At 68.0% G+C, this 115,343-nt stretch carries 96 protein-coding genes, 1 tRNA gene, 2 pseudogenes and 1 riboswitch (2 of these 100 only partly in view); of the genes and pseudogenes, 59 read left to right on the forward strand and 40 right to left on the reverse strand.

The genetic code is table 11. From position 1 onward, the window contains the following. From ACOQFL_RS17185 to ACOQFL_RS17200, 4 genes are all read right to left on the reverse strand, one after another. Positions 1–411 carry the 5' portion of a DUF4247 domain-containing protein gene (locus tag ACOQFL_RS17185; RefSeq protein WP_435545200.1) on the reverse strand. It extends 27 nt beyond the left edge of the window, so the window shows 411 of its 438 coding nt (coding positions 1–411); the start codon lies at positions 409–411; its stop codon lies off the left edge, out of view. A gap of 321 nt (positions 412–732) precedes the next feature. Continuing rightward, entirely contained in the window at positions 733–3,288 is a 2,556-nt protein-coding gene (otsB, locus tag ACOQFL_RS17190; RefSeq protein WP_435545201.1) for a trehalose-phosphatase, read from the reverse strand. 489 nt (positions 3,289–3,777) lie between these two features. Continuing rightward, entirely contained in the window at positions 3,778–5,217 is a 1,440-nt protein-coding gene (locus ACOQFL_RS17195) for an alpha,alpha-trehalose-phosphate synthase (UDP-forming) (protein ID WP_435545202.1), read from the reverse strand. 492 nt (positions 5,218–5,709) lie between these two features. After that, positions 5,710–7,155: a threonine/serine exporter family protein gene (locus tag ACOQFL_RS17200; RefSeq protein ID WP_435545203.1), complete on the reverse strand. Its 1,446-nt coding sequence runs from the start codon at positions 7,153–7,155 to the stop codon at positions 5,710–5,712. Positions 7,156–7,974: 819 nt separating this feature from the next. Here ACOQFL_RS17200 and ACOQFL_RS17205 point away from each other — a divergent pair. The 3 genes from ACOQFL_RS17205 (at position 7,975) to ACOQFL_RS17215 (ending at position 10,187) form a co-directional block, all read left to right on the forward strand. After that, positions 7,975–8,047, forward strand: a tRNA-Thr gene (locus tag ACOQFL_RS17205). A 529-nt stretch (positions 8,048–8,576) separates the two neighbouring features. Beyond that, positions 8,577–9,101 (forward strand): flavoprotein, encoded by a 525-nt coding sequence (locus ACOQFL_RS17210; protein ID WP_435545204.1) that lies wholly within the window; start codon positions 8,577–8,579, stop codon positions 9,099–9,101. A 666-nt stretch (positions 9,102–9,767) separates the two neighbouring features. Further along, positions 9,768–10,187, forward strand: coding sequence for a hypothetical protein (locus ACOQFL_RS17215; protein ID WP_435545205.1), 420 nt, complete (start codon positions 9,768–9,770; stop codon positions 10,185–10,187). Positions 10,188–10,286: 99 nt separating this feature from the next. Here ACOQFL_RS17215 and ACOQFL_RS17220 read toward each other — a convergent pair whose 3' ends face one another. From ACOQFL_RS17220 to ACOQFL_RS17230, 3 genes are read right to left on the reverse strand one after another with little or no spacing between them, the layout of a single operon-like run. Further along, complete coding sequence (locus tag ACOQFL_RS17220) at positions 10,287–10,619, reverse strand: hypothetical protein (RefSeq protein ID WP_435545206.1); 333 nt, start codon at positions 10,617–10,619, stop codon at positions 10,287–10,289. 24 nt (positions 10,620–10,643) lie between these two features. Beyond that, positions 10,644–12,026: a hypothetical protein gene (locus ACOQFL_RS17225; RefSeq protein WP_435545207.1), complete on the reverse strand. Its 1,383-nt coding sequence runs from the start codon at positions 12,024–12,026 to the stop codon at positions 10,644–10,646. 3 nt (positions 12,027–12,029) lie between these two features. Then, positions 12,030–12,362, reverse strand: coding sequence for a hypothetical protein (locus ACOQFL_RS17230; protein WP_435545208.1), 333 nt, complete (start codon positions 12,360–12,362; stop codon positions 12,030–12,032). Positions 12,363–12,674: 312 nt separating this feature from the next. On the opposite strand from ACOQFL_RS17230, the gene ACOQFL_RS17235 reads away from it, so the two are divergent. Together ACOQFL_RS17235 and ACOQFL_RS17240 are read left to right on the forward strand one after the other, a co-directional pair. After that, a complete protein-coding gene (locus ACOQFL_RS17235; protein ID WP_435545209.1) occupies positions 12,675–15,515 on the forward strand; it encodes a hypothetical protein in 2,841 nt (946 codons plus the stop codon). 4 nt (positions 15,516–15,519) lie between these two features. Next, positions 15,520–17,025, forward strand: a complete 1,506-nt coding sequence (locus ACOQFL_RS17240; protein WP_435545210.1) for an AAA family ATPase — start codon at positions 15,520–15,522, stop codon at positions 17,023–17,025. A gap of 192 nt (positions 17,026–17,217) precedes the next feature. Here the strand turns inward: ACOQFL_RS17240 and ACOQFL_RS17245 are convergent, their stop codons facing one another. Next, positions 17,218–17,877 (reverse strand): class I SAM-dependent methyltransferase, encoded by a 660-nt coding sequence (locus tag ACOQFL_RS17245; RefSeq protein ID WP_435545211.1) that lies wholly within the window; start codon positions 17,875–17,877, stop codon positions 17,218–17,220. Positions 17,878–17,973: 96 nt separating this feature from the next. Between ACOQFL_RS17245 and ACOQFL_RS17250 the strand changes: the two genes are divergently transcribed. Beyond that, positions 17,974–18,408, forward strand: a complete 435-nt coding sequence (locus ACOQFL_RS17250; RefSeq protein WP_435545212.1) for a VOC family protein — start codon at positions 17,974–17,976, stop codon at positions 18,406–18,408. 78 nt (positions 18,409–18,486) lie between these two features. Here ACOQFL_RS17250 and ACOQFL_RS17255 read toward each other — a convergent pair whose 3' ends face one another. Beyond that, a complete protein-coding gene (locus tag ACOQFL_RS17255; protein ID WP_435545213.1) occupies positions 18,487–19,506 on the reverse strand; it encodes a pirin family protein in 1,020 nt (339 codons plus the stop codon). 65 nt (positions 19,507–19,571) lie between these two features. On the opposite strand from ACOQFL_RS17255, the gene ACOQFL_RS17260 reads away from it, so the two are divergent. Beyond that, complete coding sequence (locus tag ACOQFL_RS17260) at positions 19,572–19,934, forward strand: GNAT family N-acetyltransferase (RefSeq protein WP_435545214.1); 363 nt, start codon at positions 19,572–19,574, stop codon at positions 19,932–19,934. Between the two features lie 104 nt (positions 19,935–20,038). Further along, positions 20,039–21,076, forward strand: coding sequence for a zinc-binding dehydrogenase (locus ACOQFL_RS17265; RefSeq protein ID WP_435545215.1), 1,038 nt, complete (start codon positions 20,039–20,041; stop codon positions 21,074–21,076). Between the two features lie 52 nt (positions 21,077–21,128). Here ACOQFL_RS17265 and ACOQFL_RS17270 read toward each other — a convergent pair whose 3' ends face one another. Further along, a complete protein-coding gene (locus ACOQFL_RS17270) occupies positions 21,129–21,641 on the reverse strand; it encodes a DinB family protein (RefSeq protein WP_435545216.1) in 513 nt (170 codons plus the stop codon). 154 nt (positions 21,642–21,795) lie between these two features. Between ACOQFL_RS17270 and ACOQFL_RS17275 the strand changes: the two genes are divergently transcribed. Together ACOQFL_RS17275 and ACOQFL_RS17280 are read left to right on the forward strand one after the other, a co-directional pair. Continuing rightward, a complete protein-coding gene (locus ACOQFL_RS17275; protein WP_435545217.1) occupies positions 21,796–22,299 on the forward strand; it encodes a GNAT family N-acetyltransferase in 504 nt (167 codons plus the stop codon). Positions 22,300–22,612: 313 nt separating this feature from the next. After that, positions 22,613–23,554 carry a threonine/serine dehydratase gene (locus ACOQFL_RS17280; protein ID WP_435545218.1) on the forward strand — a complete coding sequence of 314 codons (942 nt, stop codon included), beginning with the start codon at positions 22,613–22,615 and terminating at the stop codon, positions 23,552–23,554. 331 nt (positions 23,555–23,885) lie between these two features. On the opposite strand, the gene ACOQFL_RS17285 is transcribed toward ACOQFL_RS17280, so the two are convergent. Continuing rightward, positions 23,886–25,523 carry a flavin-containing monooxygenase gene (locus tag ACOQFL_RS17285; RefSeq protein ID WP_435545219.1) on the reverse strand — a complete coding sequence of 546 codons (1,638 nt, stop codon included), beginning with the start codon at positions 25,521–25,523 and terminating at the stop codon, positions 23,886–23,888. Between the two features lie 150 nt (positions 25,524–25,673). On the opposite strand from ACOQFL_RS17285, the gene ACOQFL_RS17290 reads away from it, so the two are divergent. The 3 genes from ACOQFL_RS17290 (at position 25,674) to darG (ending at position 27,831) form a co-directional block, all read left to right on the forward strand. Next, entirely contained in the window at positions 25,674–25,997 is a 324-nt protein-coding gene (locus ACOQFL_RS17290; protein ID WP_435545220.1) for a hypothetical protein, read from the forward strand. A 116-nt stretch (positions 25,998–26,113) separates the two neighbouring features. Further along, positions 26,114–26,752: a type II toxin-antitoxin system toxin DNA ADP-ribosyl transferase DarT gene (gene darT, locus ACOQFL_RS17295; protein WP_435545221.1), complete on the forward strand. Its 639-nt coding sequence runs from the start codon at positions 26,114–26,116 to the stop codon at positions 26,750–26,752. Between the two features lie 11 nt (positions 26,753–26,763). After that, positions 26,764–27,831 carry a type II toxin-antitoxin system antitoxin DNA ADP-ribosyl glycohydrolase DarG gene (gene darG / locus ACOQFL_RS17300; RefSeq protein ID WP_435545222.1) on the forward strand — a complete coding sequence of 356 codons (1,068 nt, stop codon included), beginning with the start codon at positions 26,764–26,766 and terminating at the stop codon, positions 27,829–27,831. Positions 27,832–27,903: 72 nt separating this feature from the next. Here the strand turns inward: darG and ACOQFL_RS17305 are convergent, their stop codons facing one another. The 7 genes from ACOQFL_RS17305 to ACOQFL_RS17335 all read right to left on the reverse strand — a co-directional run bounded on the left by ACOQFL_RS17305 (position 27,904) and on the right by ACOQFL_RS17335 (position 44,650). Then, on the reverse strand, positions 27,904–28,473 hold the full coding sequence (locus ACOQFL_RS17305; protein ID WP_435545223.1) for an STM3941 family protein: 570 nt from the start codon (positions 28,471–28,473) through the stop codon (positions 27,904–27,906). Between the two features lie 150 nt (positions 28,474–28,623). Beyond that, the gene (locus tag ACOQFL_RS17310) at positions 28,624–29,148 is read right to left on the reverse strand and encodes a hypothetical protein (RefSeq protein WP_435545224.1); all 525 of its coding nucleotides are present in this window, start codon (positions 29,146–29,148) and stop codon (positions 28,624–28,626) included. Between the two features lie 181 nt (positions 29,149–29,329). Further along, complete coding sequence (locus tag ACOQFL_RS17315; RefSeq protein WP_435545225.1) at positions 29,330–31,504, reverse strand: UvrD-helicase domain-containing protein; 2,175 nt, start codon at positions 31,502–31,504, stop codon at positions 29,330–29,332. Further along, positions 31,501–37,725 (reverse strand): DEAD/DEAH box helicase, encoded by a 6,225-nt coding sequence (locus tag ACOQFL_RS17320; RefSeq protein WP_435545226.1) that lies wholly within the window; start codon positions 37,723–37,725, stop codon positions 31,501–31,503. The genes ACOQFL_RS17315 and ACOQFL_RS17320 overlap by 4 nt, the downstream gene beginning before the upstream one ends. A gap of 144 nt (positions 37,726–37,869) precedes the next feature. Beyond that, positions 37,870–38,124, reverse strand: coding sequence for a hypothetical protein (locus tag ACOQFL_RS17325; protein ID WP_435545227.1), 255 nt, complete (start codon positions 38,122–38,124; stop codon positions 37,870–37,872). An 86-nt stretch (positions 38,125–38,210) separates the two neighbouring features. Next, positions 38,211–40,052 (reverse strand): DUF262 domain-containing protein, encoded by a 1,842-nt coding sequence (locus tag ACOQFL_RS17330; protein ID WP_435545228.1) that lies wholly within the window; start codon positions 40,050–40,052, stop codon positions 38,211–38,213. Beyond that, positions 40,049–44,650, reverse strand: a complete 4,602-nt coding sequence (locus ACOQFL_RS17335) for an Eco57I restriction-modification methylase domain-containing protein (RefSeq protein ID WP_435545229.1) — start codon at positions 44,648–44,650, stop codon at positions 40,049–40,051. The genes ACOQFL_RS17330 and ACOQFL_RS17335 overlap by 4 nt, the downstream gene beginning before the upstream one ends. 497 nt (positions 44,651–45,147) lie before the next feature. On the opposite strand from ACOQFL_RS17335, the gene ACOQFL_RS17340 reads away from it, so the two are divergent. After that, complete coding sequence (locus ACOQFL_RS17340) at positions 45,148–45,402, forward strand: hypothetical protein (RefSeq protein WP_435545230.1); 255 nt, start codon at positions 45,148–45,150, stop codon at positions 45,400–45,402. Positions 45,403–46,061: 659 nt separating this feature from the next. Here the strand turns inward: ACOQFL_RS17340 and ACOQFL_RS17345 are convergent. Then, positions 46,062–47,639, reverse strand: a pseudogene (locus ACOQFL_RS17345) (SNF2-related protein); the annotation flags it as partial. Positions 47,640–47,873: 234 nt separating this feature from the next. Between ACOQFL_RS17345 and ACOQFL_RS17350 the strand changes: the two are divergent. The 3 genes from ACOQFL_RS17350 to ACOQFL_RS17360 all read left to right on the forward strand — a co-directional run bounded on the left by ACOQFL_RS17350 (position 47,874) and on the right by ACOQFL_RS17360 (position 50,009). Continuing rightward, positions 47,874–48,557, forward strand: coding sequence for a hypothetical protein (locus tag ACOQFL_RS17350; protein ID WP_435545231.1), 684 nt, complete (start codon positions 47,874–47,876; stop codon positions 48,555–48,557). Positions 48,558–48,608: 51 nt separating this feature from the next. Further along, positions 48,609–49,730, forward strand: coding sequence for a helix-turn-helix domain-containing protein (locus tag ACOQFL_RS17355; RefSeq protein ID WP_435545362.1), 1,122 nt, complete (start codon positions 48,609–48,611; stop codon positions 49,728–49,730). A 138-nt stretch (positions 49,731–49,868) separates the two neighbouring features. Then, a complete protein-coding gene (locus tag ACOQFL_RS17360; RefSeq protein WP_435545232.1) occupies positions 49,869–50,009 on the forward strand; it encodes a hypothetical protein in 141 nt (46 codons plus the stop codon). A 191-nt stretch (positions 50,010–50,200) separates the two neighbouring features. Here ACOQFL_RS17360 and ACOQFL_RS17365 read toward each other — a convergent pair whose 3' ends face one another. Beyond that, a complete protein-coding gene (locus tag ACOQFL_RS17365) occupies positions 50,201–50,830 on the reverse strand; it encodes a phosphatase PAP2 family protein (RefSeq protein ID WP_092629050.1) in 630 nt (209 codons plus the stop codon). Between the two features lie 16 nt (positions 50,831–50,846). Beyond that, on the reverse strand, positions 50,847–51,356 hold the full coding sequence (locus ACOQFL_RS17370; RefSeq protein WP_435545233.1) for a helix-turn-helix domain-containing protein: 510 nt from the start codon (positions 51,354–51,356) through the stop codon (positions 50,847–50,849). 549 nt (positions 51,357–51,905) lie between these two features. Here ACOQFL_RS17370 and cas6e point away from each other — a divergent pair. Beyond that, positions 51,906–52,742 carry a type I-E CRISPR-associated protein Cas6/Cse3/CasE gene (cas6e, locus tag ACOQFL_RS17375; RefSeq protein ID WP_092629244.1) on the forward strand — a complete coding sequence of 279 codons (837 nt, stop codon included), beginning with the start codon at positions 51,906–51,908 and terminating at the stop codon, positions 52,740–52,742. A 149-nt stretch (positions 52,743–52,891) separates the two neighbouring features. On the opposite strand, the gene ACOQFL_RS17380 is transcribed toward cas6e, so the two are convergent. Both ACOQFL_RS17380 and ACOQFL_RS17385 read right to left on the reverse strand, forming a co-directional pair. Beyond that, positions 52,892–53,080: a DUF397 domain-containing protein gene (locus ACOQFL_RS17380; protein ID WP_435545234.1), complete on the reverse strand. Its 189-nt coding sequence runs from the start codon at positions 53,078–53,080 to the stop codon at positions 52,892–52,894. Further along, positions 53,077–53,916: a helix-turn-helix domain-containing protein gene (locus ACOQFL_RS17385; protein ID WP_435545235.1), complete on the reverse strand. Its 840-nt coding sequence runs from the start codon at positions 53,914–53,916 to the stop codon at positions 53,077–53,079. Before ACOQFL_RS17385 ends, ACOQFL_RS17380 begins: the two co-directional genes overlap by 4 nt. A 120-nt stretch (positions 53,917–54,036) precedes the next feature. On the opposite strand from ACOQFL_RS17385, the gene ACOQFL_RS17390 reads away from it, so the two are divergent. From ACOQFL_RS17390 to ACOQFL_RS17465, 16 genes are all read left to right on the forward strand, one after another. After that, a complete protein-coding gene (locus ACOQFL_RS17390; protein ID WP_435545236.1) occupies positions 54,037–54,282 on the forward strand; it encodes an HC3 family zinc finger protein in 246 nt (81 codons plus the stop codon). Beyond that, positions 54,279–54,527: a hypothetical protein gene (locus ACOQFL_RS17395; protein ID WP_435545237.1), complete on the forward strand. Its 249-nt coding sequence runs from the start codon at positions 54,279–54,281 to the stop codon at positions 54,525–54,527. The genes ACOQFL_RS17390 and ACOQFL_RS17395 overlap by 4 nt, the downstream gene beginning before the upstream one ends. Further along, complete coding sequence (locus ACOQFL_RS17400) at positions 54,520–55,137, forward strand: hypothetical protein (protein ID WP_435545238.1); 618 nt, start codon at positions 54,520–54,522, stop codon at positions 55,135–55,137. Before ACOQFL_RS17395 ends, ACOQFL_RS17400 begins: the two co-directional genes overlap by 8 nt. Positions 55,138–55,455: 318 nt before the next feature. Further along, positions 55,456–55,821 (forward strand): DUF6317 family protein, encoded by a 366-nt coding sequence (locus tag ACOQFL_RS17405; protein WP_435545239.1) that lies wholly within the window; start codon positions 55,456–55,458, stop codon positions 55,819–55,821. Continuing rightward, positions 55,818–57,122, forward strand: coding sequence for a putative T7SS-secreted protein (locus ACOQFL_RS17410; RefSeq protein WP_435545240.1), 1,305 nt, complete (start codon positions 55,818–55,820; stop codon positions 57,120–57,122). The genes ACOQFL_RS17405 and ACOQFL_RS17410 overlap by 4 nt, the downstream gene beginning before the upstream one ends. 53 nt (positions 57,123–57,175) lie before the next feature. Further along, the gene (locus ACOQFL_RS17415; protein ID WP_435545241.1) at positions 57,176–57,805 is read left to right on the forward strand and encodes a hypothetical protein; all 630 of its coding nucleotides are present in this window, start codon (positions 57,176–57,178) and stop codon (positions 57,803–57,805) included. 118 nt (positions 57,806–57,923) lie between these two features. Next, complete coding sequence (locus ACOQFL_RS17420; RefSeq protein ID WP_435545242.1) at positions 57,924–58,424, forward strand: hypothetical protein; 501 nt, start codon at positions 57,924–57,926, stop codon at positions 58,422–58,424. Continuing rightward, the gene (locus ACOQFL_RS17425; protein ID WP_435545243.1) at positions 58,414–59,112 is read left to right on the forward strand and encodes a hypothetical protein; all 699 of its coding nucleotides are present in this window, start codon (positions 58,414–58,416) and stop codon (positions 59,110–59,112) included. Before ACOQFL_RS17420 ends, ACOQFL_RS17425 begins: the two co-directional genes overlap by 11 nt. A 124-nt stretch (positions 59,113–59,236) precedes the next feature. Next, positions 59,237–59,833, forward strand: coding sequence for a hypothetical protein (locus ACOQFL_RS17430; RefSeq protein ID WP_435545244.1), 597 nt, complete (start codon positions 59,237–59,239; stop codon positions 59,831–59,833). Between the two features lie 178 nt (positions 59,834–60,011). After that, the gene (locus ACOQFL_RS17435; RefSeq protein ID WP_435545245.1) at positions 60,012–60,275 is read left to right on the forward strand and encodes a GlsB/YeaQ/YmgE family stress response membrane protein; all 264 of its coding nucleotides are present in this window, start codon (positions 60,012–60,014) and stop codon (positions 60,273–60,275) included. A 316-nt stretch (positions 60,276–60,591) separates the two neighbouring features. Continuing rightward, positions 60,592–62,190, forward strand: a complete 1,599-nt coding sequence (locus tag ACOQFL_RS17440) for a CocE/NonD family hydrolase (RefSeq protein ID WP_435545246.1) — start codon at positions 60,592–60,594, stop codon at positions 62,188–62,190. 382 nt (positions 62,191–62,572) lie between these two features. Beyond that, positions 62,573–63,349, forward strand: coding sequence for an SAM-dependent methyltransferase (locus ACOQFL_RS17445; protein WP_435545247.1), 777 nt, complete (start codon positions 62,573–62,575; stop codon positions 63,347–63,349). A gap of 312 nt (positions 63,350–63,661) precedes the next feature. Beyond that, a complete protein-coding gene (locus tag ACOQFL_RS17450) occupies positions 63,662–64,414 on the forward strand; it encodes a S1 family peptidase (protein ID WP_435545248.1) in 753 nt (250 codons plus the stop codon). Positions 64,415–64,819: 405 nt separating this feature from the next. Further along, complete coding sequence (gene ectA, locus ACOQFL_RS17455; RefSeq protein WP_435545249.1) at positions 64,820–65,404, forward strand: diaminobutyrate acetyltransferase; 585 nt, start codon at positions 64,820–64,822, stop codon at positions 65,402–65,404. 160 nt (positions 65,405–65,564) lie between these two features. After that, positions 65,565–66,812 carry a diaminobutyrate--2-oxoglutarate transaminase gene (gene ectB, locus ACOQFL_RS17460; protein ID WP_435545250.1) on the forward strand — a complete coding sequence of 416 codons (1,248 nt, stop codon included), beginning with the start codon at positions 65,565–65,567 and terminating at the stop codon, positions 66,810–66,812. An 83-nt stretch (positions 66,813–66,895) separates the two neighbouring features. Continuing rightward, positions 66,896–67,288 (forward strand): ectoine synthase, encoded by a 393-nt coding sequence (locus tag ACOQFL_RS17465; protein WP_435545251.1) that lies wholly within the window; start codon positions 66,896–66,898, stop codon positions 67,286–67,288. Between the two features lie 60 nt (positions 67,289–67,348). On the opposite strand, the gene ACOQFL_RS17470 is transcribed toward ACOQFL_RS17465, so the two are convergent. Then, positions 67,349–68,383, reverse strand: coding sequence for an ADP-ribosylglycohydrolase family protein (locus ACOQFL_RS17470; protein WP_435545252.1), 1,035 nt, complete (start codon positions 68,381–68,383; stop codon positions 67,349–67,351). Positions 68,384–68,701: 318 nt separating this feature from the next. Here ACOQFL_RS17470 and ACOQFL_RS17475 point away from each other — a divergent pair, with 318 nt between their 5' ends. Beyond that, entirely contained in the window at positions 68,702–71,611 is a 2,910-nt protein-coding gene (locus ACOQFL_RS17475; protein WP_435545253.1) for an AfsR/SARP family transcriptional regulator, read from the forward strand. A 378-nt stretch (positions 71,612–71,989) separates the two neighbouring features. Here ACOQFL_RS17475 and ACOQFL_RS17480 read toward each other — a convergent pair whose 3' ends face one another. Then, a complete protein-coding gene (locus ACOQFL_RS17480; protein WP_435545254.1) occupies positions 71,990–72,832 on the reverse strand; it encodes an SGNH/GDSL hydrolase family protein in 843 nt (280 codons plus the stop codon). Positions 72,833–73,526: 694 nt separating this feature from the next. Between ACOQFL_RS17480 and ACOQFL_RS17485 the strand changes: the two genes are divergently transcribed. The 3 genes from ACOQFL_RS17485 to ACOQFL_RS17495 all read left to right on the forward strand — a co-directional run bounded on the left by ACOQFL_RS17485 (position 73,527) and on the right by ACOQFL_RS17495 (position 77,319). After that, positions 73,527–75,656, forward strand: a complete 2,130-nt coding sequence (locus ACOQFL_RS17485; protein ID WP_435545255.1) for a hypothetical protein — start codon at positions 73,527–73,529, stop codon at positions 75,654–75,656. Between the two features lie 130 nt (positions 75,657–75,786). Continuing rightward, positions 75,787–76,542, forward strand: coding sequence for an ESX secretion-associated protein EspG (locus ACOQFL_RS17490; protein ID WP_435545256.1), 756 nt, complete (start codon positions 75,787–75,789; stop codon positions 76,540–76,542). 78 nt (positions 76,543–76,620) lie between these two features. Continuing rightward, on the forward strand, positions 76,621–77,319 hold the full coding sequence (locus ACOQFL_RS17495) for a DUF3159 domain-containing protein (protein WP_435545257.1): 699 nt from the start codon (positions 76,621–76,623) through the stop codon (positions 77,317–77,319). A gap of 150 nt (positions 77,320–77,469) precedes the next feature. On the opposite strand, the gene ACOQFL_RS17500 is transcribed toward ACOQFL_RS17495, so the two are convergent. Both ACOQFL_RS17500 and ACOQFL_RS17505 read right to left on the reverse strand, forming a co-directional pair. Continuing rightward, on the reverse strand, positions 77,470–78,480 hold the full coding sequence (locus tag ACOQFL_RS17500; RefSeq protein ID WP_435545258.1) for an N-acetylglucosamine kinase: 1,011 nt from the start codon (positions 78,478–78,480) through the stop codon (positions 77,470–77,472). Positions 78,481–78,733: 253 nt separating this feature from the next. After that, a complete protein-coding gene (locus ACOQFL_RS17505) occupies positions 78,734–79,804 on the reverse strand; it encodes an SIS domain-containing protein (protein ID WP_435545259.1) in 1,071 nt (356 codons plus the stop codon). 238 nt (positions 79,805–80,042) lie between these two features. On the opposite strand from ACOQFL_RS17505, the gene ACOQFL_RS17510 reads away from it, so the two are divergent. Continuing rightward, entirely contained in the window at positions 80,043–80,801 is a 759-nt protein-coding gene (locus ACOQFL_RS17510) for a GntR family transcriptional regulator (RefSeq protein ID WP_435545260.1), read from the forward strand. On the opposite strand, the gene ACOQFL_RS17515 is transcribed toward ACOQFL_RS17510, so the two are convergent. Beyond that, positions 80,782–81,759 (reverse strand): threonine ammonia-lyase, encoded by a 978-nt coding sequence (locus tag ACOQFL_RS17515; protein ID WP_435545261.1) that lies wholly within the window; start codon positions 81,757–81,759, stop codon positions 80,782–80,784. The genes ACOQFL_RS17510 and ACOQFL_RS17515 overlap by 20 nt on opposite strands. Before the next feature lie 230 nt (positions 81,760–81,989). On the opposite strand from ACOQFL_RS17515, the gene ACOQFL_RS17520 reads away from it, so the two are divergent. Together ACOQFL_RS17520 and ACOQFL_RS17525 are read left to right on the forward strand one after the other, a co-directional pair. Beyond that, positions 81,990–83,081 carry a hypothetical protein gene (locus tag ACOQFL_RS17520; RefSeq protein ID WP_435545262.1) on the forward strand — a complete coding sequence of 364 codons (1,092 nt, stop codon included), beginning with the start codon at positions 81,990–81,992 and terminating at the stop codon, positions 83,079–83,081. A 196-nt stretch (positions 83,082–83,277) separates the two neighbouring features. Beyond that, positions 83,278–84,405 (forward strand): S1 family peptidase, encoded by a 1,128-nt coding sequence (locus ACOQFL_RS17525; protein WP_435545263.1) that lies wholly within the window; start codon positions 83,278–83,280, stop codon positions 84,403–84,405. Positions 84,406–85,102: 697 nt separating this feature from the next. Here the strand turns inward: ACOQFL_RS17525 and ACOQFL_RS17530 are convergent. After that, positions 85,103–85,411, reverse strand: a pseudogene (locus tag ACOQFL_RS17530) (thiamine phosphate synthase); the annotation flags it as partial. Positions 85,412–85,597: 186 nt separating this feature from the next. Between ACOQFL_RS17530 and ACOQFL_RS17535 the strand changes: the two are divergent. The 5 genes from ACOQFL_RS17535 (at position 85,598) to ACOQFL_RS17555 (ending at position 87,919) form a co-directional block, all read left to right on the forward strand. Beyond that, complete coding sequence (locus tag ACOQFL_RS17535) at positions 85,598–85,963, forward strand: hypothetical protein (RefSeq protein ID WP_435545264.1); 366 nt, start codon at positions 85,598–85,600, stop codon at positions 85,961–85,963. Between the two features lie 4 nt (positions 85,964–85,967). Beyond that, entirely contained in the window at positions 85,968–86,453 is a 486-nt protein-coding gene (locus ACOQFL_RS17540; RefSeq protein WP_435545265.1) for a hypothetical protein, read from the forward strand. 37 nt (positions 86,454–86,490) lie between these two features. Continuing rightward, a complete protein-coding gene (locus tag ACOQFL_RS17545; protein ID WP_435545266.1) occupies positions 86,491–86,892 on the forward strand; it encodes a hypothetical protein in 402 nt (133 codons plus the stop codon). Positions 86,893–86,963: 71 nt separating this feature from the next. Beyond that, on the forward strand, positions 86,964–87,395 hold the full coding sequence (locus tag ACOQFL_RS17550) for a hypothetical protein (protein ID WP_435545267.1): 432 nt from the start codon (positions 86,964–86,966) through the stop codon (positions 87,393–87,395). Then, positions 87,392–87,919, forward strand: a complete 528-nt coding sequence (locus tag ACOQFL_RS17555; RefSeq protein WP_435545268.1) for a DUF3558 family protein — start codon at positions 87,392–87,394, stop codon at positions 87,917–87,919. Before ACOQFL_RS17550 ends, ACOQFL_RS17555 begins: the two co-directional genes overlap by 4 nt. Before the next feature lie 27 nt (positions 87,920–87,946). Here the strand turns inward: ACOQFL_RS17555 and thiE are convergent, their stop codons facing one another. Continuing rightward, positions 87,947–88,621 carry a thiamine phosphate synthase gene (thiE, locus tag ACOQFL_RS17560; RefSeq protein WP_435545269.1) on the reverse strand — a complete coding sequence of 225 codons (675 nt, stop codon included), beginning with the start codon at positions 88,619–88,621 and terminating at the stop codon, positions 87,947–87,949. 138 nt (positions 88,622–88,759) lie between these two features. Beyond that, positions 88,760–88,866: riboswitch (TPP riboswitch) on the forward strand. On the opposite strand from thiE, the gene thiO reads away from it, so the two are divergent. From thiO to ACOQFL_RS17575, 3 genes are all read left to right on the forward strand, one after another. Then, positions 88,857–89,972 carry a glycine oxidase ThiO gene (gene thiO / locus ACOQFL_RS17565; protein WP_435545270.1) on the forward strand — a complete coding sequence of 372 codons (1,116 nt, stop codon included), beginning with the start codon at positions 88,857–88,859 and terminating at the stop codon, positions 89,970–89,972. (Overlaps the previous riboswitch by 10 nt.) Next, on the forward strand, positions 89,969–90,169 hold the full coding sequence (gene thiS / locus ACOQFL_RS17570; RefSeq protein ID WP_435545271.1) for a sulfur carrier protein ThiS: 201 nt from the start codon (positions 89,969–89,971) through the stop codon (positions 90,167–90,169). Before thiO ends, thiS begins: the two co-directional genes overlap by 4 nt. A gap of 2 nt (positions 90,170–90,171) precedes the next feature. Next, on the forward strand, positions 90,172–90,936 hold the full coding sequence (locus tag ACOQFL_RS17575) for a thiazole synthase (protein WP_435545272.1): 765 nt from the start codon (positions 90,172–90,174) through the stop codon (positions 90,934–90,936). A 120-nt stretch (positions 90,937–91,056) separates the two neighbouring features. On the opposite strand, the gene ACOQFL_RS17580 is transcribed toward ACOQFL_RS17575, so the two are convergent. Continuing rightward, on the reverse strand, positions 91,057–93,030 hold the full coding sequence (locus ACOQFL_RS17580) for an FUSC family protein (RefSeq protein WP_435545273.1): 1,974 nt from the start codon (positions 93,028–93,030) through the stop codon (positions 91,057–91,059). A gap of 248 nt (positions 93,031–93,278) precedes the next feature. Next, a complete protein-coding gene (gene thiD, locus ACOQFL_RS17585; protein WP_435545274.1) occupies positions 93,279–94,157 on the reverse strand; it encodes a bifunctional hydroxymethylpyrimidine kinase/phosphomethylpyrimidine kinase in 879 nt (292 codons plus the stop codon). A gap of 212 nt (positions 94,158–94,369) precedes the next feature. On the opposite strand from thiD, the gene ACOQFL_RS17590 reads away from it, so the two are divergent. After that, the gene (locus ACOQFL_RS17590; RefSeq protein WP_435545275.1) at positions 94,370–94,609 is read left to right on the forward strand and encodes a ribbon-helix-helix protein, CopG family; all 240 of its coding nucleotides are present in this window, start codon (positions 94,370–94,372) and stop codon (positions 94,607–94,609) included. Then, positions 94,606–95,040, forward strand: coding sequence for a TA system VapC family ribonuclease toxin (locus ACOQFL_RS17595; RefSeq protein WP_435545276.1), 435 nt, complete (start codon positions 94,606–94,608; stop codon positions 95,038–95,040). Before ACOQFL_RS17590 ends, ACOQFL_RS17595 begins: the two co-directional genes overlap by 4 nt. 336 nt (positions 95,041–95,376) lie before the next feature. Here the strand turns inward: ACOQFL_RS17595 and thiC are convergent, their stop codons facing one another. Further along, positions 95,377–97,032 carry a phosphomethylpyrimidine synthase ThiC gene (thiC, locus tag ACOQFL_RS17600; protein ID WP_435545277.1) on the reverse strand — a complete coding sequence of 552 codons (1,656 nt, stop codon included), beginning with the start codon at positions 97,030–97,032 and terminating at the stop codon, positions 95,377–95,379. Between the two features lie 280 nt (positions 97,033–97,312). Here thiC and ACOQFL_RS17605 point away from each other — a divergent pair, with 280 nt between their 5' ends. Beyond that, positions 97,313–97,888 (forward strand): Uma2 family endonuclease, encoded by a 576-nt coding sequence (locus tag ACOQFL_RS17605; RefSeq protein WP_435545278.1) that lies wholly within the window; start codon positions 97,313–97,315, stop codon positions 97,886–97,888. Positions 97,889–97,982: 94 nt separating this feature from the next. Here the strand turns inward: ACOQFL_RS17605 and ACOQFL_RS17610 are convergent, their stop codons facing one another. Further along, complete coding sequence (locus ACOQFL_RS17610; protein WP_435545279.1) at positions 97,983–98,555, reverse strand: peptide deformylase; 573 nt, start codon at positions 98,553–98,555, stop codon at positions 97,983–97,985. Between the two features lie 269 nt (positions 98,556–98,824). Between ACOQFL_RS17610 and ACOQFL_RS17615 the strand changes: the two genes are divergently transcribed. Both ACOQFL_RS17615 and ACOQFL_RS17620 read left to right on the forward strand, forming a co-directional pair. After that, on the forward strand, positions 98,825–99,295 hold the full coding sequence (locus tag ACOQFL_RS17615; RefSeq protein ID WP_435545280.1) for a DUF3263 domain-containing protein: 471 nt from the start codon (positions 98,825–98,827) through the stop codon (positions 99,293–99,295). Further along, complete coding sequence (locus tag ACOQFL_RS17620) at positions 99,296–99,973, forward strand: LytR C-terminal domain-containing protein (protein WP_435545281.1); 678 nt, start codon at positions 99,296–99,298, stop codon at positions 99,971–99,973. It begins immediately after the preceding gene. A gap of 95 nt (positions 99,974–100,068) precedes the next feature. On the opposite strand, the gene ACOQFL_RS17625 is transcribed toward ACOQFL_RS17620, so the two are convergent. The 6 genes from ACOQFL_RS17625 to moeA form a co-directional block, all read right to left on the reverse strand. Beyond that, on the reverse strand, positions 100,069–102,333 hold the full coding sequence (locus ACOQFL_RS17625) for an AAA family ATPase (RefSeq protein ID WP_435545282.1): 2,265 nt from the start codon (positions 102,331–102,333) through the stop codon (positions 100,069–100,071). 322 nt (positions 102,334–102,655) lie between these two features. Beyond that, positions 102,656–103,588: a cation diffusion facilitator family transporter gene (locus ACOQFL_RS17630; protein WP_435545283.1), complete on the reverse strand. Its 933-nt coding sequence runs from the start codon at positions 103,586–103,588 to the stop codon at positions 102,656–102,658. 193 nt (positions 103,589–103,781) lie between these two features. Next, positions 103,782–104,726, reverse strand: a complete 945-nt coding sequence (gene pssA / locus ACOQFL_RS17635) for a CDP-diacylglycerol--serine O-phosphatidyltransferase (RefSeq protein ID WP_435545284.1) — start codon at positions 104,724–104,726, stop codon at positions 103,782–103,784. After that, complete coding sequence (locus ACOQFL_RS17640) at positions 104,723–105,454, reverse strand: phosphatidylserine decarboxylase (protein WP_435545285.1); 732 nt, start codon at positions 105,452–105,454, stop codon at positions 104,723–104,725. The genes pssA and ACOQFL_RS17640 overlap by 4 nt, the downstream gene beginning before the upstream one ends. A 593-nt stretch (positions 105,455–106,047) precedes the next feature. After that, positions 106,048–108,033 carry a M48 family metallopeptidase gene (locus tag ACOQFL_RS17645; protein WP_435545286.1) on the reverse strand — a complete coding sequence of 662 codons (1,986 nt, stop codon included), beginning with the start codon at positions 108,031–108,033 and terminating at the stop codon, positions 106,048–106,050. Between the two features lie 491 nt (positions 108,034–108,524). Next, a complete protein-coding gene (gene moeA / locus ACOQFL_RS17650; protein WP_435545287.1) occupies positions 108,525–109,784 on the reverse strand; it encodes a molybdopterin molybdotransferase MoeA in 1,260 nt (419 codons plus the stop codon). 189 nt (positions 109,785–109,973) lie between these two features. On the opposite strand from moeA, the gene ACOQFL_RS17655 reads away from it, so the two are divergent. From ACOQFL_RS17655 to ACOQFL_RS17675, 5 genes are all read left to right on the forward strand, one after another. Further along, positions 109,974–110,630: an AIM24 family protein gene (locus ACOQFL_RS17655; RefSeq protein ID WP_435545288.1), complete on the forward strand. Its 657-nt coding sequence runs from the start codon at positions 109,974–109,976 to the stop codon at positions 110,628–110,630. Between the two features lie 257 nt (positions 110,631–110,887). Continuing rightward, positions 110,888–111,091 carry a cold-shock protein gene (locus ACOQFL_RS17660; RefSeq protein WP_092628981.1) on the forward strand — a complete coding sequence of 68 codons (204 nt, stop codon included), beginning with the start codon at positions 110,888–110,890 and terminating at the stop codon, positions 111,089–111,091. Positions 111,092–111,460: 369 nt separating this feature from the next. Continuing rightward, entirely contained in the window at positions 111,461–112,765 is a 1,305-nt protein-coding gene (locus tag ACOQFL_RS17665; protein WP_435545289.1) for a serine/threonine protein kinase, read from the forward strand. A 341-nt stretch (positions 112,766–113,106) separates the two neighbouring features. After that, on the forward strand, positions 113,107–114,759 hold the full coding sequence (gene groL, locus ACOQFL_RS17670) for a chaperonin GroEL (RefSeq protein ID WP_092974995.1): 1,653 nt from the start codon (positions 113,107–113,109) through the stop codon (positions 114,757–114,759). 398 nt (positions 114,760–115,157) lie between these two features. Beyond that, positions 115,158–115,343 carry the 5' portion of a glycoside hydrolase family 84 protein gene (locus ACOQFL_RS17675; protein WP_435545290.1) on the forward strand. 1,863 nt of this gene lie beyond the right edge of the window, so the window shows 186 of its 2,049 coding nt (coding positions 1–186); the start codon lies at positions 115,158–115,160; its stop codon lies off the right edge, out of view.

Genomic DNA, 115,343 nt, shown 5'->3' on the forward strand with positions numbered 1-115,343 from the left:
CCGGAAGTGCTGGCCGTGAGGTCCGCCCCAGCCCCAGACACCGCCGACGACGTGGGGATAGTGCTCGTAGGCCTCGTCGAGCTCCATGACGTGGATGACCGAGCCCTGCTCGCGGGCTCGCACCATCACGGCGTCCTCGCCGTAACGCAGGTAGACGCCACTGCTGTCGGTGTACCGCGATACGGGTTCCCAGGCGAGGGAGATGTCCTCGACCACATCGGTCGCCGAGTCGTCCGAGGTGTAGGCCCGGTTGTCCTCGTCGTCGGGTTTGTCCAACCGTTCGGCCCTGGTGTAGTGCTCGGCCACGTAGGCGCGTGGGCCCGTGCCGGTGGAGGAGATCATCGCTATCGCGACGATCAGCGCCACCACCGCCGTCACGCCGCCGAAAAGGAAACAGCCGCTCGGTCTCATGGTCCCGCCCCGGTTCCCGCTACTCGGATGATCCTCGCGAGAGTCGACGCGGGAAATCCCGGAGCGGTTCCGAAGCGAACCGGCGAGCGAGACGAACACCCCGGACGGAGCGCTACCCCAGCGGAACCGAAGCTCCCCCGTCCCGGTGGGTCACCGGCGGTGCGGCACCCTCACCCGTCATCGCCGGGAAGCCCCGCGGCGCCACTTCCGGAGCGTGGCACACCCGGAAGCGGTGCCGCGTCGGCCGAACGGTGGCGAAACGCGGCGAAACGCGTCCCGCCACCGGCGGTGTGAACTACCGTCGGCCGGTCGCCGGTCGGCTCATTCGTCCAACAGCTGGGCGCAGCGGATCAGCCCGAGGTGGGAGTAGGCCTGCGGATGGTTGCCCAGCGAGCGCTCCGCGATCGGGTCGTACTCCTCGGACAGCAGGCCGGTGGGGCCCGCGTTGTCCACGATCTGCTGGAACAGCTCCTCCGCCTCGGTGCGCCTGCCGGTCAGCAGGTAGGCCTCGATCAGCCAGGTGGCGCACAGATGGAACCCGCCTTCGTGGCCGGGCAACCCGTCGTCACGGCGGTAGCGGTACACCGTCGAACCGCTGCGCAGCTCCGATTCGATCGCCGTGACGGTGGCCCTGAACCGCTCGTCGCTCGGGTCGATCAGGCCGGAAAGGCCCACGTACAGCGAGGCCGCGTCCAGATCCGACCCCTCGTAGGCAGTGGTGAACGCCTGCACGTCCGGATGCCAGCCGTTCTTGAGCACATCCTCGGCGATCTGCTCGCGCAGCTGCGCCCACCCCGGCTCGGGCGTCCGGTCGTAGTGCGCCGCCAGCTTGAGCGCCCGATCGATCGTGACCCAGCACATCACCTTGGAGTAGACATGGTGCCTGGGAACGTCGCGTTCCTCCCAGATGCCGTGGTCGGGCTCGAACCAGCGCCAGGTCACGGCCTCCGCCATGCCTTTGACCAGTTCCCAGTCGGCGTCGCGCAGCTTGCCGTGCGCCAGTGCCAGGTCCGTGGCCAGCTCCACCACCGGCCCGAACACGTCCAGCTGCACCTGCTGGTCGGCCAGGTTGCCCACCCGCACCGGCCGGGAACCGGCGTAACCCGGCAGGCTGTCGATGACGGCCTCCGGGCCGAGCGTGCCACCGGCCAGCGAGTACAGCGGGTGCAGCCGTTCCGGACCGGGCAGGGTGTCCATCACCCGGTGCAGCCAGTCGAGGAAAGCCTCGGCCTCCTCGGTGGAACCCAGCGAGACCAGCGCGCGGGCGCTCATCGCCCCGTCCCGCAGCCAGCAGTAGCGGTAGTCCCAGTTGCGCACCCCACCGATCTCCTCCGGCAGGGAGGTGGTGGCCGCGGCCATGATCCCGCCGGTGTCGGTGTTGCAGAGCCCTCGCAGGGTCAGCGCCGAACGCACCACCAGGTCGGTTTCCACCTTCGGCAGTCGCAGCTGCTTCACCCACTCCGACCAGTACCGGTTCGCGCTCGACCGCCGCTCCGGTTCGGCGAGATCGGAGCCGGCCAGGGTTTCGGTGCCGCAGCGCAGTTCCAGCACCACCGGGGAATCCTCGGACAGGGTCAGCTCCGCGTGCGCGCTCTCGTGCATGCCGTCCGAAGTGATCTGCCACTTCACCGCGGGTGAGTACAGCACCATCGGTTCGGAGGTGCCATGCACCCGGATCCCCTCCGCTTCGGCGGTCATCCGCACCGGAACCTGACCGAACTCGGGGCGGGGCGCGAACTCCACCACGGCCTTGGTGCTGCCGCTGATCACCCGGATCAGGTCCGTGCGGTGGGAGTCGCCACCGTGCTCCAGGTAGTCGGTGACCAGCAACCGCGACCAACGGGTTTCCACGGTCATGGTGCCGGGAACGTAGCGCTGTCCCAGCGGCAGCGTGCTGCGCGGTGTGCCGTCGCTGTTCTCCGGCTGCGCGGGCAGCACCGAGAAGTGCCCGGCGCCCTGCCCACCCAGCAGATCGGCGAACACGGCGGCGGAGTCCGGCCCCGGGTGGCACATCCAGGTGACCCGGGCGTCCGGTGTCAACAGCGCCACCGTGCGCTCGTTGGCCAGCATCGACAGCCGTTCGATGGCGGGGGCCTGCTCGCCGTACAGCCAGGTGCGGCGTTCCTCCATGAGCAGGGCGAGCACTGTCGCCACCCCGGGGGTGTCCGGCACCCGGTAGTGGCCCAGCGTGTCACCCTCGCCGACCTTGATGCCCAGGTCCGGGCCGTGCAGTTTGCTGAAGACCTTCTCGTCGGTGACGTCGTCACCGAGGAAGATCGCCCCGGTGCAACCGACCTGGTGCCGCAACGCCTCGAAGGCGTTGCCCTTGTCGGTCTCCACCACGGCGAGCTCCATCACCGATTTGCCCTCGGTGACCTGCACGCCTTCCCAGGTGGCCGGTCCGGAGCGGACCGCGTCGAGAACGCTCTCGCTGACTTCGGGCTCCGCCCTGCGGACGTGCACGGCCACGCTGGCCGGTTTCGCCTCCAGCGTCACCCCCGGCTGACCGGCGGTGATCTCCTGCAGGCTGCGCTGCAGCTGAGTGCGCAGGTGCGTGGTGTCCGGGTCGAGTTCGTGCACGAAACCGACATCGAACTCGGAACCGTGACTGCCCACCAGGTGGACCTCGGCGGGCAGCCGGGACAGCGTGGCGAGGTCCCGCAGCGCCCTGCCCGAGATGACCGCGGCGGTCGTGGTGGGCAGCGCGGCCAGCGAACGCATCGCGTGTACCGATTCGGGTAGTGGTTTGGCCTGACTCGGATCCCCCACGATCGGGGCCAACGTGCCGTCGTAGTCGCAGGCGACCAGCAGGCGAGGTGTGCGCGCGAGCTGCACGATCGTGCGACGAAGCTCGGCGGGCAGGGCTTCGGCGGTCAACGCCACACTCCTGTTGAGGTCTCGGGATGGTCGGAACGCGGGGCCGAACACGGGCCGCGGGTGGTCGGCCCCACGAATCGTGGTGGCCGCTTACGCGTGCCGTCGGTCGACCGGTGTATCGCTATTGAAGTGGTCGGGCCGCCGGCCCCGGAGCTGTGCCACAGCCCGGCCCGGTGGTCGGTGAACCGGTGCCCGAGTCGGCGCTCGGTGAGGTCGCGGTCCACATCGAGCGGACGATCACGCCACATGCCCCGCCGACTCGCCGGTCGTTCGGCTCGACAGTGGGACTACCCCGACGCGGCCGTGCCGGACACACCGTACCCGGTTCCGGGGCCGACACGGACCCTAACGGCACCTCGTGGCGAGGCCGTCCTTCACGTCCCGGGTGCTGCCCGCACTCGGCCGTGGCGGGGGGTCTCCCGCGAGCCGTGCCGTAGCCCATGCGTCCACCCGGTTTCCGTAGTGTCGAGGTCCGCCGTCGACCGGTTTCTACTCCGTCGGCGAAGCTCCCAGCGCCTCGAGGAACGACCGCGCCCAACGGTCGACATCGTGCGTGAGCACTTGCCTACGCAATGCGCGCATCCTACGGCGTCCCTCGGCCTGATCGATATTCAGGGCCGCGAGCATGGAGTCCTTGACCCCGTCCAGATCGTGCGGATTCACCAGTAGCGCGCTGGTGAGTTCGGCGGCCGCTCCGGCGAACTCACTGAGTACGAGGCTACCCCCGAGGTCGCCGCGGCTGGCCACGTACTCTTTGCAGACGAGGTTCATCCCGTCACGAACCGGTGTAACGATCATGACATCGGCCGCACAGTAGAACGCGATCAGGTCCTTCCGGTCCACCGAAGTGTGCAAATAGTGCACGGCCGGGTGACCCACTCGGCCGAATTCGCCGTTGATGCTGCCGACCTTGCGCTCGATGTCCTCCCGCATCTGCTTGTAGTGCTCCACCCGCTCCCGGCTGGGGGTGGCCACCTGGATCATCGCGACGTCCTCCACGGTGGCGTGCCCCTCGGACAGCAGCTCGTACATCGCGTTGAGCCGCACGTCGATCCCCTTGGTGTAATCCAGCCGGTCGACACCGAGCATGATGCGGCGCGGATTGCCCAGTTCGGAGCGGATGGCCTTGGCCCGCTGCTGCACCTCCCTGGTGCGGGCGAGCTGGTCGAGTTCCCCCGAGGCGATCGAGATGGGGAACGCGCCGACCCGCACCACCCGGTCGCCCACCTGCACCACACCGGGACGGGAACGCACCCCCACCTGGGCGCGGCTGGGTTCGAAACCGGCCAGTCGGCGGGCCAGCCACATGAAGTTCTGCGCACCGCCCGGGCGGTGGAAACCCACCAGATCCGCGCCGAGCAGCCCCCGCACGATCTCGGTCCGCCACGGCAGCTGCATGAACAGCTCCACGGGCGGGAACGGGATGTGCAGGAAGAACCCGATGCGCAGGTCGGGGCGCAGTTCGCGCAGCATCGCCGGGACCAGCTGCAGCTGGTAGTCCTGGATCCACACGGTCGCGCCCTCGGCGCTGACCTCGGCGGCCGCCTCGGCGAACCGTTGGTTCACCCGCTGGTATGAGTCCCACCAGGAGCGGTCGAACACCGGTGGGACCACCACGTCGTGGTACAGCGGCCACAGGGTGGCGTTGGAGAATCCCTCGTAGTACTCCCGGAACTCGGAGGTCGACAGCCGCACCGGGTGCAACCACATGTCCCCGTCCGCGAAGGCCTCCACCTCGACGTCGGCGACGCCGGGCCAGCCGACCCACGCCCCCTGCCGGGCACGCAGGAAGGGCTCCAGCGCGGTCACCAGCCCACCCGGGCTGTGCTTCCAACGCTGGGTTCCGTCCTCCAAGCGTTCCAGGTCGACCGGCAGCCGGTTGGCGACGACGACGAAGTCAGCTTTCTTGGGCTCACTGCCCTTACTCACCGGTCTTCCTCCTATGGTCCGTTTGCGATTCGGGTGTGGGGCTCGCGTGCCCGGCCCGAGCAGTGCGAGCGGAACCGGCTGTCGAGTCGGACGCCGCCGCAAAGGACACAGGGCACGTGGCCGTTCGCTCGACGTGCCTCGCGACGCCTTGGACGTCGGCACCCGGACCGTCCGGTTCCGCCACCGCCCGGTCGAGCCGAAGAGTTCCGGAAGCGGCTCCCGAGGTCGGTTACCCGTGGTCGAGGCTAGTCAATCGTGATCCACTTCGCGTGGTTCGAGCGTCGCAACGCGGTTGGTCGGGTTCGATCACTCTCGCAGGGTGCGCGCGGGGCAGGAAGCCCGCGAGGCGGGATTCTTCGAAACCGGCTCGCCGCGGAGCGGAAGTGGCGGAACGGTGGTGGTTGACCGGTAGTGGTGGAACGGCGGTCGTGGACTTGGGGATGCGAACCCGCTCCACGATTCGGGGGCACGGCTCGGGGAGGGGCCGGGTGATCAGTCCAACCTGCGGCTGGTGGGGCGCAACGGGCCCGACATGCGGGGGCCGGACATCCGCCGCTCCAGCCTGCCGAGGCCGGTACGTACCGGCTGCGATAGGAACTCGCCGAGCACCACGCCCGCACCGAGCGCCAGACCCGTGGCCGCCGCGATCATCAGGGTGGACAGTCCCGTGGGGTTGCCCTGCACCGACAGCTCGTACAGCGCACGGTAGGTGGCCAGCCCGGGCAGCAGCGGCGCCACACCCGACACGGCCACGACCAGGACCGGGATGCGGAGTCTGCGTGCGATGACGCCGCCGATGAAGCCGACGAGGGTGGTGGCGATCGCCGAGGCGAAGATCGGATTGAACTCGATCTTGGCCATGACCTGGAAAACCAGTGCGGCGATGGCTCCGCCACCCGCCGCCATGATCAACGGTCGGGGCGGGGAGTAGCTGGCCACCGCGAAACAAGCGGAGGTGGCGGCGCCCGCGAGCCCCTGCAACGGCAGTTCCAGCAGGCCGGGAAACGGCAGCACCCCGCCGCCGAGTTCCTGCACGTTCAACCCGCCGCCCAGGGCGTCGGCGCCCAGGATGCGCAGTGCCATGTAGAGGGCGAGCACCACGCCCGATATCAGCCCCGCCGAGGTCAGCGCGAGTTCGGCTATTCGGCCCGCGGCGGTGACGTTGTAGCCGGTGATGGCGTCCTGCATCGAGCCGACCACGGTCATACCGGACAGCAGCACGATGATGTTGGCGGCCACGGCGAGCGCGGCGGTGGGCAGGATGTTGGTGGCGAAGCAGGCCAGCGCGACGCTGGTGGCCAGCGCCCCACCCACGGTCTGCTGGAAGAAGACCGGAAGGCCGCGCTGGTTGAGGAACCGCCCGACCCGGTCGACCAGGGCGGTGGAGGCCGCGGCCACCAGCGGCAGCATCGGTGGGGTGGTCCCGCCGCCGAGCAGCACTGACAGCGCGGCCGCCATGCCCGCCCAGGCGAGGGTCGCCACGGCGCGTGGGAAGGGGTGTGGGGCGCGCGCGATGGTCTCCAGCTCGGCGTAGGCGTCGGAGGTGGTGATCTCGCCCGCGATGATGCGGCGGATCAGGTGTTCGACCTCGGCGAGCCTGGTGTAGTCCAGCGAGCGGTTGCGTACCACGCGCAGTGAGGTGATCGGGAGGTTCTCCGTCCCCCGATAGCAGGAAACGGTGATGGACGTGTAGATCACGTCCACTTCGCAGTGCGGCAGACCGTAGGCGTCGGTGACGCTGGTGATGGTGGCGCTGACGTCGGAGGCGCCGACGCCGCTGGCCATCTGGATCTCGCCGATGCGCAGCGCCAGTTCGAGTACGAGATGGACCGTCGAGTCGTCGGGCAGGGCGGGGCCGTAGACGACGTTGCGAGTCCCGACGGTTTCGGAAGGGTCGCGTCGCCGCAGCACACCACGTGCGCGCTGCGTGATTCCCACTGCCGCTTTTCCTCCTTGCATGACCTTCCGCGTGAAGCGCGGTTCGTGCTGTTCACCCCTGGAATCGCCAGCCACGTACGCACCGTTGCACTCCCCCGGGGTGGCGTCCATCACTGGTCGCCGGTGTGACTCGGCGTGTCGTCGGCCGGGCCAGTCGCGGGCAGTCCCTGCTCGGGACTGGCGTGGCCCCGAGCCTTGTTCGGCCCGGGGCGTGTGGTTCACCCGTGATTCCGGACGTGGTGTCCCGCCTCGCCGGGGATCGGTGGTGGTTTCCCGGTGTTGGTCTCCCCGGTGGGGAGTGCGCGTGTGCGTGGTGTGGTGGTGTGTTCCGCTCGTCCGGTGTGCTCGTCCGACCCGACGTGCTCCGATGTGCGGGTCGGCGCGAGGTCCGGCACGATCCGGAGCGTTCGGTTCGCGCCGTCGCGCCACGCTCGCGGGCTCGTTCCCTGTCCGATTTCCTCGGACCGATCGGTCCCCGGGGAGAAGATCGGGGTGGTGCCCGTTCCGGTGGTGCGGTGGGGTTTCGTGAACCCTGCTCCGCCGCCCGAGCCTACGCCCGGATTTTTCGGGGGCAGTCGCCCGTTACCGCATCGTGGGACGCGGCGGAGCGTGTGCTGTCACGAGGTCGGGTGGGTGAATCCCGGGCGGGGCTGTCCGTTGCTCGGAAGCCGGGCCGGGGAGGGCGGAAGCGGGGCAGAAGCGCGCGAACTTCGTCCTGCCGGGGGCTGCCGCGAGCTCCCGGACGCGATGTCCGGCCCGGTGCCGTGGTGGCGGGAGGGCGGGGATTACCATGGTGGCGTGTGGAGCTGATCCACACGCGCCGCTGTAGCTCAGTTGGCAGAGCGCCCGCCTTGTAAGCGGAAGGTCAGGGGTTCGAGTCCCCTCAGCGGCTCCGGTTCTCACCTGGGGTTTTAATTCCGATCTCCGTTGCGGGGTCGGTTTCGTGGCGTCGAACGTGGTGCGAGGTCGCACATACTCGATCCTATGGCGAAAACAGCGGTCCGGCGTAAGCGATCTCGTGGCGGCGTCGGCAAGCTTCCGAGCGGAGCCCTTCGCGTGGAGGTCTACGCGGGCTTCGATCCGGTGACCAAGCGTCGTCGCTACCTGACCGAGGTCGTCCCGGCAGGACTGGTAGCGCATCCGGAGTCCGAGAAAGTGCTGTGCCCGCCGCTGCACGATGTGGACGAGCGACGTGATTCGCGGAGGCGAGCGGATGGCGAAGCGGTATTTCGACGAAGCGTATTCGCCGGAGGCGATTTACCGTCGTTGTGCGGGGTTGCACGTGCTGCCGTTCGTCGGACGGGTCGGGTCGGCGGGCTCGACACGGACACGTCGGATTCGTCGTATGCCGAGTCGCGGCGGTATCTCGGGAGCGCTCCTCTCGGAATTCCGTCCACTGGTCCAACTCTGGGGGTGCTGTCATGACCGGATCGGACAAGCCGGTGGTGTATCTGATCGGTACGGCAACGCCGCCGGTGCGGGAGCTGGTCGAACCGGTCGGATTGCTGCGTGAGGCGGGCTGGGAGGTGTGCGTGGTGCTGAGTCCGACCGCCGCGAGCTGGGTCGACGTCGATGCGTTGGCCGAGCGGAGTGGTCACCCCGTCCGGGTGCAGCCCCCGTTGCCCAGTGAGCGTGATCCGTTGCCCATGGCCGATGCCGTGCTGGCCGCGCCGGTGACGTTCAACAGTCTCAACAAGATGGCGGCCGGTATCAGCGATACCCTGGCGGTGAGTCGGTTCAACGAGCTGCTGGTCAGCGGTGTGCCCACCACCGCCGCTCCCTGCGTGAAACCCGTGCTGCGCCGGCACCCCGCCTACCCGGCCAGTACGCGCTCGCTGGCCGAGGCCGGCGTCCGACTGCTCGACCCGGACACCCTCACCAGCCGCGGTGGCGACGGCCTGGCCACCTTCGACTGGAACACGGCAGTCACCGAGTTCCTCGAGTAGGAGTAAGCAGCACAGGCGAGCGGGTGGTTGTGTGGGGTGGCACGGAGATAGGTTTGGCCGGTGGCTGGTTGAAACGAACTGAAGCAGCTTTGTTGTGGCGGATTGTATAGCACCTGATTATCAAGGTGTTCCCGCAGGCGCGGGATGACCCGCAGGTGCGCCGGTCTCGGAGTTTCCCCGCGGCGTGCCGTAGCTAGGGACAGCGGCCACCGTGGTTTCGAAAGGGATCGGTTACGCGTCCGGAACCGACACGGCGGGAGAGACCGCGATGGATGCCGACGCCAGCCTGAGTGGAGCAGGGGGCTGCCGGTACCGCGCTCGGCTCGGCCGATCTTTCCGGGAGTTGACACCGTTGTCGGTGGAGCCCTCGGGAGTATGGCCGGGGATTTCCTCGCGACCGAGGCGGAAAGCCTGCTGACGGGCGAGTAGACGGGACGAGGGATGTCTGAGGAGAAACCAGTGGTTTCGGAGCAGCTGCCGCCCCGTCCGGATCCGTGGACGGGCGAGCCGCGCCCGCCGCGGGCGCCGGGGTTTTTCAAGCGGGACAAGCCGCCGAAGGATCAGGATTCGGAACGGGATCGCAGCCAGCGGCGAAAACCCACGCCGCCCGAGGGGCAGGGGCCGGTACTGGAGTGGTAACGGCACAGCCAGCGCTACTCGATCGGTATGGGCCTCGCCGGATTCGTGCTGATCGGGGTTCTGATCGGCTTCCGGCAGGGGTCCGACTACAGCTGGCTCAGAATTCCCGGGATGTGGCTCTTTCTCGTCGTGGCCGGACTGGGCATGTACGGGATCTTTCGGTTGGTCGATCCGGCGGTGGGTGCCGACTGGTTGAAAGTGGGCCGCACCTGGGTGTTGTTGTACGAGCTCACCGACATCAAAGTCCGCCATCGGGGAATGTCGATGCACCTCGACCTCAAGGACGGCTGGGGGCGCAAGGTGCAGGTGAAGGTGGACGAGCTGCAAGAGGACCGCGACATGTGGGATCTCGTCTACAACGGCCTGCTCCACTCGGTGGTCACCAATGGGGCGATGACGAACTGGGCCGCGCACTCGCTGCTGGAAGTCTCCGAAGAATCGGAGTGAATCATCGCCTCCGACCGCGCTCGAACGGGTGCGGCGATGTCACTGGCGTCCGCTGCGAATCGCCCGCTCTCCCACGAATCGTTGCATCGCCTGCCCCGTTCAACCCTGCGGATACGAAAGACTGATCCACCAGAAGCGAGTGATCGCGGCCAACAACAGTACGGTGGAAGGAAGGAACCACCACCAGCGCAACCAGCGCATGGCGACCGGGAGTATCCGCAGCAGCGTTCCGAACGTCGCGACCACACCGCCGAGTACAGCGCTGATCTGAATAGCGGTCAGTACGTCGTCGTCCCACGGGCCGTAAGGAGTCATCAGAAACGCCGAACCGACCAGGAAGACGGCGACCAGGTCGATCACGATCAGCACCACCGCACTGACCACGACCGGGAGCCAGCGGGTACTCGAACGGCGTGTGGGGAGTGATGTCACGTTGGATCCTTACTCATGAACCGGTTACTGCATCGCTTTTCTCGCTTCAGGCAGATGATCGAGCAGGGTTTCACCGTACGCTTGTGCATTGGCGTTCTCGTTCCAGTTGGGGCCCCCATTGTAACGGGCACCGAGCTCGGCGTACTGTTCCGAGGTCATCTCTCCCGCGGGCACGTCCGCGAATTCACTTCGAGCTTTCAGATTCGCGAGATGCTCGGCACTGATCATGATATTCGTCTTTGGGTTCTCGGAAGCGGCGATCACTTCTTCTCGCTGTGCCTCGGTGAGATTTTCTGGATCGTAGCCGAGAACCTCGGCCGCTCGTCGAACTTGGATGGAGAGAGCTCCATAGGATGTTTCGTCCGGATCACCCGCAAGTCGGTCTGGCAGGTTTTCGGGTGTCACCGGACTCCAGCCCGAATCGGCGAAATCCCGGGCGGTCTGTGTCATGTCATCGAAAACTCTTCCTTTTCCGCCTACTTCTTGCCATGCGATTCCCGCCACCAGGTCCGTTGGTAACCCGGACTGCTTGGCGGCTGCCTCGATCGTGGCCTTGTTCTGCTGAATCCAATCTTGCCGGAACTCGTTCGAGGATTCGCTGAGCCAGTAAGGAGTATTTGTTCCCTCCGGGAGGTTCGCGGCGATGTCTCGGAAACGCTGAAGTTTTGGCGACACCTCGGTTTCCGGTGAAATATCGTTCAATCCTGTTTTGGGGCCACTACCGCTCAGGGAAACATTAGCATTGCCTGCTGCCTCCGACGCTTCTTGTGCGATCGTTTCGATTCCGGATATGATGGCGGCGGATTCCTTGGAATTCGTGCGAAAGTCCGGCAGTGCGCGGTACGCGGAATCCATTCCTTCGAGGCACGCGTCACGTGCCGACTTCTCCGTGTCTTTTGCTTGTGTGAATTTTTCGTCGGTCTGTCGATAAAATCGTTCGGCTTTCTCGCGGATGGAGTCCACGTCCATGCCGAGTTCGGCAAGCCAGTCGAAAACTCCAGTAGTGGCACGAATGTCTTCCCATTGTCTCATGGGTTCGGCTTTTTGGGCGGTTCTGGTTATGGCAGTCGCGACCTTTTCGATCTCGTCCGAAAGCTTTTGCTCGCTTACTTGTCCCTCCTCGACGAGCTTTCGTGCTTTATCTGCCTCCGGTGCATAGTTCGCGAGTGCTTCGGATGCCTTGATGAATCCTTTGGACAAATTTTCGACCAGTCCGCCGGCGTCGTCCAGGCGTGAGTCGTACTTTTCCCGTCCGGATCCCTGCCAGTCGGTATCCTGTTTTACCCGTTTTACGGTGGGTAGTGTTGATTCAAGCAGTTTGTGAATTCTTTTGAACTCCTCGGAGTTTCTCTCTATCAGGTTTGGTGCTACCTCGGTGAGGAACTCGACTTCTTCGAAGTAGGTCATGGATCATCGCTTTCCAGGTGGTACGTAGCTTCCTTCCGACAGGAGTCGTTCGAGCTCGTCGCTCACTTGAGCGTCGATACCGACGTGCTCCTCGCCGACTGCTTTGAGCTTGGTCGACAGTGCCCCCAGCAGTGCAACGAGATCACGATGCTGGTTGTGCGCGAACGAAGCGAACTCTTCGACTTTCTTACCGACGTCCGGATGTGACCTTGGTGATCTCGCCATGGTAGCCAGATCACCATCAAGGCGACCCGCTCGGAGCAGCCCGGCCAGCTCGGCCAGCACATGAGAGTTGCCGTCGATGGACTCTGGATCTAGGTGAAAGCTCGGCGTCAAGAAAGCTCCCTCCACGGATTTCTCTCGGAAATCTAGCGAAACTTGATCCGAAACGGTGTCGGTTCGGCCTCATACACTCGAAAGGAGCAGCACGCCAAAAAGAGTGATCTTGCCGGTGGGCCGGTGCTCGCTGCAGTGGGCTCGTGCAAGACCCCGCTTCTGTCGCCTTACGAATCCAGCGGGCCGCTGCGATCAGAAGTGGGTTTCAACGAGCGTGATACTCCGCCGGATCACGGTCTCCTACACTCGTGGGCCGTGACCTGTCACCTCGTGCCCGGCTGAGCGTTCCGGCTCGCCACTGGGGGTTTTCGCATGGCGGAGAGCTCGCTCACGGCGGCGGCGAGTGACGTCGCCGCGTCCGCGCACGTCGCCTGCGCCCGCTTCCGCGGCACCGACCCGCTGCTGGTGGGGCGCACGCGGCGGCAACTCGCGGCCGAGATCGGTTACCCCGACGACTCGGGTCGCATCCCGGCTGCCCGGTGGATGCGTGCCGTCACCTTCGAACACCTGGTGCGCACGGACCGCTTCGCGAGCGAGTTGGCGACCACCACGGTCGGCAGGCTCGGCCTGAACCGCCCCACCGACATCGTCACGGCCGACGCGCACGGCGACGCCGACAAGACCAGGGGCCTGCTGGCGGACGCGCACGCCAGAGCCGCTTCCGACGGCTCGGTGACGCTGCTGCACTCGCTCGCGCTGCCGCTCGCCGCACCGGTGGAGGACCCCGAAGACAGCGTGGCACTCCCGGAGAGCGCGGCACCCCCGGGCAACCGGGCCGCGGTAGCCGAACCCGACGTGGAATCCGACCTCGCCGTGATCGCCCCCGAACCGGATGCCGACGGCGACACCTGGCTGATCCTCGGCGCCGCCAAGGACTACGAACGGGTGAGATCCCGCATCGAGGACGCCAGGCTGCTCAAGGGTTTCCTGCGGGTGGCCCTCGCGGCGGAGTCCGCCCGCTCCCGAGCGTCCCTGCCCACCGGCATGTCGGTGCACTCGCACGGGGTGCTCGCCGTCCCGCGCAACGCCTTCCTGCAACCCGAGGCCCTGGTCGAAGCGCTCGACGACCACCGCGCCGAGGTGCGGATGCGGCTTGCGGAGCGGCAACGCGAGTTCGAGCGGTCGGCACCGGAGGAAACCGCGAACCTCGCGGACTACGTCGCGCACCTGCGGGCGACCTTCGACCCCGCCTCCTGCACCACCTGCACCCTGTTCTCCTACTGCCGCGACGAGCTCCGCACCTCCGACGACCCGACCGACCTGCTGGTCGAGCTGGGAATACCGCCCGACACGCGTCCCCAACTCGCCGGCATGGTGGACGGCTCGGACGAACCGTCCAACGCGCCCGCCTCGGTGGTCGCCAACGTGTCCGCGACGCTGGACGGAGTCGCACGCCTCACCGGCCAGCGACGCGTCGATCAGGCGGGCCGCCCGGGCACCCTCGACCTCGTACTGGCCAAATCGGACTCCGCGGTCCTCGGTATACACGGGATCGCGCTGCGGCGCGTCGCCACGCGCGGCCCCGAGCCGTGGCGGACCACCGTGTTCGACGATCCGCAGTCCGCGTGGACCCGGCGCGAGGTGATGCACCTGCTGGGCCGGGAACTGTCCGAGGCGATGGCTGAGCAGCGCCGCCTCGACGCGGAGAATCCCGGCCCGGTCCACCTCGTGGTCCCGGACCAGTCGACGGCCGACGTGCTCGTCTCGATCGCCGACAACCTGGCGGGCATCGAGCTCAGCGGGCTGCGCTGGCGACGCGACGAGCTGATGGGTCGCACTCCACTGACCTTCGACGGCGAGCCCGCCGAGATCCCGCACGCCCTGCCGGAGACGGCACGCACCGCGGTGTCGTTCCTGCTGGAGGAGGACCGAGCCAGGGCGCTCACCCTCCGGTCTCCGATCATCGTGCTGCGGGAGCCACTGGCGCGACACGTGGTGGCGGGCGGGCCACAGTCGGCCTCCTACCGGCTGGACTACCTGGTGCGCTGGGCGGAAACCGTGACCGAGGGGCCGGTGAAACCGCGCGACCTGGAGGACGAGATCGAGGCCGCGCCGCACACCCCCGGCGCCCGGCTGACAAGCGGGAGTTCGGACGCGATCCACGAGGCGCTGACCGGAGCGGATGCCGAGCGGTCCTATTCGGAGCAGCCCGGTCCCGAGCAGCCCACCCCGGAACGATCCGGCACCGAACAGCCGGATCCGACCGCGAACGAGTACACCGCGCTGGTGACCGAGGAGCTCGACTACAAGCGCGGCATCCTCGACCGAGCCCTGGCCGTGCTGCACACCTTTCCGGACTCGCGGCTGCGTCTGGTGCACCGCGAGATCGAGGCCGACGCCCAGGCGGTCTGGCGGCGACGGCTCGCCATGCGCGCCTCCGACCTGGTCCGGTTCGGCCGGACGCACCGTTTCTGGCGCAACGCGCTCGTGGACGTCATCGAGAGCGACGGGAAGTGCCGAAGCCAGCTCCAGGCGCTGTCGAACCCGCAGTTCGCCGACGAGCTGGCCACCGACGTCGGCACGCGCGAGGTGGCCGTCGCCACGGTGGTCTCGGTCCGGCCGCTGGTGCTCGACGTGGCTTCCCGCCGGATCCGCGCCGGAACCAGGATCGTGCTGCTGCACGTCAACGGTGATTCCCGAGTGGAACACCCGGATGTGGAACTCACGGTGCAGAAGAGCAACTTCAAGTTCGCCGGGTTTTCGATCGGCCCGCTGTCCGATGTGGCCGATGCCGAGACGCCCCGCCGGTTCGCCTGGAAGCCGGAGCACGTTCCCGAGCTGTCCGTGGGGGACCGGCTGATCGTCGCCGATTTCGCGTGGTTCTCGACGAACAAGGGCAACGCGTTCCTCGGTGTCGAGAGACCCCGGGTGGACAACCTCGCGGCGCCGGGGCCGACGTGCGAGCCGAACTCCTACGCCGAGGACCCCGAGACGCACGAGCGCTGCTGTCGTCCGCACGAGGACGTCGAGGCCGAGCGGTCCGACCAGCTCGCCGAGCGCCGCGCCCGTGGCGAGCTCAACCCGGAGGTGTGGCCGCCGATCGCGGACTCCGACGCGTTCGAGGTGGCTCCAGCCGGGGCGCCGGTCGCCGACGCCGCCACCCGGCCGGTGACGGATCCCCCGGACGACATCACCCTCGACGACCTGGAGTGATGACGTGACGGTCGAGTTCCGCCAACCGGAGGACAGCGCCGCCGATCGAGTGCACCACGACCGGGCGGCGGCGGGTAACGCCGCCGTGGCGGACGAGGCGATCCGGGTGCTGCGCGACACGTTGGCAGGCACCGCCCCGCTGGATCGGCTGTTGCTCAAGGCCGCGGCGGGTGCGGGCAAGTCCTTCATCCTGCGGCGGCTGGTTGCCGATGCGGTGGCGCGGCCCGAGTGCGTTCGCGTGGTGATCACCGCCTTCACGAACAAGCAGATCCACCCGCTCGCGGCCGCGCTGGGGCGGCTCCTCGGCGCGGATCGGGTTTGCCTGTTCGTCGGCAAGGACCGGTACCGGGAGATTCCCGAGGACGCGAGTTCCCACTCCACCGTGGTCACCAAGGCTTCGGACCTCCCGGCCGAGTGCGAGGTGGTGATCTCGACCGCGCACCGGCTCGGTACGCCGCGTGAGCTGGACCGGCTGGCCGAACACCTCGGCCCCGGGCACAACGGCGAGACCGTGTTCGACGTGCTGTTCGTCGACGAGGCGTGGCAGCTGCCGCACCACCTGTTCGACAGGGTGGCCAAGGCGGCCCCGATCACGGTCGGGGTCGGTGACGTCGGGCAGCTCCCGCCGCTGGAGGTGGGCGCGAACCCGTGGCGGGGCGATCCGGGCTTCAACCCCTACCGCGCCTGGCCCACCGACTACGAGGGCGACGAACGCACCTGGTCCGTCGAACTACCGGCCGTCTGGCGACCCGCCGCCGGTCACCTCGAACTGTGGCGGGCGTTCTACCCGGAGTGGGCGGAGCTCGACTGCGTGGCGGCGCCGGGGGACCGGGCGTTGGTGGCCGAGGAACTCTCCGGTGAGTCGGCCGCGATCTGGCGGCAGGTCGGTACCGGCGTGCCGACGCTGCTCGAAGTCGACGGGCTGCCCGAGCCCGAGGCGGCCGATGTGGACCCGCCGCTGCTGGCAGCGGTCGAGTCGCTGCTTGACGAGCTGCTCGCCTCGGGTTTCGTGCTCGAACACGCCGAGTACGACGCCGAGGGCGCTCCCACGGGAAACACGCTCACGGCACGCCCGGGTGCGGATTCCGGTGATCCGCTGGTCGCGATCCTGGCGACGCGCAACCAGGCGGTGGACGACGCCACCGATGTCGCCGAGCGGCTGCGGAAGAGGTACTCGCTGCGCGAGGACGAGGTAGTGGCCTCGACGGTGGATTCGTGGCAGGGGCAGACGAACCGCCTCACGGTCGCGATCCACCCGTTGAGCGGCGCCTCGCGGCTGGACGAGTTCAACTCGGCCTTCGGCAGGCTGGCCGTGACCTGCACGCGCGCCACGCACGGCTTGCTGATGGTCACCCGGGCCGGGATCGACGAACTGCTCGGCGAGGCCCCGGTCCGGCCGGGCACCCCGTTCGGTGAGCCGGGCAACCGGCACCTGCCGCGCCAGACCCACCAGCGCATCCTCGGCACCTTCGCGCGCGGCACGCTCACCATCGGCTCCGGCCAGGAGTAGGGAAGGTGCTATCCACGTTCGTGCCCCGTTCACCATCCTGGCGTCGCACGACCAGGTGAGTAAGCGGCGCTCGACCAATCGGGCCCGGTGAACCCCGAACGGATGATACCGAGCCGCAGTGGACATGGATTCGTTCTCCTTCACCAGCTCAGCGCGCCGAACGGCCGAACCATCCCCATTGGCCTCACCGTGTCACGCGGCTGACGGAGCTGGTTTTCCGCGCCCCCAGTAGAACGGTCCGGCGGTGGGGCGCACCTCGATGTCCCAGCCGAGCCGGGTGAGGCGCTCCTGCAGCTCGCCGGGTTCGTGCGGGACCTTCACCGCCCGGTGCTGGGTACCGTCGCTCAGCCTGCGACGGATGGTCGAGGACTCCTCGCCCTCGATCAGCTCGTCGGCGGTGCGGTACGCGTCGTCGATGAACAGCACCCGCCCGCCGGGCGCGAGGCAGTCGGCCACCAGCTCCCAGAACTCCGCGAAGCGATCGAGCGGCACGTGCGAGATCCAGAAACCGAAGAACACCACGTCGTAGCGCCGCTCCGGTCGCCAGTCGAACAGGTCGCCCAGCTCGAATCGGACGTGCTCGTCGTTGGTTCGCTCCCGCGCCACACGCAGCATCTCGGGAGAGGAGTCGAGGGCCGTCAGGGTGTTCGCGTGCCGCGCCAGTTCCGGGGTCCACGTGCCCGGGCCGCACGCCAGTTCCAGCACGTCGCCGCTGGGCGCGAACTCCGCCAGCACCCGCTCGAACTCGTCCAGGCCGGGAAAGTCGAGTGTCCCCTGGAAGTACTCCGGTGCCGCCGCGCGATAGTAGTCGATCTGCTCCGCCAGCAGCGTTTCGGTTCCCTCGTCGCGCATCCCCGGATGATAGCCGCTGCTCCACGTGGTGTGAGCCGATTTCGCGGCGACCTCGGTTGCCGGGCGAGTGTCGGCCCAGCGCGGTAGCTTTCCAACATGGAACAGCGGATCAGCCTGGTCACCCTCGGTGTCACCGACCTGCGGCGTGCCAAGGAGTTCTACGAACGATTGGGGTGGCGGGGGCAGGAACTCGAACGGACCGTCTTCTTCCGCACGCCCGGTGGAGCCGTCGTGCTCTGGGGCAGGGAGGAGCTCGCGGCCGACACCGGCCTCACCGGTGAGCGGGACGGCGGGTTCGGCGGTGTCTGCCTCGCGCACAACGTTCGTTCCGAAGCGGAGGTCGACGAGGTCCTGGCAACCGCACGTCAGGCGGGAGCCACGGTGACCCGGCCCGCCGCCGAGACGTTCTACGGCGGTTACGCCGGGGTGTTCACCGACCTCGACGGGCACGCCTGGGAGATCGCGTACAACCCGGGTTTCCCGATCGCCGAGGACGGCACGATCACCATTCCCGACCTCGGCTCCCAGTAGTTCCGGGGGCTCCCAGCAGTCCCGCGCCACGAGTGGTTCACCGGAAGTGATCACCACGCACAACCGGAACCGAACCACTCATTCGCGAGGCTTGAGCCGCGCGTTGGGAAGCTCCGGAGCGGGCAGGGTCGCCTCCCACCGCGCCGGGAATTCCCCGTACTGCCGCGACGCCCCGTACTGCCCCGATGCCTGGGTATCCCGGTCCTCCCCGGAATCCGGCCGCTCGCGTTCGTGCTGCCACCGCTCGCGGAACGCCGCGATCTCCTCGTGGCCGCGCCCGATGAAGTTCCACCACATCACGATCCGTTCGCCGAGCGGTTGCCCGCCGAGCAGCAGCACCCGCGCCCGTTCAGCCGCTCCCGCACGCAACGTGAGCCGTTCCGGCCCGGTGTCCTGGCAGACCAGCTCGCCCGCGCTCGCCGCCACGCCGGCCACGGTCACCTCGCCGCTGTCGACGAGCACGCCGTGTTCGAAAGCGGGGTCGATGTTCAGATCCAGGCTCCCGCCGGGCGGTAGCGTGATCTCGGCACCGAGCAGCGGGGTGTAGGTGGGAACCGGCGAGGTCTGCCCGAACAGGCTGCCCAGGAAGACCGACACGCGCGCGCCGTTCCGTTCCAGAACCGGCGGTGCGTAGTTGTCGAACGCCGCGTCGGTGAACCGGTGGCGTTCGGGCAGCGCCACCCAGAGCTGCGCCCCGTGCAGCACGCTCGTGTCCGATGTGGAGTACTCCGAGTGAGCGATGCCCGAGCCCGCCGTCATCAGGTTGAGCTCACCCGGCCGCACGAGGGCGTGCGTTCCGAGCGTGTCGCGGTGCTCGACCTCGCCGCTGAACAACCACGAGACGGTCTGCAGTCCGGTGTGCGGGTGGCCGGGAACCCGCATGCCACCGGTCCCGGACACGTCGTCGGGGCCGTAGTGGTCGACGAAGCACCACGCCCCGATCAGTGACCGCGCCCGTTGCGGCAGCGTGCGGCGCACCGTCATCGCTCTCGGCCCGCCCAGCGGAACCTCACGGGGACGCAGCAGCCACGCCCGCCCTGCCTGGTCGTCGGCATTGGTACAGGTCAACTCGGTCGGAGCGGCATCAAGATTGCTCATCGTCTTCTCGCGTCCCGTATTGGAGTCCGGTCGTGTTCCACCCGAGTGTGCGGCATAGTGGCGGAATGTCCGAGGAACAGCGTGGTGGCACACCAGCCAAGAATCCTCCGTCCGAGGTCTCGGTGTTCGACGTGCCGTCCCGGAACCGCTACGAGATCAGCGTCGACGGCGTGCGGGCGGGGCTCACGCGCTACCTCGACCGCGGGAACCAGCGCGTCTTCGTGCACACCGAGATCGACGACGACTTCGCCGGTCGTGGTCTGGGCAGCGAGCTGATCTCGGGTGCGCTGCGGGAGACGCGGGCCGCGGGGATGCGGATCGCCGCCGTCTGTCCGTTCGTGACCAGATACCTCGACAACCACCACGACTTCGACGACATCCGGGATCCGGTCACCCCGGACGTGCTGGCTGCCGTGCGCTCGGAGTGATCCCGGTTCGTCTCGGTGTCGCCGTCTCGGGGGTGCTGTGCGTTTCCGGTCCGGCTGTGCCAGACTGTTTATAGACAGACCGGTCTAAATAATGGAGGTGCGCGATGCGCGCTGTACTGCTCACGACACACGGCGGTCCCGAAAAGCTCGAAAACCGCGACGACGTGGCGGTCCCGGAACCCGGCCCCGGACAGCTGCTGATCCGGGTCGGTGCCGGTGCCCTGAACAACACCGACATCTGGACCAGGGAGGGCGCCTACGGCCTTCCCGGCTATCCCCACGCGCTCGCGGGATGGCGCGGGCCGATCGCGTTTCCCCGTATCCAGGGCGGTGACGTGGCGGGCGTGGTCGCCTCGGTCGGCTCCGACGTGCCGAGTGATCGTGTCGGGCGTCGGGTGCTCGTCGACCCGGCCGAGTACCGCGACGAAGGCCCGCACGCCCCGCCGATCGGCCTGCTGGGCAGCGAGTACGACGGTGGCTTCGCCGAGTACGTGCTCGTCGCCGACCGGCAGGCCCACGACGTGACCGACTCGCCGCTTACGGACGAGGAACTGGCAGCGCTGCCGATCGCCTACGGCACCGCGATGGGCATGCTGGAACGCGCCGGAGTGACTTCGGGCGAGAAGATCCTGGTCACCGGAGCGTCCGGCGGAGTGGGGCTCGCCGTGGTCCAACTGGCCGCCACTCGCGGTGCGGAGGTGCTGGCGATCACCAGCGGCGGCAAGGAGAACGAGGTTCGCGCCGCCGGGGCGCACCGGGTGGCGCTGCGGGACGCCGCCGATCTCGCCGACCGGGTGCGGGAGTTCGCTCCCGACGGATTGGACGCGGTAGCCGACGTGGTCGGCGGCCCGCAGCTGGGGCGCCTGCTGCCGCTGCTGCGGGACGACGGTCGCTGCGTCGTCGCCGGGGCCATCGCCCAGGCGGTGATCGAATTCGACCTGCGCCGGTTGTACCTGCACAACCTCAGCCTGATCGGCTCCTCGATGCACACCCGCGCGCACTTCGCCGAGCTCGTGGCGGCGGCGCGTTCCGGCGAACCGCGCCCGCGCATCGCGGACAGCTACTCGCTCGACGACATCCACTCGGCACAGCGCCGGTTCCGGGCGGGCGACTACGTCGGCAAGATCGTGGTGGTGCCGTAGCCGATGCTCCGGTTTCCGTGGGGACTCGGGTGTGCGGTATGACCGAGCGGGTTCATTCCCCGACCTCGCCGTCGATCAGTTCGCGGACGATGTCGAGGTGTCCGAGGTGGCGGGCGTACTCCTGCACCAGGTGAAACAGGATCCGTTCCAGGCTCGCCGGTGGTTCGTCGTCCCACGCCTCACCGGCGCTGCCGGTGTCGGAGAGTTCGTGGGCTCGTACGATCGCGTCGCTGCGCCCGGCCTGTTCGTGCAGCGACGCCACGAGTTCTTCCAGCGACTCGTCGTTCGGGACGTACCAGCGTCCTTCCGAGCGCTCCGGCCACGGTCGCTCGACGTGTTCGCCGCCGAATCGCCAAACCAGCCACCTGTGTTCGACGTTGGTGAGGTGCTTCAGCAGCGTGATCGGACTCCAACCGGACGGCAGCCTGCTGGAGCGCAGCTCGTCCTCCGGAAGTCCGCGTAGCTTGTCCACCAGCGCCGCGCGGAAGTAGTCGAGATAACCGAGGAACACCTCGGTTCGTGATTCGCGGGGATCGGTGGGTTCCGGGAACGGCGGCCTCGTCATGTCGGCAGTCTTCCACCGCACGGTCGTGCTAGCCACTGTGTACTCGGAACTCGCGTGGAGCCACCGGTCGGTACCCGGTTACCGGCACGCGAGCTCGCGCCTCGCGGTGCATCGGGTCCGGGGAGAGCCGGAAACCGGAACTACCCTCACCCGCGTGACCGAGACACGACAGTGGCAGCTCGAAACGGCCACCCCGGAGGACGCCCCTCCGATACACCGCCTGCGCAGGAAGTTGGAGGACTGGCTGCGCGACCGGGGAATCGAGCAGTGGCCGCGCGGTGAGGTCTCGCTCGACCGGATCGCGAGCGAGATCGAACGCGCGGAGTGGCGCCGCGTGCGGCTGCCGGAACTCGGTGTCGTCGCGGCGATGCGGGTGCTGTGGTCCGATCCCGACTTCTGGGGCGCGGACACCACGCCCGCTGTCTACGTCCACGGCCTCATGGTCGACCGCTCGATGTCCCGAACCGGAATGGGCACCTTCCTGCTGGAAAGCGCCGCTGATATCGGCCGCGCCGCTGGGGTGGACACCTTCCGGCTCGACTGCGCCGAGTCCAACGCCACGCTGCGCTCCTACTACGCGGCACGGGGGTTCCACGAGGTGGGCAGGCACGTTATCCGTGAGCTGTTTCCCGTGATCCTGTTCGAGAAGCCGATCTGATCCTTGCCCGGAGTCCCGGTCCGCAGCTCGATACCGAACCGGCGCACGACACGGGCCCAGTCGGAGCCGTCGCGATACTCGTGGACCGCTCGTGTGCTGTTTCCCGTGGCCGGTGATTTCTTGGGAAATTGACGGTGTCCCCGAGCGTGCCGCTCACCGCTGCGGCGATTTCGCGAGAAATTGACGCCGCACCAGGTGGGGCGCGCACGATGCGGTCACCGCCCAACCCACTCGCCACCGTCACCTTTCCGGTGGAGCGCCGTGACCCTGAACCCGCTGGTCATCTCCGTGACACACCGGGCAAGCTGGAACCGTGACAACTCATTCGGATGTGGAGACGGCAAGGCAGCGAATCTCGGGCAGCGTGCGGCGTACCCCGGTGATCGACCTGGATCCCGAGCTGGTTCCCGGCGCGGCGAGCGTCCGGCTCAAACTCGAACAGTCGCAGCACACCGGCTCGTTCAAGGCACGCGGCGCGTACAACCGGGTGGTTTCGGCCCTCGCCGAGGGGCGGATCGGCGAGGCGGGAGTGGTCGCGGCCTCCGGCGGCAACGCGGGGATGGCCGTGGCGCACGCCGCTTCCCGGCACGGGGTTCCCGCCCGGGTCTACGTCCCGGCCAACGCACCGGCCTTCAAGCAGGCGAAGCTGCGGGAGCTGGGCGCGGAGGTCGTGGCGGTCGGTGAGGTCTACGCCGATGCTTACCGGGCGGCGAGCAAGGACGTCGAGGAGAACGGCGCGGTGTTCTGCCACGCCTACGACCAGCCCGAGATGTGCGCTGGTAACGGCACGCTGGGCACGGAACTGTTCGAACAGATCGATGGGGAACTCGACACCGTGCTGCTGGCCGTCGGCGGCGGTGGACTGATGGCCGGAGTCGCCGCCGCGCTCGAATCCCGCGCGCGGGTGGTGGGTGTGGAACCGACCGGCATCCCGACGCTGCACACCGCGCTGGCCGAGGGCGGCCCCACCGACGTGGCGGTCTCGGGCGTCGCCAAGGACTCGCTCGGCGCCACCCGGCTCGGCGAGATCGCCTACGAGGTGGCCACGCGAACGGGAGTGCGTTCGGTGCTGGTTGACGACGAGCACATCGTGGCGGCGCGGAAGTACCTGTGGCAGCGTTACCGGATCGTGGTGGAACACGGCACGGCGGCCGCGCTGGCGGCGCTGTTCGCCGGGGCTTACCGCCCCGCCGAAGGCGAACGCCTCGCCGTGGTGTTGTGCGGCGCCAACACCGACCCCACCGATCTGGTGTGAAAGCCAACCCGCCCGAACACCCTCAATTTCCCACGAAATCGCCGCGCCGCTGGGAAAGGGGCCCGGTGCGTGAGGTGGACCGGCCCGGGCGGGCGTCGATTTCTCGCGAAATCGCCGCGCCTGCCAAGTATTCAAGCCGAACCCCAACCACTCCCGCGGGCCGAACTCCCACCATCCTCGCAGCAGTACCGACCGCGGGTTCTCCCGTGCGGCTCTCGCGAGGAAGGCCCGACGTTGTGTAGGTCGCTACCCGATGTCGGGTCTCCCCGCAGCGAGAGCCGTGCGAGAGGTTCCGCCACGAAACCACCTAAGCAATCCGAGCTGAGAAATGCTATTCCAACGAGAAACCCGAGTATCCGTTGTGGACCACCTGCTCGCACCACTGGCGGTACGCGGCGACCCCGCCCACGTAGGCAAGCAGCACCCGGGGTTTGCCCGGCACGTTGGCGCCGGTGTACCACGAGTCGGCGGTCGGGTAGAGCGTGGCGTCGCCCGCCTCGGCGGCGTGGTCCAGCCACTCCCGCTCGGCCCGCTCGGTGGCCTCGATCTCGGTGAGACCGCTGGCTGCCAGGTACGAGACGCAGTCGGTGATCCAGTCCACGTGCTGCTCGATGGACACGATCATGTTGCTCAGCACCGAGGGGCTGGTGGGGCCGGTCACGGTGAACAGGTTGGGAAAGCCCGACACGGCCAGTCCCAGGTAGGTGCGTGGCCCGGCCGACCAGTGCTCCCGCAGCGTTCGCCCGTTCCTGCCGCGGATGTCGACCGCTTGCAGCGCGCCGGTCATGGCGTCGAAACCGGTGGCGAACACCAGCGTGTCCAGTTCGTACACCCGCCCCGAGGTGCGTACCCCGGTTTCGACGATCTCGGTCAGCGGGGTGGTCCGCAGGTCCACCAGGTGCACGTGCTCCCGGTTGAACGTCTCGTAGTAACCGGTGTCCAGGCAGGGCCGCTTGGTTCCGATCGGGAAGTCGCGCGGCGAGAGCGTCTCGGCGAGGTCCGGGTCGTGTACCTTGTCGCGGATCCTCGCGCGCACGAACTCGGCGGCGGTCTCGTTCGCGGCCGGGTCGACGAGGATGTCGGCGTAGCTGGCCGGGATGCCGAACAGGCTGCCCTCCTGCCAACCCTGCCGGTAGGTTTCCTCGCGCTGTGCCGGGGAGTCCTCGAACGCCGAGCGTTCGGCGGGTTGCCTGGGCACACCGGCGTGCGAGTCGCGTTGCGCCGCGCGCCACTGCCGGTAGTTCGCCTTGCGCTCGGCGATCTCGTCATCGCGCAGCGGCCGGTTGAAAGCGGGCATGCTGAAGTTCGGGGTGCGTTGGAACACCGTCAGTTCGGCGGCCTGTTCGGCCAGTTCCGGGATCGCCTGGATGCCGGAGGACCCGGTGCCGATCACCCCGACCCGCTGCCCGGTGAGGTCCACGCCCTCGTGCGGCCAGCGGCCGGTGTGGTGCACCGCCCCGACGAACCGCTCGATTCCGGGCAGTTCCGGTGGTTTGCTCGCGGACAGGCAGCCGGTCGCCATGACCAGGAACCGTGTCGACACCGACTCACCGGTGTCGGTGCGCACCAGCCAGCGGTGCGCGTGCTCGTCGTAGTGCGCCTCGGTGACGCGGGTGTCGAAGGTGATGCCGCGCCGCAGGTCGAAACGTTCGGCGACGTGTTGGACGTAGCGCAGGATCTCCGGTTGTGCCGCGTACTTCTCCGTCCAGGTCCATTCCTGCTCCAGTTCCGGTGAGAACGAGTAGGAGTAGGACATGCTCTCCACGTCGCACCGCGCACCGGGGTAGCGGTTCCAGTACCAGGTGCCGCCCACATCGGAGCCGTTCTCGAAGACCCGAACCCGCAGTCCCAGTTCGCGCAGCCGGTGGAGCTGGTAGAGCCCGGCCAGACCGGCTCCCACCACCACCGCGTCCGGCTCGGCTGATTCGGATTCCGGAAAGTCCGGTTCCGGTGAGTCGGCTTCGGACACTGTCACCTCCCGCGCGAGCGTGGTTGTCGAGGTCAGGTCCGCGCCCTCGGCGGTACGGAGCGTTCAGCCGGGGCGATTCGACTCCGTATTCCTTTCCGGCCCGCGGTGAATATGCGACGCGTGCGTCCGTGGTGTAAATACAACGTTCAAGTGAGTGAGCTCGATCCGCCGCGTGGAGCGATCGGCTGTCAGGAGCGTGCGGTACGCGCTACTCTCGCGATCACCCCGGCCCGGCTCGCGGTGGTCGGGCGGGAGCAAGCCGTTCCACACCCACGAACGAGAGTTGTCGACATGGCCGAAGAGATCAGCGTGGAACTCGACTGCGAACCGGAACAGGCGGCGGACTTCGCGAACACGGTGTGGATGATGATGCGAACGGCCGGGATCAGCGGAACCGTCCACATCAACGAGGCGAAACTCGATCCGCAGCGGGTCTGGGACGGCTACGGCGCCGATACCTGGCAGGACGGCTGATCGATTTCTGCCGAGCGCGTTTCGCAGCAGGTTACTTCCTGTGCACGTTTCGTGTTGGCTTGGTGGATCGCTATGGTGCGAGCGAAGATCGACACCGAGTCCGCTGGGGTGACAGGGTGCAGCGTCCGAAACCCACCTACTTGTATCATTTCACGTCACTGGAGCATCTTTCGACGATCGTCGAAAACGGGCTGTGGTGCGATTCAGCGATTCGGGGCAGCAGCATGCTTCGGGTCGAGGTCGGCGACAACGACATCAAACGCCGGCGACGGGGGCGTCCTGTCAAGGTGCCTCCGGGCGGCGTGATCGCCGACTATGTTCCGTTCTACTTCGCGCCCCCCAGTCCGATGTTGTTCAAGATCCAGCGAGAAAAAGTAGCGCACCACAACGGTGGTACGAATCCGCTGGTTTATCTTGTGACCTCGTTGGAACGCTTGCTAAAGCTCCGACCGCGCACTGTTTACACGGACCGTAACGCGGTACTGGACACTGCTTACTTCACTCATCTGAGTACTACTCTCGACACGTTGATCGACTGGCCCTTGATGGTGGCCAAGATGTGGGCCAATACTGCGGAGGAGCCCGACCGGAAAGAACGACGTATGGCGGAGTGTCTCGTACACCGCCAGGTGCCCTGGGAAGCCTTCGAAAAGGTAGTGGTTCACAGCGCAGCCTGTGCACGTCGGGTGAGTGACGTACTCACAGGGTATGGTCGGCCCGTTCAGGTGGAGAGCAAACCGCACTGGTACTTCTGAGAGGGGCAGCGGTGATCAAGGAGTCGCACGGCGACCTCCTCAACGCGGAGGCGGATGCCCTCGTGAACCCCGTCAACACCGTCGGGGTTATGGGTAAGGGGATCGCCTTGCAGTTCCGTCGCCGATACCCGGAGATGTACCGCGCCTACGCTGCCGCCGCCGAGCGGGGCGAGCTGCGGCTGGGACGTATGCACGTTTGGGAGACCGGAGTGTTGACCGGTCCACGCCTGGTGATCAATTTTCCCACCAAGAAGCATTGGCGTTCTCGTTCCAGGTTGGCAGACATCGAAACCGGACTGAGCGATCTCGAACGGGTGCTGCACGAATACGCTGTGACCTCTGTCGCTGTTCCGCCTCTTGGGTGTGGCAATGGCGGACTCGGCTGGGAGAACGTGTGTCCGCTCATCGTGCGGACGTTCGAGCGGATGTCCGGAATCGAAGCGCGGATCTTTTCTCCCGAAGGGGCACCGAGCGCTTCCGAGATGGTAACCCGAACCGAACGCCCGGATCTGACGGTCGGCCGAGCCGCGCTGCTCACTCTCCTACGTCGTTACGAGGCCGTCGCCATGGGCGTTTCGCAGCTCGAAGTGCAGAAGCTCATGTACTTCCTGCAGCAGGCGGGCGAGAACCTGCGACTGGAATACGGCAAGGGGCGCTACGGACCCTATGCCGACAACCTTCGCCGGGTACTGAACATGCTGGAAGGGCACTTCACGGTCGGTTACGGCGACGGAAGCAAGCCGGTTAACGAGGCCGAACCGATCGAATTGTTGCCCGATGCGGCAGCCGAGGCGGAGCGGGCACTCCGGGGCGCGCCGGAAACACGAGAACGAATTGATCGGGTGTTGCGACTCAGTGAGGGCTTCGAGTCCGCCTACAGTATGGAGCTGCTCGCGAGCGTGCACTGGAGCACGATCGAGGACCCACGGGCCGCGGAGCGACCCGAGGCAGCGATCGAGTTCGTACGTGGCTGGAACGCTCGGAAGAAGCGGCTACTGACTCCGGAACACATCACCACCGCGTGGCATCGGCTCCGGAGCGAGGGTTGGCTACCCAGCGGTGGGCCGTGCGGTAGGTGAGATCGGTCGAACTGCGAAGACATCGGTTGTGCCGTGCTGACCGCGACCATCGAGGACCCCGTCCGCCGCTCCTCAGCGCCAGGTGGTGGTTTTCTCGGCGGCGAGCCGGATCTCGGCCGCCAGCTGCGAGATCGGCATCGCGACCATGTTCTGCGAGATGTTGACCGGTGTTCCCATCATCCTGGCGTTGCTGCGCACCAGGAAGCCACGCCAGCCGGTGGTGCGGTCGAGCACCACGCTCGGGTCGAACAGCGTGACGCTGAGCACACGCTGCGTACCGTCGTTGTCGGCCATGGCCCCGGAGACCTCCCGCCAGGCCACGAAGCCCACGCCGGTGAACGAGGCGTGGTCGTACAGTCCCTCGTTGTCCAGCACCACCACCGGTTTCGGCCTGGCCAGCCGCACCGCGCCGTAGATCAGGCAGCCGCCGAAGAACACGATCGCCAGCGCGCTCAGCGCGAGGAAGACCCCCGCGAGCGGGGCCGAACTCATGGCGGTGACCGCCTGGTAGCACATGAACACCCCGAAGAGCACGAACACCAGCGCCCCCAGGATCACCAGCGCCAGCCGGATCCGGTTCGGGTAGATCGCTAATCGGTAGTCCCGCTGCCCGGGCTGTCCGTTGCGTTGGACCCCTCTCATCCGTTCCGCTCCTCCTGTAAGGCTGCGCGCCCCGCCGCCCGGCCCGGGGGTGCCGTCGGCGGAGCCCTTCCGAGGAGTAGAGCCTGCCATGTCGGCCGGGCGGTCCGAGCATCGCGGTGGACGATCACGGTTCGACCGAGGTTGGAAGCGTCACCGCGGGGTGCTCCGGTTTCGGGAGTCACGTCGTCGCGGCCGGTAACTCTCGAGCACCTCGCCCAGTGGAAACCGCTCGTGTTCGGCCAGGTAGCGGTCGAGCATCCCCGCGTCCCGTCCGGACAGCCCCACCAGCGGCCGGCGTAGCCGGATGCTCCAGCTTTTCGTCATCCCTTCGAACAGTTCGAGCTCATCCACGATCGGGGAGAGTTCCACGCCGCCGGGCCAGAACGGGAGTTCGCCGATACGCAGCTCACAGCCCACCGGATAGCTACGGCCCCCGATCTCGACGGGTTCGTCCAGTTCGGTCACGGTCGAGCGCACCTCACCGGTGGTGACCACCCTGCCCCGGTCCCGCGTGGGGTTTCCGAAGCAGCCGCGCGTGGTGTACAGGTAAAGCCGGTCGTCCGGGGCGAGCGCGCGCACTTCGGCGCGGTTGAAGTCCGGAAACGCCATCCGCTGTTGCCGCAGCACCCAGTCGAGCGCTTGCCGGTCGCCGATGACGAGCAGATAGTTCGCCATGCGGGCAGCTTAGAACCGCACGCGGAGCGAACCGTTGCCCGCCCGTCGCCGAGCGAACGGGTGGTTCGGCGCGGCAGTGGCGAACCACCCCGCGCTGAACCACCCCGCGCGGTCGACGTCGACGACCGGCCCCGCACGACGTCGACCGACCCCGGGCGAAAAGCGAGTCGACGAACTTTCGCTAGTTCTCCGGAACGAGTTCGGAACGCTTGCCGTGCCACGACACGTAGAGTTCCTCCCGAGCGCGGGAGCCCGACACGTACAGCAGGTTGCGCTCCCTGGCCCACGCGGCGGGTAGCTCGTCCTCGGCGACCTCCCTGATGAACGACGGCGGAAAGTCCTTCTCGCTGAGACCGACAACGGCCACCGCCCGGAACTCCAGTCCCTTCGCGCGGTGCATCGTCATCACGCGGACCTGATTTCCCAGCTTGCTCTCGTCGGTGTGGGCCGCGATTTTCGCCATCGGGACGGCCGCCTCTTCCAGGGCCGCGCCGATGTTGCCGGTCTGCATGTGTTCCCGCGCGATGACCGCCATCTCCGACCATGGGATTCCGGATTCGTACCAGGACCGCAGTTGGCGGATCAGCCCGGTTTTCTCCTCCGCCCAGTTGTCGTAGCCCCGCGGCACCGGCTCGGGGCCGACGAACTCGGAGCGCGCTCCGGTCAGTGACTCCTCGTCCCCGTCGAGGTCGTCGACCGTCGGCCCGTAGGCCACCTGGATCGACCAGTTCAATATCTGCTTGGAGGTGCGGTAGTTGACCGTGAGCCGCCGCGAGCGGCCTCGGGTCTCGATGCCCATCCGGGAGAGCACCACCTGCCTGCCGTAGATGCGCTGGTGCGCGTCGCCGACGATGAACAGGTCGTCGTTGCCCTTGCTGATCAGCGATCGGATGAGGGACCAGTGCACCGGATGCAGGTCCTGCGCCTCGTCGATGATCGCGTGTCGGTAGTGCGACAACGTCGATTCGGCCGAACGCCGCGAGTTGCCCGGTTCCCCTTCGGACAGCTGCGCCGCGATCGCCGCCGCACGCGCCGAGGCCTGCGTGAAGGTGGTCAGGTTCTGGGCGTTGAGGGTCTGGGTGAACTTTTCGAAGATCGCCCACAGCTCTGCCCGCTGCGGACGCGAGATCCGTTTGCCCCGTCCGCTGCGGGAGGCCTTCAGGTATTCGGAACGTTCCGTGAGCCCCTGCGCGAGTACCACCTCGGACCACTCACTGCGCAGGAAGTCGATGTCCCAGTTCTCCTCGGCCTGGTCACGCGCCTGCCGCCATGCCTGTTTGATCTCCTCCTCGTGCTCGCCGAACATCCTGGGCTTCGCGCCGTTGTCCTCGCCCGTGGCGAGCACGCGTTGCGCGAGCGCGTCGATGTGGAGCACTTTGACCCGGTTCAGGATGTCGGAACCGGCGAGTTCGACGAGTTGGGACTTGATGTCGCGCGCGAGGTTCTTGGTGAAGGTGGTGAACAGTATCCTGGATTCGGAACCCTCGGACTCCAGCCGCTGTGCCAGGTGCCGTGCCCGGTGGATGGCGGTGACGGTTTTGCCGGTGCCCGCCCCGCCCGTCACGCGGTAGGGACCCCGCCACCCGTCGTGATAGGCCAGTTTGCGCTGCAGCGGGTGCAGCCACACCCGCCAGGCCTTGAAGTCGTCCTCCAGGATCGCGCGTAGTTCGTCGATGTCGCGCCCGTCGGTGAAGTCCACCCTGGACAGCGGCCGCTCCAGCGCGGTCAGCACGTCCTCGGTGTCGATCTCGTTCTCCCGCTCGATCACCAGGTCCTTCCAGGCGTCCTCCGGGGTTCGCCCAGCCGCGAGGTCGATCACGGCCTTGCCCTGGATTCCCGGGAGTTCCTCGGCGATGTTCAGCAGTTCGTTCTCGTCGGTGATCGCCACCAGCTGGGCGGCGATCTCCTCGTCGATGCCGAACTCGCGCAGTTCGCCCGCTTTAACGTGCCGCAGGATCGGTGTTGGCCGAGCCTGGTGGGAGCCGCTGCTGCTCGCGTGGCTGATCGCCTCGTTCAGGGCCGCTTCGTTGACCACTTCCAGGGCACCGGTGACCTCGTTGACTCCGAAGCGGAGCTTGCCCGCGTAGGTGTAGGCGTCGTCGTGCGGTTTGACCGCGACCATCACGTACCCGCACGATTCCGGCAGTTCGATGAGCACCGCCCGCCAGAAGTCGGACACCTTGCCGGTTTTGATGCGCTTGTTCGTGACCCCCTGCGGCGTTTTGATGTTCAGTCCGGGCAGGTCGGGGTTGGTCTGGAGCTTGACGATGAAGTCCAGCACCTTGTTCTTGATCGAGTTCTCCAGGTCCTTGTAGGAGTTCTCGAACAGGTCGGATATTACGACTCGCGTGCTCATGCTCGCTTTCCTCCGAAGGCCGAGGTGATCGCGTCCACCAGTTCCTCCTCGGTCGCCACGTCTCGATGGTTGAATACGCGCCAGCCGTTCCGGGCCAGCCACTCGTCGCGCGACGCCACGCTGTCGACCACCACGGCGATCCGGCTCTCGGGCCAGCAGTACTCGACCTGCCAGAGTTCGCTGTCGCCGACCTCGCCGCCCGCCTCCGGCTCGGGAACGCCGCGCTCGGCGAGTGTGCTGCCGAGGTTCGCCAGGCTTTCGTCGGTGTATTCGATCACCGTCTTCCAGCCGGGGTGGCTGACCGCGATCCGTGGCATGGAGTCGGCCGAACCGCCCAGCGCCAGCGGCGGGGTGCGTCCCGTGAACAGCTCCAGACAGCCGTGAGTCCATATCTCGGCCATCCGCAGCGGCATCGTGTGCCCGTGCCGGGGCAGCGGCAGGAACTGCAGCAGATTGGACCAGCGGAGCCAGTCCCGCCAGCGCTCGTCGTGGGTGGCGCCGCCGACTTCGCTCGGGCTGTCGTCGAGCACCGCCAGCGCGCCGACGGTGTCGGCCTCCTCGCCACCGCCGAGGGACGCCACGAGCGCGATGGGCAGTCCGGACAGTCCCGTGCAGGGAACCGCCGCCAGCTTGCCCTTGCCGTTATGGGCGAATTTCTCCCCGCGTGCCCACGCTTCGAGGCTCGGCCCGAGGGTCTCCCGGGAGCACTTCGTCGGTTGGCCGTTCAGGTGCTCCCGCGATTCCAGCATTCCGAAGCAGGTCCACACCGCGGTGTTGCCCCAGACGTCGTGGTCCGGATCGCGCAGGTAGTCCAGCAGTGCCCGCATCGGGTTGCCCCAGAGCAGCGGCGCCCTGTTGTCGCCGACCTTCGAACGTGCCTTCTTGGTCACGCTGTCGGCCACGAGACCTCGCAGCTTGCTCTGGTAGCCGTCCGTGAGACGGGCGAAGTCCTCGACGTCTTCCCAAGTGAGGGACCACACCCGGTACCCCAGCGTGCGGAGCGCGTCGCGCTTGTACGCGTCGTCGGCGGTGCGGTCACCCTCCGCCGAGGCGTGGTAGGCCTTGCCGTCGAGATAGACCGCGACCGGCGCGTCCTGGGCGTCCTGCCTGTTGAGCAGGAAATCCGGTTCGGTGGGGACCTCGCCGCCCAGCCGCACCAGCGGCCGCAGCGTCCAGCGGCGCGGCTCGCCGTCCGGGCTGAGCAGTCGGATGTCGAGTTCTTCGCCCCTGCCGCCCACCGAAGAGCTCCAGGACTGGCCCCACTGGGCGTCCACCCACCGTTTGAGCTGTTCGCGGAACCGCAGTTCCAGTTCGGACAGTTGCACCGAGGAGATGTCGATCGCGGTGACGCTGTCGATGTCCTCGACGTGCCACGCGTCCAGCAGGTCGGCGAGCAGGTCCTTGGCGATGCGCCGGTTGGCGTACTCCACCTCGTGCGGCGCGGCCACGCCCAGCAGGCAGCGATGGCAGGCGACGCGCCCTTCGCCCTGACACTGGCAGCCGCTCAGGATGTCGTGGGCCTGCAGCAGGATGCGCCGCATCCGCTCGGGTTCGCCGAGCCGGTCGAGGTAGCCGGTGCCGCCGGGAACGGTGTCGTGCAGCACCAGGAACTGGCGGGTGCGCCCGTACTCGTCCGGCATGCGCGCGGTCACCACGTCCAGATGCTGCGGATCGCCGCCGAAGTCGGCCCGCAGCCCCAGCAGCAGCGCGGTTTTGAACGAGGTCAGGCGCAGCTCGATCTGGAAGGTCGACACCGGCAGCAGCAGCCGCACCGCCTGCGTGGTGAGCTCGTGGCTCAGCAGCAGCTCCTCCCAGCTGTTCGCGGTGCCGCGTCGGGTGGAGCACCAGCCGCGGTGGCGGACCTCGTCCTCCCGGACCTGCTGCCAGACCACGCCGCAGTAGGCGCAGGTGGTGAACCGGGGGGCGGGTTGGCGTACGCCCGCGACGGAGACATCGGAGGCCGGGCGGTCGGCGCGGCCCACGTTGACGGTGCGGATGGTGGCTTGCCGCGCGTACTCCGCGCCGAACGCGCGTTCCGGAAGCCGCCAGGCGTTCTCGACGTGCTCGGGCGGGATGTCCACTCCGGTGGCGGTGTGGAACCGGGTGCGCACCCGGTCCTCGCTCTCGTCCTCGATGAGCGCGTCGTCCCTGCGGTGCACGGCCGAGACCCTGCGCAGCTCCAGCACCTTGTGCACCGCCCCGGTGTCGGAGACCGCGGTGCCGCCGCATCGGGGGCAGTGGCCCGGTGCCGGGGCGGTGCGTTCGGTTCCCCAACCGCAGTCCGGGCACAACCGGTGGTGCCGCCAGTGCGGTTGCCCGGTGGGGCCGATCTCCAGCGCGTCCACGGTCACCCGGTAGCCCTGCGCGTAGAACACGGCGCCGGGCGCGAACTCGGTCAGCGCGGCACGGCTGCCCCTGCCGTAGCTGTGCTTGAGGGTTTGCGGTGCTTTCCTGCCGTCGCCGTCGTCGGTGGTCCACCACAGCGAGACGTCCAGCTCGGTGTAGTCGTCCCGCAGGTTGTAGTTCGGCAGCAGCGACAGTTGCCCCAGGCCGAGGAGCGCGTTCTCCTGCCGGTTGTCCTTGACCATCTTGGACAGCGCGTTCCACTCGCCCGACCAGCGGCGGCGCTCGTCCCGCTGCGTGTCGTCCAGGTGGCCCTGCCGGTCCAGCCGCGCGATGGCCTCGGCGAGTTCGCCCTGCCGCTTGGTCAGTTCCCGCTGGTGCGCCGACCACTCCGACACCGCCCGCGCCACGGCCCTGGGCAACCCGTCCGAGGCGAACTCGCGCACGCCGTCCGCCGCGACCTTGTCCAGGTTGTCGCCGTACAGCGCCAGGAACCGTTCCGCCAGTTCGGACGCGCGGGCGGTGAGCCCGTCCACGAACTTCCGCAGCCAGCTGCCCTCGGCCAGCCCGTCCTCCAGCAGCGCGCCGAGCCTGCCCGGCATGTTCCCGCCCGGGTCCAGCTCGCCCGCCGCCACCCGGTCCAGGCAGAACGCGAAGTACTGCCTGCACAGCAGCTCACTGGCCCGCAGATAGGCGGCGGGCGGCGTGATCTCGCCGTTGATGAGGCTCGTGGGCTCGGACAGGTAGTACAGGTCGCGGGGCTGGCTGGGCACGGTCGCCAGCACCAGCGCGTTTCCGGTGGCACGCCCGGCACGCCCCACGCGCTGCAGGTAGTTGGCCGGGCCGCGCGGCAGCGAGGCCAGCCCCACGGTGGAGAGGTCGCCGATGTCGATACCGAGTTCCAGCGTGGGGGTGCAGGCCAGCACGTTCGGGTCGATCGGCGAGTCCCCGGCCGCGAAGCGGCGTTCCACCCGCTGCCGCTCGTTCCCGTCGAGCAGCGCGGTGTGCTCGTGCGAAACCAGGTGCCGCAGCCGCCCCGCGTGGTAGAGGCGGCGGTAGAAGTTGTCGCCGCGGACCGGGTGGGTCTCCAGCCGTCCGGTGCAGCGCATTCGGGGACACACCGTCCCCCGCCATAACTCGAACCGGTTCGGGGTGCTCGGCTGGATGTGGTGGCACTTCGGGCAGCGCAGCTGGGCCGCCTCCAGCTCGTCCGCCCCGAGTGGGCGCAGTTCCACCCGTTCCGGGGCGAGCCCGAACACGTACGCGTCGGAGCGGGAACTGCCCACCACCAGCGGCGCGTGCTCGTGCTCGCCGAGCAGCCGCACCACCGGCTCCACCAGCGCGTGGGCCTCCGCCTGGCTGGTTCCCAGGCAGCGCACGGTCCAGTCGGTCAGCCACGAGTCACCGCGCGGCCGGAGACTGTCGAACTCGCTCTTGGTGCCGGTGGTGAAGAACTTCGGGGCGGGCCGGTTCTTCGGGAACTTCTGCATCCCCTGTGGACTGCCGCCCCAGATCGGGTAGCGCTTGCCGTCCTGGTTGATGTAGTTCGCCAGCCACGGGTGGGTGATCCCGCCACGGCGGCGCAGCCGGTCAAGCAGGCCGAGCAGCCAGCGTTGGTAGGCGGAATCCTCCGGCAGGAAGCCGCGTTCCGGCAGGTTCTCGTGGATGTCGCGGGCCAGCCCGGCGTAGTGCGCCAGGTCGACCCGGTAGTCCACCCCCAGCGCCCCGGTGAGTTCGAGCGTGCGGCCCAACCGCGAGCGCAGCCCCACCTCCAGGTGGGTCTGGAACCGCAGCCGTTGGGCGAGCAGTTCGCGTCGTTTCCCGCTCCCGTCGTGCTCCAGCCATTCCCCTTCGTAACCCAGCCGCCGCGCGAAATCGGGCGGCGCGATGGTGTAGAGATCGCGGGTGGGGCTGTTGACGAGTTCGTCGGTGGCCTCGGCGAGGCTGCGCGGTTGGCCGTCCAGCGCGCGCAGGATGGCCGAGCGCAGGTTGAACTGGAAGGAACGCCCCTCGACGAACGCCGCCCGGTGCGCCGCGTCCTGCACCGAGTCGGTGAACACCAGGGTTTTCTTCTCGCCGTCGGCGACCAGGTTGGACCCGAACAGCTGGGTCAGCGCCACGCTGATCAGTGTCGCCACCGAGGACCCGAGGAATCGGATCGCGTCGTCGGACTCGCAGGAGGGACAGCGCTGTGCCTCGGCGGCATCCGCGTCCGGCGTGATCAGTACCGGGAGTCCGGGTTCGTCGTTGCCGCCAAGAGTCGCCAGCGTGAGCCCGTCGATGTGGCGCGCGCCCGGCTCGTCCGCGTTGGCCAGCAGCACGGCACGCAGGTTCTTGCGGTCGCGGACGCTGGCCCGCCAGATCTTCTCCGGACTTCCCTCCAGCTCCTCGCCCAGTTCGGTGGCCAGCGCCTGCCAGCCCGACCGCCCGCAGACCCGGCAGTAGGCGGCGGGAAGGTAGCGGTACTCGTTGTCCGGCGGCCCGTCGTGCCACCAGGCGAAGCCCGGCTCGGTGGAGACGGCGCGCAGCATCCTGGTGACCTCGCGCACCCACAGCTGCACCTCCAGGTTCAGCAGCGGGCGTTCGCCCGATTCGGTCGGCACTCGCGCCGCCGAGACCAGCGCGAGGAAGCGCCGCAGTGCCCGCTGCACCTCGTGCGGGAAGTGCTGCTTGGCCACACCCCACTGCAGCACCCCGGAGTTGCTGACCGCGTCCACCGCCTCGGCCTGGGTCAGCGGGCTACCGGACAGCGCCTGCACCACGGCGCGGGTGAGGAAGCTGTGACTGAGCCGCTCGCCGAGCGCCCGCCGGTCCGGCACGCTCTCGCCCAAGAAGGCTTCGGCCAGTGGTTGCCACGAGTCCTCGACCGCCACGTCCGGTTCCGGTGGCGCGTTGACGCTCTCGACGGCGGGCACGTCGAGCCCGAAGTCGATGTCGGAGACCACTTCGGCCGCGTCCAACCGTTCCTCGGTGATCACCGCTTCCGGCGGGAACGGGGTGCCGAACACGGTTTCGGCGAACTCGCGCAGCTCGGTCGAGCGCGTGGTCCCGCCGAGGGTGGCCGAGGTCGCCACCGGGGTTATCCGGCCGAGCGGGCGGCCCGGCTCGGCCACCCGCAGGGTCGATCCCAGCCTGCGCAGCAGCATCGCCACGTCGGTGCCCTGCGCGCCGTCGTAGGTGTGGAACTCGTCGAGCACCAGGTAGCGCAGGCTCGTGGTCGATTCCGACCACAGTGGCGCGTCGTCTGAGCGCAACAGCAGCAGGTCGAGCATCTTGTAGTTGGTCAGCAGGATGTCCGGCGGGTGCTCCCGCAGCGCCCGGCGCGAGTCGACGAGGTGCCCGCGGTCGGGCGTGCTGTGCTGGTCCCCGTCACCGGTGTAGACCCCGGCGGTGACCTGGTGCAGCCTCGGGTCGTCGTGCAGCTGTTCGGCCAGCCGCCGCGCCTGGTCGCCGACCAGCGCGTTCATGGGGTAGAGCAGGATCGCCTTGATGCCGGTCTCGCCGCGAGCCCTGGCGCGGGCGGCGTGGTCCAGGATCGGCACCAGGAAGGACTCGGTCTTGCCGGAGCCGGTGCCGGTGGTGACGATGGTCGGCTCGGCCGGGGCGTTCCTGGTGGACAGCCGTTCGAACGCCCGCGCCTGGTGCCGGAACGGCCGGAAACCGGTGGGCTGCCAGTCCAACGGGCCGCGCCAGTTGGCGTCCACCGAGCGGAACGGGGTGCGCAGCCGCAGGTAAGGCCCCCGAAAGATCCCGGTCTCCGGACCGAGCAGGAAATCCTCCAGTGCCGCCCGCGCCTCGTCGTCGGCCAACGCGAAGGTCGTGGACAGGTACTCGGTGACGGCCCGCTTGGTCTCTTCCGCCAGTAACGAGGGATACATCGGGATTCTTTCCTTCCCCAGCGGCTGTGCTGCGCCCTACCTTGATCATCCTGCGTCGGGACGGGCGCGAGCGCCCCGGCCACGACATTGGCCCGCTGTCCGGCGGAACCGCTCGCGATGCCGCCGGATTTCACGGGGGTTGGTTCACTGCTCGGCACCGACCAACCAAGCGCGAAGTCGTTCGTCCTCGCTGCGGCTCACGAATCGGACCAGTTCCCGGTGCTCGCGGTGGTTCGGCGCGTGCAGCAGCCGCTCCTGCCAGTCCACGGCGTACTCGCGCAACGCCGCGATCATCTCGGTGATCGCGGCATCGAAGGTGGCGCCGTCCGCTGCCACCGGCAGGCCGGGGACGAACACCGACCAGCCCCCGCCTTCGGGAATCACTCGCGCTCGGGCCACGGCGACCTCCTCGAAGTCCTGTAAGTTCCCGGTTTCCGTCGGTTCCCGGTTCCCGATCTCCCGTCAGTCGCCGGGGTCGGGCCAACTCAGTTCCCTGGATCAGGCCAGTTGGCCTGGCCGGGACCGGGCCAGATCTCGGCCATCCGCCGCGCGAGCCATTGGCCGTGCTCGTTGATCGCCTGCTCGTCCCAGCTGTCCCGTGCCGCCAACCGGTTGTTCAGCAGCAGCACGCTGTGCTCGTTCAAAGCGGTGCGTTTGGTCTCCCATGCGGCGTTGGACATGGCCGAGTTGAGCGGCTGGGCCACCACGGTGAGGTTGCCCAGCTTGTGCAGCGATGCCGCGCGTTCCTGCTTGGCCCGTTCCAGCGCGGCCGGGTCGTCCTGGCCGTTCGTGGCGCCATCCAGCGGCCAGTGCTTCTCCCAGTCCTGCGGCAGCAGGTGCTCCAGGCTGAGTTCGGCCGTGACCGGGGTCTGCTCGCTCTTCGCGCCGCGCAGGCTGGTTTCCACCGCCGTGAGCGCCATCACCAGGCGCTGCTGCGAGACGTTGCCGTAAACGTAGCGGTTGCTCAGCGACTCGATGAACTCCTCGTCGTCCGGCCAACGGCTCACCGCGCCTTCCCGCCCGACGAGCGCCGCGTACAGCGCCTGGTCGGCGTGCTCCGGGTCCGCCTTCATCACGGTGAGCAGCCGCGGCACGAAACGGTTGTAGTTCTTCGTGGTCAACCGCATCAGCGCGCGGCGGGCCAGCCAGGACTCCAGGATGCGCAGCGCTTGCCTGCGCCGCGTGGTGGAGACCTCGGGCGAGCGGAACAGCCACAGCACGATCGGCATCACGATGCTGGCGTCGAGCGGGCGGAACCGGGCGAAGAACTCGCCTTCCGGCGTGGCCGGGTCCACTTCGTCGAAGGAACGCATCACGGCCGCGTCCGAGCAGAGTTCGGTGACGAGTTCCTCGGCATCCACCGCCTGGTTGAGGATGCCTTGGCGGAACGCGGCGAACAGTTCCGTGGCGGGGATGATGCGTTCCAGCCGCATGGTCAACCAGTGCATCAGGAAGAGCTCGCCGACCGGCCGGAAGAGCCTGCCCTGACGTCGCGACTGCCGCCAGTAGTCGTCGTCCAGCTGCGGGCGCCACAGCTTCTCGTAGAGCTTGTCCGCGTCCTTGCCTTGCGAGGTGGCCAGCCGGAAGACCGCGTTCTTCACCAGATCCAGCGACAGCAGGGGAGTCCCCCGCGCGTTGAGCGTCTCGAAGATCACCTGGGCGTTGTCATCCTTCTCCAGAGTGATGGAGACGACCTTCAGCAGCTCGCGCAGGGTGATGAGCAACCTGTTGGCGCGGGTGGAGACCGACTCGTCCGTGGCGTCCTCCGCCTCTTCGCCCTCACCCGCGAGGTATTCGGTGACGCGGGCGGTGAAGTAGCCGAAAGCCTCCCTGATCAGATCACTCTCGTTGTCGCCGTGGCCGAGGTTCGGGGCCTCCGGTGCCATGACCTCGGCGAAAGTGGCCCGGTCCGCGTTGGTCGGCCAGACCTTGAGCAGCTCGTCCGCTTCGACCTCGTCCGGATCGTTCTCCACGAGTCGGCGCAGCAGCTTGGCCTCCTTGGCCGCTCCCACCGCCGAGGCGGCCTTGGCCGCCGCGCTGAGCAGCAGTTGCAGCGTGGTCAACCGTTGCTGGCCGTCGATGACGGTGTAGCGGGGGATTCGTCCGGGGTTCGTGGCCTCCTGCTCCACGACGATGGCGCCGAGGAAGTGCGACCACGTTTCCACCTCGGAGCCGCTCTCCTGGTGACGCAGCAGTGCCGAGACGTCGTTCCACAGCGGTTCCCACTGGTCCGCCTTCTTCCAGACGTAGGGGCGCTGGTAGAGCGGAATCTGGTAGCGGACGTTGAGCTCGAACAGCTGCTTGATGGTTAGCGTGTCGGATCTCATCGGGTTTGTTCCAGCCTCCGGGCGAAGTCCTGGTAGGCGGCGGTCATTTCCCGCTCGCGGTCCACCGGGGTGATCGGTGGTTCGTAGCGGTCGAGCAGGTCGCCGCTGTCCCGCTCGTCGAGGTAGGCCTGCAGCAGCTTGAAGTCGTCCTTGTGCTGCTTGACGCCGTGTGCGTGGTGGTCCTTGGCGATCTTGCGGCCCAGGTTGTCGAACCACATGTTGTACTCGTACTTGCGCAGCACCGCGAACTGCCCGCGATACATCAGGCACAGCTGCTCGGCGGTCAGCCCCAACAGCAGCGCGGCCAGCGCGTCGAGCTCCACCAGCGCGGCGCGGCGCTCGAACTCCGAACGCAGCGGGGTCTCCCAGTGCCACTCGCGCCTGGACACCCCCAGCTCGGGCCAATCGGAGAACGGGGTGGTCCAGCTGTCCGTGGCGAAGCCCGGTTCGTAGAGCTCCTCCCACAGCGGCGCGTAGTCCCGCGTGAGGCAGTTCAACCGCAATGTGCGCAGCAGCAGCATCGACGCTGCCGGGTGGTCGAGCGGGGCGGGGAAGCGGTCCACCAGCTCCTTGTTGACCTTACTGGCGCCGCTGACCTTGACCAGGTAGTCGAGGGGCAGCGAGGCCCAGAGGCCGGATATGAACACGGTTTCGTAGTTCGAGGAAGCCGCCAGGGTGTGGACCGCGTCCACATGCGCTGGTCCTGGCGGGATCAAAGCAGCGGTAATTGATCTTTCCAGGCTGGACTGGGTCATACGGCGCCAGGCGAGGCGGTAGAAGTCGGTGTAAGGCTTGCCGTTCCAGTGGGTGAGTCCGGCGTCGTAACTCTCCCGGTCGGTGGCGCGCTGGTAGTTGGTGCGCGGGATCACCGTTTCCAGCAGTTCCTCCGGGTCCCAGTCGGAGTAGTCGAGGTTGCTCTTGCAGTTCTCGTTGGGCTCCTTGCCGAACGGGTTGGCCACGGAGAACTGCGGCCCCTGCAGGATTACCTCGTCCCAGCTCGACGGGTATTCCGTGCGCCATTCGATGAAGCCATCGTCCTTGGCGGTTTTCTCGTTCCAACCGCTCGAAGGCTGATATTCCAAGTCGGCCATCCGCTTGGTCTGTTCCGAGACGGTACCCAGCGCATCGAGCTGCTCACGGTTTATCGGCCGCAGCAGCCGGGCCTGTGGGGCCGGAGTTCCCGGCTCGTCGAACAACGCCGCCCACTGGGCCAAGGTGGCTTCGGTGATCTCCACGACGCGCGAGGTGTGCGGGCGTAGGTCCCAGCCGCCCGCTGGGTACTGGATTCCGGGGATCTCGGTTGAACCGTCGTGTTGCAGCGAGCCCTCCAGCGTGTCCGGCACCAGCAGGTTGGCGACCTGCTTGAAACTGATCTCTCCCGGATAGCCGTACACCTGGACGCCGTAGATGGTCTGGTGATGCACGTCGTCGAAGAGCTGGGCTTCGTTGATGAACTGCCAGTGCCTGCGCAGCCGTCGGTAGGTGACCTCGCGTAGCTTCCCGGCCTTGGGGTCGGTGAAGTGGCTTTCCGGGTGCAGCAGGCCGACGATGCCGGAGTCGTGCATGGAGCGCCAAGTGCGTTCCATGAAGTTCATGTACAGATTGCTGCGCAGTCCGGCCAGCACCGGGTGCTGGGTTTCGTCGCCGAGATGTTCGACGTTGCCATTCCAGGAGGACAATTCGTTCAGATACTGCTCGCGGGCTCCGCTGTCGGCGAGCACTTCCGATCGTAGCTTCCGGAATGTGGACTCGTGGATCTTGTCCCGCAGCACGAAGAACGGCTCGTGCTCGGCCAGTGTTTCGTCGTCCTTCCAGTCCAACCGCACCCACGGCGGGTTCCCGAGTTGCAGATCGAAGCCGCCGCTCGCGAAGACCTGCGCGAAGTCCAGCTCCCAGTGGAAGAAGCCCTCTCGCTGCGAGATCTCGCGGACGGTGCCCAGCCAGGGGTGCGCCACGTACAGCGTGGTCACCGAGCGCATGCCGGAGTAGCTCTTCTCCAGCTCATCCATATCGGCCAGTTCGTGGAACCCCGCCACGCTCTCGGCCAGCTCGGCCTGGTTGCCCGGGTCCCGCTTGCCACCGGAGCCGAGCAGCCCCTCCAGCATGCTCAACCACTGCTCCAGGTCCGGCGGCTGGACCTCGGTGGTGACCGGCCAGAAGAACAGCGCGCACCAGGCGTCCATCGCCAGCCGTAACCGCTGGTACGGCCCGTCCGGGTCGTTCAGTTCCCGCTCCACCTCCTCGCGGGTCACAGCCGTGGCCTCGGCGGTGTTCGTCGCGCCCCACACCCCGATCTCGCGGGCCACCTCGCGTTCGCTGATCTCCAGCCGCCGCCGGGTCAGCTCCCACAGCCGCTCCACGCGCCGCGCCAGCCCGCGCAGCCGCTGCACCTGCTTCTCGGTGGGCTTCTTGGTGACGGACTTGGCCCACTCCCGGAGCGCCTTGGCCCTATCCGGCGCGAGTTCCTTGGCCTGCTTCACCCCGGCGACCGAGCCCCAACCGGCCGCGGGCAGCAGGAAGTGGTGGATCTCGCCGTCCGGGAGCGCGCCCTGGCTCAACGGCCGCTCGGTGGGCGGGGTGCTGGTCCAGCTGCGCTTGGCCTTGCCCAGCGAGGTGAGGTCGTAGCCGGCCCGGCGCGCGCCCACCAGCGAGTTGCCGCGCTTGAGGTGCAGCCCGAACCACGGTGCCCGCAGGCCGGGGTGCATCACGCTCAGCCACAGCGAGATCTCGGCCAGCTCGCGGGCCGTGTCGTTGAGGTCCACCCCGTAGCAGCGGTGCAGCGCCAGGTGGGCCTTCACCTTCTGCAGCTCGCCGCGGTAGTCCTCCGGGTCGATGGTCTCGTCGAGTTCCACCTGGCGCCGCCGCAGGTATTCCTCGGCCAGCTGGTTGATCGCCTCGTTCAGGAAGGCCCCGCTGCCCATCGCGGGCTCGCACACCCGGTAGTCCAGGATGGCTTCGGCCGGGGTGTCCTCGGTGAGCAGCTCTCGCAGCGAGTGCCGCACCACGCACCTGGTCAGCACCTCCGGGGTGTAGAACGAGGCGCTGCGCTGCCGGTCCCGCCCGGAGAGCCGGTAGACGAAGGTGCCCGCCGGGTGCGTGACGTTGCTGCGTTCCTCGGTGTGCGGGTCCTCCCGGCGCACCACGTGCCGTTCCTCGTACTGCGCGAGGTTCTCCTCCGGCACCAGCCAGGTGCCCTTGCTCGGGTCGCCGTCCTTGGCCAGCTCCACCAGCCTGCGGTCGGCGATGAACCCGCTGTAGGCCATCAGTCCTTCGTAGACCGCGCCGAGCTGGTTGATGCCCAGCTGCGCGTACGAGACGTAACCGGCCCGACCGCCGCTGCCCTTGGACGGTTTGGACAGCAGCAGCATCGAAAGCACCCGCTGCAGCACCGCGTTGCTCAGGTCCACATCGTCGATGTGGTGGGCGTGCCCGCTGTCGAACAGGTCCGCGCGCAGCGGCTCGAACACCAGCCCGTCGCTCTCCGGGTGCTCGGTGCCGTGGCCGGTGTTGACCAGCCGGAACAGCAGCCGCAGCGAGTCGTGCAGGTGGTGGCCCTCGCGGGACTTGCCGGTCAGCGGCTTGTGGATCAGCTCGCGCAGCCGGTCCAGCCCATAGCCGGAGTCGTACTCCGGCGCCCCGACCGGCAGGATGCCCAGCTCGGGGCGGGCCTCGGCGTAGAGCAGGAACAGGATGCGGTAGAGGAACCGCAGCGACTGGGTGGTCAGCTCCCTGGGCAGCTCGGGCATGTCCGCCACGGCCTCGCCGCGCTGCCTGCGCTTGTCGATCACCTCGTTGGCGATCAGCTCCACCGAGACCCGCAGCCCCTCGCGCAGCTCCTCGCTGACGCCGACCGCGTGCTTGATCGACTCGTCGGTGAACTCCGCGAGCAGGCTGGTGCTCTCCGCCGAGGGCAGCAGCACGTCGGCCGAGGCGAGCCCGGCGTGCCAGGCCAGCTCTCCGGTGGCCTTGTCGTCCTTCCTGGCCAGCGCGGTGTGCACGTCGAAGGCCAGGTAGCGGCCCTCGGCCCAGCGGTGCACATCGGACAGCACCAGCCAGCCGCCGGAGACCACCAGCACGAACCGAGGAGCTTCCTCGGTCAGCAGCAACCGCTGCACCGCATGGGTGACCGAGGGGATCTCCTCGACCTTCTCCTTGCCGGTGCGCAGCCGAACCGGCTCCAGCAGCCCGCCGTCCGTGCCGAACAGGTCGTCCACATCGTCCACCGGGGCCGCCTGCAGCACGTGCAGCGCCTCGCCGGAGGCGGACTGGCAGCGCGCCAGCAGCGGCGCCTCCACCGGTGTCTCGGACTGCCGCGTGTGCAGCACCGTGGGGTCGGGTGTGATCCCGAGCGCCTCCAGCAGGATGCCGTGCAGCTCGGTCACCGCCCTGCCGAAGTCCGCCTCCCGAGGCGCGGGCAGCGCGGCCTTGGCGTTGACGAAGCGCCCGCTGATCCCGGACAGCCCCCGCAGCGGGCTGTGCTTGCCGTGGTTGGCGCGCTCCCGCCACTCCTTGGTCAGCGTCTTGAGTTTGCCGGGGAAGGCTTCGGAGAGCCAGTGCGGGGACAGGAAGTCGCCGACGTTGTGGATCGAGTCGTACATCCTCGTTGCCTTCGTCGTTTCGGTTGGCGCGGTGCCGGTGGCGGAGAGCCGCCGATGGGTGGGGGGCTGCCGGTGATGGGGTGGCCGCTGCGGCGCCGCCGCGCGGCGGGGTCCGGTTCGGACGGCGGGCTCGAGCTCGGACGACCGAGCGGCCGAGTCCGCGAGGTCCTATCCCCCCCGACCGGTCGGCGGGCACGATCAGCCCCACCACCCGCACGAACGGCTCGCCCGAGACGGCCAGCGAGTCGATCAGCCGCGAGGTCTCGTCGTGGGTGTTCCGCAGACCCTGCTTGCGCTCGTTCGAGGCGTTGTTGTCCTCGGCGATCGACAGCGCCAGCTGTTGCCATTCGCTCAGCCGCTCGCGCTGCCGCTCCAGCCGCGCGAGCAGATCGCTCTCCATCTCCTCGCGCCCGCGGCGCAGGTCCCGCTCGGCCGCGTCCACCGCCGCCGGCACCAGCGGCTGCGTCCGGTCCAGCCACTCCCGCACGCCGCCGGGGTTGCGGACCCGTTCCCGCAGCCCCGCCCGCTGCAGGGTCTCGTGCAGCTCGCCCACCACGGGCTCGCTGGGCAGGCCGCTGACCGCGCCCCAGTGGTTGAGCACCGCCTGGCCCAGCGAGTTGGACCAGCTGGCCTGGGTGAGGAACACCGGCTCGGCCACCGCTGCCGCCATCACCGGCGCCTCGTCCCGCTCGAACCGGGCCAGCGCGCGGGTGGCCGCCCACTCCAGCACCGGGTGGATCGGGGCGAGGTAGCTGACGTCCGGCCAGGTGGTGTTCTCGTCCGCGCGGGCCTTGGCGAGCCGCTGTTCGGCGAAAGCCGGTTGGGCGGAAACCTTGATCCTGCTGCCGATGCCGCGTTCGGAGCGGTAGCTCTCCGGCAGGTCGTTCAACCGCTGCGCCAGGTCCTGGGGCGTGTTGAACGCCAGCAGGTCGGTCTCCTCGTCGCGGTGGATCTCCAGTTTCTCGCTGTCGGTGGAGATCTCCTCCAGCGCCTCGGCCAGGAAGTTGTCGTCGTCGTCGAACAGGGTGCGCTTGGGCGCGGTCGGGACCGCGGTGTCCTCGGCGTGCTCCCCACCGCCGGCCAACAGCGCCGCGAACGGGTCAAGCTCCGCCGAATCGGCGTCGGGAATCTCCGCCGCGATGTCGCCGCCGTCGCGGAGCAGCTTCATGACCTCTTCTTCCTCCAGCTGCTCGTCCCGCAGGTTCAGCAGCGCGCCCGCGTCGCCCAACGCCTGGTTGGCGGCCTGCTCCTTGGCGAGCAGCTTGGTCACCACCCGCAGTTCGCTGTCGGTGGCGGTGTCCTCGTCGCCCAGCGCCAGCGCGGTGATCTCCGGCGGGTTCTCCTGCAGATAGCGGTCGATGCGGCCGTTGCGCTGCTGGATGCGGATGAAGCTCCACGGCAGGTCGTAGTGCACCACCCGGTGGCACTGGCGGTGCAGGTTGATGCCCTCCGAGGCCATGTCGCTGGCCAGCAGCACCCGCACGTCGCTGGAGGCCAGTTCGAAGTCCTGCACGATCCGCTGCACCTCGGCGTCCGGCAGCTGGGCGTGCAGCATCGCCAGCGCTCGCTCGGGAAGCCCCAGCCGCTGTCGAAGCGTGTCGCGCAGCCAGTGCAACGTGTCGATGCGCTCGGAGAACACCACCACGCGGGCCTCGCCGTCGGCCGAGACGCCCACCTCGCGCAGGTAGTCCAGCAGCGCGTCGAACTTGGCGGGACCCTGCTCGCGCGCCTTCTCGGTCAGCTCGTCCAGCCGGTGCAGCGCGGAGGTCTCGGCCGCGACGTCGGCGGCCTCCTCGCGGCCACCCAGCGTTCGCAGCCGCCGCTGGATGCTGCTGTGCAGGGCGTGCGGCGAGGACAGGAACGCCTTGAACAGCGTCCACGGGAACAGCGTGCCGCCCTTGCCGCTGACCGGGGACTTGCCGCCGGCGGGGCGCAGCCACACGTCGCGAAGCTCGTCCAGCACGCCTCGTTCCGCCGCGCTGGGGGTGACCGGGCGGATGTCGGGTTCCTCGCGCGCGGCCCAGCGGTGCCCGACCTCCAGCTGCACGTCCTCGGAGTTGCGGTGCCTGCGCACGTAGAGGTGCTCGATGTCGGCGGCCCGGTAGTCGCTCGGGTCGGCGATCGCGGTCGGCTCCAGCAGGTTCACCAGCTCGGCGAACGACTCGGGTTTGCCGTTGTGCGGGGTGGCGCTGGCCAGGATCAGCGCGTCGGTCTGCCGGGCCAGCAACCGCGCCAGCTCGTTGTTCTGGGTTCCCCGGTTGATGAGGTTGTGGCACTCGTCGATGACCACCGCGTCCCAGTGCTGGTCCTTGAGATGGTGCTTGTAGCGCGCCGGGTTCTTGAGCGTGTCGATCGAGACGATCGCGCGGCGGTAGTAGCTGAACGGGTTCCGCGAGGCGGGCAACTGCTGGCGCACCTTTTGGATGCCGTCCGAGTCCAACCGCACCAGCGGGATGGCGTAGCGCGTCCACATCTCGTGCTGGAACTGCTCCAGCACCGCGCGGGGCGTGACCACCAGGATGCGTTCGCCCCGGCCGCGCTCGATCAGCTCGGTCAGCGTGATGCCGATCTCCAGGGTTTTGCCCAGCCCCACGGCGTCGCCGATCAGCACCCGAGGCCGGAGGTTCGACAGCGCCTGGTGCGCCGGACGCAGCTGGTACTCCATGTTGTCGGCCAGCCCACGGTGGCCGGTGACGATGTCGGTGCTGGTCACCGGGGTGGAGCTTTGCCGCAGCAGCGATTCCAGCCACAGCCGGGACCGACGGAAACCGGGACTGTCGTCGGCGGTCAGGCGCGTTTTGCGCGGGTCGAGCACCTCGATCTCGTCGAGCGCGGTGTAGAACACCGCGTCCTGGTCGCGGACGAGTTCCGAGGCCCCCGTGGCTTCGACCCGCGTTCCGTCCCGGCCCGCGTTCCGAACCGCGCGAACCAGCCACTCCTCGTCGCGTACGACGATCTGCGCCCCCACCGGAATGTCCGGTGTCTCCATTAGCCCTACTGACACGTCCCGACACTATCCAGTGACCCTCGGTGGTGTGGGCTCAAATCACGAATCGTAAGGAGCTCGTTTCAACGGATTGATCATTACCTGATGAGCGGAACGAAGCGTGCGGTTTTCGCCCGTAATCGGCGGTTTCGTCGTGCTCGCGTCACCCGCTCGGCGGTACCCGGCGTTGATCGTTCCTTAGTAGAGGTGGGATGCCCGTGCGTTGTGGGAGGTCACATGTCGGAGACCATCGTCCGGACCGGCGAGGACGCGGAAGAACGCTTGCACGAGCTCGGTTTGGAGAGGGAGTTCATCGATGAAGCCATCGATGCCGGAGTAGGCGCCAGGCGTCCTACCGATGATTTCGAGCCCCGGTCCGCCGCCGGTCTCAAGGACTGGATCGCACGGGTGGGGAAACTGCGCTCTCGTCTGGTGGAAAACACCGGTTGGCTGTTCGACGATCCCTTGAACGTGCCGTTGGTTTTCGATCACAGTAGGAGCGTTGCCGTAGGTGTGCTGCTGGGAGACGGCAATACTGGTAGTTCCTGGAAGACCGAAGGTCCGCACAGCAAGTACCCAAAAGGGAAAGTGATTTCTCAAGCCACAGCGAAAGGCGAGGAAGTGTTCGCACTCGATCTCGACCTGACTCAGCCTGGTGGTCGGGGACGGCTGACCCCGGACGAGCTTCGAGGCATGGATGTCTGGTTTCTGGTGACTCATGCGCTTACCGCTCGTGATGGAGAGCAGGAACGGTTCGAGGTTCACAGGGAAATTTCGCTCGCGCAGCCCATCGAGCCGGAGACTCATATAACGCGGTGGCGGGAACGCTTGGTGCTGCCTCCACGGTTGTTCTCTCCCGTGCCGCAGCAGCAGGAAACAGAAGAACCTGAGGATATCGAGGTCTATGTCCGGGCCAAATAGCTATCCGGGGAGCTTGGTCCCGCAGTGGGGGTACGAGACAATCAAGCGGTGATGTTCTCGCCCGGTCGTCTCGCGCTTGCCCGTGCACGCCGTCGGCTGTCGCAGGCCGAGCTGGCGAGACAAGTGGGCGTCCTCGCACGGCGCGTCGGAGACTTTGAACGGGGCCGTGCCGAGCCCGGTGAGGACACGCTGCGGCTGCTGGCCGAACGGCTGCGGTTCCCCGTGGAGTTCTTCGCGAGGGAAGAGCCGGAGGAGATCGCCACCGAGGCGGTCTCGTTCCGCGCCCGCCGCAAGACGGCCAAACGCAAGGTCGACGCCGCTGTCAGCGCCTCCACCCTCGCGGTGGAGTTCAACGACTGGCTGGAACGCAATTTCGAACTACCCACTCCGGACGTGCCGGATCTCGGCGGCTTCGACCCGCATACGGCCGCGGAGATGCTGCGGGTCCGCTGGAGCGTGGACTGCAAGCCCGCGCCGAACATGGTGCATCTGCTGGAGTCCCGAGGGGCCCGGGTTTTCGCCCACGCTGCCGACTACTCGGATGTCGACGCGTTCTCGTTCCGGCACTCGGAGCGCCCCTTCGTCTTCCTGAACACCTTCACCTCGGGTGAGCGTGGCCGGTTCGACGCGGCACACGAACTGGGGCATCTCGTGCTGCACTCCGGAAGTGTCGAGTTGACCGGCAGCGCGGTCGAACGGGAGGCCGACGCCTTCGCGGGTGCCTTCCTGATGCCACGCGACAGCGTGTACGCGAGTATGCCGCGCTCGCCGTTGACCGGTCAGCTGCTGGAAGCCAGGGGCATCTGGCGTGTTTCGGCGATGGCGTTGGCCCACCGGGTGCACGAGCTCGGTCTGCTCGGCGAGCAGCGCTACCGGGACGCCTGCGTCGAGCTCAGCGCGAAGGGCTATCGCGGTGGGGAACCCGACGGGATTCACCGGGAGGGCTCGCAGCTGTTGGACAAGGTGTTGCGTTCGCTGCGCGCGCGGGGCGTATCGGTCGGGCGGATCGCCGAGGAGTTGGCCCTCCCGGTCGAGGATGTCGCCGGCTTTCTGCGCGGCTTGGCCATCGTTCCGGTCCACGAGACCGTCGACTCGGTGGAGCGGATGCGGGTGAACAGTGACTCCGGGGCGTCCCGAGATTACCCAGCCCTCAAACCGGTTCCCTCCGGTTGAGACAACAAGTGTCCGCAGTGGATTCTTAGAGCTTCGTGAGGGTGAGCATCCATCCTCGTAGCAACGGTTGTCGGCTTTCGAGACACCGCCGGGTGCTCCGGAGTCGGCCGTCGCTTCCGAACTGAAGGGGATCACGACTTGCGTGCTTACGCGAAATGGCTCGTCGTGCTGGGTGTGTTCCTGATCCTGCTCGCGCTGCTGATGTGGTGGGGATGGAATGCCTGGCAGCAGTTCGAGTACGACATGCGCCATCCCGAGAAACGGGGCTGGCTGTACTGAGCCTTTTCCCGATGAGTAGTGGGGAGTGCTCCTGCGATGAGCCGGAACTCGCTCGCATGGGTCAAGGCATTGCTGATCGTGCTGGCGCTGGTGGTGGTCTTTTTGGTGTTCGTCGGATTCCTGGTGCGAAGTTGGAGTGGCCAGTTCGAGCGGCCCACTCCGAACGGATGGTTGAGTTCACCTTCGGATGATCAGAGCGCGGTGTTCCCGCCGAGCAGTAGCGCGAACGAGCCGCCGCCGATGACCGCTCCGGTCAGCGCGCCGATGGTGACCTGGGCCGGTGTGTGGTCGTCGACGGCGACCCGGGACCACGCGACGGCCAGTGTCGCCAGTGCGCCCCACCACAGCGCGGGGCCGTAGAGCAGCGCCAGCACCGTTACCGCACCCGCTGCCACGGCGGTGTGCATCGAGATCTTCCAGAAGACCGTGATGGTGCCGGTGACCAACAGGCTGATGATCATGCTGATGTCCAGCGCGATCAGTTTCTCCGGGGCACGGCCCGCGATGAGTAGCGCCAGCCCGATCATGCTGAGCGCGATCAGGGCGGTGAACGGCACCAGCCTGCCCTGGCGGTCGCGGACGTGGTGCCCGTCCCACCTGCCGGTGCGACTGCCCCAGACCACCACCCCCATCGGCAGCACGCTGCTGGTCAGCGCCACGACCATTCCCCACAGCAGGGTGGCACCGAACTCCGCCGTGGCCTGACCGGCCACCACCAGCGGCAGTGCCAGCACGATCACCCAGGGGGCGAGAACCTCGGTGACGACGCGGGCGAACAGGTGCTTGCGCTCGGCCGGGGAGCGGGTCTCGCGGGTCGACATCGGCACATCTTACGTCTTACGCCGTGTGGTCGCGGTCGGTCTTGCGGCGGGCGCGTTGGTGGCGGGGACGCGCGTTGTAGGCGTCGAGGCTGTCGATGAGGTTGGAGACGGTGTTGCGGTCCCGCCGGTCCAGCCCGGCGAAGCGCTGGGCGATGTCGCGTGCCTCGGTGTCGCGCCAGGTCTTCAGGTCGGCGATCTGAGCGTCGATGCGCTCGGTGACCTCGTCGTCGAAGAAGTATCCGGCGGGCACGCCGAAGAACTCCGCCAGCGCCTCCACGTAGTGGATCTTGGGATTGGTTCGGGTGCCGGTTTTGAGCTGACTGATGTACTGCGCCGACATCGCGCCCGGCAGGTGCCGGATTCCCGCCTCGATCTCGCGGTAGCTGTAGGTGCCGCGGTCCGGTGGGTGCACCGTGGCGATGAGATGGGCGAGCTTGCCCGCGAAAGTGTTTTCGCGTCCGGCTTTGTTGGCACTCATAGCGTTCTTCTCGTCCGCCAGTTTGTTGGTGAGTTTCCCCAGGTCCAAGCGTCGTAAACGACTGTTGACAGTGTTTCACCGTGATGGTTTACAGTGATAATGCTACTGTCAACAGTAGCAAACGCCGATCCGGGATCATAGCTTCCGGAGCCCAGCGCCCCGTGGAAACGCGAAATATTTCCGGGGAGTTGACCTGCGGCAGCGTGCTCGCCCCGTTCTGGGGGTACGGGGCGAGCACCTCCGTGGTCGTCCGCTTCTCTTGCTCGGTATCCCCGTGTGCTCCGATGCTCGATGCTCGGTGCTCGGTGCTCGGTGCTCGGTGCTCGGTGCTCGGTGCTCGGTGCTCGGTGCTCGATGCCCGGCTCTCCGCTGTCCGGTGCCCGGCGATTTCGCGAGAAATTGACGCCCGTAGAGCCTGGATGGGTACCGGACTCATCATTGTCCACAGTGTTCATTCGTGCGAATGCTCACTGTGCGAGTGCTCGATCTCCGCGGACGACCCCACGCCGTCGTTGATCACGGATACCGTGTGGCTGTCCGTGCCGCGACGAGCACCTGGTGTGCGCGATCCGTTCGCGCTGCTGGGGTGGTGAACCGATGAGCTACCTGTCCCGCATCCGAATCAACCCGCTGCGCTCGGGCAGCCGTGACCTGCTCGGCAACCCCCGCAGGCTGCACGGGGCGGTCATGGGCGGACTGGCCGACGATCCCGAGCGGCAGCGCCCGCTGTGGCGGCTGGACAGCGACAACCCGCACCGGCCGAAACTGCTGGTGCTCTCCGAGTCCAAACCGGACTGGACGCATCTGGTCGAGCAGGCCGGTTGGCCGCACGCCGAAGGCGAGCACTACGAGCTGCGCGAGTACGAGCCGCTGCTGACTCGGCTGGCGGTGGGGGAGGAGTTCACCTTCCGGGTGACCGCGAATCCGGTGCGGAACGCGGTCGAGGCCGCGAGACCGACCCAGCCGAACGATTCGGGTAAGGGTTCGCTGGGGCGCTCGCCGCGGACGGCTCACCGTACCGCCGAGGCCCAGCTGGGCTGGTTCCTGCAACGCACCGAGAAGTGGGGATTCTCGGTGCCGGGAGCTTCGTCCGGAACGAGCGCGATCGAACACTCCAGTGTCGCGGCGAGCGCTGATTCCACCGATGCGACCGGCGGCGCCGTGACGGCCGAGGCTGCTCGTGTGGGTACCGCCGACGTGTCGGAGTTCGCGGGAGACGTGCGGATCACCGCACGGGAAAGGCACTCCTTCGCCAAGAAGCGGGGTTCGAAACCCGTGGTGCTGCACACCGCGACATTCGAGGGACGGTTACGAGTTACCTCGGTGGAGCTGCTGCGGCGGGCACTGCTGCACGGCGTCGGACCCGCCAAGGCCTACGGCTGCGGGTTGCTCACGCTCGCACCGTTGCCCCCGGATTCCGACGCGGCTGACTGAGTCCTCTCACCCACAGCGACTACGCGACGCGTTGCTGAACCGTACTCCACGACATCGGAGGAGTCACTGCGGTGGCGCGGCGATTTCGTGGGAAATTTACGCCCCGCCGCCCCGCAGCTGGGGGAAGCGGGGCGCTCGCGGTGCCTTGCTCAGTCGAAGTGGTCGGCCTTCAGTGCTTGCAGGAAGGTCTGCCACTGCTGGTGGGTGGTGGTGAAGTAGCCCGCTGTGCGGTCCTTGCTGTCGCGGACGGCCGCGCCTTCGGTGGTACGACCCACCTCGACGCAGGTCTGCGTAGCGCTGCTGCGGCTGGACTTCCGCCATCCTGTCACGGGCTTCATGATGACTCGCTTTCCCACTTTTCGGCGTATGCCTTCAGCATGCGGACAGTGTGTTCAGGACTACACGCCGTTGATATGAGGTTATCTCGTAGTCGCGCGTAAGCGGCCACATCGTCGGGTTCGTCGAGGAACGCGCTCGATCGGTGATGCTCGATGTGAACGATCGAGCGAACTCTCGGGAACTCCATTAGAAGGAACGATCCGTCGACCCCAGGATGGGCGCTGAACGGTAGAAGTCTCATCTCCACGTTCGGTAGCTCAGCTGTGTCGGCGAGATAACGCAGCTGCTCGGACATTATCTCGGGGCCACCGATCTCACGCATCAGAACACCTTCGTCGACGAGCGCGGTGAGTTCGACCGGGTTCTTCTGAAAGATGATGTCCTGCCTGCCACGTCGCACGGCGACACGTGCCTCTACGGCATCTCCAGGCACACCACCCCCGAGCATTAGCGCACGGGTGTAAGAAGCCGTCTGCAACAGTCCGGGAACCAGCGTTACCGCACCCTCACTGATACGGACCGCATCCTTCTCGAAGCTCAGCAGTGCTTTCAGCTGAGCTGGTAGTCCACTGTCGCTGGTTTCCCACCAGCCGGGCTGGTCTATCTCACGAGCCATGTTCAGCAAGCGCTCACGCTCTTGGCCGGTGACGCCGATGACAGCGAGTATCGCGGACACGTCCGCTTCGTCGAGGCGTCTCGCGCCGGATTCCGCCCTACTCATGGTCGATTTCGACCATCCCAGGCGACCTCCCACATCCTGTGCTTCGAGGTTCGCGCTCTTGCGGAGCTGCCGTAGTTCCGCGCCGAGACCCCGCGCCCGTGCACTGCTCGCCATGAAGCCAGCGTAGATCGATGATCCCGGTAACAACATGTCCCTCGAAAGATACTTTGCGTAGTTGACGCAACTATTACTAGTTTCGACAACTAGCAGTGAAGTTTTCAAGGAGGAAATCGCATGTCCCACCCCTTCACCTGGGTTCCCGCCGAGGAACAGCGGCACGCGAGCAGGGATCCGGTGCCGCCGCCCGCCCTGGAGTTCCCGCCGGAGTTGACCGTGTCCGCGCTGTGCGGCCGGGAGGTGCTCACATCCACCGGCGACATCCCCTGGTTGTGGCCGACCTGCCCGGACTGCGACCGCACCACCCGCGAACTGGTCGGTGCCCCGCCCCGCCACGACGCGAACGAAGGTGATGCGCGATGAACAGTGACCACATCCGGTTGGCCGGATTCCTGCGGCTCTGCCAGTGGCACTGCGACGAGGCGGCCTTCGCGATGGGCGGCGGGCGCTTCGGCACCGATCGCTGCCGCGAACTGGCGGAGGAACTCTCCGAGACGTCGATCGCACTGCGGCGCTACGCCGACTCGCGGGACAGCCCGCCGAAATCCGCCCTTCCCGAGGGGTACGGAGCCGAAAACCGCATTGTCGAGGGCGATCCCGATGTCTGACCCGCTACTCGTGCCGATCCTGCTGGTAGCGCTGGCGATACTCCTGGCGCTCTGGCCGCAGCACCCCGATCCCGCCCCGCGCCCGCACACCAGGCACGGCGGTGCCGGACCGGGCACGCTGACGGTCCGACAACTGCAAGCCCAACTCGCGGGTGTTGCCAGTGGTTCCACTGGCACCGACAGCCGGACCACGGCACTCGCGAGCGCGACTACTGGTTCCAGCGGCCTTCCCGCCCCCGATGCTGTCGTGCCGACACACTCCCGATCCGAACCCGAACCGATCCGCTGGCCCGAAACCGACCCCGACGAACAGCTCGAATCCCGCGTGAGCGTTCACCACGCGCTCCGGGATCGCGACGACGAATCCCACGGCGCGATCCTGGCGACATCGAATTCACCGGCGACTCCCGACGTGGCCGCTCTCGCCGCATGGCAAACGGCATCCCGAAGCTCGAAGCCGCACCACGCGGCGGTACGCAAAGCCCCCGGCCCGCACCACCGCCACACTTCCCGGTGCCAACCGGCACCGATGCCAGTCGGCGCCTTACCCGACTCCGATCCGAACCTGGCGCTGCTGGGCCGCGTCCTCGAAGGACTACGCCGCCTCTGAAGCCTCGTCCGTCTCCGCGAATCCACAGCGCCACTTCCGCTCTCGGCACGGCCGCCGACCTCGGCACAGCTACTGATTCGCTCCGTTGACCACGGGCCACGGCGACGAACCCCGACACTCCGCCGTGGACCCGTCCGCCGTCCCGCCCCGCGCGGCTCCCTCCCCCACTCGCCGCGCGGGGCGGGGCGGATCCCCGTCGATTTCTCGCGAAATCGCCGAGTGAGCAGCCCTGAGCGAGTCAGCCGAACAGCCCCGAACGAGATCATCGGCTTGGTAGCGTTCCTCCTCGGACAGCGAAGCGATCGAGGGGGAAAGCCAGTGTCCGACTTCACGGTCGACATCGGCTCGTTGGATGCCATGGAGAAGAATCTCAACCGGGCCGAGGAGAACCTGCGGAGCGCGCTCAAGGCGATGGCCGACATCGGCCCGGACTCCATCGGCCCGGACGAACTGGATGAAGCCTGCGCCGAGTTCCGCGATGACTGGCAGCACGGCATCGACGAGATCGGCGAGTGCGTCAATAAGATAACCGGAGCTCTCGGCTCCGCGAAGAAACAGTACCAGGAACTGGAAACCGCCATCACCGAAGGCTTCACGAAGATGCGGGAAGCGATCGAGTCCGGCGAAGCCGGGCAGAGTGAACCACCGGTGGCGAGGCCTGCCCAGAGCGGAGGTGCCCGGTGAGCGGCAACGGGGACTGGCACGCGCTCGGATTCAATCCAGCCAGGGGAAACCCTTCCTCGGTAGGCACACTGGCGAAACAGCTGACCGACACCGGGAACTGGCTGTTCGAGACTTACGAAGTGCTGCGCGACATCAGGCAGCAGAAAGACACCTGGACCGGAGAGGCGTCCAAGGCGTTCGCCGAGAAGTTCGGCGAATTACCCGGGAAGCTCGACGACGCCCACGAGTCCATGAAAGCCGCGGGCAAGGCGCTTTCCGGGTGGCAGGAAACCCTGAAAGGACACCAGACCGAAGCAGCCGGACTGGAGCAGCAGGCCCGAGACGCGATCGCAGCCGCAGAGAAGGCCGACCAGGTGGTTAACCAGACGGTCGCGGAGGCCAACAAGCCGATCGCATACGACTCCGGCGACTCCGAGGCACGCGCGGCGGCGAACCGGCGTGCCGAGCAGCAGGCACAAGCGGTCGCCAGCGCCAAGAGCGACGCCCGCAGCGCCTGGGACAAAGTCGAAAGCATCCGGAAGAAGGCCGTCGAGCTGCAGGAGACCTGGCGCGAGGACGCCCGGGCGGTGGCGCGGAAACTCCGGGAGGCCACCGACATCGCCCCCGGTTTCTGGAGCGCACTCGGCGACGCGTTCTCCGACATGGGCGACTTCGTCGTCGACAACCTCGGTACGATCGGCGACGTGGCGGGAATGATCGCCGCCGTCGCCGGAACGTTGTCCTTGATACCCGGTGTCAACGCGATCACCGGGCCCATCGCGCTCATCGCGGGAGGTGTCGCGTTGGCCGCGCACGCCGGGGACATCGCCGCGAACGACAAGTGGACCGATGTGAACGCCTGGGTGGGTGTCGGTACCGACGCGCTCGGCATGCTGCCCATGGTCGGCCCGCTGGCAAAGGGAGGCGCGGCGGCCACGGATGCCCTGCAGGTGAGTGACGGCTTGGTCGATGCCGGACGAGTTGGTGCGAAGGCGTTCGGTAGTAAGACTTCCGAAGTCGTAACCGATATGGCTGATCCCGCCGATATAGCAACGTTGTTTGGTGACAGGCTGGCAAACAGGTTCGTCGGTGGCGAGGGAATGGCCAAGACGATTCAGGGAACTTTCAACGTGGGAATGCAGGCTCCCGTCGCGAACGATTGGATTCACAGCGATGATGCGAGCGCCGATGTCAAGAACAAGGCGGGTTACGTGGCTTTCGGTGGTGGGGCGGCGCAGAGTTACGGCGAATGGGGAAAAGTAGGCCATGAACTGCAAGGGCTAGGTGAATCGCTGTCGAGCTTCGCCAAGGCGCTCGGGTAGTGGGGAAGAATATGATACAGTCGATTTCCGATGAGTCCTCCGACACTTTCCCGTTGAGTTTCGGGCTGCATTCCGGGTTTCAGCCCGTGGACTTCAACGAGTCATCGGCGGATCGCGCCGAGCGGTTGTTCGAGTCGGCGCGGTCGGCCCTTCCGGGATTGGCGGAGGAGCAGTACCTTCGGCTGCTCGTCGCCAACGAGTACCTGGTGCGGCGGATGGCCGAAGAAGGGATCATCTACGCGGCCAATTTCGTGGGGCGTTCAGCACGGGACACCACGGCCGCGACGACCGCGCAGTTCACGCTCACGTTGCGTGACGCTGATTTGAAGGCCACTCGACCGCTGGAGGCGTTGGCCGCCGGGCTCCGCGAGGAGGACGCTCGGCGGGAGGTCGATTTCGTGGATCTCACCGTGGGGCGCTGCCTGGCCGTGGTGCAGCAGGACACTCCGAAACCGGAAGTCAACCTGACCGGGACAGAGCACTACGAGCCGCGAGTTTCCCGGCAGTTCCAGGTGATCGTTCCGCTGGTTGAGCGGAGCCAGCTCGCGGTATTCGGGTTGGCCACCGAGTGCCTGCGCGACTGGGACGACTACGTGGCGATGATGGCCGACATCTGTAACAGCATCCAGTGGCGCGGCTCGGCTCGGAGTTCCATCGAGGACAAGTTGGCGGGACTGCTGTGAATCAGGACAAGGGGAGCTGGCGTTGACATTTCAGGATTTGATGTGGGCGTTCCCGGTATTAGGTGGGGCATATGTGCTACTCGGAGTGATTCTCCTGATCAGGAATCATTTTAAATCGATGGGGACCCATGTGGCCAAGGTTCGTAAAGATCTGGCTTCGCGAGAGAAGAACGGAGCATCGAGGTTGATATCGGGTTCCTATCCGAAGATCTCGAACGAGATGATGCGTGACGTGGCCGAACACGAGGGATTTGTTTTTCTGGGCAGTACGGGGCGAAGCATGAACTTCCGGCGTCCGGTCGTCTCCGACGGGGAGCCAGGTGAGGTGCCGGATGCCTGGAAGGGAAGGATCGAGCCACACGGTGGCATGGGTTCGGGCAAGCACCGCAGGTTGCTGGGGGAATGGTTGGACGGGGCTTCCGCCGAGGAATCCTCGCTGCTGCTGCGTCGTGATCAGCTCGGTGCGTTGCCGAAGTCGGAGATCCTGGAGTTGGCTGCCGAGTACGGCTGGTCGTTCGAGTCGGAGGAGATCACCGACACCGAGTGGCGGCTGAACTTCCGCCCTGGCACCACTGAGCACCAGCAGGACGAGAGGTGGTCCTTCGCCGATGACGGATGATGGCACAGCTCACGTCGAAGACGATGGGACAAGCCCCGCCGAAGCGGAATTCCTGCACCGGCTCCACGAGGCGCGTACCGAACGCACCCGGGTGAACCATGTGGACCTACCGCGAAGCGAGGGCGAGATCTCGCTGCGGCACTACAGCGTTCTGGTGCGCGAGCGTGGCTGGCGGCTCACCGGTATGGAGCGCACCGGCGACGGAGGATCCAGGCTGTGGCTCGAACGCTTCGACTTCGCCACCGCCCGCCACATCGCCGGGCCCGCTTTCGTCGAGGGGCCCCGGCTGGACGAGCTGCGCGGCAACGAGGCGGCCTTGCTGGAGGCCGAACGAGTGAAGCGAGATAGTGGGATAGGCGTGCTGTCCGAGTCGGTGCTCGACGGAGTGCATCGCGAGCACGTGCGGCTGCGTCGTCGCTACGTCCGGCTGGGACGGCTAGCCTCGCTGCCCGCCCTGGTCGCGTTCGTTACGCTCATGTTCTCGCTGGTTAATCGGGGAGAGGGCAATCCCGAGGCGGCCGATACGCTGCTGCTCGTCTCGGCGGTCTCGGCGGTGGTCTTCGCGCTGTCACTCTGGCCGACGATCCGTGCCGCCAGAGCACGCACGGCGGTCGTGGCCGACTACAAGGCCGGTTACGAACGCGTCGTCGCGGTGGCGCTGGGCACCAGCAACACGGGGCGAAGCTGAACCGCTTCCCACTTTCAGTACCTCGCGGCCAAGAGGCGGTCGTCGATTTCTCGCGAAATCGCCGCGCGGCTGGAAGGTGAGCGGATGACCTCCTCCGCGACGTAGACAGCCGGAGGTGGATTACTTGGAGCTCCTTGAAGCCCTCATCCTCGTGATTTCTCCGCTGCCGGGCGTCATGCTGCTCGGTGCGCTCACCGTCCACCTGGTGCGCCATGCGAACAAGCCGTGGCGCCCCGAGCTCGAACGCGCCCGGAAGGGTCTGTACGGACGGCGTGATTCGGCGGGTCTGGTGTGGCTGGACGCCGACGACTACGAGAAGGTCTCCACCGAGATGCTGCGTGATCTGGGGCGGCACGAGGGATTCACCCTGTTCGAGCGAACGAAGTACCACGATCTCGGATTCCGGCCCACCGGTAGCCGCGAAGCGCTGCGGGAGCGACGGCACGGAGCCGCGGAAGCCCCGGTCGGCGGTGACAGCGGTCGTCCGCTCGCCCGGTGGCGGCTGCGTCGGATGCTGCGCGGCGTTCGCCCGGCCGAGCCCGAACTGGTGCTGCGCCGGGAGAGGCTGGCTCCGCTGTCCAGCGGGGAGATTCTCGACACCGCTTCCCGGTACGGCTGGGAGCTGTGTGAGGAGCAGCTCGTGGCGGACGAATGGCGCTTGGTCTTCCGAGGCGCCGGTACGGCATCACGAGCGGACAGGGACCGATCCCACGACGGGTGAGACCCCCACCGTGCCGCGGTGTGCCGCCGATCGGCGACACGCCAGGCCCCGGCCTCCGGGACCGGCACCCGAACTGTGATGATCGGTGGTGCCATCGAGCCTGCTCCGTTTGGGTGACTATCAACCGGGGTAGTGATCGAACAGGCGGAGAGACCCCACCCTCGACAAGGAGTTCGCCGTGAGCATCCTCAGTTGGATCCTGTTCGGTCTGATCGCGGGAGCAGTGGCCAAGCTGATCCTTCCTGGCAAGGATCCCGGCGGCATCATCGTGACCATCATCATCGGCGTAGTCGGAGGTCTGCTCGGCGGCTGGCTGGGCAGCTCCTTCTTCGGCGGCGGCGGGATATCCGGCTTCAACCTGGCCAGCTTCGGCTGGGCGGTGCTCGGATCGCTGATCCTGCTGCTGCTTTACCGCCTCGTCTTCCACAAGTCCCGAGGTTGATCCCACCGACGGCCACCTCGCGGGGGTGGCCGGGTAGCTGAGCGCCGTGTCGGTGCCTCGCGGCGTCGGGCCGCTCCCGAAGCAGCGGCGGCCCACGCCGCGAACCGCCTCCCGCGCGCCCGCTCACCCAGCACGCACGGTGCCCCGCTCCTCCGGCCGATCCAGGAACCGGGGCAATCGGAACGCCCGTTTCGGGGCACTTCGCCGCCGACTGTTGCTACTCGTCAGTAGGACGGTGTTTACTGACCGGCCTGTGTGATGGATCACCACAAGGCCGGGGCGGCCCCTCCGCCGCGGCCGGAAGGGCCAGGCAACGGTGCGCCGAATACTCTCGACAGCCGCCGCGACCCTCCTCGCCGCACTGTGCGGTTCCCTGCTCGCCCCGGCCGCCACGGCCGAGACGAACGGGGTGACCGTGCACCGGGCGAGCATCCCCGGGTCGGGTGGCATCACGCTGCGAGCCAAAGTCATCGAACCCACCGGCGAGTCGGCCGAGCCACGACCGCTGCTGGTGATGCCCGCCAGCTGGGCCACCCCCAACATCGAGTACGTGGGGGCCGCCGCCCGGCTGGCCTACGAGTCGGGCTACGTGGTCGTCAGCTACACCGCTCGCGGGTTCTACGCCTCCGGCGGCGAGGTCGAGGTCGCGGGCGAGGAGGACGTCGCCGACGCCAGCGAGGTCATCGACTGGGCCGTGGCCAACACCTCCGCCGGGGAGGAGAACGTCGGCATGGCCGGAATCTCCTACGGGGCGGGCATCAGCGCGCTGACCGCCGCGTCCGACCCCAGGGTGGACGCGATAGCGGCCATGAGCGGCTGGGCCGACCTCGTCGCCTCGCTGTACCCCAACCGCACGGTCAACGCCTCCGGCGCGGAACTGCTGCTGGGAGTCGGCGAACTCACCGGGAGGTTCGGCGCCGACCTCACCGAGCTGGAGAACGCCTACCGCGAGCACCGCACCGAGGAGGCGCTGCACTTGGCGGAGGAGCGCTCCCCGATCAATAAGCTCGACGAGCTCAACGCCAACGGCACCGCGGTTATGCTCGCCAACTCCTGGCAGGACTCGCTGTTCCCACCGAAGCAGATCACCGACCTGTTCAGCGGCCTGACCGGCCCCAAGCGGCTCATGCTCTCCCCGGGCGACCACGCCACATCCGAGCTCTTCGGCGCGGCGGGCCTGCCCAACCACATCTGGGACACGGCGGCGCGCTGGTTCGACCAGCGGCTGCGCGGTAAGGACCAGGGCATGGCCGACAGCGCGGTGGAGATCCAGCCGATGAACGGTTCCGAGTGGAAGCGGTACCCGGACTGGCGGTCGGTCACCGACCACACCACCACCCGCGAGCTCACCGAACCCACCCGGCGGCACCTGTTCGCCCCCGAGACCGGCGGGTTGAGCACCGAGCGCGGTTCCGAATGGCAGCACTCGATCGACAGTGGCGACCCCACCCTGGCCAACAGCGGGGTCGTTCTGGTCAGTGGTGCGCTGCAGGGCTTCGCGCGGATCCCGGTGGGAGTCTCGGTCCCGCTGGTCGATCGGGACGACGCCGCGGTGTGGGCGACCGAGCCCTACGCGGACGGCGTCAACGTCACCGGCACACCACGACTTCGGGTCAACGCCACTCCCGAGGACGAGAGCGTGTCGCTGTTCGCCTACCTCTACGACGTGGGCCCCGCGGGCAACGGAAGCCTCATCAGCCACAAGCCGGTGACACTGCGTAATGAATCTCCCGGCGTGAAGCGGCGGGTGGACATCCCGCTGCAACCCACCTCCTGGCAGGTGGCCGAGGGGCACCGGCTGGTGCTGGTGGTTGACACCGTGGACGGTCGCTACCGCGACGAGAGCTCCGGCGGCGAGGTGACGTTCGGCTCCTCGGCCGAACAGCCCGCCACATTGCGCGTTCCGGTGGGTTGACACGGTTTCCGCTGCGGTGCTCTCCTGACGAGCCGCTCACCCATGGTGCCCGTGCCGGGAGGTGCGGGCACCACTGTGACCGGCCGAAAACGGATACGAAAAACCGGTCGAACTGTTCGGATCCGTTCGGTTGTGCTATCAGGATTCGGCCGAATACGAGTAGTGTCCGAAAAGTAGCGCAACGAAGTTTTTCTCGGAGTTCGCGGTATGTTTTCGCCAGGGGCGGGAACACTGCTCCACAATCGCCGCCTTCGGCGGTACCGTGGCGGATATGACGGATGTTCGTCCACCGGACGCGTTACAACGCGAAGGTGCCGATGATGAGCCACCAAGAAGACCCTTAAGGCGCATATCGGGAGATCTGCAGGTCAGGGGCGTAGACATGCAGCGCCCCAACGCCGCACGCATGTTCGATTATTACCTCGGGGGGACAGCCAATTTCGCGGCGGACAGGCAGGCCGTTGACCGGTTGGTGGCCGAGGTCCCCGAAGCCCGGGTTTACGCACGTGCGACGCGGGCTTTTCTCGGACGATTGGTCCGTTTTCTGAGTCACCGCGGAATCGATCAGTTTCTCGATCTGGGGTCGGGAATGCCGACGGTGGGGAATGTGCACGAAATAGCCCGCCGGTGCCGCTCCGACGCACGAGTCGCCTATGTGGATGTCGAGCCCGAGGTCGTCGCGCACGCCAGGCAGTTGCTGCGCGGAGTCGACAACGTGACCGTCACCCACGCCGACATTCGAGAACCGGAAACGGTGCTGTCGGCCCCGGAGGTCACCGAGCTGCTCGACTTCACCCGGCCGGTCGCGATACTGGCCGTGTCGATCCTGCCCTACATTCCGGAGGCCGACGATCCCGCCGCGCTCGTGGCCGCCTACCGGGCCAACTGCGTACCGGGCAGCTATCTGGCCGTCTCGCACAGCACGCCGCTGACGATGTCCGAGGAGCAGGTGCGTCACAGCGAGTCGGCCTACCAGGGAACCCACACGCCGCTTGCCGTTCGTGAGATCGAGCGGATCCGCGAGTTGCTTCCCGGCTACTCGCTCGTGGAGCCCGGTCTGGTCCCGCTGCCGCAGTGGCGGCCGGAGCCGGACATCAACGCCCAGCAGGACGCCACCGCCTCCGCCAACGCCGTAGGAGCGCTCGGCTACCTTCCTTGAGCTTGTGCTCCCGTTGCGTAGCTGGTCGGGAAGCTCAGGTGGTCGCTCGGGGCGGCGATTTCGCGAGAAATTGACGCCGCGCCGAGCGGGCATCCAATGCACGTGCAGGGGACACGTGCGTGGTTCGTGGGGGCCATCCGGTTCCGGGTCGGCCCGGAACGGTCGAGGGCAGCCCGGTTTCGGGCGTTACCAGGTCACGTGCTTCGTTGGCGATTAGTGACCAAATTGTTGATTCCGCCACTCGATCGAGTGATCTTTAGGGGTGTCCTGATCACGCAGCGACACAGCTGCTGTCCCAAAAGGAGCCCCAGCTTGTCACTAGCACGAATCTTCACCCGCACGGCCGCGGCCGCGCTGATCGCGGTCGGCATGGCCGCTCCGGCCCAGGCAGCCGTTTCCGCTCCGGTCGCCAACGACGACTCCGGCCCGGAGACGATGATCATCGACGGTAGTTACGCCGATGACGCTCCGTGGGCGGCGCGGATGTTCGCCGACGGCAGGCAGGCGTGCAGCGCCTCGGTGATCGCTCCGAAGTGGATACTCACCGCGCAGCACTGTGTCCAGGGTGCCAATCAGGTCAGCTTCCGGGTGGGCAGCCTCGACCAGACCCAGGGTCGTGAGGTGTTCGCCGTTCCGGGCGGGGTGAACATCCATCCCAGCGCCGACCTGGCACTGGTCAATGTGGGCAGTTCGGTCAACGTCGAGTACGCCCCGATCGGCGCCCCCGGTGCCGCCGAGGTCGGCGAGACCGTGCAGACCTACGGCTGGGGCGCCACCTGCACCGACCGCCCCGAGATCGAATGCCAGTCCCAGCGGCTGAAGGTCGCCGACGTGACCGTGACCGACACCTCCTGCTCCGACTACCGCGGCGGTACCGCGATCTGTGCCTACCGTGGTGACGGCATCCCCGCGGGCGGTGACTCCGGCGGGCCGATGTTCGCCACCGCCGCCGACGGGGAGTACGTGCAGGTGGGAGTGGCTTCCACCAGCGACCGCACCTCGCGTACCGCCTACACCAACGTGACCCGCTACAGCAGCTGGATCGGCTCCCTCGCGGGCGTGTGACGCGGTTTCCTCTCCTCACTGCTACACCCGGTTCCCCCGTCGCCGTTCACGGCGGCGGGGAAACGTGTGTGGAAACACAATCGATGAAACTCCGGTACGCGTTTTCCCGGGGCGGACATTGACCGCTGCCGAAGTCTCGGTGCATCGTTACCGCCGGAATCGATCACAGGGAGAGAGAATGATCGTTTTCGGTGCGAAGAATAGATCGTTTCGCTGTTCTCGCAGTTCAGGGTGCCTGTATTGATCTTTTCGTGGGGAGATTGAATCGTCGCTAGCGATTCTCTTTCGGTGTCGCAAGAAATTTGTTGTGCTTGTCACGGGGGAATTTTCTTCGTGCCTGGTGGGGGAAATGTCGATCTTTTCTCGCCTGGCGATTTCGCCGGTGCGTGGTTAGTTTCGTGAGACATGACCGGCGAAAAACCTGGCCATCGTGGCGCACGGCCCGATGGCGTGAGTGGGTCAGCCGGGCGGGTGGAGATCGACACTCCGGCCGTCGCGGACGGCCCGGAACTGTACCGAATCACGCGTGATTCGGGGGTGCTGGACGTCAACTCCCCCTACGCCTACCTGCTGTGGTGTCGCGATTTCGCGGCCACCTCGTTGGTGGCGCGTTCGAACGACGGGGTGGTGGGCTTCGTGATCGGATACGTCCGACCCGACGCCGTGGACACCCTCGTGGTGTGGCAGATCGGCGTCGACGCGGAGCTGCGCGGTCACCGGGTGGCGAGTCGGCTGCTGGAACGGCTGCTCGACACGGCGGCGCGGGACGGCATCCGCTACCTGGAAACCACCATCACCGCCGACAACGCGGCCTCGATCAACCTCTTCTCCGCGCTGGCGCGCGACCGTGGCGCCGCGCTCGAGGTGAGCCCGCTGTTCCCGTCCGAGCTCTTCCCGGACTCACATTTCGGCGAGGACCTCTACCGCATCGGACCGTTCGCCACCGACGGTGCCACGGCACACGGCACTCTCGCGGGGTCCGTCGCGTGAGGTTCCACGCCACACACCCGACCCGGTTCGCGGTGAAACCCCGGCCGTGAAGAAACCCCGGCCGCGAACCATCCCAGCCGTGTGCACGCACGGCACGACACGTAACCGGCCCGGCGGCCGAGGAGTCACGAGCACCTCGAACCGGGCCGAACGGAGGATCGTGAAAGACGTCTTCGCAACCCAGGAATCAGAGGTCCGCAGCTACAGCCGAACCTGGCCCGCGATATTCGACCGTGCGCTGGGCAGTTGGATCTACGACGAGAGTGGGAACGCCTACCTCGACTTCTTCGCCGGGGCGGGCGCGCTCAACTACGGGCACAACAACCCGCTGCTCAAACGCAAACTGATCGAATACATCGAGCGTGACGGGATACACCACGGGCTCGACCAGGCAACGGTCGCCAGGGCCGAGTTCCTGCGCACCATCGACGAGAAGCTGTTCCGGCCGCGCGGGCTCAACTACAAGGTGCAGTTCCCCGGGCCCACGGGCACCAACTCGGTCGAGGCCGCGCTGAAGCTGGCACGCAAGATCACCGGACGCGAGTCGATCATCAGTTTCACCAACGCCTTCCACGGCATGACGCTGGGCTCGCTCTCGGTCACCGGCAACTCCATGAAGCGCGGCGGGGCGGGCATCCCGCTGGTGCACGCCACGCCGATGCCCTACGACAACTACTTCGACGGCCAGGTCGACGACTTCCTCTACTTCGAGTCGTTGTTGCGGGACAGCGGCAGTGGCCTGAACGCGCCCGCCGCGGTGATCGTGGAGACCCTGCAGGGCGAGGGCGGTATCAACGACACCCGCGCTGAGTGGCTGCGTGGCCTTTCCGAGCTGTGTCGGCGGCACGGCATCCTACTCATCGTCGACGACGTGCAAATGGGCTGCGGCAGGACCGGCCCGTTCTTCAGCTTCGAGCAGGCGGGCATCGAGCCGGACATCGTCTGCCTGTCCAAGTCCATCGGAGGCTACGGGAGCCCGCTGGCGCTGACCCTGATCAAGCCGGAGCACGACGTCTGGGAACCCGGCGAGCACAACGGCACCTTCCGCGGCAACAACCCGGCCCTGGTCACGGCCACCGAGGCGCTGCGGCAGTACTGGAGTGACGACGAACTGGAACGCGCCACCCTCGCGAAGGGCGAGCGCGTGGGTGAGGCGTTGCGCGAGCTCGGCGCCGACTACCCCGGGCTGCTGTCCAAGGGGCGTGGCCTCGCACGCGGCCTCGGTTTCGCCGAGCCCGAGATGGCGGGCAAGGTCTCCAAGGCCGCCTTCGACCGGGGGATGATCCTGGAGACCTCCGGTCCCAGCGACGAGGTGGTCAAGGTGATGCCCCCGTTGACGATCAGCGAGGACGAGCTGGAGCGGGGGATCCGGATCATTCAGGACGCCGTGCGCTCGGTACTGGCCTGAAACACCCGCTGCGAACATTCACCGCGAACACCCGCCGCGAATACCCACCGCGCCGAAAACTTCCGAAACACCGAGGAGACGACTTGATCGTTCGTACCGTCCGGGACGTCGAGGACACCGAATCCGACATCAGGACCGAGAACTGGCGCAGCAAACGGATCATCCTCGCCAAGGAGAAGGCCGGATTCTCGGTGCACGAGACCACGCTGTACGCGGGCACGGTCAACGAGTTCTGGTACGCCAACCACATCGAGGCGGTGTTCGTGTTCGAGGGCGAGGGCGAGATCACCGATCACGGAACCGGGGAGACGCATCTCCTCGGGCCGGGTTCGCTGTACCTGCTCGACGAGCACGACAAGCACCAGGTGCGCCCCAGGACCGACATGCGCACGGTCTGCGTGTTCAACCCGCCGGTGACCGGCAGGGAGGTGCACGACGAGGACGGCGTGTATCCCCTAGTGACAGAGGAGGAGTGAACCACGGGAGCGGCGGCCGCGTGAGTGGTCGCCCTCGGCTCCACGTTGCCCGGGCGGCACTCAACCCAGACTCAGGTACCGCCGGTCGTTGAACTTCTCGCCCACGCAGGACGCGCCGAGGTCGTGGCCGATGCGCTCTATCACGTCGGCCAGCTCCAATCGATTGAGCCAGTCCCGCGGCAGTGCGGCGGTGCCGTGCCTGGCCCCCAGGATCGCTCCGGTGATGGCCGCCGTGGTGTCGCTGTGCCCCGAGTGGTTGGCGGCCAGCCACAGCGCGTCGCGGAACTGCTCGCGCTTGGGCAGGGCCAGCGCGCAGTAGGCCCCGATGGCCAGCGCCTCCGGCCCGACCCAGCCCTGCCCCAGCCGCTGGACGTAGGCCGTGCGTACGTCGATGCGGGCGAGGGTCGCCGCGTCGGCCAGCCCCGTGGCGGTCTCGCCGTCCTCCCGCAGCACCCTGCCCGCCGCCTGGTCCACCGCCTGCGGAATTCGCCTGCCCTGCACCGCCAGCAGGTGGATCAGCGCGGCCATGGCTCCCGCCGCCGCCCATCCCCCGGGGGCACCGTGGGTCAGCGCGCCGAACTGGCAGCCCAGCGTGTAGGACATCTCGACGGTGGGTGCGAATCCGGCTCCGGCCGCGCGGTCCACCGCGCCGCAGCCCTTGGAGCTGTTGATCGGTTCCTCGGGAGTTCCCAGCAGGTCCTCCTGCAGCGCACGCAGGCTGGTCAGGCCGGGGGAGCGGTTCACGTAGAGCTCCGGCTCGGCCAGCAGACCGGTCGCCCCGTAGTGCGGTTTGTCCTCCTGCTGGGTCAGCAACCATCGTCGATAAGCGGCGCCCGTGGCCTCCACCGGCCGCCACCGACCACCGCTGTTGCCGGTGGCCCAAGCGTGCAGGTATCCCTCGCCGGTGAACAGCAGCATCTGCGCGGCATCGCCGAGCAGTGCCTGCGGTGGCGGTTCGGTTACTCCGTCGGGCCCGTAGCGCGCACGGATGTCGCCGTGCTCCTCGAACTCGACCGGAACTCCGAGGGAGTCGCCCAGCGCCGCACCGAGCAAGCACCCCACGGCACGATCCACCACCGTGGACGACGTCGACACCCGGGATACCTCCACAGTGCTCTTGGCTCTCGCTCGCGTTCTGATCCTCACCCGACTCTACTGGCCCGCCACAGCCACTTGGCAGCGATCTGTGCGATTGCACGGCGGAGTTTGCTCACAGACTGTGACATTTATCGAAGAATAAAAGTTGATCTTAGTCCGTTGGGGTGAAGCCAGGTGAATCCGAACACGTTTGTCGGTTTTAGTGGTTAACGTGGATCGGTTTCGGGCCGGTTGTTCGCGGGGGCGACACCCTGCGGCCGGCGACACGGAACCGGGAAAGATGTACGCGAAAGAGGGATCGAGCTTCGGGGGGATATGCCACCGCACGACAACCTGGCCGAGCACCCGAAGAGTGGCTACGAGTTCGGGCTGCTCGGGCCGCTCGAAGTGCGTTACGGCGGGCAACCGCAGCCGTTGGGCAACTCGGCGATGCGCAGTGCGTTGGCCTGCTTGCTGCTCGAACCGAACCAGGTCGTGTCGATGGACAGGTTGATCGACACTCTTTGGGGGGAGCAACCACCACGCACGGCGCGAACCATCATCCACGGCTACGTCTCGCGTATTCGCAAGCTGTTCACCCCCGAGGAAGGGACAGCGGATCCGGAGAACCCCGCACTGGTAACCCGTGCCCCCGGCTACCTGCTCCGGGTGGACAGCGACCGGATCGACGCGCACCGAGCTCGAGCCCTGGTCAACCAAGCCGGAAACCTCACCCCCGGAGAACGCTCCCGGGTGTTGTCTCGCGCGCTGTCGCTGTGGCGTGGCCCGGTGCTCTCCGACATCTCCTCCGAGCGACTGCACCGCATGGTCGCCCCCAACCTGGACGAACTGCGCATGGTGGCGCTGGAGGAGCGCATCGAGGCCGACCTCGAACTGGGCGAACACCACGGAGTTCTCGTCGAACTGTCCGAACTGGTCGAGCAGTACCCGCTCCGCGAGAGGCTAACCGGCCAGTTGATGCTCGCCTACTATCGATCGGGACAACGTGCCAGGGCACAGTCCTGCTATCACACGCTGCGGGAGCTGCTGGCCGACGAACTCGGCATCGATCCGGGGCCGGAACTGCGCTCGCTGTACGAACGACTGCTGCGCGACGACGAGACACTGACCGCCCCGAACCGTGCAGTCGCGGGACCCGCCACCCCCGCCGGTGACGTGACCCCGGTACAACCGGCCGAACTACCCCCACCGGTGGCCGGTTTCGTCGGAAGGTCCACCGAATCGGCGGCGCTGGACCGGATGCTGTCCGAACAGGACAGCGAATCGGCCAGTGTGCTCGCCGCGATCACCGGCACCGCCGGAATCGGCAAGAGCGCGTTGGCGGTGACCTGGGCCCACCGCGTCGCGCACCGCTTCCCGGACGGCCAGCTCTACGCCTCGCTGCGTGGGTTCGACCACGAGCGTTCCCCGCTCCCACCGGGCGAGGTGCTCACCGGTTTCCTCAAGAGCCTGGGCGTCGCCGACGACGCCATACCGATCGATTTGAACGAACGGATCGCCCTGTACCGCTCGCAGCTGGCGCGGCGCCGCGTGCTCATCCTGCTCGACGACGCCAGGGACGCCGAGCAGGTGCGCCCGCTGTTACCCAGCAGCAACGGTTCGCTCGTGCTGGTCACCAGCAGGAAACGACTCGACGGCCTGGTGGTGCGCAGCGGTGCCAGGGCACTGCCGCTGGAGACCCTGCCCACCACCGCGGCCGTGGAGTTGCTGGACCGGGCCGGGGTGCCGGGCAGATCCCGCTCCGAACCGCGGGCCGCGCGCGAACTCGCCGACCTGTGCGGCGGCCTGCCGCTGGCGCTGCGAATCGCCGCCGCGCGACTGGCGGCCAACCCGGGGCGCGCGGTGAACGACCTCGTCGACGAGCTCACCGACGAGCACAACCGGCTCACCGGGCTCGACATCGACGACACCGACGACACCGACATCAGCGTCCGTCGGGCCTTCGACATCTCCTACCGCAACCTCCACCCCAGCCAGGCGTGGACATTCCGGCTGTTGGGGCTGGTTCCCGGCCACACCTTCACCGCGCACGCCGTGGCCGCGCTGTGCGGCACCGAGCCCGAGACGGCGCGCCGCAGACTGCGAGCACTGACACTGGCCCACCTTCTCAGCGAGCCCAGGCCGGACCGGTTCGCGATGCACGACCTGTTACGGGTCTACGCGCGCGAACTCGTGTTCGCCGCCCCCGACGAAACCGGGGAGGAATCGGAGAACGCGCTGCGCGGGCTGCTGCGGCACTACCTCACCGCCGCCGACCACGCCAGGAGGTTCCTGCGCCCACCCCGTGACGAGTTGGACTTCTCGGCGCCGGAGCGGGAGGTGCCGGAGATCCACGGCAGGACAGAGGCACTGGAGTGGTTCGACGCCGAGTGGCCCAACCTGGTGGCCGCCATCGACACGGCAACCGACCGGCGATGGCACCGGACGGCCTGGTGGCTGGTGCGCCTGCAGTTCAACTACCTGATGGTTCGGTGCCCCTGGGAGGACTGGGTGACCATCTACACCAGAGGACTCGAATCGGCACGCCACATCGGAGACGAGACCGGCACGGTACTGATGCTGGCCGGACTCGGGGTGGTGTACTCCCGCTCGGGTAGCCCCGAGGTGGCCCTGAATTACTACGCGGAGTCCCAGCGGCTCGCGACGAAGCTGTCCGATCGCGGCGAGCTGGCCATGACGCGGGTCAACATGGCCAGCGCGCTGTTCCGGTTGGGACGCTATCCGGAAGCGCGGCAGCATTGTGAGGACGCGCTGCGGACCTACCGGTCGCTGGGGGACCGGTACCAGGAAGCGGGAGCGCTGAACAATCTGGCCCAGGTGGAGCAGGTGATCGGCAACCGTGCGGAGGCGTTGACATACCTGCACGAGGCCGAAAAGCGCTATCGGGAAGCAGACGATCTCGAAATTCTGGCCATGGTGCTCAACAACTGTGGTGAAGTGAGTGTCGAACTGGACAGGATCGACAGCGCGCGGCGCTACTACGGGGAGGCGCTCGAAGTGGCGCAGCGCTGTGGCTCGACCATGCGTCAGGCCGCGGCGTATCTGGGGTTGGGTGATGTCGCCTCGCTGCGCGAGGATCACCAGGTGGCCCGGCGGCGGTGGGAGACGGCACTGTCCATTTTCGAGGCGGGTGGCTCGCCGCGTGCCGCGGAGCCGCGCGAACGGTTGCGCTTCGGCGCGGCCCCCACCGAGGGAGCCGAAGCGCGGCCCTGCTCCGGCGTTTAGTCAGCGTTTAGCGTGCTCTTAGTGATGCCTGCCAACGTGTGAATGTGCGTTCCGGCCGGCCGTCGCGGTCCCGGTCACGATCGCACCGCGGCGACTCCCGGGGGGTCGTGAGTCGGCCGAGAAAAGGCGGTGCGGAGAGCTCGACCCGTCGAGTTGTCCACCGCCCGCAACAAAGGGGTCAGGTTATTCCCGGCGTCTTCGGACCCGGGAAGGACATGGGGGTGGGTGCGGACTCCGTGTTCTGGGGGATTCCACAACGACACGGGGTCCGCGCTCGTGTTCCTGCCCGGCCCGTCCCGAGGGCCGGGCGGATCGACACCTCGCCGTTCCGCCCCCGCGGCGACCAGTAGCGCGTTGCCGGAACCGAGGACGTCCGGGTCAGCTGTGTTCCGAAGCGCCCTGGAGCGGACGTGGCGAGGGCCGTTTGGGCTCTCTGCCGTCCCCCGAGGACGTGCCGCGCAACCTGCGACCGACCCACGGCCCCAGGTGTTCACCGATCCAGCGCAGATCCTCGCCGCGCCGTTCCGACCAGGAACGCTCCACCCGGGACGGCCACGGCCGCCGCCAGTCCTCGTCCACCGGCAACCCCAGGATCTCCGCGGCGTGCAGCGCCACGCGGTGATGTCCCTCCTGGGACAGGTGCAGTCTGTCCTCGCTCCAGGCACGCTCATCCTGTAGCACCCGCATCGACCAGAGATCCACGACATAGCAGCCGTGTCGCCGCGCGATCGCCCAGAGGTGTGAGTTGTAGGTGCCGACCTTGCCGCGCACCAGCCGCATCACCGCCGTCCGCCGCGTGTCGAAACCGGTGCCGATCAGCACGTCCGCCCCGGTCGCACGCAGTTCGGCCACCGCCGCCTCGAACCGGCTCGCCAACTCGTCCGGATCGGCGAACGGTCGGATCATGTCGTTGCCCCCGGCGGAGAACGCGGCGAGGTCCGGCCGCATCTTCACGGCGCGTGGCAACTGATCCCGCAGGATCTGGTGGAGCAGCTTCCCCCGCACCGCCGTGTTGGCGTAGCGCAGCTCGGGGGTATCGCTCGCCAGCCGCTCCGCCAGCCTGTCGGACCAGCCCCGGAAAGTCGTACCGTCGGGGGACGGATCGTTCAGCCCCTCCGTGAAGCTGTCACCCAACGCCACGAACGTCCGCCACTCCCGAGCCCCGCTCCCGGACTCGTTCTCCGGTGTGCGCTTTCCCGAGGTCGGTGACTCCTCGCTCATCGGGACCGCCTTTCCTGTTCGCTCTTCTTCGCCCGCGGTGCCATAACCGGAAAACACATTGGACCTCGGTTGGTCACCTACGCCAGCGTCGGTGACCACTCCAGTGACCAACGGCACGTGGATGCTGTGGCGGAGCTCCGCGTGCGTGGCCGGTTAGCCGTCACGTGAGTCGGCGCCTTGCTGTGTTGGGCCGGCTCTTGAGTAGCGGTCTACGCGGCGAGCGGCCCGGCCTTGCAATGCATCCGACTCACGCACCGGGGATACGCGCGCTGCTTACGCCGCATGGTTGCTTCCCGACGAGGGTTCCGAGGGGCGCGGAAATTTCGTGGGAAATTGACGCCGCGCCGGCGGGAACCGACCCACGCACGGGGCGCGAGCGGAGCACCCGTGCCGCTCGGCTGAGGTCCCGCGACAGTGTGCCGTGAGCCCCACTTGCGGGTGATGGTTGTGTTCGGCTGAACAGTTCGTTTCGTACCGTTGAGTCGGTATAGTGTTCCGTCGGTTACAGCAAAACCCCACGCGCGCGTGGCGCGGCTGCTAACCTCCGGCGGGAGTAACGAGACGATCAAGGGGATATCGACGATCGGAAGTGGTCGGTGGTGCTGCCTCGATCACTTGAATGGGGAACGCGAAGCATGCCTGCTGACGTCGGAGCGAGTGTGTCTGCCGACAGCATCGAAGCTCTGGGGGAGTCGTGACGAGTCCGCGGGAACCGATGCCCGGGTCGATGGAACGGCACGAGGTTCGGCCGGGGGTTCCGCGGTCGGAGCAGCGGCCTGCCTCCGCGCCCCCGGGGACCCCCGTCACCGGGACGACGCCGCCCGCGGAGCCGAACGAACCGGACTCCGCGCACGCTGATCGACCCGCGGGACCCGGCTCGGCCTCCCGAGCTGTCGGGTCCGCGGCTCGGTTCGACCTGCGCGCCGAATTCGCCACTGCCGCGGTCCAGTCCGATCCGCTCGCGCTGTACAGCCGGCTCGATCGCCTGCTGGAGCGTTTCGAACACGAATGGTCCCGCCCTCCACATCGGACCCGGGGGTGGGCCGAGCAGCCCCAGAACTCGGGTGCCGCCCTTTCCGGGGAACTCGACGGCTCGGGTGCGGTGGCCCCGGCCCGCGCCGAACCGGTCTCGGGGTCGCTGCCACTGCCGCACGCGGTCAACAGCGGCGAACAGCGACGCCACGCCGCTCCCGAACGAGCACCACATCAGGAGAACTCCGGTTCCGCCAACGGCACGTTCAGCGGCGCCATACCGCTCCCCGGCGAACAGCGTCACGATGCCGGGCAGCACGCCGTGCCGCCAGCCGAGAACGAACCGGAGTCCGAATCGCCCGAGGCCGGGCAGGTCGCCGCGGAACCTCCTGCATCGGCGGCCGCCGAACCGGCTCACCGGGAGGAATCCGCGCCCCGGCACGGCGAGTCCTCCGAGGAACGGCAACAACCACTCGGAAGACACGCCGGAATAACCGGCTCGCTGGAAGCCGAGGGACCCACGGCCTCCCCCGCTCCGGAGCGAGAACCCGTGCGGTCCGAACGCGAGGACGACAATCCCACCAGGCCGTTGGGCAGCGCCGCGGACATCCTCGGCTTCTCGCCGGAACAGGCCGTCCCCGACGAGTCCGTGGTCGAGATCGGTACGGAAGGGGCCGAGGAAACCGCTGACTCCGGGCGGCACGCTCCCGCCGTGGCGGTGGAATCTCCTGCCGCCCTCTCCGGCCCTCTCGTCGAACCTGAGTCCACTGTGGTCTCCGGTCCCACTGGGGAGGCCGGGGGCATCGCCCGCTCCGAGCCCCTCGGTCCCGGAGCCGACCCCCCTATGGAAGGCGGAGCCGTCTCCCCACATCCGGCCGAACCCGCCGGGTCCGAGGCGGGTACGGCTCCTGCCGAACCGGGGCCCGTTCCCGAACCCCACCTCCCACCGCCCGAGGCGCGGCAGCCCGGCCCGAGGGGGCCGATGCCGCCCTCCCCGCCGCCGAGTGAGCGCGGGGGGCGACCAGCCGGTCCCGCCAGCGGGCCGTTACCCGCACCGCCCTCTCCTGGTTCGCTTCCTCCTGGTTCGTCGCCTCCCGGTTCGCGGCCGCTCGTTGAGCCGCCACGTGGGGGCAACACTCCGCCCGGTGGGCAGCCCCCGGTGCGCCCACCGGCCAATCCGGCCAGCGGGCCCTTCCCCGTGCCGCAACCTCCCCGGCAGCCGATGCCCCCGGCTCCGCAGGGCCAGCCCCCGCAGGGCCAGCCCCGGCCCGCTCCGGCACAGCCCGGGCGGCCACCCCAACCACCCCCTGGCAACGCGAGTGCCGGACCGTCGAGCGCTCCGTTCCCGGTTCCCGCCGCGGCACAGGCCGTTCCGGAGGGGACCCCCGCAACGCCGTCACCCCCGCCTTCACAGCAGCCCCCACCGCAGCAGCCCCAACCGCAGCAGCCCCAACCGCAGCAGCCCCAACCGCTCGCGGCTGTTCCGGAGGACCGGGACGTCCGCAGCCGAGCCTCGGAGCCCTCGGCCGCTCCGACGGCCCAGCCGCCCCGATACGAACCGCGTCCTGACGGAGGATTCGGCCCGATGGGGTCCGGCGGCTGGTCCGGCTCCGGAAACTCCAACTACACATCCAAGGGCAAGTTCCAGCAGGATCCTGCCGAGCAGAACGGCGACGAGCGTCCCAGGGGGAACGAGCTACGCAGCGGGCAGGGCTACAACCGTGACGACGACGAGGAACAGCCGAGGTTCCTGGTGCAGGCGGACGATCTCTACGGCACCGACTTCGGATCCGACCGGCTGGTGGCGCCACCGGTCATCGGAGAGGGACCGTCCGGCTACCCGGGTTTTTGACCCCGGAATTTTCCGGCTGCCCCTGCCGTGAGTTCTCCCTCGACGGAACCTCTCGCACGGTTCTCACCACGAGAGGTTCCGCCGCGAGTATCCGGAAACCGAGACGACAAAGTCATACTAGGAACCCCGAATGGTCGACACGATCACTCTTTCGTTGCCCGCGCTGGACGTGTTGGGCGAGCATCTGCGGCTCGATGTGCGGCGCTATCCGTTCGAGATTCCCGACGTCGCCGATTCACCGGCGGAACGGGAGGACGTGGTCCGGCGGGTCTGGAGTGAACTGGAGACCGCGGGGCTGGCCGTGAACGGTAGGCCCGAGCCGGAAGTGGCCGACGCCCTCTACCTGATGTCCAGTTCCGAGTGTTCGATCGCGGCCGCCGGGTTGCTCGACGTCCGAAACGGGCAACGGATGGCGGCGCGGGCCGTGGCCACCGGAGAGGTGGGGGTAGCGGGCGTGATCACCGGGCGCGGGCTCCAACTCGACTTCATGGCGCCGGAAACGCTGCCCGAGGTCTGCGCGCGGCTGCTTCCGCCCGCCCCTCCCGGGCCGGGCCGGGAAACCAGCGTGTCGCTGGGGCTGCTCCGCGACTCCGAGCACCGTTCCGCCGGAGGCGCCTCCTCGGGTGGTGCGGACTCGTCCTCCGAGGTGGAGGAGATCACGAGACTGCGCAAGTACCGTCTCGGCCACTTCGTGGTGGCGGGCACCGGCGGGGACGGCAGTCGGTTCCGCATGCCCACGTTGACGTGGTTCGACACCGACCGAGGTCGCTACACCATGTGCTACGGGCGTTCGGCGGAAGGCGAGACACTCGTCTGCGCACCCGCCGACCAGCGGGGAATCGCCGCACGGCTCGGGGAGCAACTGCGTTCGGTCCGGAAGGACTGAAATGTCGAGCACGGGTGTAAGGCACCACACGTCGATCGATGTGTGCGTGCGGCGGCGTGGGTAAGGCAGGCTTAAGTCGTGGACAGCGACAGTACCGGGCACGGCACGGAGGCGAGCGAGACCGAGCGGGACTCGTTGCTGCGCCTGCTGGGAGGTCGGGCCAGCGCACTCGACGCGAGCCTGCCGCCGGTGGCCTTCGGGCTGGTGTGGGTGCTCAGCGGTGAGTCCATCGCCGCCGCCGGGATCTCCGCCGTCGCGGTGGGAGTCGTGATCGGTGTCTGGCGCCTGCTGCGCGGTGCGCGTCCGTTGGCCGTGCTGTTCAGCCTGCTCGCCGTGTTGGTGGGGTCGATCATCGCGCTGCGTACCGGCCAAGCGGTCGATTTCTACCTCGTTCGGTTGGCTTCCAACGCGGCCAGCGGACTGGCCTGGATGATCAGTATCGCGGTGCGTTGGCCACTGCTCGGGCTGGTGGTGGGCACGTTGCTCGGGCAGCGCACGCGGTGGCGGCGCGATCCCGATCTGTTGCGCGCCTACAGCAGGGCCAGCTGGGTCTGGGTCGGCCAGTACGTCACGCGGCTTGTGGTGTTCATTCCGCTCTGGATGCTCAACGCCGTGGTGCCGTTGAGCATCGCCCAGGTTGTACTGACCTGGCCGTTGGTGGTGCTCTGCGTCATGGTCAGCTGGTGGGTGCTGCGGCGTACGCTCCCGGCGGACCATCCCGGTATCCGGCACGCCCGCCGCCCGGAGGACGTGGTGCGCCGGAACTCCGGTGGCTAGTGGGACTTCGTTGTCCCGGTCCGCGGGTGGTGTCGTGGCGGAACCTCTCGCGGGATCTCACCGCCGTGTCCCTCCACGAGCAGCGACCCACGCCTCGCCTGCTGCCGTCGAAACCGGGGGCGCTCGCCACCCCGGCCGGGTAACCGCCGGTCAGCCGGCCTCCGGCCCCAGCAGCCTGCCGTGCAGCCACCGCGCGTGCTCCTCGTCGAGCAGCGGTTCGGCCGCCAACCACGCCGCTCCGGCGGCGCCGGAGCCCGCATTGGCCAGCGGCGCGGCGCTTCGGGCGCGCAGCTCCCGGCGCACGGCCTCGTCGAACATTCCCTCACCGGAGAGCAGGCTGCCCGCCAACACGATCGGTGACTCCTCGGGCTCCTCGCGCACCGACAGCGCGTCGGCGGCCAGCATCCGCGCCCCCTTCGCCAGGATCTCCGTCGCCTTGCTGCCGCCCTCCGCTGCCGCCGCGGTGACCAGCGGCGCCAGTTCGGCGAACCGTGTCGGCGGACCGTTGCCGAGCAGTGCGATGATCCTGCGCACCAGGAACGGCTCGGGGTCGGCCGCCGTAGCCGAGGCCGGAAGCAGCTCGCCGAGCACCGAGGTCACCAGCGGGTCGTGCTTCGCCTCGCCCTGATCGAGTGCGCGCAGTGTCGTGCTCACGGCCTCCCGGCCGAGCCAGAACGCCGAGCCCTCGTCGCCGAGCAGCCAGCCGTAACCGCCCAGCGTGCGTTCCAGGCGGTGCCGTTCGATCCGGGCCGTGATCGAACCCGTGCCAGCGATCAGCACGGTGCCGTCGGGCTCCGCGGTACCGGCTGCGAACGCGACCTCGCTGTCGCTGACGGTCCGCATCGCGCAGCTCAGCCCCAGCATCCGCCAAGCCTGCTCGAATACCCCGGAGACGACCGGGTCGGCGAGTTTGCTGATCCCGGCCATCCCCAGCACCGCCGCGCTCACGCGTTCCGGGCCCGTGTCCGACATCGCCGTGCGAACGGCGCGCGCGACCTGTTCGACGGCCCGCTCCGGGGGGTGGGTGTTGGGGTTGCCGCCGCCCGCGTGCCCCGTCCCGAGCGTCCGTCCGTTCGCGTCGGTGAGCAGGGCACGGCTGGAAGTGCCACCCACGTCCAGTCCGAGCAGCAGCGGACCGGCTGTGTCGTCGATATCGGTCAATTCTGTCCCCCTCCGAACCCGGTGATCCCCGCGCTGCGCCGATCGGAGTAGCCTGGCGGTGCCCGTCTCACCCCCGCCCCCTCGGTGAGGCGGGCTTTCCCCGGCGAAGTGGGCTTTTCGGTGTTCCGTGCGGAACCCCGTGGGGTGATCGGCCCCGGTGCGGTTACGCGAGGTCGTGTTGTGCGGCCACGGATCCGTGACGTCGTGATCCTCGCTCGGCACGACGAGTTTCGCCACGTGGTGTTCCGGCGTGTCACCGGGTGCGGGTGACCTTGTGCAGCCCGCGTGGGCTGTCCGGGTCGGCTCCCCGCTCCAGTGCCAGCGTCAGGGCCAGCCGTTGCACCGGCAACACCTCCAGCAGCGGTGCCAGTTCCTCGGGGCTTTCCGGTAGGCCGATGCTGTGCGCGCAGGGCATGCTCGCCGCTGCCGAACCGATCGCGCAGATGTCGGCTCCCCGCTCGTGCACCGTGCTCAGCACCTCGTTCATGGCCGCCCCGCCCTTTCCGGCGCTGCACAGCGCCAGCACGGCGGTTTCGGAGTCCACGGCCGCGACCGGTCCGTGCAGCAGGTCCGCGCCGCTGTAGGCCCGTGCCGAGAGGTAGCTGGTCTCGGCGAGCTTGAGCGCCGCCTCGGCCGCGGTCGCCGAGGAGTAGCCACGTCCGGTGGTCAGCATCCGGTCGGCGAAGCGGTAGCGCCGCACCGCCTCGTCCAGCTCGTCCGAGGGCTCCAGGGCACGCCGGGCCAGTTCGGGCAGCTCGGTGGCTCGCTCCGCCTTTCCGCCGCGTATCGCGTCGATCAGCAGGTACAGCGTGAGCAGTGTCGCGCTGTAGGTCTTCGTGGCGGCCACGGCCCGCTCGGTGCCCGCGCGGATGTCGGCCGAGAGCTCGGCGGCGTGGTTCAGGGCCGAGTCCGGGTTGTTGGTCACCGCCACCGTGGTGGCGCCGTTGCGGCGCGCGGCCTGGGTGACTTCCAGCATGTCCGGGGAGCCACCGCTCTGGCTGACCGAGATCAGCAGTACTTCGCTCAGATCGGGCCGGGCGTCGTAGAGCGTGGTGGTCGACGGGGAGACCAGCCCCGCGGGCAGCTGCAGCAGCACCTCGACCAGGTACTTGGCGTACAGCGCCGCGTGGTCGCTGGAGCCGCGTGCGGCCAGCAGCGCGAAGCGGGGTTTGCGTTCCGCGATGTGCCGGGCGACCTCGGCCAGCTCGGGGTGGTTGCCGAGCAGGCCGTCGAACACCGCGGGCTGTTCGGCGATCTCGGCACTCATGTGCCTGCCGGGATGCTGAGCCTGCTCGTCGGCCCCGGCTCCGGGGTCCTCGCTCATGTCGTGGTCCGTTCGTGGTCGTGCGAGAATTTCGGTCTAGACCAATGCTACCGATAGCTCCGGCGGGCCGACAGCCCTGCTCGTCCATCGGAATCGCGGGGCCACACGACGGGCTGTGACCCCGTACATATCGACAAGGGGGCAGCGGAATGCGATTCCTACTGTGCCGTGAAACTCCGGCATGCTGGAATCGGTAGTGCTGATCGCCCCGTTCGCAGGCGCGACGGTAGGAGGAAACATGCTCGAAGCGTCGGTGCCCGGCGGGGCCGACATACCGACCAAGAACCAACGCGAGCCCAAGTACTGGGGGTTGAAGCAGCACCTGCTGGACATGCTTCGCTCCATGCCCGCTGGGTCCTCGATACCCACCGAGCGGGCGCTGGCCGCCGAGTTCGACGTCTCCCGCACCACGGTCCGGCAGGCGCTGGCCGAACTGACGGTGGAGGGCAGGCTGCTGCGCGTCCAGGGCAAGGGCACGTTCGCCGCGCAACCCAAGGTGGCCCAGCGGTTGCAGCTGAGCAGCTACACCGAGGACATGCGTGCCCAGGGCAGGCAACCGGACTCCAGGCTGTTGGAGATGAACGAGGAGCCCGCCGAGCGCGAACTGGCCCACCTGCTCGGCATCGGTTCCGGCAGCCCGGTGCTGCGGATGCGCAGGCTGCGGCTGGCCGACGACGAAGCGATGGCCATCGAGACCACCCATCTGCCGCTGAGCCGGTTCAAGGGGCTGACCCAGCTGGTGGAGGCGGGGGCCTCGCTGTACCAGGTGCTGCGTGAGCAGTACGGTATCTCCTTCGCCAGCGCCGAGGAGACCATCGAGACCGCGCTGGCCAGCCCGGAAGAGGCGGAACTGCTCGGCGCCGACGTGGGACTGCCGATGCTGCTGCTGTCCCGGCACTCCTTCCACCAGGACGGCACCCCGGTGGAGTGGGTGCGTTCGATCTACCGGGGAGACCGCTACAAGTTCGTCGCCAGCCTCAATCCGCCAATGAACTGAGCAGCGCCGCACGGTCGATGTTTCCGCCACTGACCACCGCCACCGTCGGGGTCGTCACCGACTCCCGCGCGCGGTGGCGGTGCGCGGCCGTGGTCACCGCCCCGCTGGGCTCCGCCACCAGTCGAGAGCTCTCGGCGAGGAAACCCACCGCTTCGCCGATCTCGGCCTCGGAGACCGTGACGATGTCGTCGACCAGCTCGCGGATGTGGGCGAAGGTGAACTCGGAGGGCTGCGCGGTCAGCCCGTCGGCCCGGGTGCTGGTGCGCGCCGCCACCGACCAGTGACAGCGCTCGCCCGCGTGGAAGCTCTCCCGGGTGTCCGCGGCCAGCTCCGGTTCCACCCCCACCAGCCGCACGCGGGCACGACACCCCGCCAGACCGGCGGCGACCCCCGAGATCAACCCGCCGCCGCTGACCGGTACCAGCACCGTCACCTCGGACAGCCCCAGCGCGTCGACGTCCTCGGCGATCTCCAGTCCCACCGTGGCCTGACCCGCGACCACGGCCGCATCGTCGAACGGCGGGATCAGCCGGGCGCCGCGCAGCTCGGCGATCTCCTCGGCACGCGACTCCCGCTCCGAGACCTCCACCGGCACGATCTCGGCCCCCAGCGCACGCGCCGCCGCTACTTTCGCCGTCGGGGCCGTGTGCGGGACCACCACGGTCGCCGGTATGCCGAACACCTTCCCGGCGTGGGCCACGGCACGCGCGTGGTTCCCGCTGGAGTAGGCGACTACTCCCCTGGCGCGGGTCCGCTCGTCCAGCACGGCTGTGGCGTGCAGCGCGCCCCTGATCTTGAAGGCGCCGGTCGGTTGCAGACTCTCCGGTTTGAGCAGCAGCGAGCCGTTCCGGTCGGCCTCGGGTACCGGCAGCAGCGGGGTGCGCACCGGACCATCGGGGCCCAGCCCAGCCAGGATCTCTCGCGCCGCACGCGCGTCCTCGTTCGTGACCAACGCCATGCGGGAATCCTCACCGATGGCGCGAACACGAGACGAGCCGGGTCTCCGGACCCGGTCGCGATGGGGCGTCGCGGCGCTCACTCGCCTTCGGCGCGCGCTGGTCGCTCGTCCGAAAGATGTTTTCCCAGTGCGTTACACCGAGTGGGAGTACTCACTAGCGGGGCTCTCCCGGGAGCAGCACGCCGAGATCGTCCGTTGGCCGTACGAGGTGACGACCGCGTGGGAGAGCGATGAACCAGCAGCAGGATCCGGATCTCCAGGGGGAGGAGGATTCCGACAAGGCCGAGCCCAAGCGCTCGACGAAGCCGTTCGACAAACTCGGTGTTTCGCCCGCCCAGGTGACCGGCACCGGACTGGCCGCCGCCACGGCGGCGGTGCTCGGTGGCCAACTCGGGATAGCCGGGACGGTTTCCGGGGCGGCACTGACCAGTGTGGTGATCACGCTCGGCGGGGCGGTTTACCAGCGCTCGTTGGAATCGACCAGGGAGAAGGCGGCCAACGCGGCGCTGAAGCGGGCGGCCAGGCGCAGGGCGACGCAGGCCACGAGCGTGTCCGGATGGGTGGATCCGCACGCGCCCACCAAACCGATCGGGCAACGACCGAACGCGGGCACGGGCAGCACGGGGACGGGTAGGGCCGGGAACGGCGCCGCCGGTGGTTCCCCGACGGGCGAGCGGCCCGACGCGGAGGCCACCAGACGACTCGTGGTGCCGGAAGCCACCAGGCGGATACGTCCCGTGGGGGACGGCGGCTCGCCGCCGGAACCGACGATCGTCACCGGCGATACAGCGAGCGGCGGGACCGCCGTGAGCGGGAACACGGTCGCGAACCGCGCGGGCGCGGCGGACGAGGAGGAATCCGCCGGTGGCAGGCGACGCGGCTTCAACTGGCGCGTGGTCGCACTCACCAGCGGGCTGGCGTTCGTGCTGTGCATGGTGCTGATCACCGGTTACGAGAGCATCACCGGGGACTCGGTCTCCGGCGATTCCGGCGGGACCACCGTGGGAAGCATGTTCCGCCAGGGCGATGCCGGGGCGCGGACCGATCCCTCGGAAGAGGGGAAGCCGGTGCCCGCCTCCGAGTCGAGTTCGCCCCCCGAGCCCTCCGAATCCGCCGACCGCTCCGAACCCTCCGAAACGAGCACCGCGCCGAGCGAGACCTCGACGCCCGAGGAGTCCGCTGAGCGGCAGCCGAGCGGCACCACGGATTCGACGACCACCACCGAGTCCGAAACCACCGAGACATCGGAGACCGGCTCGGACGAGTCCACACCGGACGCGCGCCTCCGGCAGACTGCTCGGCCCTCGGCACCCGGCGAGTGACTGATCCGGTTCGTTCGTTTCATCCGTTATTTCGATCACGCGAAGTGGCGGTGAAAACACAACACGAGTTATTCCGTCGATACCTCTCCGATATAGCGGGGAGATCTGCTAGGTTGCGCATCAATGTTGGCGCGGTGATCGCCCAACGTCGCTCACGCGACCGTGGAAATTTTCCCGCTTTCGAGGGAGGCCGTCAGTGAAGTTAGGGATCGCCTGCCGTCTCGTGGGGACCCTGTTGTTGGCGACGGCCACCGTCGCGACCGCGGCACCGGCCGCCTCGGCAGCCGAGAGTACGAACACCGCTGAACCGGACGGGGCCGCTTCGCTGCTCAAGGCGATGCAGCGCGACCTCGGGCTCAGCGCACGCGAATCCCGGCTGCGGCTGTACCAGGAGACCATAGCCGAGCAGGTCCGCCACACGCTGCGGCGCACACTGGGGGACTCCTACGGCGGTGCGCACTACGACGCCGCCAGCGGAAAGCTGGTGGTCGGCGTGACCGAGCGTTCCCGGCTGGCCGACGCTCGTGCCGCCGGTGCACGGGCCGAACTGGTCGAGTACAGCTCCCAGTACCTCGAAGGTATCGCCGAGCGGCTCGACGAATCGTTGCGCGGCGCCCCGGCCGGAGTGACCGGGCACTACGTGGACACCACGGACAACTCGGTGGTAGTCACCGCCGAAAAGGGCAGCGTGCCGCGGGTGCGGGAGTTCCTCCGCTCCACCGGAGTGCCCACCGAGGCGGTACGAATCACCGAGACCCCGGGCGAGCCGCGACTCTACGCCGACGTCGTCGGCGGCAACCCGTACTACATCGGCGGCGACACCCGCTGCTCGATCGGATTCGCCGTCCAGGGCGGATTCCTCAGCGCGGGGCACTGCGCCGCCACCGGTGACAGCACCAGCAACCCGGCCGGTTGGGCGGAGGGCTCCTCCTTCCCCAGTGACGACTTCTCCTACATCCGCACCTCGGCTGAGGGCAGGCCACTGGTCAACGACTACGGCGGTGGCACCGTCAACATCGCGGGCTCCACCGAGGCGCCGGTGGGCTCCTCGGTGTGCCGCTCCGGCTCCACCACCGGCTGGCACTGCGGCACGATCGTCGGCAAACACCAGAGCGTCCGCTACCCCCAGGGCATCGTCGAAGGGCTCACCCGTACCGACGTCTGCGCCGAACCCGGCGACTCCGGCGGATCGTTCGTCTCCGGGCAGCAGGCGCAGGGGATCACCTCCGGAGGGTGGGGCAACTGCACCTCCGGCGGGACCACCTTCTTCCAGCCGGTCAACGAGGCCCTGCAACGCTACGACGTCTCCCTCCTGACCGGCTGATTCCCGGGTGGCCGTTCGGCTTGCTCGGCGGAACCTCTGGCACGGCTCTCACTGCGGGGGCCCGACACCGGGTAGCGAGCTACCCAACCTCGGGCCTTCCTCGCGAGAGCCGCACCCGAGAACCCGCGGCGGTGCCGACCACGAGGGTGCTCGGGGTGCGGCCCGCGGGAGTGGTGGGAGCTCGGCCCTGCGTCGAGGGCGCGGCGATTTCGCGAGAAATTGACGGCCACGGGGCCACCTCGCCCCAACGGCGCGGCGATTTCGCGGGAAATTGACGCTGTTCGAGCCGCGTGGTGATCGACCGCGATTCGGCATCAGGAGTGCTGGAAGCGGACAACGGCACAGCCGGTGCGGCAGGACGCAGTGGAGTTCCGGCGGGGCAGCAGCGGCGGCGCCCCGTCCCGAGGACGGTGTTCGGTCCCGTCGACGTGCGAACGACGGGAACGACTCCGGGCGGCGGCCCCCGGCCCCCTCCCAGCGGGGGTCGCCGTCACCAGAGCGCGCTCCGTCAATTTCTCGCGAAATCGCCGCGCCACCGTTCCGAGAATGCGATGGTACGCAGGGGGCGTCAATTTCTCGCGAAATCGCCGGGCGGGCCGCCGATCGTCGGGACGTACGGCCGGGCGAGGAGTGGTCTCGTTCCGATTCGGCTCGCAGTCGAGCCGCTCCGCTTGTCCGCCGTGCCTCGTGATCGGGGTCAGCCCGCCAGGCGTGAGCGGAGCCGTGCGGCGGCTTCTCGGGGGTTCTCCGCCTCGGTGATCGCGCGGACCACCACCACGCGTTCGGCGCCCGCTGCCATGACCTCGTCCAGATTTTCCGGGCCGATACCGCCGATCGCGAACCATGGCCTGCCGTGGCCGTGGTGCTCGGCGGCGTGGCTCACCAGCTCGATGCCCGCCGCTTCGCGGCCGGGTTTCGTGGGGGTGGTCCACACCGGGTTGGTGCAGAAGTAGTCCACCCCGCGCTCGGTGGCCGCCGACTCCGCCTGCACCACGTCGTGCGTGCTCGATGGGGAAACTCCGGACCACCCCCCGTCGGCGTTCGAACCCCATGAGTTGGAAAGACGATGGCTACTCGGCAGGAATACGTCCGGAAGGAGCATCTGCTCTTCGCTCATTTTCGTGGATTCAGACTTTCCGTGCCGTTACGAGCGATAGCATAGGGGCTGTCAAACCAATCGAAGGGCAGATACATGGCACACACGGGCAAGGAGTTCGGTACCGACCTGTACGAGCTGAAACAGGTCGCCAATTCCGACCTCCCGATGGTGTCCGGTGCGTACGATAGCGCGATCGACAAGTGCGCAAGCGCGCTGGAGGGGATAAATGGGATCTCAAGCGTGCCTGAACAGTTCGTCTCCGAGCAGGGCGCGGTATCGGATAAGTACCAGCAGGCGCACCACCCCGTCATCGATCTGTTGCGCACAACCCGAAGAAATCTGGACGAGACCGCCGATGCGTTGAATCAGGCGGCCCAGCAGTACGCGGAAGACGACCGGGCCGCAGCGGCGCGACTACAGCAGCTGATTGACGAGCGTGGTCAGCCGGAACCGGAGTGAGCACATGAGCTTTGACGTTTTGATGCAGCGAGCGAAAGAGATAGAGCAGCGCGCTGCTGAGGTCGAATATGACCACAAGGTGAACACGGCTGATCAGGGTGGCCCCAGTGGTTCCAAAGGGGTCAACTACCAGGAGATCCAGCGGAAATACGAGGGAGTGGCCGTACCACACTTCGAACCCTTCTTCGATATCCCCGACCCCGGCTCCTACGATGCACCAATCACGGCGCTGGGAAGAGCGATGGAGCAGCTGTCCTCCGGAGAGATGAAGGACCCGATCAACGGTGGGAACATCAAGGCGAATCCAGACCTCACACGGATTGGTTCAGCCGGGGACACGTTGGATAGTTGGACAGGTGAGGCCGCGGACAACTTCAAACGGAACTTCCTCGATCCGTTACCTGCTGTGACCAAGAACCAGTTCCTGCTGCTCGGCGTGCTGCGGGGCGCGCTGGAAGCGGAGCAGGAACGGTGGCGCCCGAGCACGTGATGACATCGAATCGATCGCGAGGGAGACGCTCAATGGCTTGGACAACGTCCAGAGCTGTGGGAAGAACGAGCTGAAATTCACTTTCTCGGTTGCTGCGGCGGTGGCTGCGGTCGGATCGATTCCCTTCACCGGGGGAGCCTCGGCTGCTGTGATACCGGCCGTGGGGGCTGTCGGCGCGGTAGGCACCGCTGGAATGGACGCGGCGAAAATGGCCAGAGAAGCCGGATCGGTGGAACAGGTCATACAGTCGATGAAGGATTCGATCGCCGAGCTCACGAAGGAGACCCGCGAATCCGGAAAAAAGATATCCAAGGCGCTGAACGAGGTTCCGGGTGGGGTGGAATCTGATCGCGCCGTGTTGGTTTCGGCGCGCCCCGCGCTGGCAGGAATGGGTGGCGACGAAATGACCAGCGATGAAGGGCTCGGTCGGGCGACCTAGGAGGGAATGGCGCAGTGGGCGAATTGGCGGAACGATTGGATCAAATTCGGGTTCGGGCGAAAGCTCCCGGAATGGAACTCGAAGCCGAGCTGCGTGATCGTAGCCAGGTGACGCTTGAGTTCGGAGAGAGTGTGTACGAGTTCATCGACGAGCGCTTCCTGGAACGCGCTTTGACGGGTTTGGCCCGACGGTTGTACACAGGGTGGGTAAAGCAGTATCGCGAGGCGATCAGCACCACGAATCTGAACATCGAACCGAATGACCAGCACGATTCCGAGTTCGAGGAGGAGATGCGGGTGGTCGAGGCGAGCGTCGAGTCAGGCGACGGGCGCATCGCCGTATCCACGGTCGGGATGCAGGACTTCAGCGCGACTATCCATCCCGGTACGGTGCGCGAGCTGAGCGAACGCGAGTTCGTGGCACGGGTCGCCGAGGTAACTCCGGCTCTGATCCAGCGTTTCCAGGCGAAAGTAGCCGAGCTGAAGGTGCGGTACTACGGATGAGCGCTCGTTTGGTGCGGTTCATAACCGCGATTTTGGTGCTGTTCGCCCTGGCGACGGCGTGTGGCTCTTCGGATAGACCGCGCGAGTTGTCGTTGGACGATGTGCGACCGTGTGATCTGATTCCGCGGACAAAACTACGTGATCTTCAAGTGAAGGCGCCGCCGCAACCGGTTTCGGTCGTGGAAGGTTCGGACGAGGAAGGTACGAGTTGTCAGTACTCGCCCAAGTACGGGGGGACCGTGACCGTCGCCGTCGTAACGAATCACGGAATAGACCGGTGGACCAACGGGTCCATGGCGTCGTCCAGGGCGGTCGATCTGCCTCGGGTGCGGGGCTATCGTGTGATCAGACTCGAGTACGGCGAATCCGCGAGCGGGCCGCACGAGAGCTGCACAACGTACGTCGACGTGGCGAGTGGCCAGTCACTGAAAGTACACGTGAGTGAGAACTCGACGGATGACCCACCCACGTGTGAGACGGCACGTCGATTCACGAGGTCTGCGATTCGGTCACTCGCCGGTTGACGTGGCAGCCTTGGCGCCCGCTGATAGCTAGCTCACCAGGCGTGAGCGGAGCCGTGCGGCGGCTTCTCGGGGGTTCTCCGCCTCGGTGATCGCGCGGACCACCACCACGCGTTCGGCGCCCGCTGCCATGACCTCGTCCAGATTTTCCGGGCCGATACCGCCGATAGCGAACCATGGCCTGCCGTGGCCGTGGTGCTCGGCGGCGTGGCTCACCAGCTCGATGCCCGCCGCTTCGCGGCCGGGTTTCGTGGGGGTGGTCCACACCGGGCCGGTGCAGAAGTAGTCCACCCCGCGCTCGGTGGCCGCCGAGTCCGCCTGCACCACGTCGTGCGTGGAGCGGCCGATGATCATCTGATCGCCGACGATGCCGCGAGCGGTCTCCACCGGTAGGTCGTCCTGCCCCAGATGCAGCACGTCCGCGTCGACGGCCAGCGCGATGTCCGCGCGGTCGTTGACCGCCAGCAAAGCGTCGTGCCGGACGCAGGAATCGGCCAGCACCCGCAACGCCTCGAGCTCCTCGCGGGCCTCCAGCGGAGCGCCGGACTCGTCCTTGTCCCGCAGCTGGATGATGTCCACACCGCCCGCCAGTGCCTCGTCCACGAACTCGGCGAGATCACCGCGTTCCCGGCGCGCGTCGGTGCACAAGTACAGCCGCGACTGATCCAGCCGGGCGCGCATTCCGTAGCCGTCCATTCCGGGCATGCGTCCAGGGTAGGTCACGCGGTGGGCGGTGGCGCCAGTCACATTCCCCAGCGGGTCGCGTGGTGGTTCTCCCGAGGGTGACCGGTGGCTCCTCGGGTGCTACCTGACGCGGACGGAGTTCATCACCTAAGCTGTGCGATGGGTACCCGCGGGAGTCCGGCCGAACGGACTGAGAGGGGGCTGAAGCCCCGACCGCCGAACCTGATCCGGATCATGCCGGCGCAGGGAGCGAGCATTGACCGACGAACGACATCACGACATCGCCCTGGTGGGCGGCGGTGTGATCGGGCTGTCCTGTGCGTGGCGGCTGGCCACGCTGGGCTGCCGGGTACGACTGGTCGACCCGGAACCGGCGAGCGGCGCTTCGCACGTCGCCGGCGGGATGCTGGCGCCGCTGGCCGAGACCTGGTTCGGTGAGGAGGAGCTGCTCGAACTGGGAGCGGCCTCATTGCGCCGCTGGCCGGACTTCGCCGCCGAACTTTCCCGCGCCGCCGACGCGCCCTCCGGGCTCGGCGAGCGGGGCACGCTCGTCGTCGGGGCCGACAGCGCCGACCGCGAGCAGCTGCACGAGGTCGCCGAGCACCTGGCCAAGCTGGGCCGGACGGTGACCAGGCACTCCGGCAGGGCGTTGCGCAGGTTGGAACCCTCGCTGGCTCCCGCCGTGCAAGGCGGGCTGGAAGTGCCGGGCGATCTCTCGGTCGACAACCGCACCACGCTCGACGCACTGCGCGAGGCCGCGCGGCGGGCCGGGGTCGAGTTCCACACCGAAACGGCGCACCGCGTCCGTCCCGGTGTGGTGGAGCTGCCCGATTCCGAGTTGCGCTGCGACGTGGTGGTGATCGCGGCGGGCAGCAACTCCGGGCAACTGCACGAGGACCTGGCCGAGCTGGTCCGCCCCGTCAAGGGCGAGATCCTGCGGTTGCGGCGCAGGAGCACCGCGCTGCCACCACCCGAGCACACCATTAGGGGACCGGTGCACGGCAGGCCGGTCTACCTGGTGCCGCGCCCGGACGGCCTGGTCGTGGGGGCCACGCAGTACGAGAACGGATTCGACACGCGGGTAACCGTGGGCGGGGTGCGCGACCTGATCGGCGACGCCGAGCGAGTGGTGGCCGGACTCGGGGAGTACGAACTGGCCGAGGCCACGGCGGGGTTGCGTCCCGGCACGCCGGACAACCTGCCGCTGATCGGCTGGCTGGAACCCGGGGTGTTCGTCGCCACCGGGCACCACCGCAACGGATTCCTGCACGCACCGATCACAGCCGACGCGGTCACCGCGCTGCTGCGGGGCGGCCACGTGCCCACTGAGACCGAACCCGCCGACCCGAAGCGAAGTGGAGTTCGACGATGAACGTCACGATCAACGGAGAGCGCTACGAGTTCGAGCAGGGCGCGACCCTCGCCGACGCGTTGGAACGTTTCCGGAGCCCGGCCCGCGGGGTGGCCGTGGCGCTGGACGGCGCCGTGGTTCCCCGCGACCGCTGGCAGGAGACCGAACTCGGCACGGCCGCGACGGTGGAGATCGTCACCGCCGTGCAAGGAGGATGAGCATGGACGATCCGCTGGTCATAGCCGGACACGAATTCGGTTCGCGATTGATCACCGGTACAGGGGGCGCGGCCAGCCTGACCGCGCTGGAGCAGGCGCTGATCGCCTCCGGTACGGAGCTGACCACCGTGGCGATGCGCCGCGCCGACGCCGGTGGGACCACCGGGGTGTTCGATCTGCTGCATCGGCTCGGTATCGCTCCGTTGCCCAACACCGCCGGGTGTCGCAGCGCGGCCGAGGCGGTGCTCACCGCGCAGCTGGCACGCGAGGCCCTGGGCACGAACTGGATCAAGCTGGAAGTAGTGATCGACGAGGACACGCTGCTGCCCGATCCGGTGGAACTGACCGACGCCGCCGAGCAGCTGATCGAGCAGGGCTTCGTGGTGCTCGCCTACACCAACGACGATCCCGCGCTCGCCACCCGGCTGGAACAGCTCGGCTGCGCGGCGGTGATGCCGCTGGGCTCGCCGATCGGTACGGGGCTGGGCATCCGCAACCCGCACAACATCGAGATGATCTGCTCCCGCGCTTCGGTGCCGATCGTGCTCGACGCGGGGATCGGCACCGCCTCGGACGCGGCGCTCGCCATGGAGCTGGGCTGCGACGCGGTGCTGCTGGCCTCGGCCGTCACCCGTGCGCACGATCCGGAGCGGATGGCCGCCGCGATGCGCTCCGGGGTGGAGGCGGGGCGGCTGGCCGCCCAGGCGGGTCGGATTCCGCGTCGCTACTGGGCCGAGGCATCCAGCCCCGGCAGGCCGATGGGGTGACGGTGGAGGCCGGACATCCGGGTGATCGACTCGCTCGAGTCGCGCACCAGGCCGTCCGGCCGATGCGGATCGTAGAAGTGTCCGTCCCCGGCGACCTCCGGGACGGCTGGAGTCAGCCGTTCACCGGATCCGCAACCGCTCCGGGCGCACGAACGAGATGGTGTAGCTCTTCCACGGATCGTTGTAGCCGAACGTCTCGTCGATCGCGGCCCTGGCGTGCAGCGCGTTCTCCAGCAGGGAACTCGCCAGCAGCTCGGTCGCGGGTGCCTGCCCCGACGGGATGTCGGGTATCCGCGCCGTGGTGTTGCCGCCGAGCAGATCGTCGACCGCGCTCAGCGCCGGCACCGCCAGCGCCCGCTCGGAGTCGGGCCGGAAAGCCAGCGTAGCCAGGTCCTGCCGCAGCGCGTCCAGCGCCACCGCCGCCTCCCTGCTGCTGCGCTCGGCTTCCTCCTCCACCGTGTCGGAACCGTCCAGTTTGGCCGGTAGGCCGAGCAGGTCCTGGGTGCGCCGCAGCGCGAGCACGTGCGCCGCTCGCAACGGTTCCCGCAGATCGGCACCGCGACCGGCCGCGCGGACACTACGCAGCAGTTCCGAGACCGACCACACTGTGGCGCGCACCGTCCCCCGCACGTCCGGCACCAGGCTGCCGGGCAGCACCAGGTAGCTCACGAATCCCACGCTGAGCGCGATCGCGGCACCGATCGCCGTGTTGGCCGCGAAGCTGATCGTCGCGTTGACCAGCGAACGCTCGTCCAACTCCACGATCCGGGCGAGCACGGTGATGGCGATCAGCGCCCCCAACAGCACGCGGTAGTCGTTGCGCAGCCGCTCCACCCGCAGCAGCATCGCCGCTGTGAACACCGGTATCAGCAGCGTGGCGTAGGGCAGCAGCACGATCACCACGGCCAGCACTATCACCCCCAGCACCGCGCCTCCGGTGCGTTCCAGCGCCCCGTTCATGCTGTCCCGCGCCGCCGGCTGCAGCACCACGTACAGGCTCAGCAGCAGGGTGGAGGCGGAAGGGTCCCGCAGCAGCAGCACGATCACCATGCCCACCGCCACGGCCAGGGTGCAGCGCAGCGCGTGCCGGAACAGTGAGGACCGCAACGACAGATGCGCCCGCACCGCCCCCACGGCTTGCTGCCTGCGGCCACCACGCGCCGCCGGAGTGACCACCGTGTGGTCCCGCTGCAGCACCGCGCGGCGCACCCGGTCGAAACCCTCGTTGATGCCGCGCACCGCGTCCGGCACCTGCCGGTTCGCCGCCCCTTCCAGCACCTCTGGCCGTGTGCGGGCCAGCCCGTTCAGACCGGTGCAGACCCGCGAGCGGACCGCCACCGCCAGCTCGGCCGCGATCTCGTCGGCCCGCGCGGCGATGCGGTACAGCCATTCCCGCTGCTCGCCGTGCGATTGTTGGGCCTGCGCCAGCAGTACCTCGCGAGCTGCCCGGAACCGGGCGGCACCCGCCAGCACCTGTCCCAGCCAGCCGACCCTGCCGTCGGCGCGCCAGGCGTCGGCGGCGCTCTCGACCACGCCCGGCCCGGGGGTGGTCAACGTGCGCGCCACGGTGGCGCGGATGGTCCGGCTCGGATCGGTCAGCCCCACCAGCACCCGCAGCAGCAGCGCGAACAGCGCGCCGAGCACCGCGGCGGCGGCCAGCCTCCAGGCCGGTTCTCCCGCGCCGATCCCGGTGGTGGTGGAAAGCAGCGTCGCGGCGGCGAAGGTCTGCCCGAAGGTGCGGTAACGCTCTCCCAGCGCGGGCAGCATGCCCGAGCCGAACACCACGGCCGCCACCAGCGCCCCCGCGAACACCGGCTCGTTCGTCAGCAGCGGACCGATCGCCAGCACCGCCGTGATGGCGGGCGCGAATCTCGCGAACATCCGCAGGTCGGCGCGCAGTGAGTGCCCGCCGGAGGAGACCAGGGTCAGCACCGCCGTCATCCCCGCGATGATCAGCGGTTCTCCGACGTCGGACAGCCAACCGACGAGGCTCGCCACCACCACGGCCAGCAGCACTGCCGTGGTGTACTGCCGCTGTCGCGGGTCTGGTGCGCCCGCTTCGGTGGACAGCTCTGCCCGTAGTCGTTTCAGCACCGGATTCGCCCCACGCTTCCCCTGGTGTGTGCTCGTACTGACGTATCGACGGCGATGCCGACGATCGGCTGTTACCAGGGCAGGGGTCCCCGAACCACTCTGCCGTGGTAATTCAGTCCCTCGTCGGATACGTCGACACACCCCACGATCAGGGTTACCGAGCAGCGAGCGAAATCACTCGTTCGTAGGGCTTTTCGACAATTTCCCGCGAAATCGCCGCGCCCGAAGTCGCCGGGGTGAGGTGGTGCTCACCGGATCGAGCGGCTGCTGATCCGCCAGAACGTGGAGACCGGACCGACACCGTTACCCAGCGGGTAGGCGTGCCGCACCGAGCGGCTGACGAACCGTTTGCCCAGCCGAACCGCTTGCTCCATTGGTGCGCCGCGCGCCAGCGCGGCGGTGATCGCGGAGGCGAAGGCGTCACCCGCGCCGTGGGTGTGCACGGTGGAGTACCGGGGACCAGGCAGGGTGACGGCCTCGTGCCCGTCGAACAGCAGGTCCACGCACTCCGGGTCCTCGGGCAGGTGCCCGCTCTTGATCAGCACGTACTCGGGGCCGAAGTCGTGCACCGCCTTGGCCGCGTCCCAGAGCTGGTCCCGGTCGCGCACCTCGATGCCGGTCAGCAGTCGCACCTCGTCGAGGTTCGGGGTCACCAGCGTGGCCCGGGGGAACGCCTCGTCGCGCAGGGCTTCGAGCGCGTCGACCCGCAGCAGTGGTTCGCCGTTGCGCGAGGCGGCCACCGGATCGAGCACCAGCGGGGTGCGGCCGTCCCGGCCGATGCCCTGCCGGTCACAGGCGGCCAGCACCGCCTCGATGCACGCCGCCGAGGGCAGCACCCCGGTCTTGGCGGCGTGCACCCCGATGTCGGAGGCGACCGACTCGACCTGGGCCGCCACCGTCTCCGGCGGGATCTCGACCATGTCGGAGACCCCGAGCGTGTTCTGCACGGTCACCGCCGTCACCGCGGTCATGCCATGCACACCGCACGAGAAGAAGGTGCGCAGGTCGGCGTGCATGCCCGCGCTGCCTCCCGAGTCCGACCCCGCGATCGTCAGGGCCGTGGGCGGGGCCGTGTCGTTGGCAGGCCGGATTCCGGTGCCCGTGGGTGTGGAGTCCATCGAACTCATCGTAGAAGTCCCAGTGCTGTGGGTGGGGCGGGTGGATGGGTGAAGTGGGAAGTGCTGCTTCGATGCCGCTCGGTTCGTTCACGAGATATCAACTCTCACGAGTCAGATTTGACCAGCTGTTTCTTGGGAACTGCCGACCCGGTGTTGACACCGGCTACCGGAAGGTTGGGTTGCGTGGGCAACCGAGCAATTGATGCGCTAGCATCAGATGCATGCGCACTACAATACGGTTGGATGATGATGTTCTTGCCGCCGTCCACGAACGAGCTCGTCGTGAGAGGCGCTCGGCCGGGCAGGTGCTGTCGGAACTCGCTCGCCAGGCGCTGACACGTTCCGGGCACCCGACCGAGCCACGGGGTGCCTCGCATCACGGATTTAGACCATTACCGCACCGAGGGCCCGCCGTGTCGAACGAACTCATCGACCAGATCCGCGAGGAAGAGGCGGAGTGAAACGAGCCCTGCTCGATGTCAATGTGCTGCTGGCCCTGCTGGATAGCGACCATGTTGATCACAAGCGTGCACACGAATGGTTGGATGCCGACGGCACAGCGGGGTGGGCCTCGTGTTCGATCACCGAGAATGGCTTCGTCCGCGTCATCAGCCAACCGCGCTACCCCAGTCCCATTTCCACAACCGAGGCAATCGAGTTGCTTGCTCGAACACGGCATGAGAGCGATCACGAGTTCTGGGCGTGCACGGTCAGTCTGCTGAATCCGCACTCGGTGGACCGTTCGCGGCTGCACGGCCACCGTCAGATAACCGATGTCTATCTGCTGGCCTTGGCTACAGCACACGACGCACGTCTGGTTACCTTGGACAACTCGTTGCCGCTCTCCGCTGTGCACGGCGCTACTGAGGAGCACCTCACTGTTCTGAAGTAATAGTTCTCCTGTTGGAGGCATTCGGGTCAAACTTTTCGGAGACGCCCCCGAATACACCTGAGCGACGGACCTGCTGACGGACGGGTTCCGGAGTGCCTGTCCGGTACTTCGACTCCAGATACGTCCGTCGCGGCTCTCTTGTGGTGCTCTTCGATACGCCGGGCCGCAGAGCACCGCTCCGCGGCCCGGCCACCCGCTGTTCACCCGCGTCCTGCTTTCGAGAGGGAGGCCTGACCTTGGGTTGGTCGCTACCCGGTATCGGGCCTCCCGGAGCCAGAAACGGAGGATGGCTCCGCCGAGCCAGTTCCACGGAAGCGGAGCCGACGACTCCTACCGCTACTCGGCCATCGGGAGGTAGACCTCCCCGCCGGAGGCGGCGAACTCCTCGGACTTCTCCCGCATCCCCGCGTCGATGGCCTCCACGCTGTCCAGCCCGTGCTTCGCGGCGTAGTCGCGCACGTCCTGCGTGATCTTCATCGAGCAGAACTTCGGCCCGCACATGGAGCAGAAGTGCGCCGTCTTCGCGGGCTCGGCCGGCAGCGTCTCGTCGTGGTAAGCACGCGCGGTGTCCGGGTCCAGCGAGAGGTTGAACTGGTCGTTCCAGCGGAACTCGAAGCGCGCCTTGGACAGCTCGTCGTCACGTTCCTGCGCACGAGGGTGCCCCTTGGCGAGATCGGCCGAGTGCGCCGCGATCTTGTAGGCGATCACCCCCGCCTTGACGTCGTCCCGGTTCGGCAGTCCCAGATGCTCCTTCGGGGTGACGTAGCACAGCATCGCGGTGCCCGCCCTGCCGATCTCGGCCGCCCCGATGGCCGAGGTGATGTGGTCGTACGCCGGAGCGATGTCGGTGGCCAGCGGTCCGAGGGTGTAGAACGGGGCCTCGCCGCACAGTTCCTCCTCACGGCGGACGTTCTCCTCGATCTTGTGCATCGGCACGTGCCCCGGCCCCTCGATCATCACCTGCACCCCGTGCTCCCTGGCGATGTGGGTGAGCTCGCCGAGGGTCTCCAGCTCGGCGAACTGGGCGCGGTCGTTGGCGTCGGCGATCGAACCGGGTCGCAGTCCGTCGCCCAGCGAGAACGTGACATCGTAGGAGCGCAGGATCTCGCACAGCTCGGAGAACCGCTCGTAGAGGAAGCTCTCCCGGTGGTGCGCCAGGCACCAGGCGGCCATGATCGAGCCCCCGCGCGAGACGATGCCGGTCACGCGTCGGGCCGTCATCGGGACGTAGCGCAGCAGCACCCCGGCGTGCACCGTCATGTAGTCCACGCCCTGCTCACACTGCTCGATCACGGTGTCGCGGTAGATCTCCCAAGTCAGCTTGGCCGGATCGCTGTCGACCTTCTCCATCGCCTGGTAGATCGGCACCGTGCCGATCGGCACCGGCGAGTTGCGCAGGATGGCTTCCCTGGTCTCGTGAATGCGGCTGCCGGTCGACAGGTCCATGATCGTGTCAGCGCCCCAGCGGCTCGCCCAGACCATCTTCTCCACCTCCTCCTCGACCGAGGAGGTGACCGCCGAGTTGCCGATGTTGGCGTTGACCTTCACCAGGAAGTTCTTCCCGATGATCATCGGTTCGGTCTCCGGGTGGCAGCGGTTGGCGGGGATCACCGCGCGTCCCGAGGCGACCTCCGAGCGGACGAACTCGGGGGAGAGGTCCTCGCGCGCCGCGATGTACTCCATCTCGCGAGTGACGAGACCCGCCCGAGCCGACTCCAGCTGGGTGCGGTGCTCCCGCCCGTCCGTCCAACCGCGACGCAGCGGGTGGATGCCCTGGTGCACGTCGATCCCGACGCTGTCGTCGGTGTATGGCCCGGAGGTGTCGTAGACGTCGAGGTGCTCGCCGTTGCTCAGCTCGATCCGGCGCGCGGGCACGCGCAGTCCCGACTCGGTGCTGTGGTGGATCTTGTGCGAACCCCGGATCGCTCCGGTGGTGATGCTCGGTGTGGCCGATCCGTTCGAAGTGGACTCGTTCGGATACACGTCGGCCATGGCCGTTCCTCCCTACGCCGGTATTACCCGGTCAGGTTCATGCGGTCGGCGACCCCGGAGATCCGCTCCAGTCGCCCTCTCAGCCCGCTTCCGGTGCGAGCTCCCGCGGTTTCTGTTGTCGGCGGCAGACACTAGCCATCCTCGGCCCGGGGCGCAATGCGTGTCGTTGCCCCGGTCGGGTGGCTCCCGAGTCGGTGAACTGTTGACCAGTCGCGGGTCCGCGGTTCCCGCCGGGCGAATACGATGCGTCACGAATCCAACACAGGGGGGTGAGCGCGCTGTGCACGCCGCACCGGCATACTCGCCCCCGACCTCGACGCGGCTGTTCGAGGTCTGGCGGGAACTGGATGTGCCCGAGGGGTGGCGCGCGGAGATCATCGAGGAAAGGATCGTGCTGACACCGCCGCCCGGGCACGAACACAACCTGGTAGCGGACCGAGTGCATCGGCTGTTCGTGCGCGACATGCCGGATCACTGGGCGATCTTTCAGACCGCCGGTGTCTCGGTGGCGCCGCGTGTCGGTCTCTTCGTGCCGGATCTGCTGGTGATACCGCGCGACCGTGTTCCGAGCGATGCGGAAGCCACTCCCGTGCCCGCCGCGCTCGCGCTGCTGGCCGTCGAGATCACTTCCCTCAGCGACCCCGAGACCGCCCGAACCACCAAGCTTCGGGCGTACGCCGGTGCGGAAGTACCGTTCTACCTGCTCGTCGATCGCTACGATTCCAGGGAACCAACAGTGTCGCTGTACTCCGATCCCGCGTCCGGGCACTATCGGCACCTGGTTCAGGTCCCGTTCGGCCACGGGATCGAGCTGCCCGAGCCGTTCGGTTTCAGCCTGGACACCACGCGGTTCTGAGCCACCTGCTCGTTACCGGGCCTCCCCGGAGTGGAGAGCCCGCGAGAGGTTCCGCCAACCGAGCACGGCGGAAGCCCGAGTCGACGGAGTCCTGCTACTCGCCGAACGGGTCCGCGTCGGTGGCCGGGTTCCACGAGTTGCCCGGTTCGGTCCAGCCGTTGCGCTTGAGCATCTTCTTGGCCGCGCGTGCGTGCCTTCCGGTCAGCCTGCTCAGGTACAGGTAACCGTCGAGGTGGTCGGTCTCGTGCTGGAAGCACCTGGCCAGGTGGCCGTGTCCCTCCAGCTTCACGGCGGCGCCGTCGCCGTCGAAGCCGGTGATCCTCGCGTAGTCCGCCCGGCCGGTGGGGAACGACTCGCCGGGAACCGACAGGCAGCCCTCCCAGTCGTCGTCCGGATCGGGCATGGTCGTCGGTATCTCGGAGGTCTCCAGCCGTGGGTTGACCACCACGCCCCGATGGTTCACGCCCTCGTCGTCCGGGCAGTCGTAGACGAACAACCGCAGGTCCACCCCGATCTGGTTGGCCGCCAGTCCCACCCCGTTGGCCGCGTTCATGGTCTCGAACATGTCGTCGATCAAGGTGCGCAGCTCGTCGTCGAAGGCTTCGACCTCGCGTGTCGCGGTGTGCAGTACCGGATCGCCCGCGATGCGGATGGGGTGGACAGTCATGCGCGAAAGCCTATCCGGCCGGATCTCCACCGAGTGAGGTGGCGGAGTGCCGAGCGGAAACGCGCTCGGTTTTCCGGCGCTGTCGGGGGAATGACTCACCGTGTCGAGATGATTCCTCACCCGGGATCCACAGTCGTTGCGAAGCCGATACATCACCCTTACGTGTGATGACCCCCGGCACTGATCAAGACATGGTGTAATACGAGGGTGGGAATCACGCTTCCGTGATTCACCATGTGCGGAGAGCCGATCGTGAGGCGAGGTGCGAGATGGACGCCGCCCAGATGTTGACCGCACACGAGATCGCGCGGCAGTGCGAGCTGCTGGCGCGGGTGGCGGAGCGGCCCGATTCACAGCGGGAGGAATCCCGCCGTTACGGGCACTTACGTGCCGTGGAACCGATCACCCAACCCATCGAGCGAGTGCCGCCACAACCCGGTGAACCCGCCGAGGAAACCGAGCCCGGCGCGGACTCGTCCGCCACCGAACTGACCGACCGCGAACGCGAACTGCTGGCTTTCGAACGCCAGTGGTGGAAAGCGGTGGCCAGCAAGGAGCGCGCCGTCCGGGAACTGTTCGCTCTCGAACCCCACGAGTACTATCGGGTGATCGCGAAACTGCTCGACAAACCGGCGGCGATGCGAGCCGAGCCCATGCTGATCAAACGACTGCGCAGGCAGCGCGCGAATGGCAGGCTCGGGACGAGCACCGCGCCTCCAGAACCCGAACGGGAGTACTGAATGCCCTCCGGAGAGTTCGCAACCGGGCGTTCCGCCGCCCGAATCGGCGGTTTCACGCTGCTGGGAGTCGGCGTGCTCGCCCTGTTCTTCGGAGTGGCCACCGCGCTCACCGGCGATCGCGAGCCCTCGGCGGATCCCACCGGGACGGCGCCTCCGCCACCGGCTTCCACCAGCAGCGGGTCGACGAGCACCTCCGCGGATGCCCCCGGAACCTCCGCCCCGAACACCTCGGCGTCCTCGGAGCCGTCCGACTCGTCCTCCCCGTCCGAGTCCCCCTCGGAAAACCGGAACTCGGGTGGTGGCAACCAGGACGGCGGTAAATCGGGAGGCGAGAATTCGAGAGACGGCGATTCGGCCGATGGCGAGTCGGGCGAGGGGGACTCCCGGCAACGGATCTCGCTGCGGGTCTACAACAACAGCAAGATCGAGAATCTCGCGCACCGCGCGGCGCGCGACCTAAGGGGCGCGGGCTTCCGAGTGGTCGAGGTGGACAACTACGCGGGCGGCAGGATCCCGGTAACCACCGTCTACTACCGGCCGGACACCGAGGAACGCGCACAGGCGCGCACCGTGGCGCGGCGGCTGGACGCCAGGCTGAAGCCGAGGTTCGACGGCATCACCGACGCCAGCCCCGGTGTGATCGTCATCGTCACCAAGAACTACGACGGCATCGGCTGAGGCATCCTCCCGGTGGCGGGCTCCCACCACCCTCGCGGTCGACACCGCCGCTGGAGGTTCCGCCGAGTGCCCACGGGTGGAAAGCCGCCCCGGGATCACTGAAACGACTCGAAGGCGGCGAGCTGTGCCGGACTGAGCGAGGGACGCACCCGCTCACGCGCCGATTCCAGCTGCGCGGCCGACACCTCGGCCGCGTGCAGCGACTCGCGTAGCGCGGTCAACGCGGCTTCCCTGATCAGCGAAGCGCAGTCCGCCGCCGAGTAGCCTTCCAACGACTCGGCGAGACTCGCCAGATCCACGTCGGCCGCGAACGGGGTGTTGGCACCCGCCGTACGCAGGATCTCCGCCCGCGCCGCCGCGTCAGGGGGAGGAACCCCGACGGAACGTTCCAGCCTGCCCGGGCGGAGCAGTGCCGGATCGACCAGCTCGGGTCGGTTCGTGGCGCCGATGACCACGACGTCGCGCATCGGCTCCACCCCGTCCAGCTCGGTGAGCAGCGCTGCCACCACCCGGTCGGTCACCCCGGAGTCCGAGGACTGTCCCCGTACCGGTGCGAGCGCGTCGATCTCGTCCAGGAAAACCAGGGTCGGTGCGGCGTCCGCCGCCCGCGCGAACAGGTCGCGCACCGCGCGTTCCGACTCGCCGACCCATTTGTCCAGTAGTTCCGCTCCCTTGACCGCTACCGTGTTGAGCCTGCCCGTTCCGGCGAGGGCGCGCACCAGGAAGGTCTTGCCGCAGCCGGGTGGTCCGTGGAGCAGCACCCCGCGCGCAGGTCGGATTCCCAGTCTCGCGAACGAGTCCGGGTACCGCAGTGGCCAGAGCACGGTCTCGTGCAGGGCCTGTTTCACCTCGGCCATGTCGCCCACGTCGTCCAACCCGAGCTCGCCGGTGCGCAACGTGTCCGTGGTGGACATCGAGATGGGCCGGACCGACGACAGTGCCTGCTCGAAGTCCTCGGGCCGCACTCCCGGCGGACCGTCCTCCGGTTCGGCCCGATGCCGCAGCGCGGCCTGCACCGCCGCCTCCCTGGTCAGCGCCCCCAGATCGGCCGCGACGAAGCCGGGGGTCCGTTCGGCGAGTTCGCCCAGGTCCACCTCGGGGACGAGTGGGGTGTTCCGCAGCAGAATCCGCAGCAGCTCGGTGCGGGTGGTCGTGTCTGCCAACCCGACGGTCAGTTCCCGGTCCAGCAGCTCCGCATCGCGCAGCCGGGGGTCGACGTGTCGCGAATCGGAACTGGTGGCCACGATCGCCAACCCGGCCACGGCGGCAGCGGCACGCAGCTCGTCGAGCACCACAGTGGAAAGCGGCGGGGGAGAGGTCGCGGGCAGCAAACCGTCCACATCGGTGAGCAGCAGTACGCAGCCGCCCGCCTCGGCGGCCGCCGCGCGTGCCCGACGGAGTGCGTCGCGGACCCGCTGCGCCGCCGTGGCCGCCTCCAGCGCGCCGGTGCCGGGCCCCGCCAGTTCGATCAGGTGTGCTCCCACCGCGGCGGTCACCGAGCGCACCAGGGTGGCCTTGCCCGCACCGGGAGGACCGTCCAGCAGCACCCCCAGCCTGGCGGGAGCGCCGAGGCGCGCCAGCAGCTCGGGCTGTTCGAACGACAGTCGCAGCCACTCCTCCAGGCGTTTCGCCGCGTGCCGCCCGGCAACCAGATCCGAGACCGGCAGCGGGTGGGGTGGTTCGTCCGCCGCTGCCTCGTCCTCGTCACTCCTGGTGGTTCGGGAGTTTTCCCGCCCGGTGGCGGACGGAGTCGTGCCGGGGTCATCCCGTTCGGTGCCGGTCGAGGTCGTCGGTGGGGTATCGCGCTGCCAGGACACCAACGTCGCCGGGTGCACGGTCACCGCACCCGCGGGATCGGTGGCCGAGACGGTCACCAGCTCGTTGGTCCAGGTGAGCCCGATCGCGGCCGAGAGGGTGCTGCGCACCCTGCTCGTAGTCACCGAGGGGGTTCCGGACAGGTCCTGCGGCAGCAGCGAGACGGTGTCCCCGGCGAGCAGCACTTTCCCCGTGAGGGCCTGACGCAGCGTTTCCGGGGTTACCGAGGCGGTCGCCAGCCGTGACCCCGAAACGGTCAGCGAGCGCGCGGTGCGCACCTCTTCCGGGGTCACCACCAGTTGGTCACCCTCCCGCGCTCCGGCGTTGGTGAGAGTGAGGTCGTCGACCAGCACCACACCGGTGGATTCCCGCACCGGGGCGCTCGCGGCCAACACCACCGTGTCCCGCGCGCCGGAGACCCGTACCGCGTCCAGGCCCCGTAGCCCCAGCGCGTCCAGCACTTCCGGGTGCAGCCGCAGTACGCCGCGCCGGTGGTCGGTGGCCGAGGTGGACAACCGGGCTCGTAGTGAAAGGGATGCGCTCACCCCACGACAGTAATGTCTGGTGGAGACCGGGCTCGGGTGGTCGGGTAGCCGGCACGTGAGTCGGCGCCTTGCTGTGTTGGGCCGGCTCTTGAGTAGCGATCTACGCGGCGAGCGGCCCGGCCTTGCAATGCATCCGACTCACGCACCGGGGTTCCCTGCGCTGCTCAGCAGCATGGTCGCTTCTCGAGGATGGTGCCGGGTGATGATTTCGCGGGAAAAGGACGGCCACGGGGCCACATCACCCCAGCGGCGCGGCGATTTCGCGAGAAATTGACGCCGCCGTGGCGGGGTGAGCCGTAGGAGTGCCGGGGTGAGCCGTGGGTCAGTGCGCCCAGCGGCGTTCGGCGGTGAACGAGACGGTCATCCACTTCTCGTGCGGCATCGTATCCAGGATGTCCGAGATCTGCTGTCTGATCCGGTCGAACTCGGTGACCTCGCGCGCCGTGGAGTGGACACCCACCACGAAGTCGATCTCCACGTCCAGCTGGTCACCGATCTTGGTGACCCGGAGAAAGACCTCGTCGAACCGGCACTGCTCGACGATCCCGTTCACGGCCGTTTCGATGTCGCCGCTGAGCGCCGGGTCCACCGAGATCGAGAGCACCTCGCGCAGACTGCGGGTGAACAGCCGTACCGGCATCCGCAGAAACAGCACGGAGAACAGGATCACCATTCCCGGATCGACGTATCCGGCGATCGTTGCGTACCCCGCTCGCTCCAGCCCGAGCGCCAGCAGGAACCCCAGCAGCACACCGGCGCTGAGCAGCGTGTCCATCCACCACTGCGCGGCCTCGGCACGCACCAGTCCATCCGAGTGGGAGCGCAGGTAGCGGGTCATCAGCCCGGCGCCGACCGTGGCGACCAGCGCGTACAGTACAGCCGGGATCGTCTCCGGATGTTTGCCGCCCGCCAGGATGTCGCCGATGGCGCCGATCAGTGCGTAGCCGCACAGCGTTGCCAGTGAAACCGCCTTGAGGATCACGGTCAGCGGTTCCCAGGCGTGTCTTCCGAACGGGTACCGCTCGTCGGCCCCGCGTTCGATCGTGCGCACCGCCGCTACCGAAACCAGCGAGAGCAGTACGCTCACGAACGAGTACAGCCCGTCGAACACGATCATCGGGGAGCTGACGGCCAGGCCCCAGAACAGTGCCAGCACGGCGAAGGCGGCCGCGCCGATCACCGAGATCAGCAGGCTGCGGGTGGCCGTCGCGGAACGGGCTCCGCCCGTTTCCGGTGTGTCCGACGTATCCGGCATCGGGGCAAGCATGACCCCGGCGTTACGCCCGCGCATCCGCCGATCACGAGTTCGGGAATCCGCTGTGTCGTCGGTCGGTGTCGACGTTGCCGCGCCGAACCCGCTTCGAACGAATTCGGGCCGGGCGTAACGAGCTCCGAACATGGAAGGGAGCGGATACCGGCTGGTCGCGCCGGTATCCGGGGGCGTGTGGTTACTCGGGTGGGTACTTGGAGCGGTGCCGCAGGCCCAGCGTGCGGTAGCTGCGGCGGTTCTCGCCGTTTCGGTCGCCGCCACGCCGCGGTAACCGGACCCGTCGTGCCGCGCCCGCGACCCGACGCCGCAGCGGCGGGCGCAGCCCGAGCCGACGTTGGCTGCGCCGCATCGCCCGTCGCTCGCGGGGTGGGAACTCCCAGACCTCGGGGTGATTGGCCAACCAGTGGTGCCGGTAGGCGGCGTAGGGAACGTGTACCAGATAGCCCACGAGCACCACGGTCAAAAACAGCAGTGGGTAGGTCACGATCCCCGCCGCCAGTACCGCGACCACGACCAGCAGGGGGGCGATCAGCTTCGCCGGTACCTTGACCGTTTTCAGCGAGAGCGTCGGAACTCTGCTGACCGCGAGCGCGGCGACCGCGATCATCCAGATCATGACCGCGGGCTGGCTCGACCACCAGCCCGGGCCACCCACGGCCGCGGTGACCACGATCGGGAGCAGTGCCAGCAGCCCCGCCGCCGGGGCGGGCACACCGACGAAGAACTCCTTGCTGAACGGTGGTTGGTCACCGTCGTCGAGCAGGGTGTTGAACCGTGCCAGGCGCAGGATCATGCACACCGCGAAGATCAGGGCCACCACCCAGCCCACGCGGTTACCCGCCAGCTGCCAGGCATAGAGCGTGAGGGCCGGGGCCACTCCGAAGGACATCGCGTCGGACAGCGAATCCAGTTCCGCGCCCATCCTCGTGGTCGCGTCGAGCAGCCGGGCGATTCGGCCGTCCAGCGCGTCCAGCAGCGCGGCCACCGCAACGGCGGCGATGGCTCCCTTGAGCTGCTGATTGAGTGCGAATTGCACCGCGGACAGTCCGGCGCACATGGCCAGCACGGTGATCGCGTTCGGCAGGAACCGGACGCCGGGAGGATTCGAGCGCGCCTCGCTCATGCCCGCACACCGTCCTGCTCGGTGGTGAGTTCGGCGAGTACGGTCTCACCGCCGACCGTCCGTTGGCCCGGTTCGACGAGAACCCGGCTGTTCGAAGGCAGGTACAGATCCACTCGGGAGCCGAACCGGATGAGGCCGTAGGTGCTGCCCGCGGTGACCGTGCTGCCCTCGCTCACCGAGCACACGATCCGCCGGGCCACCAGCCCGGCTATCTGCACCACGGCGAGTTCCGCTCCGCCAGTGGTGCGCAGCAGCATCGAGTTGCGTTCGTTGTCCTCGCTGGCCTTGTCCAGGTCGGCGGAGAGGAAAGCTCCGGGGCGGTAGGCCAGCCCGGTGATCTCGCCGTCGGCCGGGGCGCGCTGGACGTGCACGTCGAATACCGTCAGGAAGGTGCTCACCCGCAGCATCTCCCCATCGGGCAGCTCCAGCTCCGCCGGGGGAGTCGCCTTCGTGATTTCCGCGATCGTGCCGTCGGCCGGAGCGACCGCTATGCCCGACCTGGTGGGGGTGACCCTGTGGGGTTCCCGGAAGAACCAGGCGCACCAGGCGGTGAGCAGCGCGGCCGGGGTTCCGGCGGGGCGCCAGAGTCGGCGGAGCAGCAGGGTGGCGAGTGCGCAGGCCAGCACGAACGGTCTTCCCGCCGGGTGCATCGGTGGGATGGTCTCGCGGGCCAGTCGCGCCAGCTTGTGTAACGGGCCGTTGTTCGGTGCGGAATCCGCGTTGTTCATCGAGGTGGCTCGCCCCTGCGTCGACGGATAGGGCTGCGACGTGTCGGTTGCGTCGCCGCCGCTACAGCATCGCTGATATCCGGTCGCCGGTTGTGCACAGGGGGTGGGATTGGTCGTTGACCTGCTGCGTCGTCATGTGTGCGCGGTCACGTGTGCACCGCGACCATATGCACACCGCGATCACACGGGCCGGATGGCTGGGACGTCCCGATCCGCCCGCGGCCGAAGCGAGGTACGGAAAACGGGCTCGAACGAAAGTGAACCCCGGGGCGACATCAGCGCCCCCGATGCGCCGATGTCGTCCCGGAGTCACGACCGCTCGGGGTCTCCCCGCTGACTCCGAACGGTCCCCCCGGTGGATCCGTGTGCCCCCCGACGGCACACGCACCCGTAGTCCTCATCTCCAGGTGGTGGCCTCATCTCCAGGTGGTGGGAAACCATGCCGGAAAGCCCGACACGTCTCTGGATGCAATCCATCGACTGGTTGTGATGCTGATACCAGTGTAATAGAACTCATAGGGAACTGCGTAGCCGCGAACGGAGGACTTTCGTCACAGATTTAATGACTTTGCGTGCATACTGTCGCGATTGCCTCACTCGAATTGATGATTATTTTCGGCCGTCGCCATGCGCGCTCCCATGAGTTCCCCCAAGCCCGAGTAAGGAGCTCCACGCGAACCCGAATCCGGGATGCTGCGAATTCGGATTCTGGTCAGCCCCTCGTCCTCCGGCGACTCCGATTCGCCGAACTCCGTGGCGGAGGACGAAACCTCCGAAACCGCGTACTCGTCCAGGTAGAGGTCCAGCGTCAGTTCCCAGTCCGCACCGTCCTCGTGGAGCTCGGCCGTGGCCACGTCCCGGCTGTCCAACCACTGCGCGCCCTCCAGCTCGCGTAGCCGGTGCACCGGGGTGGCCGCCAGCCGGTCCAACCGCTCGTGCTCGGAGCGGCGCACCGGAGTCAGCGCTCCGGCGAGCAATCGGTACATCCAACGGGTCCGATCGGGCAGCAGCAGTAATCCGCGATCGGTCACCAGCAGATCGTAGGACTCCTCGGCGTGGCGCACCGGGCTCACGATCCCCGAGAGCTTCGGCTCGGGCTCCTCGCTGGCGGGCTGCGCGTGGTCCAACGGCACCCCGAGATGCACCAGGTGGCGGTGCAGCCCGGGCACGAGCCGCGGGTCGAGCACGGCGGGCCGGACCAGCTTGTCGGGATCCAGCGCACGGCCGTCGGTGAGCTGCACCGTGGCGGGGCCGCCCCAGTCCAGCTCGTGCTGAGCCCGTTCGGACCTGACCAGCGCGTCCACCACAGCGGCACCGAGCAGCTCGGTCATGGTGTCCACTACCGCATCGTCCACCAGCTCCGGGGCGAGCCCCGGATTGAGCGCGGGGTTGATCAGATCGGCCGTCTCCCCACGGTGAATGGCGGTGAGTACCCCCACCAGGGTCGGTTCCGTCGAGACCCCGCTCTGCTCGACGGCCGAGCTCAGCTCACCGGCCTTGACCGCGACGTCGTGGCTGCCCGCGAGTCTGGCCAGCTCGGGCCAGGGAGTGCGTTCACCCAGATCCTCCACCAGCAGTCGGTCCTCGATCGCCGGAATATCGCGGCGAGGCTCGCGTATCAGTGCGAGAGCGGGACGATCGTCGGTCTCGTCGGGCTCGTGACTGGCCCGCTTCAACACGTCGAGTCGTTGCGCCACAGTGGGGCGTGCCGCGTCCGCGGATTGCTCGGCGGCGATGCTCTCCTTGGCCCGTTCGGCGAGGCCGTGCTTGCGTTCCGGGTGTTCCAGGAACGCCCGGAAACCGGGCAGTATCTCCGGGGTCCGCCCCACCCGGGTGGCCATGCTCAGGTACTCGGCGCTGTAGTCCTCCCAGCCGAGTTCCAGCCCCACCCGCTTGCGCAGCGCCGCCATCGTGGTGCGTTTGCCCGCCAGGTGCACGGCGACGGCATCCCCACGCATCACTCGTCCCCGGGCCAGCGGTGCCGTGATCCGCTTGTAGAACTCGGCGTACCCGCTGAACAGCCACTTGGTGGGGCCACCCACCATGTCGCGTTCCGTCTCGATCACCGCGTCGCGGATCCGGACGGCCAGTGCGTCCGGTCCACCACCCTCCCTGCTGCCGATCTCGTCGGCCAGCACCGCGGACAGTTCGCTCACGGTGAGACCCGCCAGCAACGGCAGCCCGAGCTCCAGGTGCGACCCACTGCGCAGCAGGCCCAACAATCGGGTCCGTTCCCGCATCCGCAGCGTCGGTTCGCACGTCACGCGCAGTTCGTCGGGGCTGTTCGCCTCGGCGCTCTCGGCGACCTTCCGGAGTCTGCGCCACAGCTGTGGCTGTGCCTCGCCGTCCACCACCACACCGAGCGGATGGCGGTGTCCCGCACGCAGTACTCCTCGGAGAACCATCGCTATCGAGGCCCCGACCAGCAGAGCCGCGAAGCCGGCCTGCAACCCGTCGCCGAGGTCGTAACGAATCGTGTAGGCCGTTATACCCACCATGCCGAGGACCAGTGCTGCCGGTACGACCAAGAATCCGATGTGCAGCGCCACCGCCAGGGCAGCGCGCCATGGGCCACGCACAGTGACAACTCCCGACTGATATTGGTCCACGAATGCCCGGTCAGGCTAGTCACCTGATGCGCCCCGGCGGTAGGGAGCCCGCTACACACTCGGATCGTTCCAGTTCACAGGGCTGTGCCTCGCTGTGCCGGTACGGCGCCACCATTACGCGTCGTGCCCGTGCCCGTGGTCGGGTCGGTTTGTCTCGCGGTGCGGGTAGCGAAACCTCTCGCGAAATCGCGGTGCCGCTACGAGGCAGCGCCGAGCTCCGACCACTCACGCGGTCGGCACCGCCGCCCGACCTCGGGACGGTGTCAATTTCCCACGAAATCGCCGCGCCGTCCGTCGAGACGCGACCATGAGCGCGGCAGCGGGATCGTCCCCGGTGCGTGAGTCGGATGCATTGCAAGGCCGGGCCGCTCGCCGCGTAGGTCGCTACTCAAGAGCCGGCCCAACGCCGCAAGGCGCCGACTCACGTGACGGCTAACCGACCACGCACGCGAGCGGTGCCGTCAGTGCTCACTCAGTAGCCAGATGTCGACGGTACTTCCGGTGGGCACGTCGGTACTCTCCTCCGGCAACTCCAGCAGGCAGTCGGCCATGGCCATCCCGGAAAGCAGGTGGGAGCCCGCCCCACCACGCGTCGTCACGGTGTCGGTTTCCGGGTCGAAGCTGCCCCTGCGGTACTGCCGCTTCCCACTCGGTGAGCGCAGCGTCTCGGTGAGCGTCACCCGGCGATGCCGGCGTTGTGTGGCGCGGTGTCCACCGGCGCGACGCAGTGCCGGCCGGACGAAGACCTCGAAGGAGACGATCGAACTGACCGGGTTTCCCGGCAACGTGACCACCGGAACGCGGTACCCGGCAGCCTCGTAGTGTCCCGAGCCCTGCGGCATTCCCGGCTGGATGGCCACCTTGTCGAACCGCACGCCGGAGTCCGCCAGCGCGTCCTTGACCACCTCGTAGGCGCCCGCGCTCACCCCGCCGGAAGTCAGGATCAGATCGGTCTCGGCCAAGTGGGGTTCCAGCGCGGCGTGCAGTTCCGAAACCTCGTCGGGAACGAACCGCAGCAGTGTCGCCTCACCGCCGCACTGGCGCACCGCCGCGGCGAGCATGGTGCCGTTCGACTCGTAGATCTGGCCCGGCAGCAACTCCGTGCCCGGCTCGACCAGCTCGGAACCGGTGGAAAGCACCAGCACCCTCGGGGCACGGTGAACCGGCAGCTCGGCGTTGCCCACGGCCGCGGCCAGTCCCAGCTGGGCCGCTCCCAGCGTCTGACCCCGTTCGAGGACGACCTGACCCACCGCCACGTCCTCACCCGCGCGGCGGAGGTTGCTTCCCTCGGGCACCGCGCGGTGCACGGTGACCCGTTCGGTGCCGCCGTCGGTGAGTTCCACCGGGACAGCGGCCTCCGCTCCGGGAGGAAGTTGTGCTCCGGTCATGATCCGGTGTGCGGTGCCCGGTTCCAGGGGCGGGACGTCCACCCGGCCTGCCGGGATGTCGGCGATCACCGGCAGCGTCACGGGATGCTGCGAATCCGCCTCGGCCACGTCCGCGGCGCGTACGGCGTAGCCGTCCATAGCCGAGTTGTCGAAGGGCGGCAGCGGGATCGGTGCCGTCACGTCCTCGGCGAGCGCCAGTCCCAGGCACTCGTCGAGGGCGCGGTGTCGCACCCCGGTGGCGGCGAGCAGGTTCGAGACCCGCTCGCGGTACTCGTCCACCGGCAGCAGGGTCGAGGTGTCAGTCGTGTGGCCCACACCCCGATCATCGGACATCGCGTGCCCGATGTCGCCCCCGGTTCGTCGGTGTCGGCACCCCACGGTCGGTTTCCGTCAGGGTTTCCGGTCGGCCGTTCCCGAGGGGCGTTCGTCCCGGCGTCCGTCCGGTGGGCGAGGTGCGCATGGCAGACTTCGGCGGGGTGATCGTGCTCGGCGAAGTGCCGTGCCACGGCTGGGGAGGTGATCGTGCAGGTTCGTTCCCGTCATCAGTCCTCATTCGGCGTGGCCCGTCTCGTACTCGGTGCGGGAGAGGTGGCGCGCACCGGATGTGAGGCGATGGCCACCAGTTACGGTGTGACGAGTACCCGTGCCCCGCGTCGCGGGGGTATCAGGGCGCTGGTGGGTGACTCGATCCCCGAATCCGCCTACTCGGCCGGGCCGCAGGGCGGCTGGGTCGATGTGGCACCCAGTCTTCCCGGCGACGTGCACACCATAGAATTGGACGGCAACAACGACTGGTGCATCGCGCGGGATTCCTGGTTGGCAGCGGCGGGAACGGTGCGACTGGACACTCGATGGCAGGGTTTCCAGCCCCTGTTCGGTGGGCGCCCCGGGTTCCTCGCGCACGCCACCGGGCAGGGGCAACTGGTGCTGGCCTGCTGTGGGGCGCTGGACGTGCACGATCTGCGGGCCGGTGAATTCGTGACGATCGACACCGGACACCTGGTGGCCTATGTGGACACCGTGCAGTCCCGATTGCGGCAATTCGAACCCGGCCGCGCACAATCCCTGCGGACCGGTGCGGGACTGGTTTTCGATTTCGCCGGTCCGGGGCGGGTGGTGACTCAGACCCGCAATCCGCGCAGATTGTCGTCCTGGCTGCACTCGGCGAGCGGACACTGATTCCGGGGCCTCGTTCGTGGTCGGTCTTTCGGGGGAACGCACGGTGGTTCGTGCTCCCGTACGGGTGAACTTCTCGGAATCTTGCCGGAAATTCTCGGGACGGGCGCCGCGGGTGCTTCCCGACGGCTCGTTCTTTGGGGGAAGATCACAGAAATCGGTCCGGTCGAGATCGCGACTTCCCCTGTTCCATGCGGTAGCGTAGCGCTTGCTACATCGGCGCCCCCAGGCGTCGCGCATCATATTTCAAGGAGGACGCCGTGGCTGTCGGCACGGTCAAGTGGTTCAACTCCGAAAAAGGCTACGGATTCATCGCCACCGACAACGGGTCGGATGTCTTCGTGCACTACACGGCGATCGAGATGGACGGATTCCGCACCCTCGACGAGGGGGACCGCGTGGAGTACGAGGTGAAGCCCGGGCGGGACGGGCGGAGCCAGGCTGACGGTGTCCACAAAATTTAACCGGACTGTGTGGCCTCTTTTGTCGTAAGTGATTCTGTGGCGGAACCTCTGGCACGGCTCTCGCTGCGGGGAGGCCCGACATCGGGTAGCGACCTACACAACGTCGGGCCTTCCTCGCGAGAGCCGCACCGGAGAACCCGCGGCGGTGCCGACTGCGAGGGTGGCCGGAGCTCTGCCTGCGGGTGTGGCGGGAGCTCGGCCTTCGTCGGCGACAGCGGCGCGGCGATTTCGTGGGAAATTGACGCCGCCCCGGCGGGAAACCGGCTTGCTTGCCGGAGAGGGCGGGCGGCGCCGGGAACTGCTCCACCCGGATGGTGTGGGGGCCGCACCGGCGGACGGTGGTGCCGCCGGAACGTTAGGCTGATCGGCGTGTCGGAAGACCTCACCGGGCGCCGTCTCGGCCACTACAAGATCGATGGAGTTCTCGGTCGCGGTGGCATGAGTGTCATGTACCGCGCCACCGATGTCCGCCTGGGGCGCAAGGTCGCCCTGAAGGTGATGGGTGAGCACATAACCGGGGACAGTGAGTTCCGTGAACGTTTCGTGGACGAGGCGCGCAACACCTCGGCCATCGACCACGCCAACATCGTGCCGCTCTACGACTTCGGTGAAGTCGACGGGATGCTCTACATCGCGATGCGGCTGGTCGACGGGTCCGACCTCGCCAGCCTCATCTCGGAAGGGCCGATCGCGCCCAACCGCGCGGTCGAACTGCTGGGGCAGGTGGCGGAGGCGCTCGACACCCTGCACGAGCAAGGGCTGGTGCACCTTGATCTCAAACCGGCCAACGTGCTGGTCACCTCCAGGGAGGCCTCACACGAACACGTCTATCTGGCCGACTTCGGGCTCACCAGGCGTGGCGCCACCGGGCATCGAACGAGCACCGGCGATTTCCTCGGTTCGCCCACCTACGCCGCCCCGGAGCACCTGCGTGGCGAGTCCGTCGACGGCAGGACCGATCTCTACGCGCTGGCGTGCATGCTGTTCGCCTGCCTGACCGGCAGCGCTCCCTACAAGGGTGAGGTGCAGGAGATCATCCAGGGGCATCTTCAGCTGGATCCTCCCCGGGTCACCTCCCGCGTGGCGCTGCCGCCCATGATCGACGAGGTGCTGCGCAGGGGGATGGGTAAGACGCCCGAGCAGCGCTATGGCAACTGCAAGGAGCTCATCTCCGCGACCAGGAACGCGTTGAGCTCGTTGGGGAAGCAGGGCGACCAGCCCCCACGCCCGGCCCCTCCGGAGGCGCCGCCCTCGGCTGGGCAGCCACCTTCCGGCCCGCAGCCGATGCCCTCCGGGCCGGTTCCACCCCAACCCCAGTCGCAGCCCCAGCCGACGGCCCCGCCCGGTACTCCTCCCGGCGGAATGGCCCCGCCCGGTACGCCTCCGGGTGGAACGACACCGCCCGGCCCCCGCCCCGGCGCGGGCGCTCCGGGGATGCCCGCCGGTCCGGGAGCACCCGCCGGGCCACCGCCCGTCGGTGGCCCCAGACAGCCGATGCCCCCTGGCGGCTCGCAGCAGGGGCCGGGTGAACCGGTGCGGTTGCGCCCGCCGATGCCCGCGCAGTCCGCATCCTTCGCGAAGAAGTCGGACAGCACAGCCCGCTGGCTGGTTCCGGTGCTGGCGATATCGGTGTTCACCGTGATCGTGGTGATTTTAATCATCGCGTTCGGCTAGTACTCGCCGCTCGTCGCTGTTCGCGGCGGGCGTGCTTCGTGGGGGAGCGGCTCCCGCACCCCGGTCCGCCCGGTGTGCTCCCGGGCCTCCCGACGCGGCCCCTCCCGGGACGTTTTCCCCGAAAGCGTTCCGCCCGCTGGCTTGCACTCGCTGTCGGTGAGTGCTAAACACGATACTGGCACTCAGTAGGGGTGAGTGCCAGGTCGGGACGGTGAGGCCGTAGCCGCGCATTCGCGTGGTGACCGGTCGTCCGTCGCGGGCACCGAGCCTGGCCGAGCACGAGTCCTGCCGTGGAATCCGCCGATCCCACGGCGTCCAAAAAGCTGGAGGACCACACCGCAATGGCCAAGATGATCGCGTTCGACGAGGACGCCCGCCGCGGTCTTGAGCGCGGCATGAATTCCCTCGCCGACGCCGTCAAGGTGACGCTCGGCCCCAAGGGCCGCAACGTCGTGCTCGAAAAGAAGTGGGGCGCGCCGACCATCACCAACGACGGCGTCTCCATCGCCAAGGAGATCGAGCTCGAGGACCCCTGGGAGAAGATCGGGGCCGAGCTGGTCAAGGAGGTCGCCAAGAAGACCGACGACGTCGCCGGTGACGGCACCACCACCGCCACCGTCCTGGCCCAGGCGCTGGTGCGCGAGGGCCTGCGCAACGTCGCGGCGGGTGCCAGCCCCACCGCTCTGAAGCGGGGCATCGAGAAGGCCACCGAGGCCGTCGCCGAGCAGCTGCTCAAGAACGCCACGGAGATCGAGACCAAGGAGCAGATCGCCGCGACCGCCGCGATCTCGGCAGGCGACTCCCAGATCGGCGAGCTCATCGCGGAGGCGATGGACAAGGTCGGCAAGGAAGGCGTCATCACCGTCGAGGAGAGCAACACCTTCGGGCTCGAGCTGGAGCTCACCGAGGGCATGCGCTTCGACAAGGGCTACGTCTCGCCCTACTTCGTGACCGACCAGGAGCGGATGGAGGCGTCGCTGGACGACCCCTACATCCTGCTGCTGAGCTCGAAGATCTCCAACATCAAGGATCTTCTCCCGCTGCTGGAGAAGGTCATGCAGTCCAACAAGCCGCTGCTGATCATCGCCGAGGACATCGAGGGTGAGGCGCTGCCGACCCTGATCGTCAACAACATGCGCGGCACCTTCAAGTCCGTGGCCGTGAAGGCACCGGGCTTCGGCGACCGCCGCAAGGCGATGCTGCAGGACATGGCCATCCTGACCGGTGGCCAGGTCATCAGCGAGGAAGTCGGCCTCAAGCTGGACAGTGCCGACCTGTCCATGCTGGGTCGCGCCCGCAAGGTCGTGGTCAGCAAGGACGAGACCACCATCATCGACGGTGTCGGTGACGACGAGCAGATCTCCGGCAGGGTCAACGAGATCCGTGCCGAGATCGAGCGCTCGGACTCCGACTACGACCGCGAGAAGCTGCAGGAGCGGCTGGCCAAGCTGGCCGGCGGTGTCGCCGTCATCAAGGCCGGTGCCGCCACGGAGGTCGAGCTCAAGGAGCGCAAGCACCGCATCGAGGACGCGGTGCGCAACGCCAAGGCCGCCGTGGAGGAGGGCGTTCTCGCCGGTGGTGGTGTGGCGCTGCTGCAGGCCGCCGTTTCCGCCTTCGACAACCTCAAGCTGGAGGGCGACGAGGCCACCGGTGCCAACAGCGTCCGTACCGCTGTCGAGGGCCCGCTCAAGCAGATCGCGGTCAACTCCGGTCTCGAGGGTGGCGTCGTGGTCGAGAAGGTCAAGGGGCTCTCCCCCGGACACGGCCTCAACGCGGCCACCGGCGAGTACGAGGACCTGATCCAGGCAGGCGTCATCGACCCGGCCAAGGTGACTCGTTCCGCCGTGCAGAACGCTTCCTCGATCGCCGGTCTGTTCCTGACGACCGAGGCCGTTGTCGCCGACAAGCCGGAGAAGAACGGTGGCGGCGATGCCGGCGGCGGTGACCCGACCGGCGGCATGGGCGGTATGGGTGGCATGGGCGGCATGATGTGACGTCCGGTTAGGACGTTCTCGCCGCTGTCGCCGTCGTCGACGGCGACAGCCACCGGCACCATCCGAGCATGTGCCTTACGGAGGGCCGTTCCCGAAGGGGAGCGGCCCTCCGTTGTGTCCGGCGGGGAGTCGCCGCCCCGTTCGGCTGGTCAGGGTGCGCTGCTGGTCCGGCCACTCGGAGAGGGACGAGCCGCGTCAGACGGGCCGGCTTGATGTCGCCAGCTCGATCGAGTGAGTAGCTCTCACACTTCCGGGGGAGTAACGGTGCGCCACACGTCCCCCGAAACGGGCCACCGGTTAGAACCCGGCCAGGGCATCATGATTCACTCTGTGCTGCCGCTCCACGGTTTCCGACGAGGGCGGCCGCAGTGTTCCTTCCCCGAATCAGAGGAGGCGCCGTGAACCGCTTCCGGCGAACTTCCAACCGTTCGGCGGTGCTGGCGTCGTTGGCGTGCGTGCTCGCTCTCCTGCTGGCGGGCTGCACCGGCGATCAGCCTCCCGATTCGGGCGAGACCGACCGCTCCGGGACGGGCACGGCCGCTCCGTCACCCGGTGGCGGCGAACTTCCCGAGGTGGTGCCGCGG

Origin of the sequence: Actinopolyspora sabaoui (assembly GCF_051225635.1) — a bacterium.
In the GTDB taxonomy this organism is placed as follows: Bacteria; Actinomycetota; Actinomycetes; order Mycobacteriales; family Pseudonocardiaceae; genus Actinopolyspora.

Excerpts from the sequence above, each read along its gene's own strand:
- ACOQFL_RS17210 (WP_435545204.1), top strand. The coding sequence starts at position 8,577 with ATGACCGGATCGGACAAGCCGGTGGTGTATCTGATCGGTACGGCAACG.
- ACOQFL_RS17215 (WP_435545205.1), top strand. The coding sequence starts at position 9,768 with ATGGGCCTCGCCGGATTCGTGCTGATCGGGGTTCTGATCGGCTTCCGG.
- ACOQFL_RS17225 (WP_435545207.1), bottom strand. The coding sequence starts at position 12,026 with ATGACCTACTTCGAAGAAGTCGAGTTCCTCACCGAGGTAGCACCAAAC.
- ACOQFL_RS17235 (WP_435545209.1), top strand. The coding sequence starts at position 12,675 with ATGGCGGAGAGCTCGCTCACGGCGGCGGCGAGTGACGTCGCCGCGTCC.
- ACOQFL_RS17245 (WP_435545211.1), bottom strand. The coding sequence starts at position 17,877 with ATGCGCGACGAGGGAACCGAAACGCTGCTGGCGGAGCAGATCGACTAC.
- ACOQFL_RS17250 (WP_435545212.1), top strand. The coding sequence starts at position 17,974 with ATGGAACAGCGGATCAGCCTGGTCACCCTCGGTGTCACCGACCTGCGG.
- ACOQFL_RS17255 (WP_435545213.1), bottom strand. The coding sequence starts at position 19,506 with ATGAGCAATCTTGATGCCGCTCCGACCGAGTTGACCTGTACCAATGCC.
- ACOQFL_RS17260 (WP_435545214.1), top strand. The coding sequence starts at position 19,572 with ATGTCCGAGGAACAGCGTGGTGGCACACCAGCCAAGAATCCTCCGTCC.
- ACOQFL_RS17265 (WP_435545215.1), top strand. The coding sequence starts at position 20,039 with ATGCGCGCTGTACTGCTCACGACACACGGCGGTCCCGAAAAGCTCGAA.
- ACOQFL_RS17270 (WP_435545216.1), bottom strand. The coding sequence starts at position 21,641 with ATGACGAGGCCGCCGTTCCCGGAACCCACCGATCCCCGCGAATCACGA.
- ACOQFL_RS17305 (WP_435545223.1), bottom strand. The coding sequence starts at position 28,473 with ATGAGAGGGGTCCAACGCAACGGACAGCCCGGGCAGCGGGACTACCGA.
- ACOQFL_RS17310 (WP_435545224.1), bottom strand. The coding sequence starts at position 29,148 with ATGGCGAACTATCTGCTCGTCATCGGCGACCGGCAAGCGCTCGACTGG.
- ACOQFL_RS17315 (WP_435545225.1), bottom strand. The coding sequence starts at position 31,504 with ATGAGCACGCGAGTCGTAATATCCGACCTGTTCGAGAACTCCTACAAG.
- ACOQFL_RS17320 (WP_435545226.1), bottom strand. The coding sequence starts at position 37,725 with ATGTATCCCTCGTTACTGGCGGAAGAGACCAAGCGGGCCGTCACCGAG.
- ACOQFL_RS17330 (WP_435545228.1), bottom strand. The coding sequence starts at position 40,052 with ATGAGATCCGACACGCTAACCATCAAGCAGCTGTTCGAGCTCAACGTC.
- ACOQFL_RS17335 (WP_435545229.1), bottom strand. The coding sequence starts at position 44,650 with ATGTACGACTCGATCCACAACGTCGGCGACTTCCTGTCCCCGCACTGG.
- ACOQFL_RS17350 (WP_435545231.1), top strand. The coding sequence starts at position 47,874 with ATGTCGGAGACCATCGTCCGGACCGGCGAGGACGCGGAAGAACGCTTG.
- ACOQFL_RS17355 (WP_435545362.1), top strand. The coding sequence starts at position 48,609 with ATGTTCTCGCCCGGTCGTCTCGCGCTTGCCCGTGCACGCCGTCGGCTG.
- ACOQFL_RS17365 (WP_092629050.1), bottom strand. The coding sequence starts at position 50,830 with ATGTCGACCCGCGAGACCCGCTCCCCGGCCGAGCGCAAGCACCTGTTC.
- cas6e (WP_092629244.1), top strand. The coding sequence starts at position 51,906 with ATGAGCTACCTGTCCCGCATCCGAATCAACCCGCTGCGCTCGGGCAGC.
- ACOQFL_RS17380 (WP_435545234.1), bottom strand. The coding sequence starts at position 53,080 with ATGAAGCCCGTGACAGGATGGCGGAAGTCCAGCCGCAGCAGCGCTACG.
- ACOQFL_RS17385 (WP_435545235.1), bottom strand. The coding sequence starts at position 53,916 with ATGGCGAGCAGTGCACGGGCGCGGGGTCTCGGCGCGGAACTACGGCAG.
- ACOQFL_RS17390 (WP_435545236.1), top strand. The coding sequence starts at position 54,037 with ATGTCCCACCCCTTCACCTGGGTTCCCGCCGAGGAACAGCGGCACGCG.
- ACOQFL_RS17395 (WP_435545237.1), top strand. The coding sequence starts at position 54,279 with ATGAACAGTGACCACATCCGGTTGGCCGGATTCCTGCGGCTCTGCCAG.
- ACOQFL_RS17400 (WP_435545238.1), top strand. The coding sequence starts at position 54,520 with ATGTCTGACCCGCTACTCGTGCCGATCCTGCTGGTAGCGCTGGCGATA.
- ACOQFL_RS17420 (WP_435545242.1), top strand. The coding sequence starts at position 57,924 with ATGGGGACCCATGTGGCCAAGGTTCGTAAAGATCTGGCTTCGCGAGAG.
- ACOQFL_RS17425 (WP_435545243.1), top strand. The coding sequence starts at position 58,414 with ATGACGGATGATGGCACAGCTCACGTCGAAGACGATGGGACAAGCCCC.
- ACOQFL_RS17445 (WP_435545247.1), top strand. The coding sequence starts at position 62,573 with ATGCAGCGCCCCAACGCCGCACGCATGTTCGATTATTACCTCGGGGGG.
- ectA (WP_435545249.1), top strand. The coding sequence starts at position 64,820 with ATGACCGGCGAAAAACCTGGCCATCGTGGCGCACGGCCCGATGGCGTG.
- ACOQFL_RS17475 (WP_435545253.1), top strand. The coding sequence starts at position 68,702 with ATGCCACCGCACGACAACCTGGCCGAGCACCCGAAGAGTGGCTACGAG.
- ACOQFL_RS17480 (WP_435545254.1), bottom strand. The coding sequence starts at position 72,832 with ATGAGCGAGGAGTCACCGACCTCGGGAAAGCGCACACCGGAGAACGAG.
- ACOQFL_RS17490 (WP_435545256.1), top strand. The coding sequence starts at position 75,787 with ATGGTCGACACGATCACTCTTTCGTTGCCCGCGCTGGACGTGTTGGGC.
- ACOQFL_RS17505 (WP_435545259.1), bottom strand. The coding sequence starts at position 79,804 with ATGAGCGAGGACCCCGGAGCCGGGGCCGACGAGCAGGCTCAGCATCCC.
- ACOQFL_RS17510 (WP_435545260.1), top strand. The coding sequence starts at position 80,043 with ATGCTCGAAGCGTCGGTGCCCGGCGGGGCCGACATACCGACCAAGAAC.
- ACOQFL_RS17515 (WP_435545261.1), bottom strand. The coding sequence starts at position 81,759 with ATGGCGTTGGTCACGAACGAGGACGCGCGTGCGGCGCGAGAGATCCTG.
- ACOQFL_RS17520 (WP_435545262.1), top strand. The coding sequence starts at position 81,990 with ATGAACCAGCAGCAGGATCCGGATCTCCAGGGGGAGGAGGATTCCGAC.
- ACOQFL_RS17535 (WP_435545264.1), top strand. The coding sequence starts at position 85,598 with ATGGCACACACGGGCAAGGAGTTCGGTACCGACCTGTACGAGCTGAAA.
- ACOQFL_RS17540 (WP_435545265.1), top strand. The coding sequence starts at position 85,968 with ATGAGCTTTGACGTTTTGATGCAGCGAGCGAAAGAGATAGAGCAGCGC.
- ACOQFL_RS17550 (WP_435545267.1), top strand. The coding sequence starts at position 86,964 with ATGGAACTCGAAGCCGAGCTGCGTGATCGTAGCCAGGTGACGCTTGAG.
- ACOQFL_RS17555 (WP_435545268.1), top strand. The coding sequence starts at position 87,392 with ATGAGCGCTCGTTTGGTGCGGTTCATAACCGCGATTTTGGTGCTGTTC.
- thiE (WP_435545269.1), bottom strand. The coding sequence starts at position 88,621 with ATGCCCGGAATGGACGGCTACGGAATGCGCGCCCGGCTGGATCAGTCG.
- thiS (WP_435545271.1), top strand. The coding sequence starts at position 89,969 with ATGAACGTCACGATCAACGGAGAGCGCTACGAGTTCGAGCAGGGCGCG.
- ACOQFL_RS17575 (WP_435545272.1), top strand. The coding sequence starts at position 90,172 with ATGGACGATCCGCTGGTCATAGCCGGACACGAATTCGGTTCGCGATTG.
- thiD (WP_435545274.1), bottom strand. The coding sequence starts at position 94,157 with ATGAGTTCGATGGACTCCACACCCACGGGCACCGGAATCCGGCCTGCC.
- ACOQFL_RS17590 (WP_435545275.1), top strand. The coding sequence starts at position 94,370 with ATGCGCACTACAATACGGTTGGATGATGATGTTCTTGCCGCCGTCCAC.
- thiC (WP_435545277.1), bottom strand. The coding sequence starts at position 97,032 with ATGGCCGACGTGTATCCGAACGAGTCCACTTCGAACGGATCGGCCACA.
- ACOQFL_RS17610 (WP_435545279.1), bottom strand. The coding sequence starts at position 98,555 with ATGACTGTCCACCCCATCCGCATCGCGGGCGATCCGGTACTGCACACC.
- ACOQFL_RS17615 (WP_435545280.1), top strand. The coding sequence starts at position 98,825 with ATGGACGCCGCCCAGATGTTGACCGCACACGAGATCGCGCGGCAGTGC.
- ACOQFL_RS17620 (WP_435545281.1), top strand. The coding sequence starts at position 99,296 with ATGCCCTCCGGAGAGTTCGCAACCGGGCGTTCCGCCGCCCGAATCGGC.
- ACOQFL_RS17630 (WP_435545283.1), bottom strand. The coding sequence starts at position 103,588 with ATGCCGGATACGTCGGACACACCGGAAACGGGCGGAGCCCGTTCCGCG.
- pssA (WP_435545284.1), bottom strand. The coding sequence starts at position 104,726 with ATGAGCGAGGCGCGCTCGAATCCTCCCGGCGTCCGGTTCCTGCCGAAC.
- ACOQFL_RS17640 (WP_435545285.1), bottom strand. The coding sequence starts at position 105,454 with ATGAACAACGCGGATTCCGCACCGAACAACGGCCCGTTACACAAGCTG.
- moeA (WP_435545287.1), bottom strand. The coding sequence starts at position 109,784 with ATGTCCGATGATCGGGGTGTGGGCCACACGACTGACACCTCGACCCTG.
- groL (WP_092974995.1), top strand. The coding sequence starts at position 113,107 with ATGGCCAAGATGATCGCGTTCGACGAGGACGCCCGCCGCGGTCTTGAG.